This is a genomic window from Pseudomonas sp. SORGH_AS_0199, assembly GCF_031453735.1.
In the GTDB taxonomy this organism is placed as follows: Bacteria; Pseudomonadota; Gammaproteobacteria; order Pseudomonadales; family Pseudomonadaceae; genus Chryseomonas; species Chryseomonas aestiva.
Window position 1 is genome coordinate 3,741,025 of sequence record NZ_JAVJAE010000001.1, and the last position, 113,798, is coordinate 3,854,822.

The following is a 113,798-nucleotide window of genomic DNA, read 5'->3' on the forward strand; positions in this document are numbered from 1 at the left end:
GGCCAGCTCACGCACCTCCAGCAGCCGCGCGCCCGGCTGGCGCTGCGGCAGGGCACGCGGGGTGCCGGCCAGGGTCTGGCCGCGCTTGGCGAAGGTGGGAATGGCGGCGAACAGCTCGCGGGCATAGGGATGCCGGGGCGCCTCGAAGAACTCCGCGGCAGGGGCGCTCTCGACGATCTCGCCATGGCGCATCAGGGCCACGTGATCGGCCACCTGGCGCACCACCGCCAGATCGTGGGTGATGAGCAGGATGGCCATGCCCAGTTCGCGCTGGATGTCGGCCAGCAGCGTGAGGATCTGCGCCTGGACGGTGACGTCCAGCGCCGTGGTGGGTTCGTCGGCGATCAGCAGGTCCGGTTCGGCGGCCAGTGCCAGGGCGAGCATGATGCGCTGCTTCTGGCCACCGGAGAACTGGAAGGGATAGTCGTCGATCCGCCGCTCCGGCTCGGGAATGCCGACCCGGCGCAGCCATTCCACCACCCGGGCACGGGCGGCAGCACCGCGCAGCGCGGTATGGGCGCGCAGGGTTTCCTCGATCTGCTCGCCGATGCGCATGACCGGATTCAGGCTGGTGGCGGGCTCCTGGAAGATGGTGCCGACGCGCCCGCCGCGCAGTTCGCGCAGGCGTCCTTCCGGCAATCGATGCAGGTCGGTCCCGGCCAGCAGCGCCGCGCCGCGGGCGATACCCAGCGACGGTGGCAGCAGCCGCAGCAGCGAGAGCGCCGTGACGCTCTTGCCACTGCCCGATTCCCCGACCAGGGCGAAGGTCTCGCCACGGGCGATGGCCAGGCTCAGGCCGCGGACCGCCTGCCGTGTGCCCTCCTCGCCCTCGACCAGGATCTGCAGATCGCGAATCTCCAGCACCGGGGTCATGGCTGCACCTCACCCTGGCCGGGACGGCGCCCGAGCCAGGCGGATCTCAGCCGGCGACTGCGCGGATCGAAGGCGTCGCGCACGGCATCGGCGAACAGATTGGCCGCCAGCACCAGGGTCAGCATGAAGGCGAAGGCGCTGAGCAGATTCCACCAGATCATCGGGGTACGGGACATCTCGGTCCGGGCATCGTTGATCATGGAGCCAAAGGAATTCATGGTCGGGTCGACGCCGATGCCCAGGTAGGACAGCACCGCCTCGTAGAGCACCAGGCTGGAGAACTCCAGGGTCAGGGTGATGAGCACCAGGTAGAAGACGTTGGGCAGCAGGTGCCGGCGCAGGATGGTGAAGTGGGAGACGCCAAAGGCTCGTGCGGCCTGGACGTATTCCAGCTCGCGCAACTTGAGCGCCTCGGCGCGCAGCAGACGGCACAGCCCGGCCCAGCCGGTGAGGCCGAGGATCAGGCAGAGCATGAAGAGGCGCAGGTCGGCCCGCGCCGCACCGGTGTCGAACAGCTCGGGATGGCGGTCGATGAACACCTGCATCATCAACACGCAGGCCGCCACCAGCAGCACCCCGGGGATGGAGGTCAGGGTGGTGTAGAGGTAGGTGATGACGTCGTCCACCCGGCCCTTGAAATAGCCGGCGGCCAGGCCGAAGCCGATCGCCGGCGGCAGCATGGCCAGGGTGGTCAGGCTGCCGATGACGAAGGCGGTGCGGATGCTCTTGAGCGACTGGTAGAGGACGTCGTTGCCGGTGCTGTCGGTGCCCAGCACGTGATAGTTGCTGGCCAGGGCGATCACGCTGCCGGTTACCAGGCAGACGCCCAGCCAGGTCAGCAGGATGGCGCGCCAGGGGGTGGCGGTGTGGCCACGGAGGATGAGTCCGCAACGTACCGCGAAACCACCCGTCTCGCGCAACCGTGCCGTCGCCAGGGCCGCGGTCGCCAGGGCCAGCGCCAGACCGCCGAGCAGGCCCAACGTCAGTCGCTTGAGAAGATCGCCCCGCCACTCGGTAGCGGGATCGCTCAAGGTGGTGCCGGCATGCCTGAGGCGTGGGAAATCGCGCAGCGGCAGGCCCTCGGCGCTGGTACCCAGGGTTTCCTTGGTGAACTGGTGGGTGGCGAGTGGCGCGGAATAGGTCTTTTCGCGCTGGGTCAGGCTGGTGTCGGCCAGCAGGCCATCGAGGGCCGAGAGCACCGTGGGGGAATAGATCGGCGCCGTGGCGACGGGCGTGGCGGGCAACTGGGGCCGGTAGTGCACCGAATCCAGCAGGGCGATGGCGACGAAGCTGGCCAGTACCACGGCCGCGCTCATCGCCGGCGCATCCTGCAGCACCCGCCGCCAACTGGCGCGCAGGGCCGGCTGGCGACGCGCGCGCCAGGCGTAGACCAGGGTACCGGCCACCAGCAGGTAGAGGGCGAGGTCGGTCCAGAGCAAGACGAATTTCGGCATGGCGGCTACCTGAAGCGAACGCGAGGATCGGCGAGGGTGTAGGACAGGTCCGCCAGGATCAGGCCGACGATGTAGAGCACCGAGCCGAGGAACACCATGGTGCGCACCACGGCGAAGTCCTGGCCGTTGATGGCGTCGATGGTGTAGCTGCCCAGGCCGGGAATGCCAAAGAAGGACTCGGCGATCAGGCTGCCCATGATCAGCAGCGGAATGGCCGAAACCACGCCGGTAAGGATCGGCAGTGCCGCATTGCGCAAGACATGGCGCAAGAGCACCTGGCGCTCGGCCAGGCCCTTGGCACGGGCGGTGCGCACATAGTCCTTGCCGATCTCTTCGAGAAACAGCGCGCGATAGAAGCGCGCCTGGCTGCCCAACCCGGAAATCACCGCGACCAGCACCGGCAGCGCCAGGAAGCGCAGCAGATTCCAGCCTTCCTCATAACCCGAATAGGGCACCAGCCGCAGGATCTTCGCGAACAGCCACTGGCCGGCGATGATGTAGAACAGCGAGGAGATCGACAGCAGCAGCACGCAGAGCACCACGCCCCAGAAGTCCAGGCGGGTGGCGCGAAAGAACACCAGCAGGAGGGCGAAACCGACGCTGGCGACCAGGCCTAGGACAAAGGTCGGCAGCGCCAGCGCCAGGCTCGGTCCGGCGCGCTCGGCGATCTCCCGGCCGATGTCGCGACCGCTGTCGGAGGTGCCGAAGTCGAACACCAGCAGACTGACCGACCGGTCGAAGAAGAGGGTATCGGTAAACTGCTCCATTCCTTCACGGGTGGTATTGATGAGCAGTGGCTTGTCGTAGCCGTGCTCTGCCTTCCAGTCCTCGATGGCTTCGGCGGTGACGTACTTGCCACCGATGGCCAGGCGCGCCATGTCGTCCGGGGTGTTGACGGTAAAGAACAGCAGGAAGGTCAGCAGATTCACCCCGATCAGGATGAGCACGCCATAGGCCAGGCGTCGCAGCAGATAGCCGATCATGACCGCCCCTCCCCGGTGTCGTCGCCAAAGGCGGTCTGGCGGTCACGGCGCCGGAGGCTGCGCCAGGCCGGCCAGGCCAGCAGCAATGCCAGGCCCAAGAGCAGCCACAGCGGCCAGAGCACCGGCTGGTTCCACTCCAGCACCTTGCGCTCGCGCAGCGCCGGGTCCAGGCGCAGGTAGCGCAGCTGATCGCGCACCATCTGGGTCGGCTTGGCGTTGTACACCCACTGTTGATAGGCCCCGGCCGACAGGGGATTCCAGCCGAACAGCCAGGGTGCGTCCTGCTGCACGAGGGCGACCATGCGCCGGATCAGGGCGACCTTTTCCGGACCATCGTCGAGACTCTTCATCTGCTCGAACAGCCGGTCGTACTCGGCATTGCTGTAGTTGCCGGCATTCTCGCCACCATGCTTGGCCTTGCCCTGGGGGCCGTAGAAGAGGAAGAGGAAGTTCTCGGCATCGGGATAGTCGGCGTTCCAGCCCCAGAAGAAGATCTGCGCCGCGCCCTTGCGCATCTTGTCCTGGAATCTGTTGTAGTCCGAGCCGCGCAATTCCAGCTGGATACCCAGCTTGGCGGTCTGCTGGCGCATCCAGTCGAACATGGCGCTGTCGCCACTGCTCTGGGCGTCGTATTGCAGGATCAGCGGCCGCCCGCTCCTGGCGTCGCGGCCATCGGGATAGCCGGCGTCCGGCCAGCAGCTGCCTGGCCTCTTCGATGGGCCGCCGCTCGGGCTTGCCATCCACCAACCGATAGACCACCGGGTTGCTGCCGGCCGGAGGCGCTTCGTAGCCCAGCACCCCCGGCGGCAGCGGGCCATTGGCGACCAGGCCGTTGCCGTTGAGGAAGACGGTGATGTAGCTCTCCCAGTCGAAGGCGATGGACAACGCCTGGCGCAGCTTGCGATTGCGTGCCTGTTGCTCGGGTGTGGCGCCCTGCCCCACCACCGGATCCAGCCAGTTGAAGCCTAGGTACCAGTTGGACGCCTCCACCGCGGTGGGCAACTTGAGGCCGCGCTCGCGATAGAGTTCGGCGGAATCGGCCGAATCACCGGCCTTGGTGCGCAGCGCCACGCCATATTCGCCGCGCTCGACCTGGGGGGTGTCGTAGTAGCCCTGGATGAACTTGCCCATCAGCGGCACCCCTTCCTTTTCCAGGCTGAACACCGCGCGGTCGATCAGCGGCATAGGCTTGCCGCAATCGTCCAGCCGGCCCTGTTCGCGATCCTCGGGCTCTCCCTCGCAGGGATAGGGATCGGCGTGATAATTGGGATTGCGCGCCAGCACATGGCGGCGATTGGGGATGGATTCGGCCAGGCGATAGGGGCCGGTGCCCACCGGCCAACTGTTGAAGCCGAGGTTGTGCTCGGTCATGCCCGGCTGGCTGTAGAAGCGATCCGCCTCCCAGGGCATCGGCGCGGCGAAGGTCATGGCCAGCCAGTAGTTGAACTGGGGGTACTTGCCGATCACCCGCAGGCGAAGGGTGTGCTCATCCAGCACCTCGACCCCGGGCAACTCGCCCCGGCGCAGGTCCAGCCAGGGCAGCGGCGCGCCCTTGGGCAGGCTGGCGCGCAGGGCCTTGTCGGCGGCGCGCAGGCCATCGCCAAACGTCTGCATGCCCACCAGGTGCTCGGCGAAGATGGCATAGCTGGGCGAGACCAGCCGCGGACTGGCCAGGCGGCGCAGACCGTAGGCGTAGTCGGCGGCGGTCAGGGCGCGGCTGCCGGTCTCGGGGAAGTCAGGGATCTGGTAGCGATCGGCCAGATCGTCCGGCTTGATCGGGAAGTAACGGTAATTGCCCTGGGCATCGCGGGCAAAGGCCGGGTGGGGCGCGTAGCGGGCGTCGCGGCGGATGGGGATGTCGTAGACGCTCTGAGCGATCTGCGCCGGCGGTGCATCATCCGGCAGGCGCCGGCCCTGGGTGTCCAGGTAATAGGGCGCGATCACCCGCTCCGCGCCGCGGGGGATCAGCTCGTAGGGCCGCTTGAAGTAGTGGTAGCCGTAGAGCGGCTCATAGATGTTGTAGGTGAAGTTGGTCTCGTCGCCTGAATAGGAACTGGCCGGATCCAGGTACTTCGGCGAACGGGTGGTGAAGGCGGTATAGAGGGTATTCTGGCCTTCGGCTCCAGCGCGGTAGGGGCTGTTGATCGGCGTATCGGGTGAACAGCCACCGAGCAGCGCCAGGGTCAGGAGTGCGAGGAGTTGTCTGGACAGTCTGGGCATCGCGTTCCTGCACCGAAAGAGACCTGAGGCGGCAGCATCCGCCTAAACCACTAAGCTTGAGCTATTTTCCCGCGAGGCGCAGCACCCCATGCAATCCCGGAAAGATTTCGACAAGATCGTGCACTGGACCCAGCTGCAGGCCCCGGATGGCCCCGGCTATCCTGACAGTGACGAGCGCTTTTCCCTGGGCGCCGCCTTCGGCCGCCACTTCGGCTTCGCCCGCTTAGGCATCCACCATGAATGGCTGCCACCCGGGCGCCGCACCTCAAGGCCCCATGCCGAGGCCACCGAAGACGAATTCGTCTATGTGATCGCCGGTCATCCCACCGCCTGGATCGACGGCCACGCCCACCGACTCAAGCCGGGCGACGGCGTTGGCTTCAAGGCCGGCGACGGTGTCGCCCATACCTTCATCAACGAGACCACGGAGCCGGTGGAACTGCTGGTGGTGGGCGATACAAGCCGGGCGGACAATCGGCTGCACTATCCGCTGCATCCGGAATACACCGCAGGCCTGGGGGATAGGCAGTGGCGGGAGTGTCCGCATCGGGAGTTGGGGCCGCATGCGGGTGAGGCCCGGAAATCCGGCGGGTAGGCGCGGTTATCGAGGATAGGCTGTGGCTGTTGGACTTCGGCGATGGAGCTGCCTCAAACCAACCTACGTCGAGATGCTTTCGTAGGTTGGGGTTGAGCGCAGCGAAGCCCAACAGGGCCTCAGCAACCACTCTTGGCGCGTGGAAAACGCTGCGCGGTTTTCCACCCTACGCGGGGCTCCCCGTTACCTCCCCCTCTCCCTCTGGGAGAGGGCCGGGGTGAGGGTCGCCTCGACGAAAAAGCCTCGGCACGGCCAGGGCTCTCTGGCAGCAGAACTGCAAGCCCCCGTTACCGCCTGGCCTGGGCCGCGCTCACTGCCGCGCGTAGCGCCAGCAAATAGCTGTCCACGCCGAAGCCGGCGATCTGGCCCAGGACGATCTCGGCGAATACCGAATGATGGCGGAAACCCTCGCGCGCGTGGATGTTGGACATGTGCAGCTCCACCACCGGCACGGCAAGGATCGCCAGGGCGTCGCGGATGCCGTAGCTGTAGTGGGTCCAGGCGCCGGCGTTGATCAGCACCGCGTCGACGCCCTCCTCGTAGCCCCGATGGATGCACTCCACCATCGCCCCCTCGTGGTTGCTCTGGAAGCTTTCCACCTCGACGCCCAGTTCCGCGCCCAGGGCCGTTAGCCTGGCGTCGATCTCGGTCAGGGTCACGGTGCCGTACTGCGCCGGGTCGCGCTTGCCGAACATGTTGTGGTTGATACCGTGCAGCATCAGGATCTTCATGGGTTCGCTCAGGTCAGGGGAAGGGTCAGCTGGTCGATGACCGGCCGGGTCTCGGGGCGTACGCCGCGCCACCAGGCGAAGGCTTCCGCCGCCTGCTCCACCAGCATGCCCACGCCATCGGCCAGCTGCGCCACGCCCTGCTCCTGGGCCAGGCGCAGGAAGGGCGTCAGCCCCTTGCCATAGGCCAGTTCATAGGCCAGCGCCGCCTGGGTGAAGACGCCCACCGGCACCGGCGGCAGTTCGCCAACCAGGCTGGCAGAGGTGGCGTTGACCACCAGATCGAAGGTCTCTCCTTCCAGCGATGCGTAGCCCTTTACGCTCAGCAGCGGATGGTTGATCTCCTGGGCTAGCTCAGCCGCCTTCCGCTCATCGCGATTGGCCATCACCAATTCGGTCGGTCCGGCGGCGAGAAAGGGCAACAGGGCGCCACGCACCGCACCACCGGCGCCCAGCAAAAGCACCCGCTTGCCGGCCAGGGGTTGACCGAGATTGACCTCGATGTCGCGCAGCAGGCCGATGCCATCGAAGTTCTCCGCCAGCACCCGCTCGCCCTCGAACTTCAGCGCATTGGCCGCCCGGGCCAGCCGTGCCCTTTCGCTGGACTCGGTGGCCAGCTGGAAGGCCTGCAGCTTGAACGGCGCGGTCACGTTCAGGCCTTGCCCGCCCTGGGCGCGAAAGCGCTGCACGTCGCCAGCGAAGTCTTCCGGCGAGCCCTCGATGGCGCCGTATTCCAGGTCTTGCCCGGTGGTGGCGGCGAACAGGCCATGGATCAGCGGCGACTTGGTGTGGTTGATCGGGCGGCCGATCACCGCGTAGTGGTCGGTCATGCGCAGGGCTCCTGGCTGAACAGCACGCCGTCGGCCTGCAGCCGAGCGATGTCTTCCGCGCTGTAGCCCAGGCTCTGAGCGACAGCAGCGTTGTGCTCGCCCAGGTCCGGCGCCACCTGCTGGATGGTGGTGTCGCACTCGGAAAAGCGGAACGGCAGATTGGGCATGCGCAGGGTGCCGAAGCGCGGGTGCTGCTGTTCCTGGATCATGCCGCGCGCCTTGATCTGGGGATCCTCGATCACCTCGTCGATGCGCTGCACCTTGGCACAGGGCACGTCGATCTCGTCGAGCAGGGCCAGCAGCCGTGCGACCGGATTGGCCGCCACCCAGGCCTTGACGATGGGCAGGATGGCTTCGCGATGGGCGTTGCGGCCGGTGGAGGTATGGAAGCGCAGGTCGCTGCCAAAGCCCGGCTGGTCCGCGTCCTGTTCGACCAGGGCGGCGAAGCGCTTCCAGGAGTCGTCCACCTGGGCGGCGATCACCAGGTCGCCGTCCTGGGCGCGAAACACGCCATAGAGGGTCGAGGTGGGCATGTCGTGGCCGGTCTGCTGCGGCAGGATCTCGCCGCCGGACAGGGTATAGCACTGCACGGCGTACTCGTGCATCGATACCAGGGTGTCATACAGCGCCATGTCGATGTGCTGGCCACGGCCGCTGGTGACCCGCCCCAACAGCGCCGCGTTGATGGCAGCCACCGCATGGGCACCGGTGTACATGTCGCCCAGGGAAATCCGCAGCAATGGCGGGGCCTCGCCGGGCGTGCCGACCATCTGCATGATGCCGCTCTTGGCCTCGGCGATCAGCCCGAAGCCGGCGCGATGGGCGTCGGGGCCGGTGTGGCCGTAGGCGGAAATCGAGCAGTACACCAGTCGCGGATTGCGCGCCGACAGTTCCGCATAGCCCAGGCCGAGCCTGTCCAGGGCGCCGGGTCGGTAGTTCTCGATAAAGACGTCGGCGCTGTCGCAGAGCTGCTGCATGAAGGCCTTGCCGCGCGGGTCCTTCATGTTGACGCTGACGCCCTGCTTGCCCATGTTGAGTTGCAGGAAATAGCCGCTCTGCTGGTCATCGAGGACGAAGGCGTGCTGGCGACCGGCATCGCCACTGCCCGGGCGCTCCACCTTGATCACCTCGGCGCCCAAGGCCGCCAGGCAGCGCCCCACATAGGGGCCGGCGAGGAAGTGGCTGTAGTCGATGACCCTCAGGCCGTGCAGCGGCAGTGGCTGGCTCATACCACGCCCTCCCGCCGCGGCACCATCAGCCGGTGTTCGCCGCGCTGGACCACCTCGCCCTTCTGGTTGATCAGCTCCGAGGGCAGCACCCACGATGCCCCAGCCCGGCCTGCTCTTGCTCGGGCGCATGGCGCCGACGCGCACCCTGACGTGTAATTCGTCGCCGACGCGGATCGGCAGGAGGAAATCCCAGGTCCAGCCCAGTGACATGCCTGGCAGGAAGCGGTAGTCGCACTGGGTCTTGAGGCCGTCGGCGATGGACAGCCCCATCAGGCCATGGGCGACCAGACCGCCGAAGTGGCTGGCATTGGCATAGGCCTCGTCGACATGGACCGGGGTATGGTCACCGGTGAGGTCGGCGTAGGCCAGGATGCGCTCCCTGGTGACCTGGTAACTCGGCGTGAGCGCCTCGTCGCCCTCGCGGGCATCCTCGAAATATTTTTCCTGTACGGTCATGGTCGCTGTCACTCGGCTTGACGGGCGTTGACGGCCAGGGCGTCGTGCACGGCGCGGGCCGGCACGGCCTGGATGAATTCCAGCGCCAGGCCATCGGGCAGGCGCAGCCAGTTGTGGCCCTGGGGCAGTTGCTCCACCCCCTCGAAGCGCCGGGCCGCGGCCAGGGCGGCATCGAGGTCCTCGCACATAAGCCCCAGATGACCCAGGCGCCCCTCGGGGCCTTCGAAGTCAGGCTTGCTCATGAATTGCATCCCGCCCAGCGTCCAGTACTGACTGGGCTGTTCGACCGTACCCTGCACCTCGCGCAGGGTCATGCCGAACACCTCGTGGAAGAAGCGGATATGCCAGTGGATGTCCTTCACCCAGATGGCCACGTGTTCCAGATAGGCCTTGGGAATGCTCATGGTTTGGCGTCCTCTTGTTGTCGGTCGGCCAGGGCGCGCTCGATACCCTTGATGCAGGCGACCAGGGTGGCGTTGACCGGCGTGGGCACGCGGTACTGCTGGCCGAGCCGCACCACCGCGCCGTTGATGAAGTCGATTTCGGTGATGGAGCCCTTCTGCAGGCTCTGCAGCAGGGAGGTCTTGAAGGACGTCGGCAACCCTTCCCGTGCCAGCTCCCAGGCCGCCTGGGGCTCGCGCAGGCCCAGCTCGACCCCGGCGGCGCGGGCCACCGCGATGGCCTCGGCGACCGCCTGCAAGGCGGTGTCGCGCAGCTGCGGCTCGCTGTAGAGCTGGCCATAGGTGAGTTGGGTGATGCCGGTCAGGGCACCGGTGGCGACGTTGACCAGCAACTTGTCCCAGAGGGTGCCGCGGATGTTGCTGCTGACCGTGGTGGCCAGCCCGGCGTCCTCGAAGACGGCGGCAACGGCCTGGACGCGTGCCGAGAGCTGACCGTCGAGTTCGCCGATGAGCGTGCGCTTGCCCGCCACCCCGCTACGGATCCGCCCGGGGCCGAGCAGCACGCCGCCGACATAGGTCTTGCCGGCGATCACCCGCTCCTGGCCGACGATCTCGGCCAGCAGCTCTTCGTGACCGAGGCCGTTCTGCAACGACAGCACCAGGGTATGCGGACCGACCAGCGCCCGGGCATGGCTCATGGCCGCGCGGGTGGCGAAGGACTTGACCAGCACCACCACCAGATCCACTACCCCGACCGCCTCGGCGCTGACCGCCGCCCGCACCTGGACCCGGCGACGGCCATCGGCGGTCTCGATGTCCAGGCCGTCACGCGCCACCGCCTCGATATGGGCATTGGGGCGGTTGAGCAGCCAGGTCTCGTGTCCCGCCTCGCTCAACCAGGCGCCAAAGGTGCTGCCCAGGGCACCGGCCCCGAGGATGCAGATCTTCATGGATCGGGCTCCTTGTTTTCGCCCTACCCTAGGCCCGCGCCTGCTATTGAGCTATACAAAGAGCTCAATTCGCCCATCAGGAATTCTGATAATGCTACCCACGGATGGCCTGCCCGAGCCCAAGCTGCTGATGCTGTTCGAGGTGCTCTACCGCACCGGCAGCGTGACCCGGGCCGCCGAACAGCTGGGCCAGAGCCAGCCCACCATCAGCCTCTGGCTGGGCAAGTTGCGCCAGCAGCTGCGCGATCCGCTGTTCGTACGCACGCCTGGCGGCATGAAGCCCACGCCGCAAGCCGAGGCCCTGATCACCCCATGTCGCGAAGTGCTCGAATCCCTGCGCCGGCTGGTGGCCTGGGAAGTCGCCTTCGAGCCCGCCACTGCCCAGCGGCTGTTTCGCCTCTGCCTGAGCGATGCCAGTCACATCACCCTGCTGCCACGGATCCTGGCGCAGCTGCGCGAGGTGGCGCCCGGGGTGCGGCTGGAAGTCGCACGGATCGACGGCAACACCGAACAGGCGCTGGAAATCGGCGAAGCGGACCTGGCGGTCGGCTTCATTCCCTGGCTGGGCGGCAGCCTCTATCAGCAACTGCTGTTTCCCCAGGACTGGGTGTGTCTGGTCAGCGCCCGCCATCCGCGCCTCGGCGAGCAACTGACGGCCACGGCCTATGCCGAGGAGGGCCATGTGCTGGTCAGCGCCGGCACCGGGCAGAAGCTGCTGGAAGCGGGCCTGCTGCGCGCCGGGGTGCAGCGCCGCATCGTGCTGGAGCTACCCGGCTTTCTGGGCGTCGGCGCGGTGGTCGGCAACTCCGACCTCATCGTCACCCTGCCGCGGCACATCGGCACCACCCTGGCGCAGACTTACGGCCTCAGGGTCCACGAATGCCCGCTGCCAGTCGAGGGCTTCGCGGTCAGGCAGCACTGGCACGCGCGCTATCACCAGGATGCCGGCAATCGCTGGTTGCGCGGGGTGCTGCTGGAGCTCTTCAGCCACCATCGCTAGCGCAGTCGCCACAAACGAAAGAGCCCCAGCGCGGGGCTGGGGCTCTTGGGCAGGACGCCTGGACGATCAGTTGTCCAGGGCCGGGCGCTGGCCGGAGATGGCGATGCGCTTGGGCTTGGCTTCTTCCGGGATCACGCGCACCAGTTCGATGCTCAGCAGGCCATGCTTGAGATCGGCACCCTTCACCTCGATATGGTCGGCGAGGCGGAAGGACAGCTTGAAGGCGCGCTGGGCGATGCCCTGATGCAGAAAGGTCACGCTCGCGGCGCTGTTCTCGCGCCGGCCACCCTTGACGGTGAGCACGCCACGCTCGACTTCGATGTCCAGGTCATCTTCCTGGAGACCGGCGGCGGCGATCACGATGCGATACTGATCGTCACCGTGCTTCTCGACGTTGTAGGGCGGATAGGAGCTGCCAGCGTCGTTGCGCAGCGCGGATTCGAACAGGTCGTTGAACCGGTCGAAGCCGACGGAATGACGGAACAGCGGGGCCAGGGACAGTACATTGCTCATGGTGAATCTCCTGATAGGTTCAGCAAGTTTCGTTGTTGCCTGCGGGACCCGACTTCGGCATCCCGCACGAACCTAGATAGGAATTCTCCAAAAAATTTCAAGGGCGAAGCCCGACGAACGGTAGTGCCCGCTACTTCTTCTTCGGCTTGCGCTTTTTCTTCTTGGCCGCGGTCAGCGGCAGCGCCTGCTCGAAGGCCGAGCGCACCTCCTGCAGGCGGCGCTCCTTGAGGTCGTGGATGCGCTTGCCGCGCTCGGTGGTGAAGTCGATGAGATTGCTGTCGTCGCTCATGTCGCTATCCGGCGAAAGGTGAGATTCAGCCGCAACCCGCTGGCTTTGCGGGTCTTGGCGATCTGGTGCTGCCAATGATGCTGGGTCGCGCCGGCCATGACCAGCAGGCTGCCGTGACCCAGTTCCAGGGAATGGCCGATGCGGGTGGTGCCCTTGCGGCGAAAGTCGAAGCGCCGCGCGGCCCCGAGATTGAGCGAGGCGATCAGCGGATTGGCGCCGAGACTGGCCTCGTCGTCGCTGTGCCAGCCCATGGAGTCCTGGCCATCGCGATAGCGATTGAGCAGCACGCCGTTGAAGCCCCGGCCGCAGGCCGCCTCAACGGCTTCGCGAATCCGCTGCAGCAGGGGTGTCCAGGGCAAGGCGGCGTGGTCCAGGCCGGCGTAGCCGTAGACCACGCCCGGGTCGGCGTACCAGGCCACCTGCCGCGGCACCGGGTGCCAGCGCCCGTACACCCGCACCTGCGGCTGGTTCCAGGGCGTTTCGGCGTCGAGTTGCCGCAGCCAGGCGTCGGCGGTTTCCGCCGCCAGCCAGTGCGGCTGGAAGATCAGCTCGGCATCGTCCAGCTCCAGGCGCTCGACCATGGCTAGACCCGCAGATCCACCTGGGCGCCCACCTGCTCCGGCTCTTCCAGGGCCTGGGCACGCTCGGCGCCGAAGCCCTGGCGCAGGGCTTCGCGCTGCCGGCGACGACGACGCGCCTCGCGGTCCAGGGTGGCTTCGTCCTCCAGGGGTGCGTGGGCGGTCTCGGCCGCCGGCTGCACGGGCGCTATGGGGGCGCTGGCGGGCCGCACCGGGGCGGGATCCAGCTGATTTGGCGGGGTCACGCCGGGCGGCGGAATGGCAGGGATCATGACGGGGACCTCGAATTCGCGGACTGCGGCAAAGAGCGCGTTAGGCTTCTGACTCCGCTTTCGCTAAAATAGCCGGCTTTTTGATAGCTGGGGAGAAGCTTCCACATGGCGTCGCATCAACCGGGACAACGCTGGATCAGTGACAGTGAGGCCGAACTGGGCCTGGGAACCATCCTGGCCCTGGACGGCCGCCTGCTCACGGTGCTCTATCCAGCCACCGGTGAGACGCGCCAGTATGCCCAGCGCAACGCCCCGCTGACCCGGGTGCGCTTCGCCCCGGGCGACGAGGTGACTCACTTCGAGGGCTGGAAGCTCACCGTGCGCGAGGTCTCCGAAGCGGACGGCCTGCTGACCTACCACGGCTTTACCGCCGAGCGCGAGGCACGCAGCGTGCCCGAGGCCCAGCTGTCGAACTTCATCCAGTTCCGCCTGGCCAGCGACCGCCTGTTCGCCGGGCAGATCGATCCCCTGCCCTGGTTCGGCCTGCGCTATCACACCCACGAGCATCGCAACCGCCTGTTGCAGTCCAGCCTCTGGGGCCTCGGCGGCACCCGCGCCCAGCCGATCCCGCACCAGCTGCACATCGCCCGCAGCGTGGCCGACCGGGTCGCCCCGCGCGTCCTGCTGGCCGACGAGGTGGGCCTGGGCAAGACCATCGAAGCCGGCCTGGTGATCCATCGCCAGCTGCTCAGCGGTCGCGCCAGTCGGGTGCTGATCCTGGTTCCGGAAAATCTCCAGCACCAGTGGCTGGTGGAGATGCGCCGCCGCTTCAACCTGGAAGTGGCGCTGTTCGACGCCGAGCGCTTCATGGCCAGCGAAGACGGCAATCCCTTCGAAGACGCCCAGCTCGCCCTGGTCTCCCTGGACTGGCTGGTGCGCGACGAAAAGGCCCAGGACGCCGCCTTCGCCGCCGGCTGGGACCTGCTGGTGGTCGACGAAGCCCACCACCTGGTCTGGCACCCCGAGGGCGCCAGTCGCGAATACAGCCTGGTCGAGCAACTCGGCGAGGTCATCCCCGGCGTGCTGCTGCTCACCGCGACCCCCGAGCAACTGGGCCAGGACAGCCACTTCGCCCGTCTGCGCCTGCTCGATCCCAGCCGCTTCCATGACTTCGCCGCCTTCCAGCAGGAGTCCCAGCACTACCGCCCGGTGGCCGAAGCCGTGCAGGAACTGCTCGACGCCGGCGCCCTGAGTCCGGCCGCCCAGGACGCCATCGGCGGCTTCCTCGGCCAGGAAGGCGAGACCCTGCTGGCGGCGGCCGCAGCCGGCGACGCCGACGCCCGCGCGCGCCTGGTGCGCGAGCTGCTGGATCGCCACGGCACCGGCCGGGTGCTGTTCCGCAACACCCGCGCCGCGGTCAAGGGCTTCCCCGAGCGCGAGCTGCACGCCCACGCCCTGCCCTTCCCGGATACCTACCTGGACGAGGGCGTCATGCCCGGCCAGTCGCTGCAGCCGGAGACCGAATTCGCCCCGGAAGACGACAACGATCGCTGGTGGCGTCACGACGGCCGCGTCGAATGGCTGATCGACACCCTCAAGGCGCTCAAGCCGCACAAGGTGCTGGTCATCTGCGCGCGCATGGAAACCGCCCTGGATCTGGAAGACGCCCTGCGCCTCAAGTCCGGCATCCCCGCCACGACCTTCCACGAAGGCATGAGCATCCTCGAACGCGACCGCGCCGCCGCCTACTTCGCCGACGAAGAATTCGGCGCCCAGGTGCTGATCTGCTCCGAGATCGGCAGTGAAGGCCGCAACTTCCAGTTCGCCCATCACCTGGTGCTATTCGACCTGCCGGCCCACCCGGACCTGCTGGAGCAGCGCATCGGCCGTCTCGACCGGATCGGCCAGCGCCACACCATCCAGCTGCACGTGCCCTATCTGGAAGGCAGCCGCCAGGAACGCCAGTTCCAGTGGTACCACCAGGCGCTGAACGCCTTTCTGGCCACCTCGCCGACCGGCAGCGCCCTCCAGGCACGCTTCGCCAGCGAGCTCGACGAGCAGCTGGCCGGTGGCGACGAAGCCACCTGGCAGGCACTGCTGGAACAGGGCGCCCAGGCGCGCGCCGCGCTGGAGACGGAACTGCACAACGGTCGCGACCGCCTGCTGGAACTCAATTCCTCGGGCGCCGGCGCCGGCGAGCAACTGGTCGAAGACATCCTCGACCAGGACGACCAGTTCGCCCTGCCGATGTACATGGAAGAGCTGTTCAACGCCTTCGGCATCGACAGCGAGGACCACTCCGACAACGCCCTGATCCTCAAGCCCAGCGAGAAGATGCTCGACGCCGGCTTCCCCCTCGGCGACGACGAAGGCGTGACCATCACCTACGATCGCAACGTGGCCCTGGTCCGCGAAGACATGCAATTCCTGACCTGGGAGCACCCCATGGCCCAGGGTGGCATGGACCTGGTGATGTCCGGCTCCATGGGCAACACCGCCGTGGCGCTGATCAAGAACAAGGCGCTCAAACCGGGCACCGTGCTGCTGGAGCTGATCTACATCAGCGAGGCAGTGGCGCCGCGCGCCCTGCAACTGGGTCGCTACCTGCCGCCGCTGGCGATCCGCTGCCTGCTGGATGCCAACGGCAACGACCTGGCTGCCCGGGTGGCCTTCGAGACCCTCAACGATCAGCTGGAAAGCGTGCCGCGTACCAGCGCCAACAAGTTCGTCCAGGCCCAGCGTGACTCCCTGGCCAAGCTGATCGGTGGTGGCGAAGACAAGGCCCTGCCCCGCCACGAGGAACGCGTCGCCAAGGCCCGCCAGGCCTATGTGTCGGGTATGGACGAAGAAATCGCCCGCCTGGAAGCCCTGCGCGCGGTCAATTCCAGCGTCCGCCAGGACGAGATCGATCGCCTGCGCCAGCAGCGCGAAGAAGGCCTGACCTACCTGGACAAGGCCTCGCTGCGCCTGGAAGCCATTCGGGTGCTGGTGGCGGGCTAGGCCGGTCGCACTGTTGGGCTTCGCTAGCGCTCAACCCAACCTACGAGACTCGCGCTTGGGCGTGACTTTGTAGGTTGGGTTGAGACGGCTCCATCGTCGAAGCCCACGGACGGACGCGAACCCACTGCGCTGGCGCTCAACTCAACCTACGGAACTGCGGACGCCCGTAGCATGGAAAACGGCGCAGCCTTTTCCACTGGACTCCATAGCTGGGGGCGCCCTCACCCCAACCCTCTCCCGAGGGGAGAGGGGGTTATCCGAGCAGGCGTTCCGCCCCGGCAAACTCGTGATCGATCGCCGCGCCTGATCGAAGGCTGGGTTGAGACGGCTCAATCGTCGAAGCCCAACGGATGGACATGAACCCGCCGCGCTCGCGCTCAACCCAACCTACGGAACTGCTGACTCCGTAGCGTGGAAAACGGCGCAGCCTTTTCCACTGGACTCCGTAGCTGGGCGCGCCCTCACCCCAACCCTCTCCCGAGGGGAGAGGGGGTTATCCGAGCGAGCGCTCCGCTTCATCAGCTCCGGCAAGCTCGGGATCGCTCAGCGCGCCCGGCCGTAGGTTGGTTGAGACGGCTCCATCGTCGAAGCCCAACAAACGGAGTCGAACCCGTCGCCTTGGGCTTCGCTCGCGCTCAACCCAACCTGCGAAAATACCTCACGCCGCCAGCGTCGCGCCGCCGTCCACCACGATGTCCTGCATGGTGATATGGCTGGCCAGGTCCGATGCGAGGAACAGTACGGTATTGGCGATCTCGTCGGGCTGGGCGATCTTGCGCAGCGGGATGCCCAGCTTGAAGTCTTCCGGCAGGCCGTCCACCAGGCGCTGATAGCCCTCGGGCGAGCCGAGCATGCCGGCCAGCATGGGGGTCGCCGTGGAACCCGGCGAGACCACGTTGCAGCGCACGCCCGACCCGGCCAGTTCCAGGGCCACGCAGTGGCTCAGGGACACCAGCGCCGCCTTGGAGGTGCAGTAGCCGGCCATCTGCAGGCGCGGCACATGGGCGGCGTTGGAGGCGATGTTGACGATGGCGCCCTGGCCCTGGGCCTTGAACAGCGGCACCAGTTGGCGGAACAGGTAGAAGGGACCGGAGACGTTGACGTCCAAGAGCGCCTGCCAGTCATCCAGGCTCAGGCTGTCGCTGGTGCCCAGGCGCAGCACGCCGGCGCCGTTGACCAGCACGTCCAGACGGCGCTCTTCGGCCAGCAGCGCCTGGCAGACGTCCTCGACCTGGGCCGCATCGGCGACATCCAGCAGCTGGGTGCGGAACGGATAGCTGCTCTCGGCGAATTGGCGGTCGAGTCCGACCACCTCGGCGCCCGCCGCCTGGAAGCGGCGCGCCACCTGCAAGCCGATGCCCTGCCCTGCGCCGGTCACCCAGACGCGCTTGCCGGTGAAATCCAGTTGCGTCATCAGGACACTCCTCAGGCGCGCGCGCGCAGCAGATCCAGCCAGCCCTGCAGGGTCGGCTGGGCGGCCAGATCGGCGAAGGTCACGGGCAGGCCGCGCTTCTGCCACTCGCCCACCAGAGTCATGACCTGCACCGAATCCAGACCGAAATCGGTGAGGTTGTCGTCCAGCGCCGGCGCTTCGTCGTCAGCGTCCAGCAGCGGCTGGACCTGGGCACGCAGCCAGGCTTCGTCCAGGGTTACCGCGCCGCCGGTGACCTGGGCGGTGCTCAGGGTACTGCCGCAACGGGTCGCCACGTAGCGCAGCGCCATGCGGTGCTCTTCCTCGCTGAAGTCGGCCACGGCGTCGCCGATCAGGAAGGCCTGGATGTCCCGCATGAAGGCGTCGGTGCAGGTCGTCAGGCAACCGATATGGGCGTAGACGCCGCAGACGATCAGCTGGTCGCGCCGCCACTCGGTCATCAGGTCCTGCAGGTTGGAACGGTGGAAGGCGCTGTAACGCCACTTGGTCAGCACCACGTCACCGTCCTTGGGCGCCAGCGCGTCCACCACCTGCTGCAGCGCGGGATCGGCCTGGGTCAGGCCCGGACCCCACATGTCGTTGAGCAGGGCGCGATCGGCTGGCGGCTGGTCGGTGGGCTGAGCGGTGTAGACCACCGGCACGCCCCGGGCATCGGCCCAGGCGCGCAGCGCGGCGATGTTGGTCACCACCTGGTCGATCAGCGGGCTGCTGTCGCCATAGAACTCGACGAAATAGCGCTGCATGTCGTGGATCAGCAGCACGGCGCGGTCGGCCGCCGGTGTCCAGTCGACCTTGTTGGCGGGAAAGCCGTCGGGCTGAGGCAAGGGATAGGAAGCAAGACGGGGGATAGCCATGGGAAACCTTAGGAACGCTCGGTGGAAGGGGTCTGCAGCTGCTCGCGCAGGCGCCGCTTGTCGATCTTGCCGACGGCGGTGAGCGGCAACTGGTCAAGGAACTGGAAACGGTCGGGCAGCTTGTATTCGGCCACGCCCTGCTCGCGCAGGTAGCGACGCAGCGCCACCGGCTTGAGTGCCGGATCGCTCACCACCAGGCAGGCGCAGCTCTTCTCGCCCATCAACTCGTCGGCGATGGCGACCAGGGCCGCGTGGGTAATGCCGGGATGGCGCAGCAGCAGCCCCTCGATCTCGGCGGCGGCGATCTTCTCGCCGCCGCGGTTGATCTGGTCCTTCACCCGGCCGACCACCTTGAGATAGCCGGCGGCATCGCGCTGGACCACGTCGCCGGAAAAGTAGAAACCCTCGGCATCGAACACCTGGGCATTGTGCTCGGGGCTGCGGTAGTAACCGCGGAAGGTGTAGGGACCGCGGGTGGACAGCAGGCCCGGCTCGCCGTCGGGCACCGGATTGCCGTCCTCGTCGGTGATGCGCACCTCGTCGTCCGGACTCATGGGACGGCCCTGGGTGGTGAAGATGCGCTCGGGCTCGTCGTCCAGGCGGGTGTAGTTGACCAGGCCCTCGGCCATGCCGAACACCTGCTGCAGCTGGCAGCCCAGTTCCACGGGCACGCGGCGGGCCTGGGCCTCGGCGAAGCTGGCACCGCCCACCTGCACCACGCGGAGGCTGGCCAGCCGGGCGCGCTGCTCGGGGGCAGCCGCGGCCTGCAGCCAGAGCGCCACCGCCGGCGGTACCAGGGCCACCCAATCCACCTGATGGCGTTCGATCAGCGCCAAGCACCGCAGCGGCTCGGGATCGCGGGCCATGACCACGCAGCCACCGGCGATGAAGACGCCCAGGGCGCCGGGCGAGCTGAGGGTGTAATTGTGGCCCGCCGGCAGCGCGCAGAGAAAGCGCGTCGCCGGGGTCAGGCGGCAGATCTCGACGCTGCGTCTGAGGCTGTAGTAGTAGTCGTTGTGGGTGCGCGGAATCAGCTTGGGCGTGCCGGTGCTGCCACCGGAGAGCTGGAAGAAGGCCACCTCGCCACAGGCGGTAGGGGTCAGCTGAAAACCGTCCAGCGGGGTATCCAGACGCTGCTGCAGGCTGCGTGCGTCGTCGGCGCCATCCAGCAGCACCTCGCCGAGGCCCGGCGCCACGTCGCGCAATTCGGCGAGGAAGTTGTCGTCGCGGAACAGGTTGTGCTCGCGGGAGGCGATCAGCAGCCGGGGCTGGATCTGCTGCGCATAGGCGAGCAACTCCAGCTTCTGGTGGCTGAACAGGGCGTTGACCGGGGCGATGCCAGCCTTGAGCAGGGCGAAGAACACCACATAGAACTCGGCCACGTTGGGCAGCTGCACCAGGGCCGTGTCGTGGCGCCGCAGCCCGGCGGCCTGCAGGTGGGCGGCCAGCCGACTGGAGCGCTCGTCCAGCTCGGCATAGCTCAGCTGCCGCTCGCCGCAGAGGATCGCCGGCGCCTCGGGCAGGGTCGCGCGGCTGCGCGCCAGGATTTCGGTCATCGGCAGATCGGGCCAGTAACCCAGGGCGCGATAGCGCGCCGCCAGGTCGTCCGGCCAGGGGGTGAATTCCAGACTCACGTGGGGTTCTCCTCGTCGAGCAAACCACAGGCGGCACGCATGGTGCCCAGTTTGGCGGTGACCTCGGCCCACTCCGCCGCCGGATCCGAGGCTTCGACGATGCCGGCGCCGGCGAACAGCCGCAGCCAGTCGCCCTGCACCGTGCCGCAGCGGATGGTGACGACCCACTCGCCGTTGCCCTGGGCATCGCACCAGCCGACCATGCCGGTGAACAGGCCGCGGTCGAAGGGCTCGATACGCTGGATCAGCTGGCGCGCCGCCGCCGTGGGAAAGCCACAGACCGCCGGGGTCGGATGCAGGCGGCAGGCGAGCTGCAGCGCCGAGGTGCGACTGTCGGCCAGTTCGCCATCGATGGCGGTGGACAGGTGCCACATGGCGTTGGTGCTGAGCAGCGACGGCCCTTCGGGCACGTCCAGCCGGCTGCACAGTGGTGCCAGCTGCTGGCGGATGTCCTCGATCACCAGGCGGTGCTCATAGTGATCCTTGCTGGACTCCAGCAGATCGCGGGCGACACGCTGGTCTTCCTGCGGATCGGCGCGACGCTTGGCCGAACCCGCCAGCGGATTGGTGTGGACCCGGGCGCCCTGCTTGCGCACCAGCAACTCGGGGCTGACTCCGACCAGCTCGCCGCCCTCGGCGAGGGGGATGCGGAATTGATAGCCGGTGGGATTCTGCCGCGCCAGATTGGCGAGGATGGCGTCCACGTCGGCGGGTTCGGCCAGTTGGATCTCCTGGATCCTCGACAGCACCGCCTTGCTCAGCTCGCCGCGGCGGAAGGCCTCGATGGCCTCCTCCACCGCCAGGCAGAAACCATCCGCACTGGGCAGGTTGCGCACCTCGCGCACCTGCGCCGGGGCGACTGGCGCGCTGCTGACCGGCGCCGGGCGAGCCACCCAGGCATGCTCCCGGGGCACATAAAGGCATGAGGGCCGGGTGGTATCGAAGGGAATGGCGCCCATGATCACCGGCTCGGCGATGCCGGCCTGGCGGGCACGGGCGAAGGCCTCTTCCACGGCGTGGAGGAACAGGCTGTCCCGGTGCGCACCGCCGCTGGCCGGTGTCTCGACCCGGGCACAGACGCCCCGCCCCTGCAGGACGCGATCACCCGACTGGAACAGGAATACGGCCTGTTCCCGACGATCGGCGTCTACTTCTCCGACCCTCTCGGCCCTCTTGCTCGTCATTTCGATGAACCTCTACACGAATGATAATGCTTATCAATAAGCAGAAGCTAACTTACTGGATACCGGAAAGTCAATTCGTTAGGGACCGAACGATATTCCCGGCTATCCCGCAAATCCTTGAAATAAAAGACAAATACCCACCGGCCGGAAGGCGTCTGGCGATGAGCTCCTGCCCTTCCCCTGGCCGCATACCGGCGGCTTGACCGGAACGACTTGCTGCCAGGGAGCGCTTCTTTGAAAATGAGAGTGATTATCTTACAACCGGAAGGCGTTCATGTTCAGCTTGTCGTCAGTGTTTCGCATTCTCACCACCCTGATCCTCGCGACCCTGGCGCTGGGCGGTACCGCTCGGGCGGCGGACTGGCCCCGGCAGATCAGCACCGACGGCAGCCAGGTCACCCTGCCCGCCAAGCCGCAACGCATCGTCTCCACCAGCGTCACCCTCACCGGCTCCCTGCTCGCCATCGGCGCGCCGGTGGTGGCCAGCGGTGCCACCTCGCCCAACAACAGATTCGCCGATGACCAGGGCTTCCTGCGGCAGTGGGGCGCGGTCGCCAGGCAGCGTGACGTGAAACGGCTGTACATTGGCGAAGCCAATGCCGAAGCCGTGGCCGCCGAGGCACCGGACCTGATCCTGGTCAGCGCCGCCGGCAACGACTCGGCGCTGCGCCTGGTCGAGCAACTCAAGGCCATCGCCCCGGTGCTGGTGGTGGGTTACGACAATCGCAGCTGGCAACAGGTGGTGGAATTGCTCGGTCAGGCCACCGGCCGCGAGGACGCCGCCAGCCAGGTGGTCGCCGATTTCGACCGGCGCGTCGCCGAGCTCAAGGCGCGCCTGCAGCTGCCGCCGCAACCGGTATCGGCCTTCGTCTACAACCCGGCGACGCGCCAGGCCAATCTCTGGACCGCCGCCTCCTCCCAGGGCCAGTTGCTGGAAAGCCTGGGCTTCGAACTGGCGGCGCTGCCGACGGGGCTGGAGACCGGTCATAGCCAGGGGCAGCGCCACGATATCCTTCAGCTCGCCGGTGAAAACGTCGCCACCGGCCTCACGGGCCAGACCTTCCTGCTGTTCGCCGCGGACGCCAAGGAAGCCGAGGCAGTCCGCGGCAATCCGCTGCTGGCGCACCTGCCGGCGGTCAAGGACAACCGCGTGGAAGCCCTGGGCGCCGAGACCTTCCGTCTCGACCCCTATAGCGCCAACCTGCTGCTGGATCGCCTGGAACAGCGCTACGCCAAGCCTTGAATAGAGCAGTCGTGGCCAGGGCGGTCCGCCGATGCGGCCGCTCCTACAGGTACCGTCTAGCCTGTAGGAGCGGCCCATGGCCGCGATCTGTCTTGTCCATCGCTGATCGCCATGAGCCCCCAGTGGAAAACGCTGCGCGGTTTTCCACGCTACGCCAGACGCACCGGAGCGGATCAGGTGCCGAGGCTTTCAGCCCTACGCAGACCTCGGGCCAGCGTCCAGCAGAGGGCGGCCACCCCAGTGGCGACCAGGCCGAAGACGAACGCCGCCTGTGCCGGCAGCATCAGGCTGGCCAGGCCGCCGAACAGCGCCGCGCCAATGGCCTCGCCGCCGATGTTCTGCGCCGTCCATAGCGCATTGATACGCCCCAGCAGACGATCCGGCGTCAGGCGCTGGATCAGCGCGTACTGCACCAGGGCATTGAGCGCGCCCAGGTAGCCGAACAGCACCAGGCACAGCGCGGACAGCCAGAAACCGGGCAGCAGCGCGAACACCGCCACCGCCAGAAAGGTCGCCACCGCGGTCATCAGCAGGGTACGCCCCGGGCGTGGCGCCTGGTTCAGCCGGCCACTGGTGAGGGCGCCGATGGCCGCACCCAGGGGCGCGGCGGCATAGAGCCAGCCCAGGTGTGCGGTATCCAGCCCCCAACTCTCGCCCAGCGACGGATAGAGCACCCGCACCGCATTGGCCATGGTCACCAGGGCGCCGACCAGGGCAACCGCGCCCAGCAGGCGATTCTCGAACAGGAAGGCGATGCCGCCGCCCAGGGCCTCCCAGGGCGTCTCGCGCGGCTGCTCTGGCGGCGGCAACCGCGGCAGGCGCAGCAGCACCAGCAGGGTGATCAGGGTGCCGCAGGCGGTTAGGCCGTAGTTCCAGGCCACGCCGCTCTGGGCAATCAGCAGGGTGCCCAGCGGCGGGGCAACGATGGCCGCCACCCGCACGCTGAGCATGTTCAGGGCACCAGCCTGCACCATGGATTCGCGACCGACGAGGATCGGCGTGACCGCCAGCAGCGCGGTGACGCCGAGGGCGCCAAAGAAGCCGTCCCACAGCGCCAGCAGGTAGATGGCGTTCAGCGACGGCTCGGGCAGGCTGGCATTGACCGCCAGGCCGATGAAGCCCAGGCCGCAGATGGAGCGTGCCGCCAGGATCAGGCGGCGCCGCTCCAGGCGGTCGGCCAGTACCCCGCCGGTGAGCAGGCCGACGAACATGCCGATGCCGGCCATGCTCAGCGCCAGGCCCACCTTGAGCGGCGACTCGGTCAGGGCCTGGACCTGGATGGGGATCGCCACGGCCAGCAGGCCAAGGGACAGCACGGACACCAGGCGGGCGATGAACAGGGTGCGAAAGGCGGCGTGGGACCTGAGCAGGCCGAAGTCGAGCAGGAAGGACGTCTTGGACATGAATCACCGGAAAAACACAGGGGACGCTATCGAGCCGCCGGGGCAAGGCTGTTAGCATGTAATACAGACTATCATGTGTTAATACGCCTTGTTCTCATCCACTCCCCTTCCCGTCGGTCGCCGCGGATGACCGGGCGCCGCCTCTTCATCCTCGGCTGCGCCGCGTTCCTGCTGTTGCTGGTGATGGCTGCCAGCCTGGCGCTCGGCGCCACTGCCATCCCGCTGGCCGACGTCTGGCAGGCACTGGGCCAGGGCTGCAGCGCGCCGACCTGCCTGATCGTGCGCGAGGCGCGGCTGCCGCGGACCCTCGCCGGTCTGCTCGCCGGCGCGGCGCTGGGCGTGGCCGGCACCCTGATGCAGGCGCTGACGCGCAATCCCCTGGCCGACCCGGGCATCCTCGGCGTCAACGCCGGTGCCAGTTTCGCCGTGGTGCTGGGCATCGCCCTGTTCGGTGCCAGCGGTCCCGAGCAGTACCTGGGCTTCGCCTTTGGTGGCGCCCTGCTGGCCAGCCTGGTGGTACTGCTGGCCGGTATCGCCGGTGGCGGTGGCTTCAACCCGATGCGCCTGGTGCTGGTCGGGGTGGCCCTGGGCGCCATGCTCGAAGGTGTCAGCTCGGGCATCGCCCTGCTCGATCCCCAGGTCTACGATCAGCTGAGATTCTGGCAATTCGGCTCCCTGGACGTGCGGCAGCTCGACCTGCTGCGCAGCGCCAGCCTGCCGGTGCTGGGCGGCGTGGTCATCGCCCTGCTGCTGGCTCCGGCGCTCAATGCCCTGAGCCTGGGCAGCGATCTGGCCGTGGCCCTCGGCACCCGGGTCCGCCAGACCCAGTTGCTTGGCCTGCTGGCCATCACCCTGCTCTGCGGGGCCGCCGCAGCGGCGGTCGGACCCATCGCCTTCGTCGGCCTGATGGTGCCGCACCTGGGTCGCTGGGCCATCGGCGAAGACCATCGCTGGCTGCTGCCCTTCGTCCTGCTGTTCACTCCCAGTCTGCTGCTGACGGCCGATATCGTCGGCCGCCTGCTGGTGACCAACGAGCTGCGGGTCTCGGTGGTGACCGCTTTCCTCGGCGCGCCGCTGCTGATCTGGCTGGCGCGCCGTCAGCGCCAGGGAGGCCGGGCATGAACCGCCCCGGTCGCCTGCGCCTGCCCGGCGTGCTGTTCGCCCTGCTCGGCGGCGCGCTGTTGCTGGCGCTGTTCGCCCTGGGCAGCGGCAGCCTGGCCCTGAGCCCTTCCCAGGTGCTGGCCGCGCTGCTCGGCGAGGCGCCGCGCGGCATCGAACTGGTGGTCACCCAGTGGCGCCTGCCGCGGGTGGCCCTGGCGCTGCTGATCGGCGCCGCCCTGGGCCTCAGCGGCGCGCTGTTCCAATCGCTGCTGCGCAATCCCCTCGGCAGCCCGGACATCATGGGCTTCAACACCGGCGCCTACAGCGGGGTGCTGGTCGCCCTGGTGCTGTTCCAGGCCAGCATCCTCTGGAGTACCACCGCCGCCCTGATCGGCGGCCTGCTCAGCGCGGCGCTGGTCTATGCCCTCACCTGGCGGGGCAGCGGCGTGGATACCCTGAGACTCATCATCGTCGGCATCGGCGTGCGCGCCCTGCTGATGGCGCTCAACACCTGGCTGATCGTCCACGCCTCCCTGGAGGCCGCCTTCAGCGCCGGCCTGTGGAGCGCCGGTTCGCTCAACGGCCTGACCTGGGGCAAGGCCTGGCCGGCGGTGGTCTTCATCCTGCTGGCGGGTGCCGCCAGCCTGGCGCTGAGTCGCCGGCTGTTCCTGCTGGAAATGGGCGACGACACCGCCTGCGCCCTGGGCGTGCCGGTGGAGCGCACGCGGTTGTCGCTGCTGGGCCTGGGGGTGGTGCTCACCGCCGCCGGCACCGCGGTGGCCGGACCGATCTCCTTCATCGCCCTGGCCGCGCCGCAGATCGCCCGCCGCCTGACCGGCACCCAGCGCCTGGCGCTGCCCGCCGCCGCCCTCACCGGCGCGGTGCTGCTGCTGGGCGCGGATCTGCTCGCCCAGCGCCTGTTCCTGCCCTATGTCCTGCCGGTGGGCCTGGTCACGGTGAGCCTGGGTGGGCTCTACCTGATCGGCCTGCTCATCTGGGAGTCCCGCCGCTCATGAACGACGCCCCCGCTTCACGCCTGCACGCCGAGCGCCTGACCCTGGGCTACGGCCGCAAGCTGATCGCCGAAGACCTGTCGCTGACCATTCCCGACGGCGAGCTGACGGTCATCATCGGCCCCAACGGCTGCGGCAAGTCGACCCTGCTGCGCACCCTCAGTCGACTGCTGGCGCCCAGCCAGGGCCAGGTCTGGCTGGACGGCCAGGCGATCCAGAGCTATCGCACCAAGGAGGTGGCCCGCCGCCTGGGCCTGCTGCCGCAGAGCTCCCAGGCCCCGGGTGACATCTCGGTGCGCGACCTGGTGGCCCGCGGACGCTATCCGCACCAGACGCTGTTCGGTGGCGTGCGCGCCGACGATGAACGCGCGGTGACCCACGCCATGCAGGCCACTGGTGTCTTCGAACTGGCCGACCGGGCGGTGGACACCCTCTCCGGAGGCCAGCGCCAGCGGGTATGGATCGCCATGGCGCTGGCCCAGGAAACCCCGCTGCTGCTGCTCGACGAGCCCACCACCTGGCTAGACATCACTCACCAGATCGACCTGCTGGAATTGCTGGAAGACCTCAATCGCCAGCAGGGCCACACCCTGGTGATGGTGCTGCACGACCTCAACCACGCCTGTCGCTACGCCACCCACCTGGTGGCCATGCGCGACGGCAAGGTACTGGCCACCGGCCGCCCGCGCGAGGTGGTCACCCCGGCGCTGATCAAGGCGGTCTACGACCTGGACTGCCTGATCATCGACGACCCGGTGGCCGGCACCCCCATGGTGGTACCCCTGGCGCGGCGCTAGCGTCCGGCGAGCATCCAGTCCCGGAGCAACTGCCCGTAGAGCGCGGTGCCCTCCTCCAGTCGTTGTATCTCGCAGTATTCGTCCACCTTGTGCGCCATGCTCGGCTCGCCCGGCCCCAGGATCAGGGTGGGCGGGTCGTTCAGCGCGGGCAGCAGCACGGCGGCATCAGTGAAGTAAGGCACCACACTGGCGGGCAGCGCCTCGCCATGCAGGGCGGCGCAGCACTCGAAGACCTGCCGCACCCAGGCGTCGCTCCTATCAGCGCAGACGCCGGGCAGATCCACCAAGACTTCTAACTCCAGATCGCAGCCCAGATGCTCGGCCAGACGCCGCTGGATGTCGGCATGCTCCAGGTTCGGGGCGGTCCGCAGATCGAGGGTGAAGGCGGCGCGATCCGGCACCGAGTTGATGTTCAGCCCACCCGTGACGGTCCCCACGTTGAGCGTGGGTTGCCGCATGAGCGGATGCGGCGGGCCGACGGCGAAGGTACGCGCCCGGCCAATGGCCTCGGCCAGGCGGTAGATGGCGTTTTTCCCCCTCCTCGGGCATGGCACCGTGGGCCGTGCGGCCATGAGCGGTACAGCGGAGCCAGAAGGCGCCCTTGTGCCCCAGCACCGGCCGGTTGGCAGTGGGTTCGCCCACCAGCAGCGCGCCCAGCTCGCCAAGCAGGTGCGGCGCGTCCCGGCACAGCGCCCGGGCGCCGTCACAGCCGGTTTCCTCACCGCCGGTGAGCAGCAGCCGGACGCCAGGCCCCTGGGCGACGGCGTCGCGATTGCGCTGGCAGGCGACGATGAAGGCGGCGATTCCCGCCTTCATGTCGCTGGCGCCGCGGCCATAGAGGCGTCCTTCGGCCACCTCGCCGGCGAAGGGCCCGTGGCGCCAGGTGCCATTGCCCAAGGGCACCACGTCCAGGTGCCCGGTAAAGCCCAGCGGCTTGCCGGCCCCGCGCCCCGGCAGCCAGGCCACCAGGTTGCAACGTCGTTCGCCAAAATGTTGCAACTCGCAGTGGAAGCCCGCCTCGCGGAGCGTCGTGACCAGAAACTGCGCGCAGGCCTCTTCATCGCCCGGCGGATTGAGCGTTGGAAACCCCAGCAGCGCTCGGGTCAGGGCCAAGGGATCGTCGAGCATTGGTGATCTCCAGTCGGACTACGGGTGATCAGGCGCGCCGCGAGAGCCATTCCAGGCAGTTGAGCCAGAAGCGCCGATAGGCATCGCCGGCCAGGAAGTCGTCGGGCATCCAGTGCATCGACATGTCGCTGGTCCAGACCAGGGTACGCCCCTGTCCGACTTCCCGGGTCGCCAGCAGTGGATGACCGCTACCCGCGACGCTCGCCACGAGCTGGGCGTCCGGATGCAATTCCACCTCGTTGTAGCCCAGCAGATAGGACCAGTCCCGGGGCAGGCCACGCAGCAACTCATGCTCGCCGTGCACCTCTGGCGTGAAGCCCTCGGGCACCTCGATGCGGTCGTCATAGGGCAGGCAACGCACCGGCAGCACCTCTTCCACCGCCGTGCCGCGATAACGGGCACCCCCGTTGATGCCCTGGAAGCTGTAGTAGCCACCGACCATCATGAGGGCGCCACCCTGCAGCACGTACTCGCGCAGCGCCGTCAGGCGATTCGGTGTGCGGCGGCTGCGCAGCCAGGTGTCCGGATGCAGCAACAGGCTGTTGGCACCGATATCCGACAGGATGATCACTTGGTAGTCGCGCAGGGCGTCCAGCGTGGCGGGAAACTCGGTTTGCGCCTGGTCGGCGCACATCTGGGTGACGGCATAGTCGCTGTCGGCCAGTGCGGTCAGCAGGCGCTGAGCGCCATTGTGGGCGGTGACGGAGGCGAACTGGTCGAAGCCCTTGATATGGGTCGCGGTGCTTACCCAGGATTCGCCAGCGAGCAGAACGGACTGTTTCATAGGTTCTCCGGTTGCGGGACTTTAGGCCGATCGAATGCGCTGGAAGACGCGGCGCGGGTTGTCGATCAGCAGGGTTTCCAGTTGCGCCCCCGTGACGCCGTGGCGGCGCAGACGCGGGACGAAGTGCTTGAGCAGGTAGCCATAGCCGTGGCCGCCGTAGCGGGTGAGCATGGTCTTGAGAAAGACGTCCTGGGACAGCAGCAGGCGCTCGCCGTAGCCGGCCTCCAGCAGACCGACGAGGGCGCGGGCGTTGTCTTCGTCGGACGGCGACTGGGCGGCCTCGTCGGCGAAGTAGTAGCCCATGCCGATCATGTCGTATTCGAGGAAGGCGCCCCGCTCCGCGAGTCCGTGCTGGTAGTCGAGGTCGCGATGACTGGGATTCATGTGGCAGAGCACCACGTGGTGCAGGTCGGCGCCCTCGGCGGCGGCGATGTCCAGCACCCGATGGCCCAAACGTTCCCAGCCGGGCAGATGGACCGCCAGGGGCACCCCGGTGAGGCCGCTGGCCCGGGCGGCGGCGCGCAGGGACTTTTCCTCGCTGGCGGTAAAGGCGGCCGATACCCCGATCTCGCCGATCAGGCCGGCGATGACTTCCGGCTTTTCCGCCGCTCCGCCCACGTCGTGGACGATCTGGGCAGTGAGCTCCTCAACCGGGCGCTCCCTGACATAGGCCGGGTGCGAGGGCTCTAGGTAGAAACCGGCGCCCATGATGATGTTGAGACCCGTGAGCCGCGCGATGCGCTGCAGCGCCTGGGGATCGCGACCGATGCCGAGATTGGTGGGATCGACCACCGTCTCCCCGCCCAAGGCGCGATATTTCAGCAGCTCGGCGCAGGCCAGCTCCACGTCGAACAGCTGGCAGTTGTCGCGGCTGACCAGCGGATTCATATGCAGCTCGCCGAGCAGTTCGATGCTCACCGGCTGCTCGGCCAGGTGTCGCTCGCCGCAGCAACGGGGTGGCACCCATTTGCCGGAGGCGTCGAGCAGGATGTGCTCGTGCATCAGGGTCACGCCCAACCGGTCCACCGGCAGCGGGCCAAGCACCGTCATGGCATGGCCGCTGTCGACCCCGACCGGAAGCGGCTCAGGATGGCGAAACAGACTCATCCGCCTACCCTCCCCAGCGGGCGGCCGGTCTTGAGGATACGGGTGTTGAGCCAGATGGCCAGCAGCACGATGGCCCCCGTGGCGATCTGGGTATAGAAGGGCGACACATGGGCGAGGATAAGGCCGTTCTTGATCACCGCCATGGTCAGCACACCCAGCAGGGTGCCGAGGATGGTACCGAAGCCACCGAACAGACTGGTGCTGCCCAGCACCACCGCCGCGATGACCTCCAGTTCGAAGCCCTCCCCCTGGTTGGAGGAGCCACTGCCCAGTCGTGCCGTCACGATCATTCCGGCCAGCGCCGCCGCCATGCCGCTCAGGACGTAGACACGCAGCAGCACGCCGCGGGTATTCACCCCTGCCCGGCGGACGCTTTCGGCATTGGCGCCAATCCCCGTGAGATAGCGCCCGAAGCGCATCCTGCCCAGCAGCAGCATGCCGCCGAGCACCGCGAAGAGCGCGAGCCATACCGCCAGCGGCAGTCCCAGCACCCAGCCGCGACCGAGCGCGAGAAAGGCGCTGAGCTCACGGGGAACCGGAATGGAGTAGCCCTGGGTGATGAGCAGCGCCAGGCCGCGAATGATGGTCAGGGTCGCCAGGGTCACGATGAACGCCGGGATTCCCGCGTAGGCGATGAAGTAGCCGTTCAGCGCGCCGATCAGCGCCCCCACCAGCAGGCCGCCGGCCAGCACCACGGGCCAGGGCAGCTGCCAGGTGTTGAGGCCGAGGGCGGCCAGGGCGCCCACCAGGGCCAGGGTGGAACCGACCGACAGGTCGATGCCACCGGTGGTCACCACCAGGGTCATGGCGACGGCGACGATCAGCAGCGGCGCGTTCTGGCGAATGACGTTGAGCAGGTTGCCGCTGCTGAGGAAGTTGTCGGTCACCAGCGCGAACAGCAGGCAGCAGAGGGCGAAGAACAGCGCGATGCTGGCCACGCCGGGATAGTCGTGCAGCAGGCGGCGCAGCGGTGACTGCACCACCACGCGCTGTCGGGTCAGGTCGAGGGTATTCATGAAATCCTCCGATTCAGGCGCAGGCGGAACGGGCGGTGAACTTGTGGCCGACGATCAGCTCGACGATCTCGCCCAGACTGGTGTCGGCCACCCGGCGCTCGGCCAGGTTCTGGCCCTCGTACATCACCATGATGCGGTCGCAAACCAGGAAGAGATCCTGCAGCCGGTGGGTGATGAGGATGACGCTCACGCCCTGGCGGCTGATGGTGCGGATCAGCTCCAGCACGGCCTCGACCTCGGCCACCGCCAGGGCGGCGGTCGGCTCGTCCATGATCAGCACCCGGGGCTCGAAGGCCGCGGCACGGGCTATGGCCACGGCCTGGCGCTGGCCGCCGGAGAGGTGGCGCACCTGGGCGCGGGTATCGGGCAGACTGATGCCCAGCCCCTCGAGGATGCGGCGCGCATCGGCGTGCATCTTGCGCTCGTCCAGCAGCGGCAAGCCGAGCAGCCGGCGGCGGGGCTCCCGCCCCATGAAGAGGTTGCCGGCCACGTCCACGGTGTCGCACAGGGAGAGATCCTGATAGACCATCTGGATCCGACAGCGCTGGGCATCCGCCGGGCCCTGGAACACCTCTTCGCGGCCGTCGATGCGGATGCTGCCACTGGTGGGCAGCACCGCGCCGGAAAGAATCTTGGTCAGGGTCGATTTGCCGGCGCCGTTGTCGCCGACCAGCCCCAGGACCTCGCCAGGCTGCAGGGCGAGGTCGACGCCGCGCAGTGACTGAATGGAGCCATAGCTCTTGGTGATGCCGGTCATGCTGACCCGGGGAACCATCGTCGCAGTGTCCATGCTGGGTCTCCGCTACTTGAAGTCGGCGCGATAGGCATCCAGGTTTTCCCGGGTGACCAGGGTCACCGGGATATCCTGCTGCTTGGTGACCTGCTGGCCGGCGAGCAGCGCCAGCGCCGCCTCCACCGCCGCCTTGCCCATGCCGCGGGTGTTCTGCTGCACCACCACTGCCACGGAGCCGTCATCCAGGCCCTGGACGGCCTGGGGCGACAGATCCCAGCCAAAGATCCGGGTGCGCTCGCCGCTGCCCTGGGCGACGCTGGCCGCCACGGTGCCGATCAACGCCGGCTCGCCGGTGGCATAGACGATCTGCAGATCCGGATTGGCGGTGAGCAGATTTTCCGCGGCGCTCTGCGCGGTGTCCTGCACGTTGTTGCCATCTACGGTGCCCACGATCTTCGCCTTGGGCGCACTCTGTGCCAGCCCCTCGCGGAAGCCGTCCAGGCGCAGGTTCTGCACGTAGGAACCCAGGGCTCCCACCACCCCGACCTTGGCCTCGCCACCCAGCTCACGGATGATATAGCTGCCGGTGTACTCGCCCAGCTGGCGAGCCGCGGCGCGATTGTCGACGCCCACCTGCACCTGGTTGTCGCCATTGAGCACGGCATCGATGGCCACCACCGGGATACCGGCCTGGACGGCCGCCGAGACCGCCGGCTTGATGCCGTTGACGTCGATGGCACAGACCAGGATGGCATCCACCTTGTCCTGGATATAGGCCTCGATGGCGTCGTTCTGAGCGGAGGGGTTGTCGTTGGCATTGAACACCACCAGTTCCGCGCCCGCCGCCTTGGCGGCGGCCTGGGCACCCTGGGTGATCTGGGTGAAATAAAGCGCCTCCTGATTCACCTGGACCAGTGCCAGCCGCTTGGCCGGTGCCGCCTGGGCACTACCGGCCAGGCCCAGTCCGAACACCATCAGCATGGAAGCGAACGTCTTGCCGAATCGAAGCATCTCCATCCTCCTCTACCCTGCCGACGGATGTGGCAGCGGTTAGTAAACCGGTTTACTAAGTAGGCCAAAAAATAGAACCGGGAAGGTTCTGCTGGAAAGGAAACAGCACAAGGCGTGCCAGCAGCAACTGGAGGAACCTCTTTCACTGCCAATTCAAATGGTTACTCTAACCCCCAGCGCAGAGCCTTTGTCGGACAGCCACGGGGGGTGCTCCACGACTGGGCAGAATGGAAACGCCGGGTGCTACCTTGGGGCAGGCGCTGGGGCGACCGAACCGCGTTCTACCAGGGTCACGGCGACCCGTTGCTCCCCGACTACCGGCTGCCCGGCAAGCACCGTCAGCAGGGCTTCGATTCCCTGGCGACCCAGGTCCCGCGCCGATTGGCGCACGGTACTGAGTGGCGGCGTGAGCAATTCTGCGTAGGGCGCGTCGTCGAAACCCACTAGGGACAGGGCACCGGGAACCGCCAGGCCGCGTTCGCGCAGGGTATCGAGCACCCCCACCGCGATGAAGTCGCTGGCGGCGAAGATCGCCTGTGGCGGCTCCGGCAGATCCAGCAGGGTCGCGGCCGCCTTACGCCCGAAGTCGCGGCTGTATTCACCCAGCAGCAGATAATCGGGACGCAAGGGTATTCCGGCCGCGGCCAGGGCCAGCTCATAGCCCTCGCACCGCTCCCTCACGCTCATCACCGCTGCCGGTCCGGAGACATGGGCGATGCGCCGATGCCCCTGGCGGATCAGATGCTCAGTGGCCAGTCGGCCGCCGGCGACATTGTCGGCGAAGACCTTGGGCATCGAGGTACCCGGGACATCCTCGTCCAGCAACACGATCTCCCGGTAGGCGCCCAGTTGCGCCGCCAGCGTCCCGTCATCCGCGCGGTTGGTGATGAACAGCAGACCGTCGACGCGGCGCGATCCCTTCCAGTGGACGTACTGGATCTCCCGCGCCGGATCGTTGCGCGTCAGGCAGAGCACCAGGTTGTAGCCATGGGCGAAGGCAGTGGCCTCGGCGGCGTCGGCCAGCTCGGCGAAAAAGGGGTTGGCGATGTCCGGCAGGACCAGCCCGATGGTCTCGCTGCCGCCCTTGCTCAGGCGTTGGGCCAGGCTGTTGCGCCGAAAGCCCAGGGCCTCAATGGCCCCTTCGATACGCTGCGCCGTGGCGGGTGGCAGGCTCAGGCTGTGATTCAGGTAGCGCGAAACGGCAGACTTGGACAAGCCTGCCTGCCGGGCGACATCCTGAATGGTCACGCTTTTCGCCATGGGTCCACCTGCAACGAGAGAAGGAGCGGCCTGGCCGATCATCTCTCCTGCCCCGCCCAGGTTTCACACCTTGCCTGAGCGGGGAGTCGCCGTCGAGCCGAACCCGCGAGCCGTCATAGGGCCTTCAACGCCCGATTCAGCACCGGGCCGATCTGCGCCAGCTGGGCCGGGGCGATGATGTCGACGTGGGCGCAGTCCACCTCGTGGGCCTGCAGGCGGGTGATCCAGGGCGCCCAGGTGGCCTTGACGTCCATTCCCGCCGGCAGGGTGCGGCGGGCGACGAACATCAGCGCCTCGCCGTCGAAACGCGCGCTGCGCGCCGTGGCCAGCAGCCGCACCGAATCGGCGTAGTTGCCCTCGATGGTGGCGAACAGCTCCGCCCCCTCCCCCAGCGCCGGATCGGCCAGGCCCTGCTGGGCGGCGAGGAAGGCCTCGCGCTCGCGATTGACCTCGGCCAGCACTTCCGGGTCCAGTTCGCGCTGGCCTTTGCGCTCCTGCCAGTTCTGGGTTTCCGGCGGATAGGTGTCGAGCAGGCCGAGGAAGGCGACCTCTTCCCCTGCCGCCTGCAACCGCGCCGCCAGGCCCTGGGCCAGGGTGCCGCCCAGGGAATAGCCGAGCAGATGATAGGGGCCGTGCGGCTGTACCTCGCGCAGGGTGCGCAGATGGCGCTGGAGGACGGCTTCCAGATCGGCGCCCTGGGCCAGGGGACCGTCCGGACGCGGCGACTGAATACCGAGCAGCGACCAGCGCGGATCCAGGTGGCGCTGCAGCACGCTGAATTGCCAGGCGAAGCCCGAGGCCGGATGGAAGCAGAACAGCGTCGGGCCGTCGCCCGGGCGCAGCGGCAGCAGGGTCTCGAAGCCGGCCCGCGCTGCGCTGGCCGCGTCCTGCTCCAGCTGCCGCGCCAGGCGGGCAACACTGGAGGCCACCATGATCTGGCCGATGGATACCGGCCGCCCCAGGCGCCGGCGCAGGTTGGCCGCCAGGGTCATGGCCAGCAGCGAATGGCCACCCAGGGCAAAAAAGTCATCGTCCGCGCCGACAATGGCGCAGCCGAGCACCTCGGAAAAGGCTGCCGCCAGGTCGCTTTCCAGCCCCGGCGCCAGGGGACGGCTCGCGGCCCTGGCCACGCCCTGGGGCGCCGGCAGGGCCTTGCGATCCAGCTTGCCGGTGGCGCCCAGGGGCAAGGCCTCCAGCTCGACCAGCGCCACCGGCACCAGATGCGGCGGCAGGCTTTCGCCCAGCCGCGCCCGCAGGCGCTCCAGGTCCAGCGCGGCACCTGGCTGGGCGATCAGATAACCCACCAGCTGACGGGCATCGCCGCCGGTGGTAACGGCCGCCTCGCCCAGCACCCGGGCGTGGGTGACCGCCTGGGCCACGCCGGGCAGCGCCAACAGGGCATGATCGATTTCCGCCAGTTCGATGCGCTGCCCCCGGATCTTCACCTGATCGTCGCTGCGGCCCAGGTATTCGACGACGCCCTCCGGCAGCCAGCGCGCCACGTCGCCGGTGCGATACAGCCGCTCGCCCTGCCCGCCCGGTGCGGCGATGAAACGCGCCGCGGTCAGTTCGGGGCGACCCAGATAGCCATCGGCCAGCTGCACCCCGCTCAGATAGAGTTCTCCCGCCACACCCGGCGGGACCGGCCGCAGGCGTTCGTCGAGGACGTGCAGCCCGGTGTTCCACACCGGCTTGCCAATGGGCACGCTGCTGCCGGTGACGGCCGCCAGGGCGGCGCCGTGGGCCGGATGATAGGAGACGTCCACCGCGGCTTCGGTGGGGCCATAGAGGTTGTGCAGGGGCGCGCCGACGCGGCGCTCCCAGGTACGAGCCAGCTCGGTGGGCAGCGCCTCGCCGCTGCAGAACACCTGGCACAGGCTGGCGCAGCGGGCCACCGCGGCCGACTCGTCCAGGCTGGCGACGAAGGCCGCCAGCATCGAGGGCACGAAGTGCACCGTGGTCACCCGTTCGCGGGTGAACAATTCCTGCAGCGCCAGGGGATCGCGATGGGCCTCGGGCGGCGCCAGGTACAGCCGGGCGCCCACCAGCAGCGGCCAGAAGAATTCCCAGACCGACACATCGAAGCTGCTCGGCGTCTTCTGCAAGACCGTGTCGCCGGCGCCAATGGGATAGCTGTCCTGCATCCACAGCAGGCGATTGACGATGGCGGCATGGCCGACCATTACGCCCTTGGGGCGGCCGGTGGAGCCGGAGGTATAGAGCAGATAGGCCGGATCGCCTGGACGCGGTCCGGCGAACACCGGCTCGTGGTCCAGCTCCTCCAACGGCGCATCCAGAATCAGCACCCGATCCTCGCCCAGCCCCGGGAAGCGCTCGCGCTGGCTGGCATCGGTTACCAGCACCCGGGGTCGCGCGTCGTCGAGCATCAGCTGCAGGCGCTCGTCGGGATAGCCGCTGTCCAGCGGCAGGTAGGCGGCGCCCAGTTCGAGCGTCGCCAGCAGCGCCAGGGACAGGAACACCGAACGCGGCAGGGCCACCGCGACGATGTCGCCCCGCCCTACCCCGGCATGGCTCAGCCGCTGGGCCAGCGCCAGCACCTGCTGGCGCGTCTCCCGATAGCTGAAGGCAAGCTGCAGATCGGCCAGTGCCGGCGCAGCAGGGCTGCGCGCTGCCTGGTCGGCGAGCAGGGTCGCCAGGGTAGCCTCGGGCAGCGATTGTCTGGTGGCGTTGATCGCGGCCAGCCAATTCCGGTCCGCTGGCGCCAGCAGGTCCGCTGCGCCCAGGGCCAGACCGGGCTGCTCGGCGAACTGCCCGGCCAGCAGGCCGAACCGCTCCACGTGCCCCTGCAACAGATCGGCGGCGTAGCGCTCGGCGTTGCCCAGCAGCTTGATATCAAGGGCGCCGCTGGCCTCCAGGTAGAGGGCGATCTCCAGGTCGCGCACCGGCCCCGAGGCCAGTTCGTGGGTGACGCCCGGCACCCCGGCGAAATCCAGGGCGAAATCGAACAGCTTGAGGTTGATGACCGGTCCGGTCAGCGGCTCGGCATCGCCCGGACGGCCAAGATCGCGGGCGATCTGCTCGGCGTCGTAGCGCTGGTGACGGCGCACCTTCTTCAGCTCGGCGGCCAGCATGGCGGCGAGTTGCGGCAGCGTCTGGATCGAGTCGGTGCGCACGCCCAGGGGCAGAACGTTGAGCGTCGCGCCTCCGGATTTGAGCGCCACCGAACCCATGCGTCTCATGAAGATGAAGCCGGCGCTGAAGGCCGGCTGGCCACTGAGGCGCGCGAACCAGGTAGCGGCCAGGGCCACAGCCAGATCGGCCGGCGTCACGCCCTGGGCCCTGCCCTGCTCGGCCAGCCTGGTGAAGACCGCGGCAGGCACCCGGGCGCGGGCTTCCACCACGCGTGGGGTCGGCACCTGCCCTGCCAGACCACCCGGCGCCAGGGACGCCGCCGGCGGCAAGGCCGCGCCACGCTCGCGCCAGAAGGCTTTGTCGCGCTCGCGGACGGCCGACTGCTTATAGTCCTGATATTCGCGCACCACCTCGGCAAAGGACACGAACGGCGAGGCCTCGGTCGTCTCGCCCCGCACCATGGCGCTGTACAGGGCCGCTACCCGCTTGGCCAGGGCCGCGAAGCCATAGCCATCGATCAAGAGGTGGTGATAGCGCTGGTACCAGAACAGGTGATCGTCGCCCAGCTGGTAGATCCGGTTGAGCCACAGCGGACCGCCACTGGTGGCGCGCAGGTCACCGTCGAGATCGGCGCGGATGGCCGCGCGCGCTACGCCTTCCGGATCGGCTGCCCCACGCAGGTCCAGCCACTCGGGCGCAGGGATGGCCATGTCGCTGTCGATCCACTGCACCAGCTCGCCCTCGCGCTCGGCGAACCTCAGCCGCAGGCTGTCCAGTTCCCCCAGGCCCTGGACGATGGTCGCCACCAGCGCCTGGGCGTCGATCGGCCCGCGCAGCTCGACCAGGTGGGCCACGGCGAAGGCGTTGGCATGGGGCGACAGCTGATCGGCCAGCCAGATGCCGGGCTGGGCAGCGACCAGCGGCAGCTCGGGAAAGCGTGAACGGGGCATGGAAGACACAGGAACTCCAGTCAGGAAGGCAGGGAGGCGACCGGGCGGACATCGCGCCAGTGGCTGGCGAGCCAGTCGTCGCAGGCCAGGCGCGGCGCCGGCCCGAACACCGGTTCCCAACCGGTGGGCACGGCCATGGCCTCTGGCCAGAGGCTGCATTGGCCGCGGGCATTGCGCAGGATCAACAGCACCTGGGCGGGATCGTCGAAGGGATTGGGGGCGTCCATCGGAGCTCCTGGAAAAGGGGGATTAGCGAGGGGCGTCGGCGAGCAGGGTTTGCCAGAGGCGGACCAGACCGTCGAGCAGCCCGCCGCGCCACCAGAGGGCATCATGGCCCCCATCGATCTCGCGATAGTCGAGGTCGTGACCCTGCTCGCGCAGGCGTGGGACCAGGGCGCGGGAGGCTTCGAGGATGGCCGGCTCGCGCAACCCGGCCTCGATGAACAGCCGCAAGGAATGCGTGCTCCCCTGCCCGCTCGCCAGTGCCTCGAACAGCCGTCCCGGCGCACCGCGCTGCGGCCACCAGAAGGAACCGGACTGGCTCAGGGCGCAGCCGAAGCGCTCTGGCCAGTGCAGCGCGGCATAGAGCGCCGCCAGACCGCCGAAGCTCTGCCCGGCGACGACCGTCGAGGACGGTGACTGCGCATGAGGCGCCCAGTCGCGCACCTGCGGCAGCAGCTCTTCCTGCACCGCCAGCCAGAATTCGGGATTGCAGGGCAACTCGCTGCCACGCAGGGCGCGGTCGCTGTTGTCGATCAGCAGATAGACCGCCTCCGGCAGTTGCCCGGCAGCGGTTAGCTGCTGCAGCGGCGCGCCGATGGGCATCGTCTGCGCCCAGAACTGTCCATCCAGCAGGATGGCCAGCGGCCGCTCCAAAGGGTTGGTAGTACCGGTGGCAAAGACCCATACCGGGCGGCTGTTGCCGAGCCGTGCACTCTGCCACTCGTACTGTTGCAGACTCGGCCAGGCCGCTGGCGCCAGGCTGCGGTCGGCATCGAAGGCCGCCCAGGCCGGCTGCGCAGGCGCCTCCGGCAGGTGCACGCCCGACACCGCCAGCCCGCGCCCACCCTGCCAGGCACGCCGGGGGTTGAGCGGGTCGGCCTGGGCCAGGGGAAAGACGCTGCGCCACCAGAGGCGGATGCCCTGGAGATCGGGCTGGGCCTCGCCTTCGAAGGGCGCCGGCTCCGCGCTGGGGATCAGGCAATAGCTGCCGCGCCAGCCGCCCTCCAGCTCGGTCTCCCAGGCCCAGACATCGCTGCCTGGCAGGCGCCGCAGGCTCTGCGGCAGGCCCGGTTGATGATGGTCGGTGACCCCGGTGACATTGAGCCAGACCCGCTGAGTGCTGGAACGCTCGGCCAGCCCTTCGGGATCGCGCCAGACAAAGGTCAGGCGATAGCGCCCGGCCACAGTGGGTTCGATCAGCGGCGTGCCGCGGCAGGCCACGGCCTGCCACCAGGGCTCGCTGCCGACATCGTCCCGCTGGAAGAGTGAATCTTTCATCGCATCTCGGTACATCGTGGAAGAGATCGTCACGGCGTGCAGCGCCTTGGCCGACCTGAGCCCGACCCGGGTCGGCCTGAACCTCAGAAGTCGTAACGCGCGCCGACCATCACGCTGCGCGAGGGGCCCTGGAAGTTGAAGGTGGAAACCGAACCTACGCGCGACCAGTATTCCTTGTCGAGGAGGTTGTTCACGTCCAGGGTCGCGGTGAGCTGCTTGGTGACCGGATAGGAGAACTTGGCATCCACCGTGGCATAGCCGGGGGCGGACACGGTGACCCCGGAGGTCTGGTTGGTCTGGGAGAAATCGCTCATGGCGGTCACCCCGCCACCGATGCTCAGCCCGGTCAGCGGACCACCCGCCAGGGTGTATTTGGTCCACAGCGAGGCCATGTGCTTGGGCATGGCTTCGAACAGGGTGTTGCCATCACCGCTGAGGTTCTGGGTATCCATGTAGGTGTAGCCGGCGAGCATTTCCCACTGCTCGGTGAGCTTGCCGCTGACCTCGATCTCGGCCCCCTTCACCCGCGTCTTGCCGGACGCTTCGGAATAGGTGGTGATCGCAAGACCATTGGCATCGAAAGGCGTGGACGCGCGATTCTCGTCGGTCAGCTGGAAGATCGACAGGCGCGCATTCATGTCGCCATTGAAGTAGCTGCCCTTGATGCCGACTTCGTACTGGTCGCCCTCGCGAGGATCGATGGCCTTGCCCTGGGCATCCAGCTCGCTCTGCGGCTTGTACACCTTGGAATAACTGGCATAGAGGGAATGGTAGTCGTCCAGGTCGTAGACGGTACCCAGATAGGGGGTGACGAAACCGCTGTGCTTCTGGCTCTCCCCCGCCTCGGCACCGCTGGCCAGGGTGGTGGTGTAGGCATCGCCCCTGTACCAGGAAACACGGGCGCCACCGATCAGCGCCAGGCGTTCGATGGGTCGGAAGGTGACCTTGGAATAGAGGCCGAATTCGCGATCATCGCTGCTGAAGTCGGTCTGGTAGGCGCGCGCCGGCTTGGCAAAGCGGGTCGGCGAATAGCTGTTCACATTGACCGTACCCAGGACGCTGTTGCCGTTCTGGTAATCGGTGTCGTAGTGCTTGTAGTCGGTACCCACGACGAATTCGCTGACCTGACCCAGCGCCTCGAATGGCTGGCTGTAGCTGGCGTCGAGGGAATAGGCATCCTGCTCGAAGTCCCGGGTGCTGGCACGAATGCTGGTATTGCCGTTGGCCTGCACCGCCCCGCCGGTGAAGGCATAGAGGTAATCCGCCTCCCGGTGCGACGCCCGCGCGGCGATGCGCCCATAGCCGCCGTTATCGAACCTGTGGGTCAGCTCGAAGATGCCGTCGGTGGTCTTGCCGTCGAAGTAGTTCCAGTCCGCTCCCAGGAAGCGCGACTGGCTGAAGTCCAGCAGATTGCCCTGGGCGTCGGTGGGATAGCCGTTGTGCGGGGTGAGGTTCTTGACCTGATGGATCAGGCCGAAGGAGATCTGGGTGGCGTCGGACAGGTCGATGTCCAGGTCGCCGTAGTAGCTCTGGTCGGTGTTGGCGTTGTAGTCCACCTCGCCATTGGTGTCGGCGCGAGAGGCGACGAAGCGACCGCGGACATTCTTGCTTTCGGTGAGCGGACCGGCCAGGTCGATCTCCTGGTAATTGGTGTCCCAGGAGCCGTAGCGCCCGGTGATATGGCCCTGGAAGTCCTCGGTGCCGCGCTTGCGCACCATATTGACGATGCCGCCCAGCTCGCTGGTGCTGTTGAACAGCCCGGAGGGCCCGCGCATGATCTCGACCCGGTCGAAGGGCGAGAGGATGGGTACGGTGCCGAAGATGCTGGTCATGGGCGCCGGCAGGCCGTCGATGTTGTATTCGTCGTACTCGTAACCACGCGAATAGATGGAGGAACGCCCGCTGTCGTTGGTCAGCACCCGCAGGCCGGCGGTGGACTTGGCCAGCTCGTCCAGGGTGTTGAAGTTGCGGTCCTTGATGTAGTCGCTGGTGTAGGAGGTGATCGACTGGGGAATGTCACGCAGGGCGGCCGGCGTCTTGGTGCCCACGGTCGCCGAATCCACGGTATAGCCGCCGGTCTGTTCCGAGGGCGCCATGTCGTAGAGGCGGTTGCCTTCGATGGTCAGGGTGTCCAGTTCCGTGGCGTTCTGCTCGGCCACCGTGGCGGCCAGGGCCGTCAGCGGAAAGGGAATCAGCGCGCCGATCAGGAGCAGCTGACGGAGAGCCCCGCGGCGAAGGCGGACGGGCTGGCAGAGGGTTCCTTGGGTGTTCATGCTGATCCTTGTGACCGTGGCGTTGCAGCCGACGCCGTGCACTTGAAGGCTGCTCTTCGCGGGATCCCGCGAGGGCCAGCACTTTAAATGATAAAAACTCTCATTATCAAATGTTACGGTAAGCAATAGCTGTTCGCATCGCGAATGCCAGGCAGCCGTAATCCGCGCCCAGAGTTCAGGACGGCATCAGGAAGGAATGCAGAAAAGAGGCATCACCGGGCCGAAAAGGTCCGGTCACAGGATCGGGCTGATCCTGAACGGGCCGCGCAGTGCGAAGCCTGGCGGTGGTTTAGAGGCCGGAGACCGCCGGGGTCTTGGCTGCCACCTGGCCGATCACCGGACTGGGCAGCCGGCAGACGATTTCGCCGATGGCGTTCATTCGCGCCAGGCCACCGTCACCCTTGCAGGCATGAAAGTCGGCGAGGTGTTCCGAGGGCGAGTTGCGCAGGCCCTGATCGACAGCGATCACCAGCGCGATGACGCCCAGGCCCAGGGCGACGATTTCGAGCGTGCTGCGGGCACGATACCAGTGGATCGGTCGCGAAAGGCTCATGGCGGCTCCGGAGGCTGGACGAATGATGGCGAAGTGGCCCCTACTCTAATCGTCTTGGCCCGGATGTAAACAGCCGTTGCTCGCCTCGACGATGGCTGTCGTCGGCACGCCGAGGCCCGTTCCCCGCGCCGCCGATCAGAGCCTTGCCCTGGCCCTCGTCCTCCTGCTCTCCGGATGTTCCGCCAGCGAGAGCGTCACGCCCCGATTTCGCTGGACAGCAAAGAAGGCGCCAAGCCCTCTTGCGGCAGGCCTTGCCTCTCGCTTCGCCCCCTCGACGGCCGGTCCTGAACCGACCGCCGACCGGGGTCGAGACTCAGGGATTTTCCTTGCCGGGCGTCTTGATATAGCCGGGCACGGCGGAATCGGGAGGCGTGTTGCGCCCTTCGGTGGCCGCGGCTTCATTGGCCTGGGCCCGGTCTTCCTGCGCCTTGGCCTGCTCCTTGGAGGCGCGCTCGACCTTGCCTTCGGCCGCCTTCTCCTGGGCCTTCTGGCTATGGGTCTGAGCGTCCTGGGCGTGGTCTTCGGAGGTCTTGTCGCACGCCGTCAGGGTTGCGGCGGTAGCCAGTACGAGGGAGCACAGCAGAGCTTTGGACATCGGGTAATCCTGAGAAAAGAGACCTTTCAGGGACCTGGCGAAGCACGGATTGGTTTCTGGCCGAGCACTTCAGGATCGCAACCTGAGGTGTCCGTCGCACGGTGGCGCTATTCGAGTCCCCGACCCGTGCCTGGCCGTCAGGGGATGCAGCTGCCCGTCCAGCACGCGAAACGGCACGCCAGGCTCTGGCACGAGCGCTGGCGGGTGTCGACGACAGCTGATCGCCCGGCGCAGGCCGCACGTCTGCAGACCCTGCGGAAAGGTCAGGCGATAAGACTAGGCTGCGGGGATGTTGGCCATGGACAGGCATCGAGACGCACGCTGACACCTGCCGCCAATGGCCTCCTGCCTCTACACCGATAACAAAGCAGGGAACAACCATGACGCTTCTTCAACGGGTAGTCGGCGGCATCGCTCTTCTGGTGCTGCTGCTGGGTATCGTCGCCGTAAGCTTCACCAGTACCCAGTCCATCCATGAGCGGCTGGCGGTCATCACCGAGCAATCCGCGCCGCTCGGCCAGGCTGTCGGCGAAATCAACGTGCAGCTGCTGGGCGCCAACCAGACCCTGCTCAGCCTGCTGGCCGAGACCGATTCCGCGCCGATCGCCACGCACGAGCAGCAATTCCAGCAGCAGTTCGCCGACTACCTGCAGCTGCACCAGCGTTTGCCGGCGCTGTTGCGCGGCCACGACCCGCTGATCCAGGCGCTCGCTCAGGAGCAGAAGCTGGGCAACGCCTATGGCGACCAGGCAAAAATCCTCATCGACAGCTATCGCCAGCTGGTCGAGGTGCGCCGTGCCACCCGGACCCTGCAGGGCTATGCCACGCCGGAGGCCAATCGACTGTCCAGCTACCTGCAGGCCTACAGTGCGCAACAGAAGGCGGAAGGTGCCAGCGCGGCGGTTCGCGCCGCCCAGATGCTGCTGATCGAGACGGACAAGACCTATGCCGCCTTCGCCGCTCAGGCGGCCCGCCTGGATCTGCCAGGTCTGGCGGTGACGCTCAACCAGCAGCAGGATGTCATCACCGATCGGCTGCGCGCCCTGGCCGCCATCGACGAGCGCAGCGCGCGCATCGTGGGGGTGATGGTCACCCGTCTGCTGCACGAGATGACCGCGCCCGACGGCCTGCGCCAGGCCTATGAGCGACAGGCCGCGGCCGAGGCCCAGTTCGACGCCCAGCGCCAGCGCACCGGCACCGCCCTGCAGGCGACCCTGGATGCGCTGCGCACCCTCAGCGCCGGTGCCGTCGCCGTGGCGCAACAAGCCAAGAGCGATACCGATGCCAGCGTGGCCACCAGCCGCCAGGTCCTGGCCATCGTTGCCCTGCTGGCGATCTGCGCCGCCGTGATCATCGGCCTGTGGGTCGCCCGCGGCCTGCGGCGACCGCTGCAGGCGTTCCGCGACTCGCTGCGCCAGGTCACGGCCGGCGATCTGCGGGTCCAGTTCGATGTGCGTCGCAAGGACGAATTCAGCGAACTGGGCGGCTATCTCAACGAGTTGATCCGTTCGCTGCAGACCACGGTGCAGACCCTCACCCAGTCGGCCGACGACCTCCAGCATACCGCCCTGGCCAATGCCGACATCAGTGCCAGTACCACCCGCGCCGTGGAGGAGCAGACCGAGCGGCTCGGCTCCGCCGCCTCGGCGATGACCCAGATGGAAAGCACCGTGGCCGAGGTGGCTCAGCGCGCCATCGACACCAAGGATGCGGTCGACCACACCTTCGAACTGAGCACGGCGACCGGCACCACCGTCGCCGAGACCATCGACAGCATCCAGCGCCAGGCGCGGCAGATCCAGGTCGCTGCCCAGGCCACCGATGAATTGCAGGGCTATGGCCAGAGCATCGACGGCATCGTCGACGCCATCCGCAATATCGCCGAGCAGACCAATCTGCTCGCCCTCAACGCCGCCATCGAAGCCGCTCGCGCCGGTGAGCAGGGGCGCGGCTTCGCCGTGGTCGCCGACGAGGTACGTTCCCTCGCCAGTCGAACCCAGGCCTCCACCAGCGAGATCCAGCAACAGATCGAACAGATGCAGCAGAAGATCCATTCGGTGGTGGAAATCATGGGGGTGAGCCGTGCCCAGTCCGGGGAGTGCGTGCAACTCGCCTCCTCCGCCCGGGAAGCCCTGCAGAGCATGAGCCAGGCGGTCGGCACCATCCGCGAGATGAATACCCAGATCGCCGCCGCCACCGAAGAGCAGAGCGCCACCGTGCAGGAAACCAGCCGCATGATGGTGCAGATCAACGACGCCGCGCTCAGGGCTGCAGAAGGTGCCGACAGCGCCGCGCAGAGCAGCGAGGACCTCTCGCGCATGGCCAGCCGGCAGCGCGAGCTGCTGCAACGTTTCAGTGTCTGACCGGGGACCGACTCATGTTCAAGCCAAAGCTTCGCCTTCTCGCCGGTCTCTTGCTGGCCGCCACCTGCGCCAACCTGGCCCACGCCAGCGCCCAGCTGATCGGCGTCCTGACCTCCAAGCGCGACAATTTCCGCACCCTGCTGATCAACAATGTCGAGGAACGCGCCCATACCCTGGACGCCGACGTCTTCCTGGAAAACGCCAACAGTGACAGCGCCCTGCAGCTGCGCCAGTACCGCAACCTGATCGCGGCCCATGTCGATGCGGTCATCGTCAATCTGATCGACGACAGCCATACCCAGGAGATGCTGTCGCTGGCGATGAGCAGCAAGGTGCCGCTGGTGTTCATCAACTATCGCCCCAGCGTCTCTCCCCTGCCCGCCTATGCCGGCTTCGTCGGCTCGGACGAGGTGGAGGCCGCGACGATGCAGATGGAGGAGCTGGCTCGCCGTGCCGGCTACAAGGGCAAGGTGGCCATCCTGATGGGCGAACCGGCCCACCCGGCGACCAAGCTGCGCACCGAAAGCGTCGAGAAGGTCGTCGCCAAGTACCCCGACATGCAGGTGGTGGTGAAGGCCTCGGCCAACTGGCAGCGCAGTGAGGCGACCGAACGCGTTCTGCAGTGGGTCGACAAGGGCGTGGCCTTCGATATCGTCGCCGCCAACAACGACGAGATGGCCATCGGCGCGATCCGCGGTCTGGAAAAGGCCGGCAAGCCGCTTTCGAAATACCTGGTGGGCGGCATCGACGGCACCCCCGACGGGCTGCAGGAGATGCGCGAGGGCAAGCTGGCGGTCAGCGTGCTGCAGGACGCCAAGGGCCAGGGCCAGGGCGCGGTGGACATGGCCCTGCGGCTGGCCAACGGCTCCACCAGCAGCAATCTCACCCGGGTCCCCTTCCAGCTGATCACGCCGGACAATCTGGCGTCCTTCTAGCCCTCACGGCAGGAGGCTGTCCGTTTCCGGCAGCCTCCTGCGCGGGCCAGGCGCCCTGCCCTTTCGGACAGCCGGGACGCCTTTCCTCAGAAGCGCCAGCTGAGCCGGGCGTTGAGGTCCTGGTCCTTGGTATGGCTGCTCAGCTGACCCTCATAGCCCAATCCGAGCGACACCGTCTCGCTCAGCGCCAGGTCCAGGGCGCCACGCACCACCGCCGCGTCCCGCGCAATGGGTGCCCCCACCAGCTTGAAGTCCGGGCCACCGGCAAAGGCCGACTCGTGCTCGGGGGTGGTGTCGCCAAAGGCATGGCGCCAGCCCAGGGTTGCGCTCGGCACCACCTTCAGCCCACCGAGTGGCTTGGCCGCCAGGCGCAGGCCCAGGGTGCTGAAGGTCGCATCGGTGGTTTGCCGCCGACTGTCCAGCTCCAGCGCACCGCTGCGCTCGCGAAAGGCATCGGTCTGCAGATGCACCCGGGCCAGATTGGCGAAGGGCTCCAGACTCAGGCCGCCCTGCTCGATCCGATAGGCCAGTTCGCCGAATGCCTGGCTGGTACCGGCATCGTAGTCCGGCGCCAGGCGCTGGTCGTTACCGAGGATCGCCAGGTTGCGCCGCGCTTCCACCGAGTGCCAACTGTGGGCCAGGCCCAGCTTGAGGCTGAGGGCGTCCCACTGCTGGCCAGCATAGAGGCCCAGGTGGTAGTCGGTGCTGTCCGCCGAACCGGACTCGCCGCGCAGGTCGAGATCGGTGTGACCGAAGCCCACCAACCCGCCGACGCGCCAACCGCTGTCCAGGGGTACGTCGCTGCCGATCAGCAGGCCACGGCTGTGGCTGTCCAGGCTGCTGGCGTCGTGACTGCCGTCGTTGCGACCCCAGGCGCCAAGGGCCTGGGTCCAGACCAGACCGCGCTCGCGACTGCCGGCCAACCCCTGGATGCCGGAGCCGGACGGCAGCTCGTCCTGGGCGTCGCTCAGGCGATCGCTCATGGCATTGCGTACCAGCCGGCTGTTTTCCACCAGTACGGTCTTGGTCGAGGCGTGCAGCTCGTTGCCCAGGCTCTGGAAGGTGCTCCGGGCGCCGGCGGCGTTGGTCGCGGCCACCTGATTCCACAAGGCATTGCCGGCACCGGCGTTATCCAGGCCCATTGCGGCGGCGCGGGCGTTGCGGCCCTCGGCCAGCTCGGCGAAGGCCACGCCATTGCGCGCCAGGCTCAGGGTCGCCTGGTTGGCGCCATAGCTCAGGGTCGGGGTGAGGAAGGCGAAGTCGGACTGGATCTGGCCGAAGCGGCCGCTCAGGCCATTGCCCGCGCTCAGCAGCTGATAGCTGCCCAGCGGCTGCCAGGAGGGGCTGGAAACCAGCGCCAGGGTGGCGCCGTCGACGGTGATGCTGCCACTGGCCACCAGGCGATCGGCGCGGCCGCTGGCATCGGTCTCGACCTGATAGATCGAGCCCTGGTCGAGGACGGCGTTGCCGTTGACGTTGAGTTTCCCCACCGAGTTGCCGGGCGCGAGGATGCCGCCCTCGGCCACGCGCAGGCTGGCGAGACTGCCGGTGCCGCCAAGGATGGCGCCCGTGTTGACGGTGACCGCCGAATTACCGAGGTTGCCGTTGATGGCCAGGCGACCCCGGTTGACGCGGGTGGTACCGGAAAAGTCGCTGTTGCCGGTCAGGCTCAGGGAGCCGCCCCCGGTCTTCACCAGGCTGCCGCTGCCGTGCAGGTTGTTGACCAGGCTGCTGTTGACCGACTGATCCAGCACCAGGGTGGCATTGTCGGTGATGTCGCCGCTGCCGAAGGCCTGGGCATGGCCACGCAGGGTGCCGCCATTGATCACCGTCCCGCCGCTGTAGGTGTTGACGCCGCTGAGGGTGAGTTCGCCGCTGCCGTTCTTGGTCAGGCTGCCGCTGCCAGCGATGTTGTTGCGCCAGGCGTCGCGGGCGTTGAAGCCACCCTGGCTGGCCTCCATGTTGACGCTGACATTGCCGGTGAAGGCCGCGTAGCCGTCGGCCGCGGCCATCAGGTTGAGGCGACCGTAGCCGTTGGATTCGTCGATGACCACATAGCCGGAAGACAGCTCGGTGCTGGCCAGGATGTCGCGGCGCTGACTGGCGGTGAGATAGGGAAAGCGCGTCTCCAGCAGGACCTCGGCGTTGATCGGCACCACCGGCGCCAGGTTGGTCGGACCGACGGGAGCGAAGCCGTAGGTCATACGGGCGGTGTACAGCGCCTTGTCCTGGGCGTGCTGGGACTGCTGGTCCGTGGCCGGATCGATGCCGTCCACGCAGGTGTTGATGTCGCCGCCGCACTGCTGGGCGAAGTAGGCCTGGGCCTGGGCGAAGGCATCGCTGCGCAGCTGGACGTTGTTGCTCAGGTTGTCGATGGCGAAATAGGTGGCGGTGATGCGGCCACCGATCACGTCCAGCGGCGAGTGCATCCCGGCGACGATGCGGTTGTTGCCCAGCTCCGAGGCGCGGAAGAGTTCTTCACCCAGGCGCTGGGGTACGGCGTAGCCGAAGCCCATGGCTGCCAGGTAGGCCGCGTTGGTATGGCCGCTGGGAAAGCCGCCGTCGCTCTGCGGCGTGGTGCTGAGCGCCGGGCGCAACGACAGCGGCACGATGTCCACGCTGGCTTGCCGCCAGGGCCGCGGATACTGGTAGGCGTTCTTCGCCGGAGTGGTGGAGGCATCGTTGCGGATCGCCTGGACCAGTTGCACCACCTTGCCCAGTTGCGCGTTGGCGTCGCCGGCACCGTTGCCGTTGTCGTTGTACTTGGTGGTCTGGGTGGAGGCGTCGAACACCGGGATGGTGGTGAAGGCGCCGGAGCCGGCCAGGTAGCCATTGGCCAGGGAACCCAGGCCGCTGATCAGGCTGTAGCTCTGGTCACGGCGGTCGTCGTAGTAGGCCGCTATCTCCTGGGCCTGGGTGCGGGCTTTCGCGAGGTCGACCACGTATTGGATATTGCGCTGCAGGATGGGCGCCCCGAAGGCGGTGGGCGTGCCGGTGTTCCAGGTGGCGCCGGGGGTCCAGAGCCTGTTGTAGCCTGACAGCAGGTCGACGCCATTGATGGCGTTATTGCCCGAACGGCTGGCCGCCTGCACCGAAAGCGCCAACAGCGAGGCCGCGAACGCGACCGTCAACACCGCGGGTTTATTACCTGAACGTTTCACCAGCTCTTCTCCTTGGCCCTGTGGATACAACTTGTTACAAGCTGTCTTGGGGCGGCGAGCCTAGAGCGGTGATGTGACGGTGTGGCGGCGATTTGGAGGCAGTTTCACGACATCCCATGACCCTCGGGACCGCGATCCGGCGCCCGGCCGGGAAAGGATCGCGGTGTGGTGGATGGCAGGGACGCGCTAGCCGCGGTGCAACCTGTCCAGATCACACCAGAGGTGCAGCTTGGTAAGCAAGCCATCCCCCACGGCGATCGCCAGCGGCTCGCTGCCGAAGAGGTTAAAGCCCGCCTGCCGGTACAGCGCCAGCGCGGCATCATTACCCTCGGTCACCGTGAGCTGAACGACCCTGAGCCCGGGCAACCCCTGCGCATGGGTCAGGAGTTCGTCCAGCAGGCCCTTGGCGATTCCCAGACGCCGGTAACGATCAGGGACGTACAGCCCGAACAGGGTCGCCTTGTGCCGGACCTTTTCCCGCGTCTCGCGGCCAAGACCGACAACGCCCAGCAGCTCCGCGCCCCGGATTGCGCCCCAAACGCACTCTTGTGCCTGGTCATCCTCTTGCAGCCGACGCTCCCACCAGTCGAGCGGCAGCGCTGCCCGCTCCTCGGGGCTGGAGGTGAAGGCTTCCGGATGTCGGGCATAGGCGTCCAGCATCAGTTGCCGGTAGACGGGGGCCCAGGCAGGCCCCAGGCGCTGGATATTCATGGTCAACCTCCTTCCAGCGACAAGCCGCTTGCGAAGCCTGCGCTCTGTCATGACCGCTCAGAAATCGTCGTAGCTGACCTTCCAGAACAGGTCGATGCTGCCGTCATCGCGATGGGCCACGATCAGGCCTTCGGTCTCGCCAAAGGCTTCAAGCAACAATTCCCAGTCCTCGCTGCTCGCTTCCAGGCGCTCCACATGCGCGTGCTTGTCGATGACCCCGCGCGCGTTGTTCACCAGCCGCGACACCCGCATCGTCAGGCGATCATAGGAGGTCAGCTGGGATGGCTGGCTCTGGGCCATGGGCGCGGGCTCCATAACTGTTCTTTTATACAGTAGTTCTCGACCGAGGCGATTGGCAAGTCGCCCGGCTCCCTGATCCGCCGGCAGCCCCTGGAGGTCTACGCCGGAGGACCCTTTTTGCCCAGTGTCCGCCCGCGAGGAAACCCGGGTTCCCCATGATGGCGACACGCCGTCCATCCAGGAATAGCCACCAGCCATCTCTGGAAAAGGTGTGACATGGATCACTTTCTCTTGGCTAGGGTCAGACCCATCCACAACGCTCAGGGCGCTCTTGATGCGCGCCGCGCCCCCCGCGAGCAGCGACTGACGGCACCTCCATGGCGTCAGGTATTCAGAGCCCGTCCAAGGGCTTAAAGCTATCGCGATAACAAATCACCGTTAATCCGGCTGAGGTGCTTCCACCCGGCCCTCCTCTCCAGGTAGTCCACATGCAGCACAATGGCTGGAATTTCCTCAGCAACATCAGCGTCCGGGCCAAGCTGGCACTCGGCTTCTCCCTGCTCATCGGCATGATCCTGCTGGTGGCCTACACCGGATGGCAGGCTACCGACGCCCTGCGCGATCGGAGCGAAAGAATCGGCGACATCTCCGGATTCAGCACCCTGGCGCGCGATATGCGCATCGAGCGACTCGTCTACATCGTCAAGGCCGACGAGGCCCAGGCGGCCAAATGGCTGGCCGCGCTCGACAAGCTCGAAGCCCAACTGCAGAGCATCATTCCCAACTTCAACTCGAAGGCCAACGAGGCTTTGCTGAGCGAAGCCCAGGCCGCACTCAAGCGCTATCGGGACTTCTACACCCAGGTAGTGACGGCCACGCGGGAGCGTGCGACCGTCCAGCAGGCGGCGACCGCCACGGCGGAAGCGGCCAACACCTATCTGCTGGCCCTGGCCACGGCGGCCAATGCCCAGGAAGGGCGAGTCGAAGACCGTCAGCAGGTAGCGGCCCTCTTCATCGACCTGCAGCGGATGCGCATTGCCCTGCGTAGCTATGCCACCACGCCCACCAAGGACAACGAGGCCGCTGCCCATGGCGCCCTGGACGGTATCCAGGCAAAGGTCAAACAACTCGCTACGACCAGCACCTTGCCGACCGAGGCGTTGCAGAAGCTTGGCAGCGAACTCGACGGCTACCAGCAGCGCCTGCAACAGCTGATCACCACCCAGGCCCAGGTGGACCAGGGTCAGGCCGGTATCACTACCACCATCACCACGCTGCTGTCGGTCGCCGACAAGCTCACCGCGATCCAGAAGGAATTCCAGCTGACGGATGTGAGCGGTGCACGCCAGCTGCTGCTGGTGTGGCTGACCATCGCGATCGCTCTGGGCCTCCTGGGCGCCTGGCTGATCACCCGCTCCATCGTCCGCCCGCTGAAGGACACCGTTCTCCTGGCACAGACGGTCGCCAACGGCGACTTCACCCGTCAGCTGGAGGTGACCCGCAAGGATGAACTGGGCGCGCTGCAGATCAGCATGCAGCAGATGACCACCACCCTCCGCGGACTCATCGGCGAAGTGAAGGATGGCGTCGTCCAGGTCGCCAGTGCCGCCGAGCAGCTGTCGGCGGTGACCGAGCAGACCAGTGCCGGGGTGCAATCCCAGAAGGTCGAGACCGATCAGATCGCCACCGCGATGCAGGAAATGACGGCGACCACCCACGAAGTGGCGCGCAACGCCGGGGCCGCCGCGCGCTCGGCGCTGGAGGCCAGTCAGCAGGCCCAGCAGGGAGACCAGGCCGTCAACAAGGCCGTCGCCCAGATCGAACTGCTGGCCGGCGAAATGGCGTCGACCAAGATCGCCATGGCCGCACTGCGCGATCATGCCGACAGCATCGGTGGCGTGCTCGACGTGATCAAGGCGGTTTCCGAGCAGACCAATCTGCTAGCGCTCAATGCCGCCATTGAAGCCGCCCGCGCCGGCGAGGCGGGACGCGGCTTCGCCGTGGTCGCCGACGAGGTCCGCGGCCTGGCGCAGCGCACCCGCTCCTCGACGGACGAGATCGCCCAGCTCATCACCGGTCTGCACCAGAGCACCGAGCGCATGGCGGCGGTGCTCGACCATAACGTGCAGTTGACCGACAGCAGCGTCGGCCTGTCGCGCGAAGCGGGCGAGCTGCTCAAGCGCATCACCCGCTCGGTCAAGGACATCGAGTCGATGAACGAGCAGATCGCCTGCGCCGCGGAGCAGCAGGGCACGGCGGGTGAAGAAATCAGCCGCAGCGTGACCAACGTCCGCGACATCTCCGAGCAGACCGCCGCCGCCAGCGAGGAGACCGCCTCCTCGAGCACGGAGCTGGCGCGCATCGGTGTCCGGCTGCAGGAAATGACCCGCCGCTTCCAGGTCTGAGAACAGCCCGAGCCCCTGCCGCAGCAGCCTGCGGCAGGGGCTCGCACCGTCAGGTTCTCCAACTCAACCGCCGGTCATTTCGGCTGAATCCTTGCGCCAGCGGCCAGTCACTAGGTGCCACCATATTGATATTATCAATGTCACTTATCGCACATTGATATCTCTTCTGTCAGTCCAGGTCACACATGAAAACCTCACCAGAGCTGGGTCGGCTTGTCGATCAGACGCTTGCTGTGCCGGTCGGGCCCTTTGCCTTCGTCTCGGTGCTGGAGCGCCTGTTTCAGCTGGATATCCACAAGCAGCGCACGCGGCACCTCACTCGCTGCCTGCTGATCGGCACCCTGAGCTACGACAGCTTTCTGATCTGGTGGTGGCTCCTGCTGCAAGACGCCCTGCCCTGGGCGGCCGCCCAGATGCTGGGGATCGCCACCCCCTTCGCGCTGCTGGTCGTGGTGCTGCTGCAGGTGGTGCCGACACGTTGGCGCGAAACCCTGGCCTCGCTGCCGTTCTATGTCGGCCTGGTGGTGGTCTACAACATGGTGATCAACGGCCCACCGGGCAGGGAGATGAATCAGACACTGTTCATCTTCACCTGGCCGCTGATGCTGGCCTTCGTCAACACCTGCATGAAGAGTCCGCTGCTGCCGGCCCTGCTGTTCAACGGCTTCGCCCTGTCGGTGATCGCCCTTGCCGTCCATGAAGCGCCGGTGTCACCGATCGTCGGCGGGCTGATGATGACCAACGCCATCGTGATGGCGTTCTTTTCGCTATTGGCCAGTTACTGGCTCAACGTCGAAGGGCGCCGCTCCTACCTCTACAAGCTGCGCGAAGAAGTCCGCCTGGCGTCTCTCAATTCGGCCAATCAGGATCTGCAGATCCTTTCGGAAACCGACTCCCTCACCGGGCTGGCCAATCGTCGTCAGCTCCGCCCGCTCCTCGAAGACTTCTGGCAACGCCGCCTGGCCGGAGAGCAAGGCGCCGTGCTACTGATCGACGTGGATCACTTCAAGCGCTACAACGACTACTACGGCCACCTCGCCGGAGATGACTGCCTGCGCTCCGTGGCCAAGGCCCTGGCGGTCGGGCTGGGCCCGGGTGACAGGATCGGTCGCTATGGTGGCGAGGAGTTCGTCGTCCTCCTGGACCGGGTCGGCCCGGCCGAGGCGCTGGACGTGGCGGAGGCCATCCTGGAACGCGTTCGCGACCTGCAGATCCCGCACCAGGGGCGTCAGGACGACAAGACCCGGGTCACCGTCAGCATCGGCATCGCCCGCAGTGGCCTGGCCGGTCTGAGCAGCGCCGACGACCTGCTGGACTGTGCCGACCGCGCGCTCTATCGCGCCAAGCGCGAGGGCCGGGACCGGGTCTTCGAAGGGGGCGTCGATGCCATCCTGGGCGCACCGCTCGACCATGCCGCGCTGCTCACCCCGGAGGATGTCCGCAAGGGACTCGCGAGCAACGAATTCCTGCTGCACTATCAACCCATCTATCGCGTCGAGCCCCGGCAGGTGACGGGTTACGAAGCGCTGCTGCGCTGGCAGCATCCGACCCTGGGCATGGTCTCGCCGGAGGTTTTCATCCCGCTCGCGGAACAGGGCAATTTCATCATCGCCCTGGGCGAGTGGGTGGTGAAGGAGGCCTGTCTCGCGGCCAGTCAGTGGCCTCCACACCTGAGCATCTCCATCAACCTGTCGCCGCTGCAATTCGCCGATCCCATCCTGCATGAGCGGGTATCCGCGGCCCTCAGGCTCTCGCGCCTGGCGCCCAACCGCCTGGTCCTGGAGGTCACCGAAGGGGTGGAATTGGTCATAGATACCAAGACCCGCCAGTCCTTCGCCCTGCTCCAGCTGCTGGGCATCCGCATGGCCCTGGACGACTTCGGCAGCGGCTTTGCCGGCCTCGGCCCCATCCTCGAACTGCCCTTCCAGCTGATCAAGCTCGATCGCCGGATCCTGGCGATCGAGGACGAGGAACAGCGTGGCCAGGTCCTGACCTCCCTGTTGCTGCTGGGCAAGGCGATGAAACTCGAGGTGCTCTGCGAAGGCGTGGAAACCCCTGAACAACTGGCGCAGTTGCAGCAGCTGGGCGTCCGGCTCGCCCAGGGGTATCTGCTGGGCAGACCCGCGGCGGCTCCGAGCGGTCAGGAATTCCAGCTCACGGCGTCGCTGGAAGCCTGACGCCTAGCGCTAAACGACTTCCGGCGCCCTGCCGGGGGCCGGCAGCGATGCCCTGTCTACGGTTCGTCTAGAAGATCGCCAGGCTATCCAGCACCGCCGTGCAGAGCGCGCTTCCATAGGTGACCACGCCTAGCGGTACCCCTACCGCAGCGCCCAAGATCAGGGCGCAGACCAGCAGCGCCACCAGCGGTATCCCGAACACGGGCTGCACCAGGAAACGGCCGCCGCTGTTATCCCCTGCAACTTTTGCCTTGGACGTCTCTGCCGGGTTGGCGGCTTCGGACCGGGCGCGGGTGGGCTGCCCGGGCGGCTGACGTCCTGGCCTGGCCTTGCCTTCCATCTCGATCAGATCGGCGATATCGGCGAGGGTCCCGCTGTTGCGGGTGATCTGCTCATGAGCAGCGCGGAGGGAATCAGGCTTGGCCGTGCGGCCTGCACCGCGAGGAGGTCTTCGTGAGGCGGTCATAGTGCAAGAAACGGCGGAGAAGGTGCTTAGGATGACACAGTCTGAGGTTAAGGCTATTAACCTTAGCCCTATATATGGCTAATTGCCACTATTTCTCGAGTGCCTGCCTGAGCAGCGGAACGCTGACCTCCTCCCCCGCTTCGAGCGCCGCCAACGCCAGGCGGGTGGCTTCGCGGCGCTCTTCCAGGGAGTAGTCCTCCGCGCCCTCGTCCGGCAGCTCCAGTTGTTGTTCAAGTGCATTGAAGGAATGCCATTCGGCATCCTCCGCCACAGGGCGGGCCAGGCTGTCCTGCGCGGGGACAGACCCTGGTTCATCCGCTTCAACCGGCTGAACGGACTCGCTCGTGCCCGACCCGGGCAGGAAGTCATGTGCAGCGCCCTGCTGGATATACAGCGGGACCGCCGCTTCGGCGGCCTGCCCCGTAGCGGTCAGCGCAGCCGGGGTACGCGCGAGTTCGAGCCTGGGCACTACCCCGGCCTGGTACAGCGCCAACAGGCGGGCATCGACGTAGCCCAGCAAGAGATAGCCCGCCGAGGTTTCGCTGCCATCTTTATTCATCACAGTGCTTCCTGAATGGGTTGGAACGATCGCCTCCGGGATTCGCGGAGGCGAATGAAGGACCGCTCCCCTGACTATCCGATCCTGAGCGCTGCAGCCCTTCAGCTGTTTCCGCAACCCGGACGCTGAGCAAGCGTTCTGCACAGGCAGCGCCATCAGGCCGAACAGCCGGGGGCGGCAGGTCTATCGCTGCACGGCGATGCACTTGATTTCCGCGAGGAGTCCGGCACGGGCCAGTTCGGCGACGCCAATGCAGGTCCAGGCGCACATCGCTCTGGGAAAGACCGCATCCTTCACGCGCCTGAAGACCGGCATGTGCCTATGCAGGTCGACGTGGAAAGTCGTCAACTCCACCACGTCCTCGAACGTACAGCCACCCGCTGCCAAGACAGTGCGAAGATTGTCCCAGGCCGCCCGGAATTGCTGCTCGGGATCCTGGATAACCTCCAGCTCCGGCGTACGGCCCACCTGCCCTGCGCAATAGAGCGTTTTGCCGACCTTCACGGCCGGTACATAACCCGCACGTTCGACAAGCAGTCTCATGCTGTCGGGGATGATCAACTGGCGGTCTGTCATTGTCTTCGCGTCCACGGTCGTAGAAAAGGCAAACTAACAGCAGCAGTGCTCCGAGGCCTGGCCGCGCTTTTCCGGGGCTGCCCCGGACGCCTGACCTCGCGGGCTCCGCCCCGATCCTCCGGGGATGCCGAGGGCAGCCTTGATCCGGTCTCGGCCAGGACGACATCGCTCGCACCAACGCTCAGCAGACGGCCGTTACTCATGGCGGAAGTCCGTATCGATCGCATGAGCGTCTGCTTCAATTCAAGCGGTCACGACTTCGAAAAAAAGGCCGAAACCCGCGTCCTTGAAGGCATCCGCTCAAGTTATCGGGGCCATTGCCGTTATGTTCATCACACCCCCAACCGGTACATGGATATGACCCTTCGCGCGTTCAACATCGCCACCCGCAGCCTGTTGTGTTTCGGTCTACTCGCCGCGTTGGTAGCCGGCCTGGGTATTTTCGGCATCACCCAGATGGCGCAGATCAGGGGCCAGAGCCTGGTGATCGAAAACAACAGCGTTCCGAGCATCGTGGAGGCCGACAACCTCGCCCTGCAACTGGCCCGTACCCGCATCGAGGTGCTGCGCCTGCTGGCCATTCCTGACGCCTCGACCGTTGCCAATACCCGCAAGAAGATCGACAGCATCAGCGGCGAGGTCGCGGAGGCCTTCGGCCGCTATGCCAAGTTGGTCAGCTCCGATCGTGAACGCCAGGCCTTCGAGAGCCTGCGCCAGGTCCACCGGGACTACCTCAATAACGTCAACCAGCTGGCCGACCTGGTCGTCGCCGGCAAGGTGGAAGAAGGCCGGGCCCTGGTGCAGTCGGGCATGGCCCAGCTGGGCGCCAGGATGAGAGCACCGAGGCCTTGCGCAAGGTGAACCAGGAGGGCGTCAAGGCCGCCGCCGAAAATGCGGGTGTCACCTACAGCAACTCCAAGACGATCACCTGGCTGTCCATCGGCCTCGCGCTGGGACTGACCCTCCTGCTCGCCTGGCGCATGACGGTCATCTGCGCCGCCGCTACGCTCCCGCGTCGCCGTCACTGGCAGTACGGAAACGCGGCAGCGCCCGCCCGGTGATACCGGCCCTCCCTCTCTTACAACGGATCTGAGACCTCATATGCTTCGGCAGCTAGCAGTAGCCCTTGCGTTGACCCTCCCTACCCTCTCCTTTGCCGAAACGATCGACTGCCGCGTGGTGGGCGTGCACGACGGCGACACCCCGACGTGCCTCGCCACCGCCAAGCAGCAGATCAAGGTCCGGCTTGCGGAAATCGACACCCCGGAGAGCAAACGGCCCTACGGCAACCGCGCCCAGCAATCCTTGGCGGCCATGGTCTTTTCGAAGGCTGTCCGCCTGAACGTCCAGGACACTGACCGATACGGCCGTCGGGTGGCCCGTGTGTACCAGGGCGATACGGACGTGAATGCCGAACAGGTGCGCCAGGGCGCCGCGTGGGTCTATCGTCAATACCTGAAGGATCGATCGCTGCCGGACCTGGAAGCGCAGGCCAAGGTGCAGAAGCGTGGCCTGTGGACGCTACCGGAAGCGGAGCAGGTACCGCCGTGGGAGTGGCGCCGCGCCGCGCGTGATCAGCGTCAAGACGGGTAAGCTAAAGAGGGCGAGCCGCCGGCCGCAGTACTGCCGAAGCGACCAACGTCCTTTTCTCAATTTGGCGGATCGGAGGGCACCAGCGCCGCGGAATCCTTCAACTGCACACCGCTGAAGGCCTGTAGGCAGATGACGAGCTGTGCGGAGACTAAGTATCAGCTGCAGCACTGTGACAACAGCCGGATCGATGGCGACCACGACGGGGCGCCGTGAGAAGCCATCTGCCGGTAGTCAATGACTAGCGGGCCCGGATCGGGCCTTGCCGGATGCTTCGCGGTATGGGCGGCAATCAGCTGTTCGAGGAGGGCGACGCTGTCCGGACGGCTGAGCAGCTCACGCCCCACGATCGCTGCGGGCTTGAACACGGCCAGCCGTGCACGTATTCCAGTCGCTGATTGGCTGGCCGCCGGCGACTTCACCCAGCGCATCGACGCTGAAGGCCATGATCAGACCGTCGCCCTCCCGCGCGCCATGGACGGCCTGAACCAGCGTCTGTCGCAGCTCATCAGCGATGACCGCAGGGACTCCGGTACCAAGCTGGAGCCTGCATCACATCCTCAAGCTGAGCGCAGCCGAACCTGAGCATACTGTGTGTCTGTTTGCGGCCGTAGAAGCAGACACCAGCAGCGGCTGGTGCAGCGAGCTCGACGACTTGTAAACGGCTAGCCGGGCACTCTTAAAGCCTGCACCTCTGAGCGATTTCACAGCACTTCACACCTCTCGCCCACAGATCTGCCCGATGCTTATCCATGAAATTTGCCGGCAGAGAGGGCACGTAGCCACGTGCTCCTGCGTAGTTCCTGCTTTAGGCACTTACTACTAACCCAGAAGGAGCCTGAGCATGTCTTTAACGGTCAATAACGTGTCCACGGCTGATTCCACGGGTGGGTCCAATGCCTTGTGGGGCGATTCGGTAGAGCGGGCCAAGGCCAAGGATGCGGGCATCGAGTGGGAACGTTCCGAAGGCGACAACCGCTCCGCTCAAGACATCATCAATGACACGCCTCTGCTGAAGAACCTGGGCAACCAGAGCGGCGTTAAAGACAAGCTCAAGGAGCGAGTGGGCGACTTCGAACATGATGCGGACGCGGCCTACCGTGCCAAGCAGGTGCTCGAACATATTGAAGTGATGGACGAAAGTGGTGGCCGCCTCGCTGGCAAGGACGTAAACAACGGTCGCGTGGACGGCTTCACCAAGAGCGGCCAGGCCAAGCATGGTACGGAAGCGGGTCGCCTGCAAGACTTCGGCAAGTATGGTTTTGGCGATCTGAAGGGTGAGCTAAAGCATATCGAAGCCGTGGGCGACGACCCGGCCGCCAAAGAAGCAGGCGAAGCCGCAGGTATTGTGTGGCAGCGCCCCGAAGGCGATGAGCGCTCCGCCCAAGACATCATCGACAATAACCCCTTGTTGAAACACCTGGGCAACCAGAGCGGGGTCAAAGACCGTCTCAAAGAGCAGGTCGGCGGCTTCGAAAACGACCCGGACGCGGCCTTCCGCGCCGCTCAGGTGATGGACCGTATCGTCAGTTACGATGAGAACGGAACGCTGCTGACCGGGAATACGGTATCCAACAGCAGTGTCGACGGATTTACCAAGAGCGGGGAAGCCAAGCACGGGACCGAGGCCGGTCGTCTTCAGGACTTCGGCAAGTACGGGTTCTCGGCTCTTCCCAAGGCGCAGGCCGCTTCTGACATCGCCAGCTACAAGGACTTTCTCAAGGCCAACCCGAAGGCCGACGAAGGTTCGAAGAAGATTGCGCAGTATGCTGCCATCCTCGATCAGCAATACGACGTGATCCGCGCCAAGACCGGCAACGAGGGCACTCTCACCGAAGAGAACCTCAGGAACTACCTCAAGGATAACCCTCCTGCCAGCAAGGAGGGAAAAGAAGCACTGGCCTTCTGGTCGCAACCGGGCGCATTCAAGCTGCTGGACACCGCCAGCAATCCCCTGGCCAAGTCGGCCGACGGCAAAATCAACCGCGCCGACTTGCAGAGCTGGTTGAAGACTCAGGCCCCTTCCGACGCCACCGGGCTGGCGAGCCTGTTGTCCAGTGTGGTGTCGGGCAATCTCACCAGCAAAGTCGATACCAGCAAGCTCGACAAAGGCGTGTTCGAGCACCCGGAAAGATACACCGCAGAAGAAAAAGCGGCTGTGCTGCTGGACCTTCAGAACGCGCAGAAGCTGGTGGTGGACGGTGCGAATGCCGGCATGTGGGGCGACGACTACGGCAAGGTCTCGATTGCCAATCGTTCGGGTGCCTTCTGGGAGCCGGACAAGGTGTTGCAGGACATCAACAACCACATCAGCCTGTTGCAGAAAGACCCGAAAACGGCCGAGTTCCTCGAAAAGAGCAGCGCGGACGCAATGAAGTCGCTGTTCGACACCACTCCGGGCCTCAAGGATGCGGTCACCAAGACCTACGAAGACCAGATCAAGTCCGGAAAAGCCCTGGACGCGGCCTGGGACGCCGCCACGAAGGACGGCAAGACCGATCAGACAGCCGCGCTGACCAGCTTCTACGCTACAGCGCAGAGTCTGCAATCGATGCTGGGCATCAACAGCGCGGCGGATATCCAAGGCGCAGTGGGCAAGTCCTTTCATGGCGACGCGTTGAAGACCTACTACAAGGATTCCCTGGCGTCGGGTGACCGCCTGCGCGAACTGCTCAAGACCAATACCCCGGAAGCAGCCGCCAGCGCCTTCAGTATGGAAGTGGCGCTTTACAACGCCACGTTGGACCCGACGTTCACCGCCGAGCTGGACAAGCAGCTCAACGACAACTTCTCCACCATTGCCCAGGAAAACCTGTTTAAGGGTGCCACCTTCGACGACATGAAAGCCGCCTTCGGCAAGAATGGCGGCGACGAGCTGGACGAAGACAAGGTGCGCACGCTGATCGACCAGATACGCAAGGAATCCCCTGAGCTGCTGATGAACAAGGACGGCTCGGTCGCCACCACCGACCAGGTGCTGTCGGGCTTCCGAGGCAACTGGGACATGTTCCGCCAGGGTACCAAAGCACTGGACAAGATGGGCTCGCTGGCCGACTTCGACCTCAGCGGCAATGCCAAGGGTGCCTATGACAGCGGTACGTTGCACGGTGTGAGCGGCCTGTTCCTCGCCGGCATGACCATTGCCCGCGGCGCGCAGAGCGGCGGCAAGCTGACAGACCGCAACATCGTAGACATCTCCACCGGTTCGGTACAGGCGGCGACCGTGCTCACTGAGGGTGGCACTAAGGCCTACCAGCAATACCTTGATACCGCCATCAAGAACGGTGAGCAGTCCCTGACCGACATGAAAAACGGCAAGCTGCCCAGTGACCTGCTCGACCAGATCAAGGACAACGTCAAGGACGGCAAAAATTACAAGGTGGTGGCCAGGAAGTTCGAGGAAGGCGCCAAGGGCTTGGGTGGGTTGGCAGGCATTGCAGTGGGAGCCTATGGCATTTTCGACGGTGTGGCCGCCATCCGGCGCGGTGATCCGCTCACTGGTGGCTTTGGCGTTACCGCGGGCTCACTGGGTGTGCTTGCCGGTGCTGCATCGTCCGTGGAAGGGACCTTGGGCCTGATCGGCGCCAACCTGCCGCGCTTCCTGCCGGCCCTGGCCAGCGCTGCGGGAGTTCTGGGCTTCCTGGGAGCTGGCGTCGCCGTACTAGGCGCGATAATTCCAGGGTTGGTTAGAGAAGGCCAGCAGCAAGCTAAAGCTGATGACTTCGGGCAAGTACTGGGCGACAGCCTGGAGCGCTACGCTGTGGATGGCGTTAAGGACGGCACTATCGACGACATTCCTACGAGGGACTGGCCGGGGGGCGAGGACTCAACCGTGGCGTCTTGACACAGTCTTTAACGCTCAGCCTCTAATGCGATCAACCTGGCGATCAGGTTGATCGCGCTCTTCTATCAACTCGGCAGCGCGCTCGCTGTGCCCACACTCGCTTTCCCAGCAATCATTGGTAAGGGTGCGAGGTGTGACCTGCCAGATGCCACCTGCACTAACGTATCAAAGTTACCGCCCAGCGAGCGTGAGGCCAATGACATGGATCCCGCCCCGCTGCGCAGTGAAGCATGCTGGACTACGGGAAGATTATCGTCGGCGTTTCCTGATCGCGGCGAGCCGACGCGCTGGTCGCGGCTCGGCTCATCTAGCCCGAGCTGCAGCGACAGTCAGATGGGGTGGGTGGCTATCTCGTTCTCGGGGGACCGGCAGGCCGAGCACCGCGCGGCTCAGTTCATGGCCTACCGCTGGATCGCCTTGGGCGGAGCAGGCCCAGGTCAAAGCCGAGCGCACGGTATCGCTTTCAGCTCCATAAACGCGTTGCCACAGCTCGGGAGCAACCTGCTGCATATGACTCGCAGTAAGTCTCACTACGTCCATTGCAAAGGCGGCGCGACGACTTTGCAGCGTGGCCATCAAGCCTGTCTGTTCAAGGAGTTCGCGGGAAAAGATGCGCTGGCTATGCAGTAGGCGATAGAGCCGTTTGCTAGAGTCGGACTGGACGATGAGCATGGATTTCTCCACCAGGCTATCGATTAGCGGTAGAAGTTGCTGGGCGAAGCCAAATTCGTCGGCTATCACAGATCTTGCCGCGTCCAGGGTAAAGCTACCGTCGAACACCGACAGCAGCTGCAGCATTCGTTGCTCATCCTCGTCGAGAGCGGCATAGGCTAGGCTGAGCGCGGCTCTCAGAGAACGATGCCGTGGTGCTGCCGTGCGCAGGCCCTTCATCTCAAGGCGATAATCGGTTTTCACCAGGATCGCCACCTGCCGCATGCCAAAGGCGAGCATGCGATTGGCCGCTATCTCAATATCTAGCGGCACGCCATCCATCGAGCGGCATATGGCCACGGCCGCCCGCAAGTCCTCGGGCTTGATCTCATAGAGCAGGTCCTGGGCACGAACCCGCTCGATCAGCAATTGCAGAGAATGGTAACCCAGCGCCTCCTCGAGGCAGCCTACATCACGTGGCGGAACCGGTAGTGGCAAAAGACGTTCGACGCGCTCGCCCCGGGTGCGCAGTGGTTCCCGACTGGTAGCGATTACCGTGCAGCCAGGCGCCCAATGTGTCAGATGGTCGACAAAGATCGCAGCGGGCTCAAGCAGCGGATCGCAGTTGTCGAGCACAAGTAGCAGGTTGCGGTTGCTTAGGTGATGGACTAGGGAATCGAAATCTACCGTTGCCGGGAGATTTAGCACCTGCGCCAGAGCGTGCGCGAGGCCTTCTTCCGGCTCCACCCTGGCCAGGTCAAGATAGCAGACCCCATCACTAATGCGCCTCCCGACCTCGTTTGCGAGGGCGACAGCAAGGGTGCTCTTGCCGATCCCCACCGGGCCTACCAGGGAGAGCAGAGAGCCCGGAGCAAGCTGCTCGTCGAGCCGGTCCAGGATTTGTGTGCGTCCTAAGGGGGCGGTGACCAAACTGGGTAGGCGACCAGTTTGCAGGTCGTGGGAATCGGTCTGAACCTCCTCCTCCCCGCGGGTGGCGGAAGCCGTGAAACAGTAACCCCTCCCGGGAATGTTCACGATGTACTCGGCACCATCATCTTCGCGTAACGCCCGTCGCAATGCGGCGATCTGCGCCCGCAGATTGCATTCCTCCACCACTAGCTTCGGCCAGGCACAGGCGATCAGCTCCGCTTTCTCCAGCACTTCCCCTGGACGCTCGGCGAAAGCTATCAGCAGATCAAGAGCGCGGCTGCCAACCACGATGGGAACTTCGTTACGAAGGAGTAGGCGCTGTTTTCGATGGAGACTGAAGCAGCCAAAGCGGAAGGTATCAACAAGCGAAGACGGTCGGGCACTTGGCTGCTTAGCGTGAAAGATCGAATTCATGCCTAGGCTCCTGACATTGGAAATGACGGCATTGGGGGCCCGAGACCTCATCGCTCGCTTATCGATGACCGCCACTGTTGGACAGGCGTTATCGATACGGGCAGATCTGCAATCGGATGTGGAACAGAAAGGCCGGCTCAAGCGTTTTTGTTGTTAGCGCCATCAGAAACTCATTGGAGGAAGAGGACAGGCTTCAGACGGTGCTGGGTCGCGGGACAATAGGTGGTAACTCGGAGCTGGAGCCTTGCATTCCTCTATGACGCTTTTTTGAAATCAAGGAATGCGACGTCCGATATCTTCGTTAAAAGTCTTACTGATCACAGTTCTCTGCGTTGGGTGAGGAACGGTTGGCCTGTGGTGACCTGAACCTTGATGCCATGCAGGCGTTCGCCGGCGCTCTGGGTACGTTGCAGGTCCTCTTCGTAGTGTCGGGCGACGGTGATGATCTTTGCCGGGTTGCGGGCGATGTCCTTGGCCACCGAGGTTTGCTCCTCGGCCGCAGTAGCGATCTGGCGGTTAGTGTTGCGAATGGCTTCCATGGCCAGGGTGATGCTGCGCAGCCGCTCGTCCGAAGCCACCACCTGATCGCGTCCGGCACTGCTTTCGGCGGGGCCCGCACGTACCGCTTCGGCGGCTTCATGGACGGTGCCCTGCAGCGTCGCGATCAGCTGATGGATCTCGCTGATGGAACTGGCCGTGCGCAACGCCAGACTGCGCACCTCATCGGCCACCACGGCGAAGCCACGCCCGGCGTCCCCGGCCCGAGCGGCCTCAATGGTCGCGTTGAGCGCCAGCAGGTTGGTCTGGTCGGCGATGCCGCGAATGACCTCCAGCACACTGCCGATACGCTCGCTGTCGAGCTCCAGGCGGGCGATGACGACGGCGGTACGGGTGACTTCAGCATGCATCCGCTCGATCGTGGCGATGGTCTGGGTCATGCTCGTCTCGCCTTCCTGGGCCGCACGGTCCGCATCGTTGGCCGCCGTGTCTTGCTCCCTAGGGGAGGTACGCAAACGGACCGGGACTTCAGCGACGAAGGCGCTGCTCTAGGGTAATGGCCACAGCAGAGGGTTCAGTAGCGGACAGAATGGAGATGAACGGGCAAACCTCTTGGATTTGAGCGTGCTAACGCCTTGGGTCGTCGATCTTGCTGACCCACCGGCAACCTCAATTGATAGCAACGCGAAAGGGTCTACGGCCGCGCCCGAGTGGAGTGCTATAGCGCCCGAGGGTGAAGGTCGTATCGTAGCGAGCCGGCTATGTAAGGACGCAACAGCGCCACCCGTAGAGAAGGAGGCGATATCCACCGAAGGAATGAAGCGAAGCGATTGACCATCGAGACATTGTATGACCATATGGTCTAAATGATTCGTAAGCCGGTGTGTCTGCCGCTAGGCCCTCTCACTCGATGACTTCATGAAGACAATCTTGGTCGTGTTGTTCGACGATGTACTGTTGTTGGATGTCGTTGGGCCGATCGAGGTGTTCTCACTGGCCAATCGCTTCCTGGCGGAAGACCAGCGTTACCGCATCAGCACCGTCAGTGATAGTCAGGGCAGTATCACCGCCAGCAATGGTATGCGGATCCAGACCGACTGGTGCCTGGACGACGCCCCCACCAGCGGTCACTACCTGCTCATTCCCGGTGGGCCGGGCGCCTACCAGCAGGCCCCAACGGAACGCCTGCAGGCCTGGCTCCGGCAAACCGCTGCCGAGGTCGCGGTGCTGGGCTCCATCTGCACCGGCGCCTTCGTCCTGGCGCAGGCCGGACTGCTCGACGGCTATCACGTCACCACCCATTGGAATTACACCGAACGGCTGGCCCAGCGGTTCCCCTCCCTGTCGGTTGAAGCCGATCACATCGTGTTGCGCGACCGTGCCTTCATCAGCTCCGGCGGCATCACCGCCGGCATCGACCTGGCGTTGACCCTGGTCGCGGAGACTCACGGTCAGCGCATCGCCACCGAGGTGGCCAAGACCATGGTCGTCAGCCTGCCGCGGCAGACCAACCAGCGCCTGTTCAGCCCCCTGATCCAGCAGCATGGGGCGGTCTCGCCCGCGGTGAGCGCTGCTTACGACGCCATGGTCGAGCGGTTGCACGAACCCCTGACCATCGAACGTCTGGCCTCCGCCGCCGCCATGAGCGCCCGGCACTTCGCCCGCGTTTTCGTGCGGGAAACCGGGCTGACGCCCATGGAGTACCTGAAACGGGTGCGGATCGACCATGCCCGTACCCAGCTGGAGAGCACCACCCTGCCGCTGAAAGCCATTGCCCACGGCGCAGGCTTCGGCACGGTTCGCACCATGCGCCAAGCCTTCATCGAAAGGCTTGGTGTCTCGCCGAACCAGTACCGGAAGCAGTTCACTTAATCGGCGATATGACCGTCTGATGTACGTCTGTGGCCGGATCACTACCCATTTGTAAGTCACAGGACACATCTGGTGATAGATCATAGGGTTAGCCCCTTAGCCAAAGGTCGTAGCCGTCGCAAGACGCCATTGGCAGGGGTGATCCGTGCAGACGCGGGAACCACAGACAAGACGGCGAAGGCATCGCCGCTGCAGAACAAAGGTTCTCCGAAAAACCAGGTACGAGCCAGGGGCCTTGCCACTGCCTTTCGCTGTCGGGACCAGGGCTCAGTCAGGCAAAGGGGTGATTCATGCTAGACACGATAGGTGCTTACGGCCTCCGTCACGAGGAGGCCGAAGATTCAGTCGTCAATCTGTCAGCCGAAGCAACGGGATGGGCGTTCGGCCCCTTCCTGCTGCTACCGCAGCGCCAGCAACTGCTCAAGGACAACGTGCCGATTCCCTTGGGCGGACGGGCCATGGAACTGTTGGGTGCCATGGTCGCCCAGGCGGGGGTCCTGCTTTCGAAACAGGAACTCCTGACCCGCGCCTGGCCGAACGCCTTCGTCGAGGAGTGCAACCTGCGCGCCCAGATGGTCGCCATCCGCCGCCTGCTGGCGGAGCATGATCCCGGCACGGATTACATCGTCACCGTACCGGGTCGCGGCTATCGCTTCGTGATACCCGTCGCGGCCTGCACCCTCGAGTCCGACGCGCGCGAGGTCACGCCGGCGCTGGGCGGCGGCGCCGAGCTGTTCGGCATCGACAGCCTGCTTGCCCGGCTGCTCGGCACCCTGGCCAGGCAACGCCTGCTGACGCTAAGCGGACCGGCCGGCGCGGGCAAGACGGTGGTAGCACAGGCGCTCGGACGCGCGCTGAGCGATTCGCTCGGCGGCCGTGTCTACCTGGTCGACGTCGGCGAGGCCGCGGATGCCGAGGTGCCCACCCAGCTCGCCCTGCGTACCCCAGGCACCACTCCCGGCGCCACACTGCAGGAGCTGCTGGCCCGGGCCCAGGAGGAATTCCTGCTGATCCTGGATGGTTGCGACCAGGTGCTGGGTAGTCTGGCGTTGTTCGTCGAGCGCTTGCTGGAGCAGTGCCCGCTGGCAAAGGTCGTGGTGACCTCGCGTGAACCCCTCGGCGCCCTGGGTGAAGTCATCGAGCGGATTCCGCCCCTGGGGTTTCCCGAGCAGGCCACGCCGGAGCGGCTGTGCTGGGCCGACTACCCTGCCCTGGCACTGTTCGAGCGACGGGTGCGCGCCGTCGATGCCAGCTTCCAGCTGGACGAACACAACCTGGCGCTGGTACGCGACCTCTGTGCGCGTCTGCATGGCAACCCCCTGGCGCTGGAACTGGCCGCGGCCCGGGTACCCAGCTTCGGCCTGGAGCGGCTGCTCACCCTGCTGGAGACGGATTTCCGCCTCGACATGCGCGGACGGCGGACCGCCATCGGCCGCCATCGCTCCCTGCAGGCGGCGCTGGACTGGACCTATGATCGCTTGGGCGACCAGGAGCGGGCGATCCTGAACCAGCTGGCCCTGCATGGCCGTCCCCTGCCACTGGAGGCACTGACCACCAGCCTGCCCCACGTCGATAGCCACGGAGGCGACCTGCTGCTGTGCATCGAGAGCCTGATCGAAAAATCCTGGCTGATCGCCGACAACGTCGATGGCATCCATCGCTATCTGCTGGATAGCACCATCCGCGCCTTCGTCCTGCGCCAGGTCCGGCAACGGCTGGATGAGCCCTTGAGCGTGGCAGCGCCGGTCACCGGCATCGCGCTGCGCTCACGCATCCTGACCGGCTATGCCAACACCGGCCCGACTTCCTACCGGGTCGAGGCCTGGCCGCTATCCTGAGCAGCCCAACCCTGCGCTACCGGGCCCGCCTCGCGGGCCCGGTAGCGCATGTTGTCCTAGACCAGCCGTGCACCGGCGCCGCCACCCCCGCGGGTCGGACGCTCCGGCTGCCTATCCTGCTCCTCTTCGGCCTTGGCCTTGGCCGCCGCTTCTTCGGGAGATACGTAGTCCTTGTGCAGAGTGCCATCCAGGCGATTGCTTGAGCTGCCGCCCTTCTGCGGCGTGTCCTTGAAGTGCTCGAATTCACTGGACTGGTAACGGAACAGACTGTCGTCGTCCGGCGTATCGCGGCCACCGTAGTGGTGGATCTCGTAGCGGGCGTACTCCAGCTTCTCCGCCCAGTCCGCCTGCATCAGACCGTCCTTGGCCAGCTCCTTGTACCAGTCGCCCTCGCCGTCGGTGGCCTTCTGCTTCTTGTTGTGGTTGATGAAGATACCGGCGATAGCGGCGATACCGCCGAGGATCAGCGCTCCCAGGAACAGCGGGCCGGTGAGCGCCGACGCCGCGCCGACGCTGCCGAACAGCCCGGCGATGCCGATGCCGCCGGCAGCCATCCCCATTGTCCCGCTGACCACCTGCAAGGAGCCCATCGCGATGCCGGCCTTGTCGTTGCTCGCGACGCTGGACTTGAGCGAGAAGGCGCCTAGGACGATGTCCGCCACGCCTCCGACACCGTCGCTCAGCGCGCCCAGGGTCTTCAGGGCGGAACCGGCGATCCGGGTCCCGGTGGAACTCTTCACCGGTGGAATCTTCGAGCTGTTGGCGAGGTCATCCATCAGCCCCTGGATGCCTTTGGCATCGTTACCGCCGGCCGCACCACTGCCACTGCCGGTAGCCGGCACGGCGGGGGCCGCTGGCGGTGTCGCTTCGCTGAGCACACGATCGGCGATCGCATTGCCGTCCCGACGCAGTTCGTCCGCCACCCCGGTGGTCACCTCAGGCAGCTCCGGGACATAGAGCGGTACTGAGGAAATCTGGGGCGGCTTGTCCCAGGTCGGAATCCAGGAAGCGCCGAGGTTTTCCTTGAGCGTCTTGCTGACGCCCAGCGCATCGGCCACGCCATTCTTGCCCAGTACCGACAGCCCCTGGTCGAATAGCTTGGCGAACTGCGGCCCCATACTGAGGAAGTTGATGAAGTCGCGGGCGACTCCAAGACGCGCCAGCGGATCGCTGGCCAGCGCCTCACCGCCCTTGGTCAGGGTATAGATACCTGACACCAGGCTCAGGGCGCCGGAGAAGGAGCCCAGGATGCCCGCATTGTTGAGTGTCCCGAGGAAACCAGCGATCTTGCCGCGGTCTTCCAGGGGGACATAGGGCTTCTGTACCGCCTTGCTGATGTCGTCGGCGGTGACCATCTCGCCGCTCTTGAACTTGGTCTGCAGCTCCTCGATGGCCTTGGTCACCTCGGTGAGCTTGGCGTCACCGGCGAACTCCTTGATGAAGCCGTCGATGGAGTTGTAGGTCTGCCGGCTGATGCCGGCCGAGGAACTGAGGATGCTCTTGATCAGGGTGAAGAGATCGCCGGCGGCCTTGTTCTTCACCGACTGCTCGATCTTGCTGGGATCGTCCACCAGCTCGTTGAGATCGCTGGTCAGGGCATTGACCTGCAGCCGCTGGGCCGCCTTTTTGCCCTCCTCGGGGTCGAGCACGTTGAGCGCCGCCAGCATCCGGTTAACGTCCTGGCTGGCTTCGTTCTGCCGCCCCTGCCCCTTTAGGTCATCGAGGTAGCGGGTGTAGGCGTCGCTGTTGAGCGTATCGATCAGGTTCTGCTTGATCTTGTCCTTGTCGGGGATACGTTCGAGGGCGCCATTGAGTTTGTCGGCGTAGTCCTTCTGGATGGTCGGGTCGTCGAACAGCGCCGTGAGGCGCTCCTGCAGCTTGGGTCCGTCGATGAAATCGTGCATGTCCGCCGAGGTGAGCTGGGTCTGCTTGTCGTCGGACTCGCGCCAGGTGGTGTTGAAGGGGCGCGTCGCCTCCTCGTAGCCGGTCACCCCCCGGCCGTTCTGGTACGCCGCCTGGGCCTCCAGCGCGCGGACCAGCTGGGCGCGCGGATCGTCCTTGCCGATGCTGCCGTCCTCCACGCCCTTCTTGTAGCCATCGATCAGGTCCTTGGTGGCCAGCTCCTGGACATTGAGTTCAGGAGCATTGTCGCCGTCGCCGTGCTGGCCAGTCCCCATGGCGAGGATGTCCAGTTCGCTCTCCGGCTTGAGCTCGTACTTGGTCCGGGTATCGTCCACCGGCTTGGTGCTCATGGCGTCCCAGCGATCCAGGACTTCTTGGTAGAGCTGGGGACTCAGGTCCCGCGAGACGATCACCTTGCCCTGGTCGGGCGTCTCATAGCGGATCAGGCCGTCGGTGAGTTCGTCCGGGGGGCCGATAGTCCAGGAATCGCCCTTCATGAAGTCATTCGGGCCGGCCAGCTTGTAGCCCTCGTTCTCGCTGGCGTGGATCTTGTCCCAGCGCAGCTTGTCGGCCTTGACCTGTTCGAAGAGTTCCGGGGTGAGATCGCGGGAGACCACCACGTTCTGGCCATCGTGGGTCTGGTAGCTGAGGACGTTGCCCTCCTCGCCCACCTGCCAGTGGAATTCCTGGTAATCGTTGAGCTTGGGCGCCTTGGCGTCCAGGCCGGCGAGGCTGGCACCGCCGTCGAGGGCGCCCTGGACGGCGCTGGAGCGCCCAGGGTCCGCCTCGATGGTCCGCATGCCCTCGAGGTAGGCGTAGAGCGCGGGATTGGTGTGGGGGTCCACCACCACCTTGTCGTCGCCATGCCGGTAGCTGAGGGTGCCACCCTTGCCCGGGGCCTCGATGTCGGTACCGACGTAGGGCGGCGGCGCCTCGTTCGCCGCGGCGGCGCGATAGCCTTCCGCCTGGCGCTGGTTGACCTCGGCGAGTGCCTGGTAGGCCTTCTTCGCTGCGGCGTAGGCCTCCGGGTTCTCGCGCTCGGCGATCACCACCTTGTGCCCGTCCTGGGTTTCGTAGCGGATCACCCCGGGACCGGTTTCGTCCGGCGGCCCGATGTTCAGGTAATTGTCCGCGGCTTCCGGGGCCCGCTCGCTCCCCGCGCGCTCATAGCCCTGGGCCACGCTGCCGTCGAGCGCGGCGAGGGTCTCGAGATCGGCCTTGACCTGCTTGGCGAGTTCGGGGCTGCGCGAGACGTCCACCAGCACCTTGCCCTCAGGCGTGCTGTAGGCCAGCAGGCGATCGCTCAGGCGCTCGGGGACCCCGGCATAGCCGGCCAGCACAGCAGGTGCCTGCCCATCGGCACCGGCCAGGGTATAGCCCTCCGCCAGCCGTGCCTGCACGGTGGGCAGCACCTTGGCATCGGCCAGTACCTGCTCGTAGAGGGCGGGATTGGTGGAACGGGCTACCAGTACCCGCTCACCGTCGGCGGTGACATAGACGACCGTATCGGCGCCTTGAGCCCCGGGCTTGCCGATGCTCGCGTAATCGCTCAGCGCCGGCGCCTTGTCACCCGGTCCGGCCACCCGTGGCGGGGTGGTGCCGCTGTTCTTCAGGGCACGTAGGAACACCCCCTGCTTGGCACTGGGGGCGTCGGGGGTTGGCGCAGCGGGACGATCAGTCTTGCTGGAGACGGGTGAGGTCGACATTTCGGGAATCCTTCAAGGCGACGGTGGGGACAGGGTGGCCTCCTCCAGTCTAGGAACCGGCCGCGGCGCTCAGGGTTAAATGGCTGCGAAATGTTGTGAAATTGCCCATTTGTGACGGTATTCGTGGCGCTTTTAGATCAAGCCTGCCTGCACGAGCAGGTCGGCCACATCCTGGAAGGTCGCCTCGGGAATGGGCTCGCCCGGCACGCTGCGGCGGGTGATGCGCGCCGCCAGGTCGCCTACCGCGGCGATCGGCAGCGCCGCCGCCCGGGCCTGCTGGCGCAGTGCCTGAGCACCGTCGCCCTGCGCGGAGCAGACCACCACCGGCACCGGTGTCTCGCCCCGGCGATAGCGCAGGCCGACCACCTCACCACTGGCCCCTTCCAGCACCAATGTGGCCGCCGCCAGCCCGGTACGGCGGCTGGTGAGGGTCTGGGTCTCGCGCCGCAGGCGCTGGCGCTCCTGGCGGATAGCCGGATCCCCTTCGAGATCCTTGCGCTCGCGCTTCTGTTCGCTGCGGGTCATGCGCTGGTCACGGCGGAACAGCCAGCGTTGCAACAAGATGTCCGCCAAGCCCAGCGCGAGGTAAACGACGATCAGGGTGATGGCCAACGGCTTGAGGACGGCGATGAAGGTGGCGTCGACGCAGCCGAGGCCGCACCGCGACGACTCCAGCAGCGCCTGCAGGCCCAGCCGGCCGAGGACATAGAAGGCCAGCGACAGCACCCCGACCTTGACCAGGCCCTTAAGAAACTCCACGAGGTTGCGCAGGGCGAACAGGCGCTTTAGGCCTTCGACCGGATTGATGCGGGAAAACTGCGGCTTGAGCGGCTCCAGGGAGAATACCGGTCCACGGGTAATGAGCCAGTTGGTGAGGATCACGGTGACCACCACTAGGGCGAACAACGGCAGGCAACCCTGGAGGATCAGGCTCTGGGCATCACCTAGTAGGCGCGGCGCCACCTCGGCGAAGGGCTGCACATAGAGGTCGGCGACCTGCTCGAAGAAGGCCCGCAGCCGACCGACGAAGCGCGGGACCAGCACCAGCAGCGCGAGGCTGGCGCTGAGCAGCACCACGGCGGAGACCATGTCCTGGCTGCGCGCGGTCTGGCCCTTGCGGCGCCCTTCGCGCAGCTTGCGGTCCGAGGCGGGCTGGGACTTCTCTTCCGAGGTATCGGCCACCCCTCAGCCCTCCGCGCCGGCCAGGGTCTTGAGCAACTCCACGGTGCCGCGGAACTCCGCCAGCTGGTCCAGCATGAGCGGGACTAGGTAGACGCAGTACAGCACCATGATGACCGCGAAGATCAGGTTCTTGACCGCCAGCGACAGGTCGAAGATGTGCATGTTGGGCGCCATGCGGGCGAGAAAGGCCAGCATCAGGTCGGCGATCAGCAAGGCGATCACCAGCGGCGCCACCATCAGCAAGCCGGTCCGCATGACCTGGTCGAGCACCGCGAGCAAGCCTTGCAGGGCCGGCGCCACCACCACCGGGGTGAAGGCGGTGGCCGGCCAGAATCGGTAGCTGTCGTAGTAGCCACCGACCATGAGCATGAAGCCCCCGGACAGGAAGAACAGGGTGATCAAGGCTACCGACAGCAGCGTCGAGGAGATCCCGGTCTCCCCGGACTGCGCCGGGTCCACCAGCTGCGCCATGGTCGAACCCCGCTGCAGGTCGACCAGCTCGCCGGCCACCTCCGCCGCCCAGAACGGAATGCCGAACAGCAGGCCGACGGTGACGCCGATCAGCAGCTCCTTCACCAGCAGCCCCATGATCAGCCAGCCCGAGTAGTCGGCCAGCGCGGCGAGGCCCTGCTGCACCGGCAGCATCATGGGCACCGCGATCACCACGGCGACGCTGGTACGCAACAGTCCGGTCAGGCCGAGCCGGTTGAAGGCCGGCGTCACCAGGACCAGGCCGGTGGCACGACTCGCGGCCAGTGCCACGCCCTGCAGCAGCGGGACGATCTGCTCCAGCACATCGGGCGCCAGGGCGAAATCCATCTAGCGCGTCCAAGCCGGGAAGTTGTTCAGCACCTCGTCCGCCAGGCCCATGACCTGCCCCGCCAGCAGCGGACCAAGGAAGATGACCACCAGCAGCACGGCCACCAGCTTGACGCCTTGGGGCAGGGTCTGGTCCTGCACCTGGGTTAACGCCTGCAGCAACCCCACTCCGAGGCCGATGACGATGGCTACCAGCAGCGCCGGTGCCGACAACAGCAGGACCGTGAGCAAGGCGTGCTGCATGAGGCCCTGGAACAGCGCCTGGTTCATGGATCAGCTCCCATAACTGAGGATGAGGCCGTGCATCAGTCGCGACCAGCCACTCAGAGCCACGAACAGGAAGATCTTTAGCGGGATGGATATCAGCGTCGGCGACACCATCATCATCCCCATGGCCATCAGTACGTTGGCCACCAGCAGATCGATGACCAGGAACGGCAGGTAGAGAAGAAAGCCGATCTCGAAGGCGCGGGTCAGCTCGGAGCTGACGAAGGCCGGCACCAAGATCACCAGATCGTCTTCCTTGAGATCCTGGCGGGCGGCCTCAGGCCAGACCGCTTCGGTGGCCTGCAGGAAGAATTGCCGCTCGCCCGGATTGGCGAAGCGTGAGAGGTGCTCCTGCAGTGGAGTGCGCAGGGTGGCTCCCAGCTCCTTGAGCTGCTCCACCCGTTCCAGCTCCAGCGGCCGGTCGGCCACCGCGCCATAGAGTTGCGTCATCAGCGGGGTGGTGACATAGACCGAGAGGATTAGCGCCAGGCCATAGAGCACCAGGTTGGGGGGCGTCTGCTGAACGCCGAGGGCGTTCCGGATGAGGAACAACACCACGGAGATCTTGAGGAAGCCGGTCAGGGTCACCACCGCCAGGGGTATCAGCCCTATGGTGGCGACGACCAGGATGATCTCGACCAGATTGGGCTGGTAGCCGGTCATGCGCGCTCCACCCGCAGCAGCCGCACGCCCAGGCCGTCGCCGAGCCTGATCAGTTCGCCCAGGGCCACGCGCCGGCCATTGAGCAGCAGCTCCACCTGGCCGGGCGGATTGGCGTTCAGCGGCAGCACGCTGCCCTCGCCGAGGCCGCGCAGGTCAGCCAGCGTCAGCCGCAGCTGGCCGACCTGGCAGATCAGTTCCAGGGGCAGCTCATCCAGGGTCGCGTCGAGATCGGAGTCGAGCATGGGTGGTGTTCTCGCAAGGTCAAGGGATCCAAGGGGTTCGCTAAGCAGCCAGCCGTCGTCGCTCTGGCGTACCCGCGCGCCGAGCCGGTCACCGATCACCAGACGAGCGCTGTCGGGCGCTGGCGTCTCCAGCAGCACCACGTCACCGGGCTGCAAGGCGCGGCATTCGGCGACGGTCAGCCACTGGCGACCCGCCTCGACCCGGGCCTGGAACGGCACACCGGCGAATGCCGGCGTGCTGGACGCGGGCATTCGCTCCAGGTAGCGCCTCAGGCAAGCAGCGGCCTCGGGACCGAAGGCGCAGTCGGCGACGGTGACCTGCTCCTCGGCCACGATCCCCAGCGCCAGGCGATAGGCGGGTTGCTCTCCCGGCGCCGTCACCAGGGCGACCGGCCGTTCAAGGGCCGCGCCGAGGGCGTCCAGCCAGGGCGCCAGGCGCAGGTTCAGCAGAAGCGTCCGCGCCTGCGCGGGCGAGGCCAGGGTCGCCGCCAGGTCGACGGGGGCCAGCCGCGCTGCCACCCACGCTTCCGGCAGGCGGATCCGAGCGCCCTCTCCGGCAATAGCCATGTTCAGGCACAGCAGCTGGGCAGCAGCCGGTGGCTCGGCCCAAGGCCATTGCAACACGACGCCGCCCACCGCCAGGCGGCCGGGCCGGTGCAGCCGATTGTGCAGCCGCCAGTCGCACGCGGGTGGCCATTCAGGCAGGGCCAGCTCGGTCAGGGGCATCGCGACACCTCCACAGCCTCGTTCATCCGCTCCTCCCGGCGCTGCAGCTCCACCCGCTGCGCCGCCGCCAAGGGCTCGCCCAGGGCGTCCAGCCGGCGTTGCTGGCGGAGCAAGTTCCGCCGCAGGTGGTATTCCTGTTGGCGTTCCTGCGCCAGCTGGGCTTCCAGGGCTGCGCAGCGGGCGGCCAGGGTTTCGGCCGCTCGGCGATGCTCTGCCTGCCGATGGCGTTCACGAGCACCCTGGGCCTGCCCTGCGCCGTCCCGCGCCAGGGCGTCGAGAAAGGCCGCGCGCGCGCTGCCCGTCCAGCCTCGGCCTGGGCACCCTCGGCGATTCGCGCCTGGTGCAACGCCTGCTCGGCCAGGCGCACGCGCTCGACCTGGGCCGCCCTGGCCGCCAGGGCCCGACGATGCCGTAACTCACGCAGCCGGTGCAGATCCGCAAGGCCGGACTTCATGCCAGCACCTGCGCCAGGTGCCGCCAGGTAGCCGCCGGCGTGCTCGGCTCCTCGGCGCGCTGTTGCAGAAAGGCGTCGATCGCCGCACGCCGGGCGATGGCCTCATCGCTCAGGGCGTCGCTACCGGGGCTGTAGTCGCCGGTGGCGAGTACCAGCTCCAAGTCGGCATGGCGCGCCAGCAGCGCCCGGATCCGACTGGCTTGGGCGCTCTGCTGGGGCGTCACCACCCGTTCCATGAGGCGGCTACGACTGCGCAGGACGTCGATGGCGGGGAAGTGATTGCGTTGCGCGAGGGTGGCGCTGAGGACCAGGTGGCCATCGAGCAGGGACCGTACTTCCTCGGCGATCGGATCGAGATCGGCCTCGCCTTCGGTCAGCACGCTGTACAGCGCGGTCACGCTGCCGGACGCGGTGGCACCGGCGCGCTCCAGCAAGGCCGGCAGGCTGGCGAAACAGGACGGCGGATAGCCGCGCCGGGTGGGCGGCTCGCCGGCAGCCAGCCCCAGCTCGCGCTGTGCCCGGGCGAAGCGGGTCAGGCTGTCGATCAGCAGCAGGACGTGGCGGCCCTGGGCGCGATGGTATTCCGCCTGGGCGGTAGCCATCAGGGCGGCACGGACTCGTTCCGCGGCCGGCCGCTCGGCGGTGGCCACCACGGCGATCGTCCGCGCCCGACTGGTGGCATCCAGCTGGCCTTCGATGAAGTCCCGTACCTCGCGCCCGCGCTCACCGATCAGGCCGATCACCAGCACCTCGGCTTGGCAGTGCCGCATCACGCTGCCCAGCAGCGACGACTTGCCTACCCCGGGCTCGCCGAAGATCCCAAGCCGCTGGCCCTGGGCGACGCTCAACAGGCCATCTATCGCCCGCACGCCGAGGCTCAGGGGTCGCTCCAGCGGCTCCCGGGCGAAGGGCGCCGGCGGCGCGGCGCGCAACGGCCAGCGACTGAGCGCCGTGGCGGCAATGGCAGGGCCACCGTCGAGGGGCGCGCCGAAGGCATCCACCACCCGCCCGAGCAAGGCTTCGCCCACCGCGACCTCCTGGGCCCGACCGGTTCGGCGGACCGCCGTGTGCCGCGACAGCCCCTCGATACTGCCCGCGGGCGCCAGCAGCGCCTGGGCGCCGTCCAGCCCCACCACCTCGGCCGGCAACGGCGCTGCGCGGTGGGGATCGAGCAATTCGCATTGGTCGCCGACCCGGGCGCCGGGCAGGCTGGCCTGGATCACCAGGCCCCGCACCCCGAGCAGCCGTCCGAGCAGCGGCCGCGGCTGGGCCTGGTGCAGCCGCTGGGACAGCCGTGGCAGGATGGCCTGGAGTTCATCGGTCATCGCTGGCCTCCGCGGGTCGCAAGGCCTGGCGCAAGGCCGCCCACTGGACGTCCAGGGTGACCTCGACGCAGGCCGCCGGACTGCACAGGCGCGCACGACCCGCCGCCAGCTCGTCGTCGACCTGCAGCCGCAGCGGTAGATCGGCGAGCGCCTCGGCGATCGCGGGGGTGAAGCTCTCGCGGGCCAGGTAGAGCACCAGCTCCTGCTCGTCGTGAAAGGCGGTCAAGGCCCGCCGCGTCGCGCCACGCAGCCGGTCGGCGAAGGGCCAGTCCGCCACCACCTGCTGCGCGGTGCCCACGGCCAGCTCGGCCAGGGCTGGTTCGAGGCCAGCCAGGTACGCCTGCACGCGTAGCTTCAGCTCAGCCAGTTGCCCGACCGCCTCGCGCTCGGCAGCGCGGCGACCCTCCGCCAAGCCCTCCTCATAGGCCAGGGCGCGCGCGGCCTCGGTGATCGCCTGCTGCTCGGCCAGCATACGGCGTGCCGCCTCCAGCAGCGCGAAGCCATCGCGCCAGGCATTGGCTTCGGCAGCGCGAATCACCCGCGCCGTGGGTTGCCGGGGCAAGTCAGACATTACCGCCCTCCTCGGCCAATCGGCGGAACAGCTCGGCATCACCGTCCTGAGCGCCGGCCACGGGAAGTGCCAACCCGAGCCGCACCCAGGCCATGACCGGCGGTGGGAGGATGGCGAGCCAGGCGTCGAGACAGGCAGCCCCCTCCGTCCGCACCGCCTCGATCACTCGGGTGGCGGGCAGCGGTGGCCGCGCGTCCGGGGGTGCGGGATGGCGCCGCGCGAAGCCCAGGGCATCGGCGCCCAGCTCGGCCTCGAACACCCGGCGATACTCGCCGCGAATCTCGGCGTTGAGCGCGCTCGCCTGGCGTACCGCACCGCAGCGCAGTGCTACCCGCTGCAGTCCCGCGGCGCCGCTGCGGAGCAAGGCGATATCGCCACTCGCCAGCGCGCCGCCTGCCCAGGCCGGCAGGTCATGAACCTCGGCGATGACTGCTGCCGCCTCGGTGCACCAACGCGCCTGACGCAGCACGCCCGCCTCTGCCACGCCCAGCGCGCCAGGAAAACAGGCGGCGAGGAAGGCATCGTCGAACAGCTCCAGTGGATCAAAGGTCACTGCCGGTGCAGGGGTCATTCGCGGGACTCCAGGCTGTAGACGACCGGTGCTGCGGATCGCGACCGGCGCCGCCCCAGGCTCCATGCCAGGGCCGCCGCGAGACCGAGCACCAGTAGCAATACACCGCTGGCCAGGGTTCGCGCCCACGGCAGGCTGGACGCCGTCAATTGCAGCCCGAGGAACGGTTGGATGACCGGCGCCGTACTCGGCTGCGGCTCGACGGCCTCGATGGCCGTCACCGAGACGTTCTCGTAGGTCAGACCGGCGATCCCTCTCGCCACCAGCGTCTTGATCTGCGGCAACAGCAGTCCGATGTCAGTGCCCTTGCCATAGCGCACCAGTACCGAAGCCGACGACGGCGAGATCACTCGTTTGAGCAGGTCGTTGTCCGGCAGCACCACGTGGACCCGCGCCGAGCGGATGCCGTCGATTTCGGAGATGCTGTGAGCCAATTCCTGGCTCAAGGCATAGATCATCTGCGCCCGCTCCTGCATCGGCGAGGACACCAGCCCGTTGGTCTTGAACACCTGGCCGAGATTATCGAAGCGCGACTCGGGCAGTCCCGCCTCGTTCAGGATATGGACCGCCTCGGCCAAGCGGGCTTCGTCTACCTTCAGGGTGACCTTGCCGTCATCCTGGGCCAGCCGCTCGACGGCGATACCGGCGCGCAGCAGCGCAGCGGCCATCGTATTGGCTTCCCGCTCACTGAGATCGGTGTAAAGCGTGGTACCGCCGCAGCCATGCAGCGCCAGGCAGAGCAACAGCAGACTTCTACGCAACCAGGCGGTACTCATGCGTCATTGCCCTCGCATTAGGGTGTTGGCCGAACCCGATACCTGGGTCGCGCCGCGTACCACCATCTGGGTCTCGATGGCGTAGTCGAACAGGCGGCTGAGGTTGCCCACCAATTGACCGACGTCAGCCGACGGCTGCTGCCGTGGCGACGCCTGGGGCGCGGTCGCCGCCGGCACCTGCTCGCCCGCGTTGGCCTGGCTCGCGAAGGCATGGGAGCGGTCGAGAAAGCCATCCAGGCGTTGTAGTAGACGCTCGCCGAGCTGGGCATCGGGCGCGGGCGCGGCCGCCGCCCGTTGCGCCAGTTGCTCGAACAGGTTCTGGGCGTGCAGGGTTTCCGGCGCCATCGCGGGCGCCGGAGCGACCGCCGGAGCGGCCACCGCGGGCAGGCTCATGCTGACCTCCTACTCTTCATCGTCCGAGGACATGGCTTCCTGGAAGATCTCCTGCGCCCTCGGCATGATGATGAATTGCCCGCCAATGCTCACGGCATTGCTGATCAGCTCATCCTGCAATTGGACGTCGGAGGTCTGGCTTTTGGCCGAGTCGACGGCGGCCTCGAAACGCTGGGTGGTGTCGACCGGAACGTCGCTGGCACCTACGGGGGTCACGGACATGGGGAACTCCTGGTTCAGGGGGACGAAGAGGCACGGACCGGGACGGTTTCTTCCCGCGCCGCGCCACGGAACACCCGCACGCCACCCCGGGACGGCTCCCGGGTGGCGATGGCGGGCGGGGTCTCCAGCCGCTGCCGGAGCCATTCGACGAAGGCCGGCGAGCCGGAAGCGAGAATGCCGCCAGCCCCGGGCAATGCCTTCAAGGCCAGGGGATTACCGGAGACGCCATAGGCATCCAGGCGCTCCTGCACCTGCGCCACCGCCAGGCCGCCGGTGGCGATACGCTGTTGCTGATTACGCGCGGCCGGCGTCACGTGCAGCGTGTTGCCGTCATAGAACCAGGCGAGCCGCGCGCTCCGGGCCAGCGCTTCGAGGAATTCGCCGGCGGTCGCCGCCTCCAGCCGCGCCGGGGCCTGGCCCGCGACGGTCTCATCCACGTCCAGCGGTAGGCCGAGATTGCGGCCGAAGGCTTCCAGCACCTCCTGCAGCGGCTGGTCCACCACTACGTAGGGATAGGGTTGCGGCCACCAGGCCGGCTCGACCCGCGCCTGAGCCGGCAAGGCCAGGAGCAGGACGACGCAGGCTGGCAGCCAGGCGCCTGGCGCCGTAATTCGACGCCTGCGCCTGTCCCATGACGGGCGTGCTGCGGCTACACTGGCGCTCCTCGTCCACCGCCAAGAGGCTGTCCGGTGCCCAGTCGTCGCGCTTTCGCTCTCGCTCTGCCCTTGCTGCTCGCGGCTTGCAGCCATACCCCGCGGGATGATGAACAGACTCGTCTTACCCAGCTGGCCGATGACGTCGCCCAGCGCGGCGACAACGCCACGGCGGCGGCGCTCTATCAGCGGGCCAGTCAGTTGCCCGGGGCGAATGCCGATCTCTGGCGCCGCCTCGGCGACATCCGCCTGGCCAGCGATGACCTTTCGGGTGCCGCGGCGGCCTATCGTCAGGCCCTGAGCCTGGCGCCGGACGATGCGCGCAGCCAGCTCGGCCAGGGCACCCTGTATCTGCGCGAGGGCCAGGCAGCACTCGCCGTGCCCCTGCTGGAGCAGGCGGCGCAGGCCTTGGACGACGGTAGCAGCTGGAGCCGGCTGGGCCTCGCCCGGCTGTTCGCCGGCGACGCTACAGGAGGGCAGGCCGCCCTGGGCAAGGCTCTCGACCGCGAACCCGGCAATGTCGATATCCGCGGCAACCTGGCCCTGGCCTACGCCGTCGCCGATGCCCCCAGCAAGGCGCTGCAGACCCTCGGTGATCTCGGGCAACAGGCCGATGCCCTGCCCCGGCAGCAGCGCAATGCCCTGATGGTGCTGGTCCTGGCCGATCAGGAGGCCCGCGCCGAGCAGGTCCCCCTGGGCGCCCGGGATTCCGCGCAGCGAACGCAACTGCTGCACCAGGCACAACGCATCGCGCAGCTGCCCAGTCCCCAGGCGCGGATCAAGGCGCTGGGTCTGCTGCAACCCTGAGTTGCAGCTCATGGCTGCCCCCGGGTCGTGGCCTGGGCATCCTGGTCACGCTCGCGCTGCCGCTGCTGCAATTCGTCTCCCTGCAGATACCGATGGGCCGCACGCCCTACCGGCGCAGCGAAGGCCGGACCGGTGGCGCGACCGACCCGCAGATCGTCCTGGCGCTCCACCATCTCCAGCAGGTTCAGCGCCGAGGCGCAGCCCGGCGGCAAGGCCGCTGGCGATTCGCTGGTATCCCAGGCCGCGCAGCGTCGCGGTAGCAGCAAGGTCTCACCGTTGGGGGTGACCACCGGGCGGTAGCCGTGGGGCAGCGGTGGCGTCTCCAGCGACGTGGCACAGCCGGCCACCAGCGCCAGTCCCAGCGGCAGGACAATGCTAGCCAGACGCCGGCTCATCGGACGTAGAACCCGAAGGGTTGCCCTGCGGCCTGGCCGCTGGACAGACGCTGCGGCAGATCCAGCGGCGTGCGCAGACGCTCGGGATTGCGCACCGGCTCGACCAGGTAAGGGGTGATCAGGATCACCAGCTCGGTCTCGTTGCGTTGGAAGCGCTTGGAGCGAAAGAGGTTGCCCAATACCGGGAGGTCGCCCAGCCCCGGCACCTTCTCCAGATCCTGGGTGTTGTTGCGCTGGAACAGCCCGGCGATGGCGAAGGTCTGGCCACTGCCCACCTCGACCCGGGTATCCGCGCGGCGGACGCGGAACGACGGCACGCTGATACCGCCCACGCTGACCGCTGTCTCGCTCAACAGGTCGCTCACCTCAGGACGCACCTGCAGGGCAATGCGCTCATCCGGCAGCAGCGTCGGCTTGAACAGCAGCGACACCCCATAGGACTTGTATTCGATACCCACCAGGTCGCGGTTCACCGGCACCGGGACCGGGACCTCGCCACCGGCGAGGAAACTAGCGGTCTCGCCGCTGACGGCGGTGATGTTCGGTTCCGCCAGGATTTCCAGCACTCCCTTGCTCTGCAGGGCTTCAAGCAGCGAATCGATATTGACGTTGCCCGAGGCCAGGCCGGCGCTGATCAGGTTGGAGGCGCCACTGGCCGCCTGGGCGGGCAACGCGCCCCCGGTCAAGAAGCCGAAGGAAAAGGTGCCGTTGTTGAACAGCGCATTCCAACTCACGCCGTAGCGCAGCAGTTCACTGCGCGACACCTCGGCGAAGCGCACGCGGATGTTGACCTGGGGCGAGCCCGCGTAGCGCACCGTGTTGACGCTGCCCTTCCAGGCCTGATCCCGCTCGTCGAGCAGGGCATCTAGCTCCAGGGCTTCACCGACGTCCGCGGTGCGTCCCCGCGCCGCCAGGCGATTGCCCGCACCCCGGACCTGCACGTCGCTGCCAGGGTGAGCCTGGCGCAGGGCCTGGCCCACCCCGGCCGCATTGGCGGACACCTCCAGCGCGATGTCGGCCAGGGTGTCGCCCGCCGCGTTGACCGCGGCCAGGGTAGTATTACCGGGACGCTTGCCAAACACATAGATGACCCCGGCCGAGACTACCTGCAGGTCGGCGATCTCGGGGTCGGCCACCAGTACCGTATCCACCGGGGCCTTGAAATGCAGCAGGCGACCTTGGCCCGCCTCCAGCGCCAGTTGGCGCGGCAGGCCGGCCGCCACCGCGCCAGCGTGATACCCCAGCGTCAAACCCAGCAGCGCCATACCCAGCCAGAGTGCCATCGTCATCCGCTTCATAGGGGGCTCGCTCCCGCCAGGGCACGCGCCCGGCGCGGCTCCTGCAGCTCGCCACCCGCTACCACCCGCGCGGCATGCAGGCGATAGTCGTCGGCGATCTCGGCGAACGACAGCACCGCGCGCAAGCCGCGCAGTCGCTGACGGGCCAGCCGCCGCACGGCCGGGCGCAAGCCGGGATGCACCACCAGCAGGGGCGGTCGGTTCGCCTCGCGACAACAGGCCGCTAGCGCCTCCACCAGCACGTCCGCCAGTTCGCTAGGAACCTGCTCGCCCGGGCCACGGCGAACCGCCGCCAGGAGCCGCTCTTCCAGCGCCGGAGCCAGGACCAGAGCACTGATTAGGCGCTCGGGATCGGCATGCCGATGGCTGATCTGGCGGGCCTGGGTCCGCCGGAGTCGCTCCACCAGCAAGGGCGTCTCGGTACCGGCACCGCTCTTAACCACCCCTTCCAGCACGCCACGCAGATTGCGCAGCGAAACGCCCTCGGCGACCAGCAGCCGCAGCGTTTCGGCCAGGCGCGGCAAGGGTACGCAACGCAGCGCCTCGCGCACTAATTCGCCATAGTCCTGCTCCATGGCCGCCACCAGCGCCTGGGTCTCCTGCAGCCCGAGAAACTCGGCGGCCTGCTCCTGATAGAGTCGGCGCAGGCCCTCGGCGAGCCAGTCCGGCAGGGACCAATGGGCCAACTCGGCGGCGTCGAGCAAGGAGCCGTGCTCGGCAGCGACCCAAAAGGTTCCGGCCTCCCCCGCCGCCTCGGCGGGAATGTCGAACAGCGCCAGGCGTTCCTCGTCGCCCCGCACCAGCAGGGCGCCGCTCGGCCAGGCGCGGCCGTCCAGCGGTACTTCATCCAGCTCGAAGCCATAGGCGTCGACCGTCGCCGGATCCCGGACCAGACCACAGCGCGGCAAGGCCAGGCCCAGTTGCTCCTGAACACTCAACCGCGCCGCCTCCAGGCGCTGACGGAGCGCCGCGCGATCCACGGCCGCGTCGAGACCGCCGGCGAGGCGCAGCCGTAGCCGCCCCTGCAGGTCTTCGGCTGCCGCCGGCTCCTCCACCTCAACAGGGGCAGGATCCTCTACCTCCACAGCCGCGGCGGGCACGCTTGGTGCAGCGGCGCGCGCGCGCCGACCCGCGGCATAGCCGCAGGCGCCCAAGATCGCTGCCAGCACCAGGAACACCAGGCTGGGGAAGCCGGGTACCGCCGCCAGCGCGAGCGTGACGGCCGCCGTGAGCAGGAGCGCGGAGCGACTGGCGCCCAGCTGCTGGAAGATCTCACCGCCCAGGCTGGTAGTGGCTGCCTCGTTGCGTACCCGGGTCACCACGACCCCGGCAGCCACCGAGATCAACAAGGCTGGAAGCTGGGCGATCAGGCCATCGCCGACACTTAGCAGGGTATACAGGTGGGCCGCTTCCGCGAGGCTCAGGCCCCGCTCCAGCATCCCGATCAGCAGGCCGCCCAGCAGGTTGACGGCGAGGATGACCAGGCCGGCGATGGCATCGCCCTTGACGAACTTCATCGCCCCGTCCATGGCGCCGAACAGCTGGCTCTCACGCTGCAGGTCGGCCCGGCGGCGGCGCGCCTCCTGGGCATCGATGTCGCCGCTGCGCAGGTCATTGTCGATGCTCATCTGCTTGCCCGGCATCGCATCCAGGGAGAATCGCGCCGCGACCTCGGCGACCCGCTCCGAGCCCTTGGTGATCACCACGAACTGGGCCGTGGTGATGATCAGGAAGATGACCAGGCCGATCACCACTTCCCCGGCGATGACGAATTCACCGAAGGCCTTGACGATATGGCCGGCGTTGCCCTGGACCAGGATCAGGCGCGTGGTGCTGATGGCCAGGGCCAGGCGGAACAGCGTACTGAGCAGGATCAGCGGTGGCAGCGCCGAGAGCTCCACCGGATTGGTGAGGTAAAAGGCCACTACCAGGATCAGCAGGCTGAAGGCGATGTTGATGGCGATCAGCACGTCTACCAGCGCCGTGGGCAGGGGTACCACCAGCATGACCACCGCCATGATCATGAACAGGGCAATGATGATGTCGGTGCGCCGCGCGGCGACCTGGGCGAACCCGCTCAGCCGCTCAAGCATGGGTGGTCTCCTGGCGAACCCGGGCGAGCCAGGGCTGCAGGCGCTGGCGGGCTTCGTCACGCCGACCAAGCGCCCAGAGCGCCTGGCTGGAAAGACAAAGCGCCGCAGGCCGGTCGGCCGCCTGACCCGCCAGTTGGTCCAGCGCCGCCAGGGCGCGCGTCGCCTGGCCGCTGGCGAGAAAGGCCGCGGCCAGTGCCAGGCGTAGCTCGGTCTGCGCCGGGGCGAGCCGGTCGGCGAGTAGCAGCAAGGCCAGCGAACGCTCGGCGTCGCCCGCCTCGCGGTAGAGTTCCGCCAGCCGCTGGAGCAAGCGCGTCGTCAGGGCATCATCATTCATGTTCGCTCTCCAGGGGATGACGTTGGTCCGCCAGCCACTCCAGGGTCCGCAGCTCGTCCTGCAGCAGCTGTTGCGCCTGCTCCAGGGTGGTGGGATCAAGGCCGAGGGCGGGCAGGCGTCGCTCCAGCAGATCCCGCAGCAACCGCGGCGCCTCGGCGAACACGCTGGCCTGCGGTGAGGGGCCGCCCGGGCGGTCGAGGCTGGCCGCTGGCGGTGGGGTCGGTTGGGCTCGTGCCGGTTGGGCAGCCGGCGTCGCCAGGGGGTGGTGGGCAGCGGCGCGTGGCTCGACGAGCTTGGACAGTGGCTCGTTGCCGACTCTCATCGACGCGCCTCTAGGCGCGGGACATCCAGCAGCACTCGGCGATCACCCTGCGCCAGCACCAGTTGCCGGTCGGCGATTCGCGCCAGGGTCCAGCCATCGCCGAGGGCCGCACCCTCCACGAGGCGCTTGCCATGATCGACAACGACATAGGGCGCAGGACCGAACCAGACCGCCCGCACCGCCAAGGCGGGCGGCGCCGACAAAGCCTCCACGCGCACGGCGTCGTGCCAGGGGTAGCGGCCTCCGCTCACCTCGTCGAAGCGCCGCTGGACCGCGATCCAGGCCGCCTGTTGGGCGGGCGTGATGACCCCGCTGGCGATCAGGCGATCATCCTGCCACCCCAGGCGAATCGTGCCGAGCTGCCTGGCGTCCAGCAGGGGCTGCATGAGCGCCTGCGGGGTTGGCGTTGGCGTGGCCAGGGCCGGTAGCGCGGCGGTGGGCGCCGCCTGGGTCGTCGGTGCGTTCACTGCCGGCCACATGGCGTAGGTGGTCAGGCAGACGCCCATCAATACCGCGGCGACGCCCCACTGCCAGGGCAGGCTGACGGACGCGCGAGCCGGCGCGGCCTGGCCCCTGAGCACTAGGCGTGCGGCGCCAAGGGTCAGATCCACCGGCAGTGCCAGACGGCAGCCCTGCCCCGCCTGGAGCGTGAGACCGGCACCGCCCTGCAGCAGTTGCACGGCGCCGCGCCGGGCCCGTATCTCGACCTCGCGAGCGGTGAGGTCCAGTTCCAAATGGCCTTCGACCACCCCCTCGTCGAGCAGGACGACGTCGGCGCCTGGTTCCGCGCCGACCCGGTAGCGGGCACGGGACAGCGGCAACTGGACACCGCGGTGCCGACCTTCCAGCACAACAAGCTGGAGGGCATCGACGAGCGTGGTGGGCAATTCGATGGCGGCGGCGGTCATGATCGGAGGACTCCCACTACACCGGCGGCTGGCCAGGCAATCCGAAGATCAGGCGCTCGCGGACGGCAGTCGCGCGAACGCCGGGAATTGGAGGCGCGAGTGGCGCGCAGCGCCACTCGCGCAGACGGCTAGTTCTGCGGCCGCTGCTTGGTCGCGTCGAGCTCAGCCTTCTTGGCAGTAGTGAGTTCGGTGATCTTGGCGGATTTCTCGATGGCCATGTCGAACACCGCGGACATCTTGTCGATAGCGGCGTCGGTACCGCCGCTGCTTACCGGGGGCGTATTGCTCATGGTTTAGCTCCAGAAACGAGGTCATGGTGGGCGACGTAAAGTGTCGCTTGCGTAACCGAACGACTGCCTGATCCGAGCGAGGTCGGGATGGGCATCGGCGCAATCCATGCTAGGCAGGCCCCCGCCGTGCGGGTGTTAAAAGTTGTGAAGTGGCATGAAGCCCTGGCCAGGTGTGATGCAGTCGGCGTCCACGGTGGCCAAACACTGGCGGCCAGACGCCGCGGAGATTCGCGCCCCGCTGCAGCGGACGCGCCAGCCGTGCCTGGGCGCCTGGTGCTGATGGGCGCCGTCGCTACTTCCGCGGGGATATGAGGCCCGTGTTTGGACCGGGCGCCCGGCCGTGTCGCCGAGCAGCGACCGCAGGAGTCCACCTCAAACATTGCCTTCAGAAGCCAACCATATGCGGTCGCTTCGTCCAATATTACTCACCACCCGCGGCGACGAGCAGGCGGCCTGGCGTGCTCCTTGAAATGGCCAGGCAGGTGAGAACATCCAGATGAACTTGATTGACCAAACCGCGGATGCCCTGCGCGCCATTAAGGAGATCCTTACCGGCTGTGACTGGCAAATTGATCATTAGTCGCCGTCGGAGCAAGCAAAAGTAGAACGCTCCCTGGTAAGGCTGATTTAACAAGGTCAGACCTTATTACCGCGATCAATGCGTTCGGTGGACTGCGGCCGCATCGACCAGAGCGAATGCCTCGAGAGTGATGAGAGATCCGCTCCACGCTATCAAGCATTCGAAAAATGCAACTTGCAGCAGGGTGGCCTTCCCCTGGCCTGCTGCTACAGGCGGTCTCCACTCGCAGCCTAGGCCGCACTGCGCGCCAGATTCCTCAGGCTACGCCCGCCACATGGGCCCACTCTACGGCATCTTCCCCGGCCGGAAGCATAGACGGGCAGGTCGGGTCGGTTGCCGCGCGCCATACGCTTTCGGCTACATCCTCGGCATAGGTCACTGCCGAGGTATCCTCGCGCATGGCCTTGAAGATAGGCGCGGCGAAATCCCGGTACTCTGCCGGAAAGTCCCTGGGCATCCGCGCTTTGGCGTTATCTCCGAAGCGCGTCGACGGGCTACGGCCTGGCAGTACTACCCGTACCTGGACATTGAATGGCTCCAGCTCCAGAGCCAGCGAGGCGCTGAAGGCATTCACCGCCGCCTTGGACGCTGTGTATACCGCCAACAAGGGCAGTGCTTTAAGGGTGACTGTGGAGGTGACGTTCACCACCACGCCCGACTGACGCTGGCGAAACTGCGGCAGGAAGGCCTGCGTCAGCGCTATCAAACCGAAGGTGTTGGTCTCGAATATTTCCCGGATAGAAACCATCGACATGGCCTCGACCGCACCGGCGAAGCCGATCCCGGCGTTGTTGACCAGCACATCGATCGGCCCAGCGGCTTTCACCAGCGCCTCGATGCTTCGCTGCTTGGTGACATCCAGCGGAAGTACGTGCAGATGTTCGCTGCGGGGCAAGACCTTCTCGTTGGGTGTACGCATGGTAGCGATGACCTTCCAGCCGCGATCAAGAAAGTGCTTTGCGGTCTCCAGACCAAAGCCAGACGAACAACCGGTGATCAGAATGGTTTTCATGGGGATGACGCTCCATTTAATTGCGGAAGGGCTACGATAGGCGTCGACGACTGGACTTTATACAATAGGAAGTCGCTAAAACATTTGCCAGAGTCCGAAAAGCTGATGGATCCACTCGCTCAGGTCGTTACCTTGCTGCAGCCCGGCGGCGCCCATACCAAGCTGGTCACCGGTGCCGGGCAATGGACGGTTCGCCAGCCCGCCGGTGGGCATGCCTTCTTCTGCGCCGTACTCGATGGCGGCTGTTACGCCGAGTTCGATGGTCACGACCCCATGACGCTGAAGGCTGGCGATTTTGTGCTGATCCCGGCCAGCCGTGGCTTCACCATGTCTAGCGTAGAGCACACCTCGGGTATCACGATCCCCATGGCCCCGGGCGAAAAGCGCTTCGGCACTCCCACTGGCCCATCGGAACTGCGGATGATGGGCGGCTATTTCCTGTTCGGTTCGCCGGATGCTGAACTGCTGGTCTCGCTGCTACCGCGATCTATTCATGTCCAGGGCGAAGAGCGGTTGCGAACGTTGGTAGCCCTAGTTCGTGATGAGTCGCACCACGAACGGCCGGGGCGGGAGATGGTGATAACCCGTTTGCTGGAGGTGCTACTGATCGAGGCGCTGCGCTCGTCCCAAGGCACCGCCGCCTCACCGGGCCTGCTGCGCGGTCTGAGTGACCCACGCCTCTCCGGCGCCATACGCGAGCTACATGAGCACCCTGCAAAACCCTGGACAGTGGCGGACCTGGCGAAGATCGCCGCGCTATCACGCTCGACATTCTTCGAACGCTTCAGCCGGGTGATGGGCATATCGCCCATGGAGTACCTGCTGGCCTGGCGCATGTCGCTGGCCAAGGATCTGCTGCGACGAAAGGCAGCCAGTATAGGGGAGGTGGCGGAGCGCGTAGGATATGCCTCCGCCAGTACCTTCAGTACTGCCTTTTCCCGCTACGTGGGGCTGGCGCCGACGCAATATGCTGCCGAAGCATGACTGCGCTGCGCACGGGATATGCCGCAACCCTGGACGGGAAGAAAAAAGGCCTTTCGAACATGGCAATGAGTGCTGAACCCGATGATGCGCCTGACTGGCTCGTGCAGAAACCGGGTAGGACAAGACCGATTGCGTTGATCGTGAGCCTTGCCATCGGCAGCCTCGCGACATTCGCTGCCCTGGAGCTGGCCAGCCGAACACTGCCGGGTCCACCGACATCCGTAGGTACTGACCACCCCGCCCTTCGCACCGAGGCTGCAGCTCACCTTGCCCCAGAGGCGGCCGATACCGTCCGCGGCACGGTCCGCCACGCTACGCCTTCACCCGTGGAAGGAAATGCGGCAGCAGCGGCGACCCCACCCTCGAATGTCCAGCCGCCGGCAGCGTCGGTCGGCAAGCAGACCGTCTTCAACGACCGGAACTTCACGCCACGCGGCTCCGATAACGTGGTGAGCTTCAGCGAAGCCCCTCGAAGCCTGGCGCCAGAAGGGGCGCTCCCGCAGCTGACGAAGGTCACGGTGGTGCACCAGACACCGAGCATGAAGGACCGCGCCTGCTGGCCGTACAAGGCTGGCAGCCTGGAGCATCGCAACTGCCGATCCGCCGTGGGTCTTCAGTACCGAGACTAAATCCACCTACACCGAGTGGTCAGAACTTAAGCCCACGCCAAGAACATGGTCGAACCTACTCTTGCCTACGGCGCTGTCCTGATTAACCGACAGGTATAGTTATGTCTCTCATAAGTTACCGGTGAGCAGCGCTGTGCGATGCCCCTTGGTTTCCTTCCTCCAACTTGGTCAAGGCACGTGAGTCCAGTTGGATTCACCGCATCGCGGAGAAAAGCACCGCGACTTCCGCCTATTAGCGAGCCCTCCGATGGTTGACGCAGCCAGGTGTCAACCTTCCAAACCTAACCTCCTGAGACCTGGATAAGGTTTCCTACTGACCCCCTTCAGCGCTTCTGCGACCGTGCACGGCATCTTGTGCGAGGTCTCCTATGAAGCGCCCTTCCCTATCACAAACGCTCGTCGCTACTGGGTTTGCAGCCTTGTCTGGTGCCTGCCTGTATCTCTACGTTGAGCTGTCCCATGTCAATCGCGACCTGAACGCCACAGCTGACCAGAACACGGTCCACGCCATCACCCAGCGTCTGGATAAGATGCAGGACCAGATGGATGGCTTCGCCGGCGGCAAGCCAGTCCAAGATGCGGACTTCCGGGCGAGCCAGCAGGCGCTGTCACAGCGTATCGATACCGCCCAGGCCATGCTGGTGGAGATCCAGCGCGCCAATCAGACCGCGCTGCAAGGCATGGCCCAGTCCGGCGACCTGGTCGTGCTCGAGGCCAAGCTGGAAGGCCTGCAAAACGACCTCGGGGACCTGCGCAGAAAAGCAGTGGAGCCTGCCAAGGCACCGCCGCCGCTGATCGTTCCTAAGCAGCGCAGCGCGCCGGCAACCGCCCGCAAGTCCGAGCCGGCCAAGCCGATCGAGACGCCTCCTCCCTTCACCGTGGTCGGCATCGAGTACCGCGGCGGTGAGCGCTTCCTCTCCGTCGCTCCGCCCGGCAGCACTCAACTCAGCGAGCTCTACCTGGTGCGCCCGGGCGACAACGTCGGCGGTACCCGCTGGCGGCTGGCCAATCTCGACGACCGCCAGGCGCAGTTCAGCGTCGACGGCGCGACCCGCACCCTTTCCGTCAAGTAGTAGAGGCAACTCATGCGCCCCCAGTCCCCTCTCTTCCCGGCGAGCCTTGCGATCGCCCTCATCCTGCTCTCGCCATCCGCGCCGGCACTCACCGCAGACCTTGTCGCCCCCCAAATCTTCTCCGGCGAAACAGGTAGCGCTGAGCGTCAAAGCGCGGTCCAGCGTAACGACAGCGCCATCGCCCAGGAATGGGGCCTGAGCAGTCAGGAATTCCAGCGCTACCGGACCCTGATGCAGGGCAGCCGTGGCGTATACTCACCTGGCCTGGATCCGCTCACCGCGCTGGGCATCGAAGCCCAATCCGATGCCGAGCGACGCCGCTATGCCGAGCTGCAGGTTCGCGCCGAGGCGCAGCGGGTGCAGAAGGAGCTGGCCTATGACCAGGCCTACCGCGACGCCTGGAATCGCCTCTACCCGAACCTGCAGCCGGTGCAGGCCGGTGGCCAGGCATCGCCTCAGGCCAGCCCGGCCGTCCGCGGCAATGGGCGGCTCGCCGTGTTCGTGACCGATAGCTGCGCCGCCTGCACCGAGCGGGTTCAGGCGCTGCAGAGCGCAGGCCAGGCCTTCGACCTCTACCTGATCGGCAGTCAGAACGACGATGCCCGGATCCGCCGCTGGGCCGTGCTCGCTGGCGTCGATCCAGCCAAGGTGCGCGGACGGCAGATCACGCTCAACCACGACGCCGGCCGCTGGGTCCAGCTGGGCCTCGGCGGCGAGCTGCCAGCCGTTGTCCGCGAGGTGAATGGGCAATGGCTACGGCAATGATCAAGGCGCTTGGCGCCGGCGTGATACTGCAGGCGCTTACGATCGGCGCTCAGGCGTCTGAGACACCGCCGCCTGCCTATCAGCTGGCTGCCCATCAGGCGGGTATCCCCTCCGAGGTGCTGTACTCGGTCGCCCTGCAGGAGAGCGGCACCCGACTACGCGGGAGAGGCGCGCAGCTGGTCCCATGGCCCTGGACGCTCAATGTCGCCGGCGCCGGCTATCGCTTCGCCACCCGCGCTGATGCTTGCAATGCGCTGCTGGTCGCGCTGAGCACCGCCGGTGCCAAGCGCGTAGACGTCGGCATTGCCCAGGTCAACATGGGCTGGAACGGCCATCGCTTCGGCCGCGGCGTTTCGCCCTGTGAAGCGCTAAACCCCTACAAGAACCTGGAAGTCGCAGCGCAGATGCTTGCCGAGCTACGCGCCCAGGGCGGCGACTGGATCAATGTCGCCGGCCGCTATCACCGTCCCGCTGGCGGCGCCCCCGCTGCCAAGTACCGGGAGCTCTTCGCCAAACACCTGAGCCGCGTCACCGGCGTGACCTTGCTGGCCTCGAACCCATGAAGCAGATCCTCTCGCTCCTCATCCTAACTATGACCCTGCCGCAGGCCGCCCAGGCCGCCAGTCTTACCGTGGTCGAAGACCGCGGCGGCGTCTCTGCCCTGCCCTACTACCAGAGCCTGAACCCGGAGCCGGTACAGGCACAGCGGCAAGCACCGCTGCCTCAGCCTGCCCAAGCCCTGGGCTTCCCCGTGCGATCGCAACGGCTCACCCCCGGCAAAGTCCAGGGGCGCGCACTGAACGCACCGGGCCTGCAGCCCTTTTTCCTAATCGGCGATGACGACCTGTCTCGCCAGTGGCTGGCCAGCCGTGGCGAGACTCTGCAGCGCCTCGGCGCCGGCGGCCTGGCGGTCAATGTGGCCAGCGCCCAGCGCCTGGCCGCGATCCGCAGCTGGGCCCCCGGGCTGGCCATCAGCCCCGTGGTCGGCGATGACCTGGCCGCCCGCCTCGGGCTCAACCACTACCCCGTGCTCATCACCCCAACCGCTCTGGAGCAATAGGAGTCCCTCATGCCCAGCCCCCTATCCCCGTATTTGACGCTGGTGATCCGCATGCCCGCCGGAGCCGCCGCTCGTGAAGCGCTCGCAGGCGACCTCGGCGTCTTGATCGACCTCCATGGCGGGGAGATTGCGGGACGCTCGCTGGATGACGAGCTGACCCTCTGTGAGCGCTTCGAAGCAGCGCTGCCGCGTGGCGAAGCCGAGGCTATCCGCAAAGAGCACGCTGCGGCCCTGCCGCTGCCAAGCGCTGGCGAACTGGAGCGCTGACCATGGCCCGCAATCATGCCCTGGACACGCTGCTGCGGCCTGCGGTGGAGCTCTACACGGTGCAGGTGTGCTTGGCTATGGCCTTCCTATGCGTGTTCGCGCCCTGGGCCGTCGCCCTGACGCCGCTGTTCGGCCTGGTCACGGCCGTCGCCTTTCTTGGCTTCGGGATCTACCGCCTGCGCCAGGCGCTGCGCGTGCTTCGCTATCGGCGAAACATCCGGCGCCTGTCGTACTACAGCATGACCAGTAAGGAGATTCCGGTCAGCAATGAGCGGCTGTTCATCGGCAAAGGCTTTCGCTGGGAGCAGAAGCACACCCAGCGCCTGGTCGACACCTATCTGCCGCAGTACGCGCCCTATGTCGAGCCGTCGGAATGGACCAACAAGGCGCGGCGCCTCGAGGCGCGCCTGGAGTTCGCGCCCTTCCCGCTCAGCCTGCTGGCCAAGGCCACCGCATGGGATAACGCCGCGAACCCGTTCCGGCCGCTGCCTCCGGTGGGCGGTCTGCCGCGCCTGCACGGCATTGAACCTGAGGAGCACGATGCCACCCTGCCGTTGGGCGAGCGAGTGGGTCACTCCATCGTCATGGGCACCACTCGGGTGGGCAAGACGCGCCTGGCCGAGCTCTTCATCACCCAGGACATCCGTCGCAAGCGGCGCGGCCAGCATGAGGTGGTGATCGTCTTCGATCCCAAGGGCGATGCTGACCTCCTTAAGCGCATGTACGTCGAGTGCGAGCGCGCCGGCCGGACCAATGAGTTCTACGTCTTCCACCTGGGCTGGCCGGACCAGTCCGCACGCTACAACGCGGTGGGCCGCTTTGGCCGGATCTCGGAGGTGGCCACCCGCGTCGCAGGCCAGCTGTCCAGCGAGGGCAATTCGGCAGCGTTCAAGGAATTCGCCTGGCGCTTCGTCAACATCATCGCCCGGGCCTTGGTCGCCCTCGGCCGGCGCCCGGACTACCTACAGATCCAGCAGCACGTGATCAACATCGAAGGGCTGTTCCTGGAATACGCCCAGAAATACTTCGATGAGCACGACCCGAAGGCCTGGGACAAGATCATCTTCATCGAGAGCAAGCTCAACGATAAGAACGTCCCCTTCAACATGAAGGGCCGACCGCTGCGGGTCATCGCCATCGACCAGTACCTGAACCAGACCCGCGTGATGGATCCGGTCATGGATGGCCTGCGAAGTGCGGTGCGCTACGACAAGACCTACTTCGACAAGATCGTCGCCTCGCTGCTGCCGCTGCTGGAGAAACTCACCACCGGCCGCATGGCCGAGCTGATCGCCCCGGACTACCACGACGTCAACGACCCGCGGCCGATCTTCGATTGGATGCAGGTGGTGCGCAAACGCGCCGTGGTCTACGTCGGCCTGGACGCCCTCTCCGACACCGAGGTCGCCGCGGCAGTTGGTAACTCCATGTTCTCCGACCTAGTCTCGGTTGCCGGCCACATCTACAAGTACGGCATCGATGATGGCTTGCCCGGGGAGGCCAGCGGCAAGGTGGCCATCAACCTGCACGCGGACGAATTCAACGAGCTGATCGGCGATGAGTTCATCCCCATGATCAACAAGGGCGGCGGCGCCGGCCTGCAGGTGACGGCTTACACCCAGACCCTGTCCGACATCGAGGCCAAGATCGGCAACCGCGCCAAGGCCGGACAGATCATCGGCAATTTCAACAACCTTTTCATGCTGCGGGTGCGTGAGACAGCTACTGCCGAGCTGCTGACCAACCAGCTGCCCAAGGTCCAGGTCTTCACGGCTACGCCGGCGAGCAGCGCGAGCGACGCCGTCAACGGCAAGACCGCCTTCACCTCCAACACCCATGACCAGCTCAGCGCCACCAGCGTGCCCATGCTGGAACCTGCTCATGTGGTCGGGCTACCCAAGGGCCAGTGCTACGCGCTGATCGAGGGCGGCAACCTGTGGAAGGTGCGGATGCCGCTGCCGGCGGTGGATCCGGATGAAGCGATGCCCAAGGACCTGCAGGAGCTCGCGGAGAAGATGCGCAAGGCCTACCAGGTGGGTCAGGCCACCGGCAGCGAGTGGTGGGAGGCTCCTGGCCAGCGCCGGGTCGCAGACGAACTGCCGGCTGACCTGCAGGACGACTTCCGGCAGATGGCCCAAGGCGCCGCTGACGAAGGGGACGCGGCATGACCGCCACCCTTGATCATGACCACCCCAGAGGACGCCGCTAATGGCCGATGTCGCCCAGCGCGCCCAGCAGCAACAGGTCAAGGAGCAGACCTTCATCGGGTCGGTGCTCAGCTTCCCCTTCCACTTCATCGGCGTGATGTTCCTATCCTTGGGCGGCGCCATCCTGGTGGACTGGCTCTGCCTCTACTTCCTCTGGCCAGAAGCCGGCTGGCACCACGCCAAGGGCATGCTCGACCACGAGCTGGCTTGGCTGTCGCAGGGATTTCTATCGAGCGTTGTGGTGCAGGAGCCCGGGCACACCGCAACCTGGTTGGTGGGGCTGCTCTATGACTGGCTGTTCGTGAAGACGGGGCTGATCCATTGGCTGACCGGGATGCAGCAGCTAGCCGCTGCCGGCCCGCGGGGCGAGCTGGATCTGCGCTACATGGCCGCGCAGAGCATTACCACCGTGCAGACCTACGGGTTATCCGCCCTCTTCACCATTCTGGTGTTCTGTGTACGCCTGGTGATCTTGGTGCTCGCCCTACCGCTCTTCGCCATGGCCGCCCTGGTTGGCTTCATCGACGGCCTGGTGCGGCGGGATATCCGCAAGTTCAGCGCGGGCCGCGAGTCGAGCTACTTCTACCACAAGGCCCGCAGCACCATGCTGCCGCTGGCCCTGCTGCCCTGGTCGCTGTACCTCGCCTTGCCGTTCAGCGTGAGCCCGCTCCTGGTGCTGCTGCCGTGTGCCGCCCTGCTGGCCCTGTCAGTGAACCTCACGACTGCCTCGTTCAAGAAGTACCTGTAGTCGCCGGCGTGCTCCGTGGCCGCAACCTGGCCACAAGAAGCGCCCTCACGCCCATCGATATGCAGGGGTGGTATTGAATCCTTGTCCCAGCCGATCCGGAGTTGCCCCATGCAGTGGACCCCTGAGCAAGCCCCCGCCATCGCGTCAAACGCACGCAAGCTGCTGATCCAGGCCTTCGCCGGCACCGGCAAGACCACCACCCTGGTGGGCTATGCCAGCGCCCATGCCGAGACGAAAATGCTCTACCTCTGCTACAACAAGTCGGTGGAGATGGCAGCGAAGAATCGCTTCCCGCGCAACGTCACCTGCAAGACCGCCCACGGCCTGGCGTACGCGGTCTATGGCACCCAGTACCAGCACAAGCAGGCCGGCAACCTGCGCATCACTGAGGTCGCCCGAGTGCTGGGCACCCAGGACTGGGAGCTGGCCAGGGACGTGGTCAACACCCTCAACACCTTCATGGCCAGCGCCGACATGGCCCTGGATGGTCGCCACTTCGCCCGCTACGACGGTCGCGGCCTGACGCCGCTGCAGGAGCGGCGCATCACCCAGGTAGTGGGGCTGGCCATCAGCGTCTGGAAGCGCATGATCGACCTGCAGGACGCCGGCGTGCAGATCACCCACGACGGCTACCTCAAGCTCTACCAGATGAGCCGCCCGGACCTGTCCAACCGCTTCGGCGCCATCCTGCTCGATGAGGGCCAGGACGTGAATCCGGTGATCGCCGACCTGGTGCAGCGGCAGCGCACCATTCAGGTGATGGTGGGCGATCGCCACCAGCAGCTCTACCGCTTCCGCGGCGCCCAAGATGCCCTCAGCGCGGCGTGGATGGCGGATGCCGAGAAGCACTACCTGACCCAGTCATTTCGATTCGGCCCGGCCGTAGCCCACGTGGCCAACGTCGTCCTGTCGTTCAAGGGCGAGACGGTGAAGCTGCAGGGGCTTGGCCAGCGCACCCTGGTGAAGCGTTCGCTGCCGGAGGACCTCGCCCATCGGACCTGGCTGCATCGCACGGTCAGCGGCGTGATCGAGAACGCCCTGCGCCTGGAGAAGCAAGGTGGGCACCGCATGTTCTGGATTGGCGGGATCGACAGCTACTCGCTGCGCGAGCTCGAGGACCTGTTCCAGTTCAGCCGAGGTCGCAATGACCTGGTGCAGCAGAAGAAGCTCTTGCGCGACTACCGGGACTTCGAGCAGTACCAGGAGATTGCCAAAGCCACTCAGGATCCGGAGATGCAGCGCTCGGTGCGGATCATCGAGGCCTACTTCGACCTGCCTAAGCGCATAGAGCAGCTGCGGCGCTGCGCGGTGGCCAGCGAACTGGACGCCACGGTCACCTTGACGACCGCGCACAAGGCCAAGGGTCTGGAGTGGGACTTCGTAGGGCTGTACGACGATTTCAGCGCGGATCCGCTGGCACCCGAGATCGACCGGGCCAGCCGCGACGACGAGCTCAACCTGCTGTACGTCTCAGTGACCCGGGGCATGCAGATCCTGGCGGTGAACTCGCTAGTGATCGACATTATGCAGCGCTACAAGGAGCTGAATGGAAGCCTAGCGTCGTTCCGCTGAGTAGGTGCTGACCCGAGAAGTAGCGAAGTCGGATAGCTGCCTACGCTGTGTGGTCCGACGTAAGGAACAGGCATGGACATTATTCGTAGCAGCGTTGGGCTACGCTTCAACTTCCCCATCTCTATTCGCCGATGTCTTTGGCGACAAGGAAATTGATCTATGAGCACCATCACCCAGCTGGAGCAAACGCTGATCGACATCGCCACCAACTGTCTGGCCGATGTGCTGGGCTACAGTGCCAAACGGCAACAGGGAAGCGTCACCGCCGAAGATGCCGAGGCTTTTGAAGAAAACCACATAGCGCTGTCGACCTTAGTGCAACTTGCTCATCTGAAGCAGAGTGGGTTGACCGAAGATGCACGCACTGCGCTGCTGGATATCGAGGAAAGCGAGACGGCACTGCTGCGAGCACTGGTCAACTGATCCGCTCCATCCCTCACACCAACTCGCATCTTGAGTGCCTGAGCAATTTCACCCATTGCCATCACGTCGAGGGCCTGGGTCTCTGTTGTCTGACACCGAGCTACCTCCCCTGCTGGCGTTGCGATATCGATAGCCATGGCCTCGTTATTGTCGAGGGTGAGTGTCACTTCTACACGGAAGCTCTCTGGAAAGAAGCCGGAAATGTAGTGCAAGAAGCGAGAATGGTACTTCGGCAGCATGACTGATCCCTACCTCCCCTCGAATAGGGGGCGGTGCATAGGATGCCAGACAGGTCGTCGCTTCGATCAAGCGCAATTGGGCCTCGCACGTAATTCAGGAAGCACCGAAAGGGGATCAGGCACGCTGCTAGTTGTCAGGGAAAATCTCGCGTTCGCTGATTGGCGGATGACAGCCGATGGCTCTCAGCTCGTTGACGGCGTCGCGGATCACCTCATACAGCAGGGGCGTATTGTCGATAAGACACCGATTCAGTGTGCGCGTAACCTTTGCAGGCCTTGCCGGATCAATCAGGGTGATGACCAGATTATTCCCCTGAGACTCCAATTCATGCTTCAAGGGTGGATCTAGAGCGGATAGCTGGTTGCGCAGGGCGTCCATGGTCTTGCCTCAATGAATGATCGGAGTTCGAGCACTCGGGGCTTCCGGCGGTTCCCAGCCTAAAGCTTATAGGGCACTGGTGACCATTCAGTAGACGTGTTTTCACGAATTTCCAATCCCGTGCGACACTGTATGGATATACCGTACACGACCCTATCGGGAAGGAGCGAAACGCGGTGGCTCACTCCAAGAAATATCAAGCGCAGCTGCTGGCAAAAGTCTCTCGTGAGGCAGAACGACAGTACCTGCAGTCAAACGATCACAAGCCTGCATGGCCATGGAGCAGCCTGAACGATTTGGAACAGCAAGCGTGGTCGTGGAAGGCTTGCGCAGCGTTAGACATCTCTCCAGAACAATGGCGCTCAGCCGTCAACATCTGCCGAACCCCTGGCCAATCCGTGAAACTGCTACTGGGCGAGATGCGCATTCTCCACCCATAATCTCCAACCCAGAGAAACGCTAGCTAGTGCTGGCTCGAACGTTTCGCAAACCTTACTCAGGGCGTCAAACGACCAGGGCTTGGCCAAAAAACTCGTCTGGCTATGTGGATGCTCAGCCGAATGAACGTGACCCGAGGATATGACGACTGGTATCGCAGGCCAGAGTGCCGAGAATGCATCAGCCAGCTCAAGGCCATCCATCCTTCCAGGCATTTTGACGTCTGTGAACAGAAGGTCCGGTGGCAATTGCTGAGCCTTCAAGTGTCGCCAGGCCTCATCGGCAGTTCCGAAAGCAGTTACGACAAATCCTTCTTCGGCAAATAGCTCGGTGAGCATTTCGACCAAGAGCCTCTCGTCTTCAGCTATCACCACCCGGTTCATGTCGACAGATCTCTTAGATGACGTATTGCACATTCTCAATCATAGGCTATTGAGACATTGAAGCTGGGAGCTAAGCGGCAATCCTTGTTATTGACCGACACGCTCGTCTGCTGGTGCAAGAAGTCTCGCATTCAGTTGTCGCACTGGCTCTGCCTCATTTGAACAGCTACCGAGTGCGCAATGCGCCGCCGCGGCTTTTGCTTGTGCTTGAGATACTCTGAACGACATTGATCAAACAGATCGGCCGCCACCGTGAGGAGCTGCTTTCCCTGCGGGGCAGTGATTCGGCCGAAGTCGAGCATGGCCAAAATGTAGCCCTCGAGTTGACCATATAGCTTGGCCAGATGCCCTAAGCCCATGATGGCCATCGCATGAGTCAAGTCCCGCCAGCGTTCTTTGGCTTCTTCGGGGAGAAATCCGATCTCAGTCATACGACCTCCCGTGGTTTGTCTGATGACAGCATAGCCAAGCGGATCGTTCGACACCCTGATCGTAACCTCATGAGACCTAGATACGGTTTCGCCTGGTGAGGTTGCAATGGGCTACAGGACGATGGCCGCCCCATCGAACTGGTGCCGTCCATGTCCCCTGCCCGCTTCGAATACCACACTGAATTCTCCCCCCTCACCTACCGCGTCCAGGAGCGCGGCTGGCTGATGTTCAAGCACGAACAGCAGACCGGTACCCCTGACGTCGTTGCTTTCCTGGCAGATCCAGAACGGCAGGCTCGCCTGCAGGCCCTGGGCGCGGACGGCTGGGAATTGGTCAGCGTGCAGCCGGTGCTAGAAGGCCGCGCCCAAATTGGTCAGCAGACCGCCCAGGGCAACCAGGGGTGGGGCGTGGGCTACGCGGTGGCCACCGGCTTTCTGCTGTTTTTCAAGCGCCTCATCGTCCCTGCGTAAAGTCAGTAACCAAGCGGATTTGCAACCTATTTGGGTGCAGTAATGGTTTCCCGCTGACCTCCTTGGTGGCCCTCGGCATCCTGTGCGGCATCAACCCAGTGCCCAGGGCCCCGCTGTGAAACTGTCCTCTCCTCAACGCAAGCGTTCCGTCCACTTCGGACTCGTCAGCGGCCTGGTCGTCGCGCTCGGATTCATGGCGGGTCCCGCGCTCGCCGCCGGTACGGCCAGCGAGCAGGCCAACGTGGACGTGATGATCCGCCAGCTCAACGCCGTCGAGGCGGTCGCCAGGCGCAGCGCCGAGCTGCCCAGCGATGGCAGCTCCCGCTACCACCTGGATTACAACCGTCTCGCCGCCGACATCGCCCGGATCCGCCAGGGCCTGCAGGACTACCTGGCACCGAGCCGTGCCCAGCCGCGCGATGCAGCCGAGCTCTCCGGCCAGTATCAGCGCGAAGGCGCCCAGCCATGAGCATGACTGCCGCTCAGACCGCCGCCTTTCAGGCGGCAAGTGGCCTTACGCCGGCGACCAGCAACACCTTCTGGCTATCGGTGGCCATGGCCATCACCACGATCTGGTTCGCCTGGCTTTCCATCAGCCTCTACAAGGGCTGGGCGAACCAGAACCTCAAAGCCGCCGCTGCCAAGGGCGCCCTCATTCGTGGGCTGCTCCTCTACTGCGTGCTGTCCTGGCTCATTTTGCATTAACCCCTCGAGGAGAAATCCATGCTGTCCCTCAAACGTCTGTTCACCCTCGGCGCCCGCGCCAGAACACAAGCCATTCTGGCAAGCGCTGCCCTGCTGCCGGCAATCAGCCAAGCCGCCCTTCCCCAAGCCCAAGCCCCCTCGCGAGGCGAAGGCTCTACCTGGCTGGAGACACTGAAAAACTACGGATTCGACCTCATCTCGCTGTTTGCGCTGGCCTTGTGCGCCTTCTGCCTGATCGTCGTCGCGGCTCACGGCGTTACGGTTTTTCACGAGATCCACTTGGGTAAGAAAACCTGGAAGGACCTAGGCGTGACGATCACCGTCGGCTGCGTCCTCATCGGCCTGGTGATCTTCATCGTCACCAAAGCCACCGGCATCATGTAAGGCAGGGCCGCGCCGATGGACATTACCCAGGACTTGCATGAGGACGGCACCCTTCGCTTTTTGCCGAATCGCCTCAACACCCAACCCGTCGTCGTCGGCGGCCTGACCACGGACGAGATGTTCGCCACGGTCGGCATCTGTGCTGCATTTGGATTCGCAGTGGGCATCCCGTTTGCTTTCTTCGTTACACCGGCCATGCCGATCTTCGCCGCCCTGGCGTGTGGCGCCCTGGGCCTGGTATCCGCAGGACGGATCCTGCGCCGTTGGAAGCGCGGCCACCCGGAAACCTGGCTCTGGCGCCAAGTCGATTGGCGCCTCGCGCATTGGGGACTGGCGGGTCGCCGCCTGGTCATCCGCAGTGGTGCCTGGACCTGCAAGCGGATGGTGGGGCTATGAGCCGCGCGTGGAAGCTGTCCGATTCGCAGCGGGCGCATATCACCACCCTGCGCCTTGCCCTGGGCCTGGTCAGTGGCATCGCGATCTGGAACGGCTACGGCTGGTACAGCGCGCCCAAGGATCTGACCGTGCACGTGCCACCGGACCTGCGTTCCGGGAGCACACGCCCCTGGTGGGAGATCCCTCCCGAGTCGGTCTATTCCTACGCCTTCTACATCTTCCAGCAGATGAACAGCTGGCCAGCTGATGGCGAGAAGAACTACAGCGACAACATCGTCCGCTTGACCCCCTTCATCACCCCTTCTTGCAAGGCCTATCTGGAGGGGGACGAAGCGCTCAAACGCAACAGCGGCGAGCTGCGCAAGCGCGTGCGCAACGTCGCGGAGATCCCCGGATCAGGCTACGGCGACGACCCCACCCGCCGCGTCCAGGTGCTCGGCAACAGCGAGTGGACGGTCATGCTCGATGTCGTTGCGAACGAGTACCTGGGTGGCGAGAAGGTCAAGACGGCGCTCACGCGCTACCCGCTCCATATCGTCAGATCCGACGTCGATCCCGAGAAGAACCCCTGGGGCATGAAGTGGGACTGCTACAGCGGTCAGCCGCAGCGGATCGAGGCCGGCGTCGAAGTCAAAGCTCGAGGTACACCATGAGATACCGCCCCTCCCTCGCCCTGGTGCTGGGCGGCCTGCTGCTGAGCAGCCTTGCCCAGGCCATCGAGATCCGCAAGTGGGAGCGTGTTCCCCTGGCCATCCCGCTCGTGGTGGGCCAGGAGCGAATCCTATTCGTTGATGCCAACGTTCGGGTCGGCGTCCCTCCCGCCATCGCTGACAAACTCAGGGTGCAAAGCACCGGCGGGGCGATCTATCTCCGGGCCAAAGACCCGATCGAGCCCAGCCGCCTGCAGCTGCAGAATGCGGCCACCGGCGAGATCATGCTGGTCGACATCGCCGCAACGCCGGCCCAGGAAGGCCAGGCTGCGCTTGAGCCGATCAAGATCGTTCCAGGTGACACGACCCCGGCCCGCTATGGTCAGGCGGTAGCGGCCGCTCCCAAGTCGTCGGCCAAGGCAAGCCGGCAAATCGATGAGGATGAAGACGAGCCAGCCCCTCCCAAGCGGGAGACGCCAATTCCTGTCGTGCTCACCCGCTACGCCGCCCAAATGCTCTATGCGCCGCTGCGCACCGTGGAGCCGGTCGACGGCGTCGCCCAGGTCAGGATCGACAAGCGCCTGGACCTGTCGACGCTGCTGCCGTCGCTGCCGGTTGAGGCCAGTCAGCTGGGCGCCTGGCACCTGGATGATCACTGGGTAACTGCCGTGAAGCTGCGCAACCAGACCGGCCAGCGCCTGGCCCTGGATCCGCGTGAACTCATGGGCGACTTCGCCACCGCGACCTTCCAGCACCCCTACCTCGGCGCCCGGGGCGATGCCAGCGACACCACCGTGCTCTACCTGGTCACCCGGGATCATGGCCTTGGTCAGTCACTGCTGCCCAGCCTGGGCGCTGCAGATCCTCGCGTCACCACGGAGGCCCGCCATGCAGCTCAGAAGTAATCCACTCCTCAAGTATGCGCTGCTGGGGGTTCTGGCCCTGGTGGTCTATGTCGGCGTGACCCTACTCGGTAAGGGCAAGCCTCAAACGCCCGAACAGCCACAGTCCGCCCAGCTCACACCTGAGCAGGCCAAGGCGCTGGGGATCGAGGGCGACACGGCAAACGACACCTTGCGCACCATCGTCGTCGAGAGCCGGCAGCTCAAAGAGCAGATGAGCAAGGCCTTGAGGGACAACGAGGAGGCCAAGCGGGAGAACGACGCTCTCAAGGCTCAGCTGAACAATATCAACGCCACGGTCGATAGTCGCGTCCAGGCGGGCATCAACCAGAGCCTGGAGAACCAGCAGAAGCAGACGCAGGGTCTGTTCGATGGTCTGCAGAAGCAGCTCAACACCCTGTCGCAGATGGGTAACCAGACGGGCAGTGGTACCGGCTCCAGCGCCGACATGCCCATCGGACTTGGCATCGCTCCTGGGGAAGGCAATCAGTTCAAGAAAGGTGGCTCGGATCTCGTCTGGATCGAGCCGCAGGATGGCACCGCAGTCGACGCCAATGGCAAGCCCCTTGCTGCCGGCAGCGGCCAGGCCGCCAGCGGGTTCGCCTTCCCGACCGCCTTCGGCGCCGCTGGCCAGAAGACCTTGGACGCTGCCTCCGGTGGCGCTCAGCGCGCAGCCGATGGTATGGGGGGCGATGAGCCGTCCCGCAAGAAGGTCCGCAAGGTCTACACCCTGCCGCAGAACTCGACGCTGATGGGTTCGGTGTCCATGACCGCCCTGGTGGGCCGCGTACCGGTTGACGGCACGGTCAACGACCCCTACCCCTTCAAGATCCTGATCGGCCCCGACAACCTGACCGCCAACGGCATCGACCTGCCCGACGTCGCCGGCGCCGTCGTAAGCGGGACGGCCTCGGGTGACTGGACGCTGTCTTGCGTGCGCGGCCAGATCCGCAGCATGACCTTCGTCTTCACCGACGGCACCGTGCGTACCCTGCCGGCGCCCCAGGAAAACGCTGGTCAGCAGAGCAACGGACAGAACAACCAGAACGCCTCCACCAATGGCCAGCCTGCCGCGGTTCAGGGTGGCATGGGCTGGATCAGCGATCCCTACGGCATCCCGTGCATCGCCGGCGAGCGACGCAGCAACGCCGCCCAGTACATCGGCTCTCAGGCCCTCATCACCGCTGCCGGCGCCGGCGCCGCCTCGCTGATCAAGAACGACGGCACGACCTCAAGCTACGTCCAGACCCCGAACGGCACCATCGGCACGAGCGGCATGTCCGGCAACGAAGCCATGGGCAAGATCCTGAACCAGGGCGTCAGCGACATCTCCACCTGGGTGAACAAGCTCTACGGCCAGGCCTTTGCCGCCGTGTACGTGCAGCCCGGGGCGAAGGTGGCCATCCACCTCGACCAGGAGCTGGCCATCGACTACGAACTCAAGGGCCGCAAGGTCGACTATCGGACAGGAGCTCGCCATGCCTCGGCTGCCCTCGATTAATCGCACACGACTTCAGATAGCGGCTGTACTGGCCCTGGCCCTGCTGGCCAGCGGCTGCGCGGTCGACAAGGAGAAGATGCTCCCCCATGGCGACCAGACCATGATGGACGTCTGGAATGCCGGTACCACCGGTTCGGTCGGCAGCAGCCAGGGTCGCCAACTGGTCGATGCCCGGGCAGAGCTGCGCCGTCCGGTGGACACGAGCCAGGCTCGGCCGCTGGCGGACAACGCCGGCTATTCGCGCACCGCGCAGAACGAGATCTACAGCCAGTTCAAGCGCCTGCCCAATCCGGACCTGGTCATGTACGTCTTCCCGCACCTGGCCGGCTCCGACCCCGCTCCCATCCCCGGCTACACCACCGTTTTCCCGCTCTACCAGCGTGTGCAGTACGCCATGCCCGGTGAGCGGGTGGAGAACTACTGATGGGCATTTTCGAACGCCTGCGTGGCAAGAAGACCCCCAAGACTTCGACTGCTGAGCCAGCGCTGGTGGAAAGCCAGCAAGCGCTTGATGAGCCAGCTGATAACACTGAGCCAGTCATTCATCCTGAATCCATCCGGGCCACCCGCGCCCTCGAGGTCGACGAGGAAGCCGCCTACCAGCGCTACCTGGATCGTCTAAGAGCGCACGGTATCCCTGAGCCAGGTGCCTGGATGACCGGCAAGGAAAAACGCGGCGACCGTGGCAGATGTGGCCAGGCTCTACGACGTCAATCCCAGCTTCACCAACCTGCTGCCCTGGGTCGAATACCTGCCCGAACACCAGGCGATGCTTCTGGAAGACGGCAAGTCGCTGGCCGCCTTTTTCGACCTGGTGCCGATCGGCACCGAGGGCCGCGAAGCCAATTGGCTTCGCCAGGCCCGCGACGCCCTGGAGAACGCCCTGCAAGACGCCTTCGATGAGCTGGAGCAGAGTCCCTGGGTCATCCAGTTCTATACCTTCGACGAGATCCAGTTCGACGGCTATCTCACCGAGCTGGCCAACTACATCCAGCCACGGGCGCGCGGCTCCGAATTCACTCAGCTTTATCAGAGCCTGATGAAGCACCACCTGCATGCCATCGCCAAGCCTGGCGGTCTGTTCAAAGACACGGCCGTATCCCACCTGCCCTGGCGTGGTCAGCATCGGCGGGTGCGGATGGTCGTTTCCCGCCGCAGCATCGGCGACGGTCTGGTCAGGGGGCAGGCACCTGCCGCCTACCTTGCGAACATCTGCAGCCGGCTGACCGGCGCGCTACGCAACGCCGGCGTGACGGCTCACCGCATGGACGAGCGCGCCATTCGCCACTGGCTCCTGCAGTGGTTCAATCCGTGCCCGGATCACCTGGGCACCTCGGCCAAGGACCAGCAGCGGTTCTTCGAGGTGGTCAACAGCGCCTTCGACCAGGACGAGTTGCTGGCCGAAGGCACGATTCCCTTCCTGGCCAGCGGGACCGATTTCTCCCAGTGCCTGATGTACCGCGAGCCTCGCTCGAATGCGCAGAAGGGCCTGTGGTTCTTCGATGGCCAACCTCATCGTGTGGTGATGCTGGATCGGCTGCGTACTGCCCCGAGGACCGGCCACATGACCGGCGAGCGCACCTTTGGCGACGCCCTGCATGCCCTTTTCGATGAGATGCCCGAGGACACCGTGCTGGCCATCACGCTGGTAGCCACGCCCCAAGACACGCTCGAAGCCCACCTCAACAACTTGCACAAGAAAGCCGTCGGCGACAACCAGGCTTCCGCCCTGACCCGTGAGGCCATCAAGGACGCCCGTCAGCTGATCGGGCGTAAGCACAAGCTCTACCAAGGCAGCGTAGCTTTCTACGTCCGGGGTAAAGACGAGCAGGAGCTGGAGCAGCGCTGCAACCACCTGACCAACACCCTGACCAGTGCCGGTATCGAGCCTGTGCGGCCTGAGGATGAGGTGGCTGCACTCAACAGCTACCTGCGCTGGCTGCCCGGCAACTTCGATCCCAACCAACCGCGGGCGCTGCAGTGGTACACCCAGCTCATGCTGGTTCAGCATGTCGCCAACCTGGCGCCCATCTGGGGCCGCTCGACCGGAACGGGACATCCGGGTATCACTCAATTCAACCGCGGTGGCAGTCCGCTGACCTTCGATCCACTCAGTAAGCTCGATCGGCAGATGAATGCGCACGGCTTCGTTTTCGGTCCTACCGGTGCTGGCAAATCGGCGACGCTCAACAACCTCTTGATCCAGTGGCTGGCCATCTACCGGCCGCGCATCTTCGTGGCCGAAGCCGGTAACAGCTTTGGACTGCTAGCGGACTTTGCCCAGCGTCTCGGCCTGACCGTCCATAAGGTCCGCCTGGTTCCCGGCGCTGGCGTCAGCCTGGCGCCCTTCGCCGACGCGATCCGTCTGGCCGAGGATCCGGCTCACGTGGCCGTGCTCGATGCCGAGGACCTCGACGCCTCAGACAAGGTCAGCAGCCCGAAGCCCGACCTGGAGGACGATCAACGCGACGTGCTCGGCGAGATGGAGATCGTGGCTCGCCTGATGATCACCGGCGGCGAAGAAAAAGAAGACGCCCGCATGACACGAGCCGACCGCGCGGCCATCCGACACGCCATCATCAACGCCGCCAAGGCCTGCTCCAAGGCTGAGAAAACGGTGCTCACCCAGGACGTGCGCGACGCACTGAGCGAAGCCTCACGTGACGAACGCCTGCCTGCGCCGCGCCGGGAGCGTCTGCAGGAGATGGCCGAAGCCATGGAGATGTTCTGCATGGGCGCCGATGGCGAGATGTTCAACCGCCCCGGCACGCCCTGGCCAGAGGCTGACCTGACCGTGGTGGACTTTGCCACCTATGCCCGCGAGGGCTACCAGGCGCAGCTCGGCATCGCCTACATCTCCCTGCTGAACTCGATCAACAACATCGCTGAGCGCGACCAGTACAAGGGCCGGCCGCTGATCAAGCTGACCGACGAAGGCCACATCATCACCAAGCACCCGCTGCTGCTGCCCTATGCGATGAAGATCACCAAGATGTGGCGGAAGCTCGGCGCCTGGTTCTGGCTGGCGACCCAGAACATTGATGACATCCCGGTTTCCGGCGCGCCGATGCTCAACATGATCGAGTGGTGGATCTGCCTGAACATGCCGCCGGATGAAGTCGAGAAGATCTCCAAATTCCGCAATCTGAGTACCGCCCAGAAGGAACTGATGCTGTCGGCGCGCAAGCAGAGCGGCGCCTATACCGAAGGCGTGGTGCTCTCCAAGTCCATGGAGACGCTCTTCCGCGCGGTGCCGCCCAGTCTCTATCTGGCGCTGGCTATGACGGAGCCTGAGGAGAAGGCGGAGCGCGCCCAGCTGATGGAAGAGCTCGGCACCGACGAGCTGGGCGCCGCGCTGGCCGTCGCCGCCCGTTTGGACCGGCTACGGGGGATCGAACCCTACCCCTTAAAGCTGCCACCTGCACCGGCTCGAGGAGCCCGGAGATGAGAGTGATGGACCAATTCACTCAGGACCTCATCGACAGCCTGACCGGCTTGCTTCGGCAGCCGCACCTGCCGGAGACGCTCACCGCCCTGCAGATCTGCGCACCGGTCTTGATCAGCAACCTGCAGGCAGTGAAATCACGCGCGGTGGATCGCCGTGAGATCGAGGCCCAACTCGACACGGCGCTCAAGGACTGGCTGACCAAGCATCCGCAGCCGGATGACGCACAACAGGCGCTGCTGGAGGTGCTGCATCGCGACGTGCTGGGCCGGCAACTCGATCAGCCTTCTGCCCATGAGGCTTCGGCATGATTAGGGGAGCTATATCTCGGCAACCAGCGGCAATGGCTCTCATACTGCTGGCCGTGTTGTTCTATGTCCTATGGCACCTCTTTGGATGGCTCGCAGCAGTAGAGCCACGAGTTACTCCTGAGCCACCGACCTTCATCTATGGGGCTGCCAAAGCCCGCTTCACGCTGATCGAGTACGGCGACCTGGAATGCCCTTACTGCAAGGAAGCCTACCCGCAGGTCAAGCAGCTGATTGATCGGCACGAAGCGCTGAACTGGCAGTGGCATCACCTGCCGCTGCCCATGCACGGCGAAGCAGCGCAGCAGGAAGCACGCCTGGTCACCTGCGCCGGTTGGCTGGGCGGTAATTCGGTGTTCTGGCAGGCGGTCGAAGCCGTCTACCAGCACAGCCGCGGCAACGGCGCCGGCCTGGCAGTGCCGATTGATCAGCTCGGTCTGCAACCAGCCGTATCGCTGCAGCACCTGCAGGCGTGCATCCAGGACAACACGACCGTGCGCCGGATAGTCGCTGAGCAGACCGCAACCGCAGCGCAGAAGCGGATCGAGGCCACCCCAACCCTCGAGCTCCGGGACAATCGGTCTGGTCGTACGATTCGGCTCCCATCCCTGCTGGACGATGCCGGCATGCTATCGGCAATGGACTGGCTGGCGAGTCAGGGAGGTGCGGATGCGCAGCAGCGCCAATGACATCCCTCCGTGGCTTGCCAGTCTGTCCGATCGGACGCTACGGCGGCTCAACAGCCGCCTCATCCATCTTCTGCGGATGATCGATGCCGAGATGCAACGCCGCGATACCCCGCATCACCGCTCTCCAATGCCAGGCAACTCCGATGAGCAATCCCGCTGATACCCCTCTACACCGTGTGACCAGTGAGTTACCGAAGCCCAGGATCGTGTTTGAAGCCGGCAGCGCACTTTTGCCGATCCAAGCTGGCACGAGCCACCCAGGGATCGAGTAACCATTGGCTGTTCCGAGTGGGCGTCTATGAGCATCAAGAGTCATACGGCAGTGAACGCGAAGCGATGGAGTCGGCCGAGCGATTGCTCTTCACCCTTTTTCGTGACATCGCGGATGAACAGGTAATGGCTGCACTTCGCCGTGGGGATACAGCCCTCGCGATGCGATATGCCGAACGCCGAGCTACTGGCAGGGACGCCGAGAGGAAAAGAAGCTGCATCAGCTCGCCGTAGGCAATGCATTGGCAGCATTGAGACACCTCACCTGAAGCAGATGTCGGTTTACGACCCAAACAGCCGTTGGCGGAGGGCAGTTAACGGCTAGCAGCGCGAAGAAGCTCCACCTGGCCACTGGCAATGGCGACTTCTAAAAGGTCGTCCAACTGACAGGGCGCGCCGTACCTCACAAACCGCCATCAAGACCCAACGCTATGTGTGCCAGCAGACAGACGCCCCATATCCAGACTTCCACACTGAATGGGCATCCCCTCAAGCTGTCGTGCCCGCGGCAATAGTGCGAAAGGCATCTCCGCGTCGTTGTCTACGTTTCGCGCTGAATGCTAAGGAAAACATGGATAGGCAATGGCTTCGAGCAATCCAACGGCTGTGGCATCCCGCACCGCGCACCTTCCAGTATGAGCCGGCCTTGCGCGCGGAACTGTTCAGTCTTGAGCAGATGGCGGCCCACGGCGCTCATCTCGCCCGACAACATCAGCTGAGCACCCATACCACCTCGGACGCCCTGCTTCATCGCCTTGCCGAGAATGCCGCCGTACTGGCCAGCAGCGGCCAGGCGATGGCCGTGGCCGCACTGTCCAGTCAACGCGCCACGCCAGCGGCCGCCTGGCTACTCGACAATTTCTATCTGGTCGAGGAGCAGATACGCACCGCTCAGAAACACCTGCCCAAAGGTTACTGCCGTGAGCTGCCCGGTCTGGAAGACGGCCCCTCGCGCACCTTTCCGCGGGTGTATGACATCGCGCTGGAAACCATCTCCCATGGCGACGGCCGCGTCGACAGCGAGAGTCTGAGTCGTTTCGTCACCGCTTATCAAACGGTGACGCCCCTGACCCTGGGCGAGCTGTGGGCCATTCCCATCATGTTGCGCCTGGCGTTGATCGAAAATCTTCGACGTGTCGCGTCGCAGGTAATGGCCAGCTGGACCGATCGCAACCTCGCCGATGACTGGGCAGACCGTTTCATTTCGACGGCGGAGCACGACGCCAAGAGCGTCGTGCTGCTGGTAGCCGATCTTGCGCGCTCCGCACCGCCGATGACCAGCGCCTTCGTTGCGGAGCTCTCCCGACGCTTGCAGGGCCAGAGCACGTCACTGGTGCTACCCATGACCTGGATCGAACAGGCCCTGGCGGAGTCCGGCCAGGGTGTCGAACGCCTGATTCATCTCGATGGCCAACTGCAGGCTACGGAGCAGGTGTCGATCAGCAACAGCATCAACAGCTTGCGGCTGCTATCGGCGGTGGACTGGCGCGAGTTCGTCGAACGCCTGAGCGGGGTCGAACAGGTGCTGGCCAAGGACCCGGCCGACATTTACAGCCGCATGGATTTCGCCACTCGCGATCACTACCGCCACGCCATCGAGCGCCTGGCGCGCAGTTGCTCGTCTTCCGAGATTGACATCGCGCAGGCGGCCATCGGGCTCTGCGACGCCGCAGCCGAACAGGATCCAGTGCAGAAGCACGTCGGTTTCTACCTGGTGGGCGCGGGGCTGGCCACCCTGGAAATACAGCTGGGTGCCCGACGCTCCCTGGTGGAGCGCTGCCGCAGGATACTGCGTGGCGCGCCCATGGCGTTCTTTGTCGTGCCCGTTCTGGCGCTCAGCCTGCTGTTGGCCTGGCCTTTCTTCACCGGGTCGAAAGCGGACGGCTGGGGACTCTGGACGATACTGCTGCTTGGCGGGCCGATAATGGTAATGACCAGCCAGCTGGCCATCGCGCTGGTCAACCGCCTGGCGACCCTGACGCTGCGACCGGACATCCTGCCCCGCCTGGATTTCAGTGCCGGTATTCCCTCCGATGCACGCACCCTGGTCGTGGTGCCAACCCTGATCGGCAGCGTTCAGGATGTGGAAGAGCTGATCGATGGCATGGAGGTACGCTTTCTCGCCAACCGCGACGCCAACCTGCATTTCGCCCTGCTCACCGATTTCATGGATGCCCAGAGCGAAGTCCTCGAGAGTGACGCGGGGGTGCTGCACTACGCGAGCCAGGCTATCGAAGCCCTGAACCTGAAGTACCCGGAAACCGGCGCGGCGCGGTTCTTCCTGCTGCATCGCCCACGGCGCTGGAATCCTACCGAACAGCGCTGGATAGGCCATGAGCGCAAGCGCGGCAAGATAGCGGACCTCAATGCACTGCTACGTGGGCATGGCGCTGGATGCTTCTCGCTGGTGGTCGGCAACCTCTCCGCCTTGCCCAGGATCAGCTACGTCATCACGCTGGATACCGACACCCAGCTGCCGCGCGAGGTGGCGCGGCAGCTCCTGGGGGCGATCTGCCACCCGCTCAACCAGCCGCGCTTCGATGGGCGCCAGAAACGCATCACCAGCGGCTACGCGATCCTGCAACCCCGTGTCGGCATCAGCCTGCCAAGCATCGCCCGCTCCTCCTACGCTCAGTTGTTCGGCAGCGACGCGGGCGTGGACCCCTATACCCGTTCCGTCTCCGACGTCTATCAGGACATGTTCGGCAATGGCTCCTTCATCGGCAAAGGGATCTATGCCGTGGACGCCTTCGAACATGCCCTGCAGGACCGCTTTCCCGAAAACCGTATTCTTAGCCACGACCTCATCGAAGGCTGCTATGCCCACTCTGGTCTGATCAGCGATGTACAACTCTATGAAGAGCATCCGGCGCGCTACAGCGCCGATGCCAAACGCCGTCATCGCTGGATCCGCGGTGACTGGCAGTTACTGCCGTGGCTGATGCCCTGGACCCCGAAATCCGATGGTGGTCTGGAGCCGAATCGGCTGACGCACCTGGCCTATTGGAAGATCATCGACAACCTGCGTCGTAGCCTGGAGCCGGCCGCCTTTCTCGGGGTACTGCTATGGGGGTGGTTCGCCAGCCCTCATCCACTGGAATGGAGCCTGGGTGTACTGCTGCTGGTGATCACCCACCCCCTGATCAGCGCCTCGCTGGAGCTGCTACACAAAGCCCCGGACATCCAGCTCGGTCAGCACCTGAAGGTGGTCCTTCGCAGTGCGACCCAGCAGTTCACGCGGGCGCTGCTGAGCCTGGTGTGGCTTCCCTTCGAAGCCTTCAGCAGCCTGGATGCCATCGGTCGCACGCTGTGGCGCCTGACCATCAGTCGCCGCCATCTGCTGCAATGGAATTCGTCCCGCGAAGTGGAGCGCAGCAGCCGCAACGACCTGTCGGGCCTGTATCGGCTGATGTGGATCGCGCCATTGCTGGCGAGTGTCGTCGCCGCGCTGCTACTGGGTGATCTCTGGGCCTTGGCATGCGCAACGCCTTTCCTGCTGGCCTGGCTGCTGGCACCGGCCGTCGCCTATCGGTTGAGCCAGCCAAGTGACCCCTCGGTATTCACGCCGTCACCCGCAGACCAGCAATTTCTGCGCGCCCTGACGCGCAAGACCTGGGCCTTCTTCGACGATCATGTGGGCCCTGGCGATAACTGGTTGCCACCGGACAACATTCAGGAGCAACCAACGTCGGTGATCGCACACCGAACCTCACCAACCAACATGGGCATGGCGCTGCTGTCCCACCTGGCCGCCCATGACTTC

At 66.0% G+C, this 113,798-nt stretch carries 104 protein-coding genes and 7 pseudogenes (2 of these 111 only partly in view); 45 read left to right on the forward strand and 66 right to left on the reverse strand.

The features are described from left to right. The 5 genes and pseudogenes from QE444_RS17505 to QE444_RS17525 all read right to left on the reverse strand — a co-directional run. Positions 1-873, reverse strand: partial view of a dipeptide ABC transporter ATP-binding protein gene (locus tag QE444_RS17505; RefSeq protein ID WP_309740335.1) — the 5' portion only. The gene continues 780 nt to the left of window position 1, outside the view; 873 of the gene's 1,653 nt are visible here — the first part of the coding sequence; the start codon lies at positions 871-873; its stop codon lies beyond the left edge, outside the window. Next, positions 870-2,327, reverse strand: a complete 1,458-nt coding sequence (locus tag QE444_RS17510; protein WP_309740337.1) for an ABC transporter permease — start codon at positions 2,325-2,327, stop codon at positions 870-872. Before QE444_RS17510 ends, QE444_RS17505 begins: the two co-directional genes overlap by 4 nt. A 5-nt stretch (positions 2,328-2,332) precedes the next feature. Beyond that, positions 2,333-3,310: an ABC transporter permease gene (locus QE444_RS17515; RefSeq protein ID WP_208691750.1), complete on the reverse strand. Its 978-nt coding sequence runs from the start codon at positions 3,308-3,310 to the stop codon at positions 2,333-2,335. Continuing rightward, positions 3,307-4,128, reverse strand: coding sequence for an ABC transporter substrate-binding protein (locus tag QE444_RS17520; protein WP_309742023.1), 822 nt, complete (start codon positions 4,126-4,128; stop codon positions 3,307-3,309). Before QE444_RS17520 ends, QE444_RS17515 begins: the two co-directional genes overlap by 4 nt. Further along, a pseudogene (locus tag QE444_RS17525) lies at positions 4,061-5,530 on the reverse strand (ABC transporter substrate-binding protein); the annotation flags it as partial. The gene QE444_RS17520 and the pseudogene QE444_RS17525, both read right to left, overlap by 68 nt. An 88-nt stretch (positions 5,531-5,618) precedes the next feature. Here QE444_RS17525 and QE444_RS17530 point away from each other — a divergent pair. Further along, positions 5,619-6,125, forward strand: a complete 507-nt coding sequence (locus tag QE444_RS17530) for a cupin domain-containing protein (protein WP_309740341.1) — start codon at positions 5,619-5,621, stop codon at positions 6,123-6,125. A gap of 287 nt (positions 6,126-6,412) precedes the next feature. Here the strand turns inward: QE444_RS17530 and aroQ are convergent, their stop codons facing one another. The 6 genes and pseudogenes from aroQ to QE444_RS17560 all read right to left on the reverse strand — a co-directional run bounded on the left by aroQ (position 6,413) and on the right by QE444_RS17560 (position 10,719). Beyond that, positions 6,413-6,856, reverse strand: a complete 444-nt coding sequence (aroQ, locus tag QE444_RS17535; protein ID WP_309740343.1) for a type II 3-dehydroquinate dehydratase — start codon at positions 6,854-6,856, stop codon at positions 6,413-6,415. An 8-nt stretch (positions 6,857-6,864) separates the two neighbouring features. After that, positions 6,865-7,683, reverse strand: a complete 819-nt coding sequence (gene aroE / locus QE444_RS17540) for a shikimate dehydrogenase (protein WP_187979736.1) — start codon at positions 7,681-7,683, stop codon at positions 6,865-6,867. Next, entirely contained in the window at positions 7,680-8,912 is a 1,233-nt protein-coding gene (locus QE444_RS17545) for a CaiB/BaiF CoA-transferase family protein (protein WP_187979737.1), read from the reverse strand. Before QE444_RS17545 ends, aroE begins: the two co-directional genes overlap by 4 nt. Continuing rightward, positions 8,909-9,368 (reverse strand): annotated as a pseudogene (locus QE444_RS17550) (MaoC family dehydratase). The gene QE444_RS17545 and the pseudogene QE444_RS17550 overlap by 4 nt, the downstream one beginning before the upstream one ends. An 8-nt stretch (positions 9,369-9,376) precedes the next feature. Continuing rightward, positions 9,377-9,772 (reverse strand): VOC family protein, encoded by a 396-nt coding sequence (locus tag QE444_RS17555; RefSeq protein ID WP_208691755.1) that lies wholly within the window; start codon positions 9,770-9,772, stop codon positions 9,377-9,379. Beyond that, positions 9,769-10,719: a ketopantoate reductase family protein gene (locus tag QE444_RS17560; RefSeq protein ID WP_309740347.1), complete on the reverse strand. Its 951-nt coding sequence runs from the start codon at positions 10,717-10,719 to the stop codon at positions 9,769-9,771. The genes QE444_RS17555 and QE444_RS17560 overlap by 4 nt, the downstream gene beginning before the upstream one ends. Before the next feature lie 91 nt (positions 10,720-10,810). Here QE444_RS17560 and QE444_RS17565 point away from each other — a divergent pair, with 91 nt between their 5' ends. Then, a complete protein-coding gene (locus QE444_RS17565; RefSeq protein WP_133861173.1) occupies positions 10,811-11,719 on the forward strand; it encodes a LysR family transcriptional regulator in 909 nt (302 codons plus the stop codon). Positions 11,720-11,785: 66 nt separating this feature from the next. On the opposite strand, the gene QE444_RS17570 is transcribed toward QE444_RS17565, so the two are convergent. The 4 genes from QE444_RS17570 to QE444_RS17585 all read right to left on the reverse strand — a co-directional run bounded on the left by QE444_RS17570 (position 11,786) and on the right by QE444_RS17585 (position 13,371). Then, positions 11,786-12,232 (reverse strand): Hsp20 family protein, encoded by a 447-nt coding sequence (locus tag QE444_RS17570; RefSeq protein ID WP_309740349.1) that lies wholly within the window; start codon positions 12,230-12,232, stop codon positions 11,786-11,788. 130 nt (positions 12,233-12,362) lie between these two features. Beyond that, positions 12,363-12,521 carry a hypothetical protein gene (locus tag QE444_RS17575; RefSeq protein WP_007160293.1) on the reverse strand — a complete coding sequence of 53 codons (159 nt, stop codon included), beginning with the start codon at positions 12,519-12,521 and terminating at the stop codon, positions 12,363-12,365. Beyond that, a complete protein-coding gene (locus tag QE444_RS17580; protein ID WP_309740353.1) occupies positions 12,518-13,102 on the reverse strand; it encodes an alpha-ketoglutarate-dependent dioxygenase AlkB in 585 nt (194 codons plus the stop codon). The genes QE444_RS17575 and QE444_RS17580 overlap by 4 nt, the downstream gene beginning before the upstream one ends. Positions 13,103-13,104: 2 nt before the next feature. Further along, positions 13,105-13,371 carry a hypothetical protein gene (locus QE444_RS17585; protein WP_133861176.1) on the reverse strand — a complete coding sequence of 89 codons (267 nt, stop codon included), beginning with the start codon at positions 13,369-13,371 and terminating at the stop codon, positions 13,105-13,107. Between the two features lie 105 nt (positions 13,372-13,476). Between QE444_RS17585 and rapA the strand changes: the two genes are divergently transcribed. After that, positions 13,477-16,311 carry an RNA polymerase-associated protein RapA gene (gene rapA, locus QE444_RS17590; RefSeq protein ID WP_309740355.1) on the forward strand — a complete coding sequence of 945 codons (2,835 nt, stop codon included), beginning with the start codon at positions 13,477-13,479 and terminating at the stop codon, positions 16,309-16,311. Between the two features lie 658 nt (positions 16,312-16,969). On the opposite strand, the gene dhbA is transcribed toward rapA, so the two are convergent. Genes dhbA through QE444_RS17610 form a run of 4 tightly spaced genes read right to left on the reverse strand, consistent with a single transcriptional unit; the run spans position 16,970 to position 21,415 of the window. After that, on the reverse strand, positions 16,970-17,725 hold the full coding sequence (gene dhbA, locus QE444_RS17595; protein WP_405046442.1) for a 2,3-dihydro-2,3-dihydroxybenzoate dehydrogenase: 756 nt from the start codon (positions 17,723-17,725) through the stop codon (positions 16,970-16,972). 11 nt (positions 17,726-17,736) lie between these two features. Then, positions 17,737-18,597 carry an isochorismatase family protein gene (locus tag QE444_RS17600; RefSeq protein ID WP_187979744.1) on the reverse strand — a complete coding sequence of 287 codons (861 nt, stop codon included), beginning with the start codon at positions 18,595-18,597 and terminating at the stop codon, positions 17,737-17,739. Between the two features lie 8 nt (positions 18,598-18,605). Then, the gene (locus tag QE444_RS17605; RefSeq protein WP_309740358.1) at positions 18,606-20,231 is read right to left on the reverse strand and encodes a (2,3-dihydroxybenzoyl)adenylate synthase; all 1,626 of its coding nucleotides are present in this window, start codon (positions 20,229-20,231) and stop codon (positions 18,606-18,608) included. Continuing rightward, positions 20,228-21,415 (reverse strand): isochorismate synthase MenF, encoded by a 1,188-nt coding sequence (locus QE444_RS17610; protein WP_309740359.1) that lies wholly within the window; start codon positions 21,413-21,415, stop codon positions 20,228-20,230. The genes QE444_RS17605 and QE444_RS17610 overlap by 4 nt, the downstream gene beginning before the upstream one ends. Before the next feature lie 274 nt (positions 21,416-21,689). On the opposite strand from QE444_RS17610, the gene fepB reads away from it, so the two are divergent. Further along, on the forward strand, positions 21,690-22,658 hold the full coding sequence (fepB, locus tag QE444_RS17615; protein WP_309740362.1) for a Fe2+-enterobactin ABC transporter substrate-binding protein: 969 nt from the start codon (positions 21,690-21,692) through the stop codon (positions 22,656-22,658). A gap of 173 nt (positions 22,659-22,831) precedes the next feature. Here the strand turns inward: fepB and entS are convergent, their stop codons facing one another. Next, positions 22,832-24,061: an enterobactin transporter EntS gene (gene entS / locus QE444_RS17620; RefSeq protein WP_280306302.1), complete on the reverse strand. Its 1,230-nt coding sequence runs from the start codon at positions 24,059-24,061 to the stop codon at positions 22,832-22,834. 126 nt (positions 24,062-24,187) lie between these two features. On the opposite strand from entS, the gene fepD reads away from it, so the two are divergent. The 3 genes from fepD to QE444_RS17635 are packed head-to-tail and all read left to right on the forward strand — an operon-like array spanning position 24,188 to position 26,972. Further along, positions 24,188-25,183 (forward strand): Fe(3+)-siderophore ABC transporter permease, encoded by a 996-nt coding sequence (gene fepD, locus QE444_RS17625; RefSeq protein ID WP_208691766.1) that lies wholly within the window; start codon positions 24,188-24,190, stop codon positions 25,181-25,183. Next, positions 25,180-26,178, forward strand: coding sequence for an iron-enterobactin ABC transporter permease (gene fepG, locus QE444_RS17630; protein ID WP_280306299.1), 999 nt, complete (start codon positions 25,180-25,182; stop codon positions 26,176-26,178). Before fepD ends, fepG begins: the two co-directional genes overlap by 4 nt. After that, complete coding sequence (locus QE444_RS17635) at positions 26,175-26,972, forward strand: ATP-binding cassette domain-containing protein (RefSeq protein WP_273805905.1); 798 nt, start codon at positions 26,175-26,177, stop codon at positions 26,970-26,972. The genes fepG and QE444_RS17635 overlap by 4 nt, the downstream gene beginning before the upstream one ends. Here the strand turns inward: QE444_RS17635 and QE444_RS17640 are convergent. The 13 genes and pseudogenes from QE444_RS17640 to QE444_RS17700 all read right to left on the reverse strand — a co-directional run bounded on the left by QE444_RS17640 (position 26,969) and on the right by QE444_RS17700 (position 42,975). Next, positions 26,969-28,100, reverse strand: a pseudogene (locus QE444_RS17640) (M20 family metallopeptidase). The gene QE444_RS17635 and the pseudogene QE444_RS17640 overlap by 4 nt on opposite strands. Before the next feature lie 28 nt (positions 28,101-28,128). Beyond that, positions 28,129-28,884 (reverse strand): glutamine amidotransferase, encoded by a 756-nt coding sequence (locus QE444_RS17645; RefSeq protein ID WP_309740367.1) that lies wholly within the window; start codon positions 28,882-28,884, stop codon positions 28,129-28,131. A 21-nt stretch (positions 28,885-28,905) separates the two neighbouring features. Beyond that, positions 28,906-29,991 (reverse strand): phosphotriesterase-related protein, encoded by a 1,086-nt coding sequence (locus tag QE444_RS17650; RefSeq protein ID WP_309740369.1) that lies wholly within the window; start codon positions 29,989-29,991, stop codon positions 28,906-28,908. Next, a complete protein-coding gene (locus tag QE444_RS17655) occupies positions 29,988-31,007 on the reverse strand; it encodes an ABC transporter permease (protein ID WP_027601836.1) in 1,020 nt (339 codons plus the stop codon). Before QE444_RS17655 ends, QE444_RS17650 begins: the two co-directional genes overlap by 4 nt. Positions 31,008-31,020: 13 nt before the next feature. Then, positions 31,021-31,797, reverse strand: coding sequence for an ATP-binding cassette domain-containing protein (locus QE444_RS17660; protein ID WP_309740371.1), 777 nt, complete (start codon positions 31,795-31,797; stop codon positions 31,021-31,023). A 12-nt stretch (positions 31,798-31,809) separates the two neighbouring features. Next, positions 31,810-32,751, reverse strand: a complete 942-nt coding sequence (locus tag QE444_RS17665) for a substrate-binding domain-containing protein (protein ID WP_309740373.1) — start codon at positions 32,749-32,751, stop codon at positions 31,810-31,812. 243 nt (positions 32,752-32,994) lie between these two features. Further along, entirely contained in the window at positions 32,995-34,011 is a 1,017-nt protein-coding gene (locus QE444_RS17670) for a LacI family DNA-binding transcriptional regulator (RefSeq protein WP_309740375.1), read from the reverse strand. Positions 34,012-34,124: 113 nt separating this feature from the next. Then, a complete protein-coding gene (locus QE444_RS17675) occupies positions 34,125-38,054 on the reverse strand; it encodes an enterobactin synthase subunit F (protein ID WP_309740378.1) in 3,930 nt (1,309 codons plus the stop codon). Between the two features lie 20 nt (positions 38,055-38,074). After that, positions 38,075-38,281, reverse strand: coding sequence for an MbtH family NRPS accessory protein (locus QE444_RS17680; RefSeq protein ID WP_280306295.1), 207 nt, complete (start codon positions 38,279-38,281; stop codon positions 38,075-38,077). A gap of 22 nt (positions 38,282-38,303) precedes the next feature. After that, positions 38,304-39,554 (reverse strand): enterochelin esterase, encoded by a 1,251-nt coding sequence (gene fes, locus QE444_RS17685; protein WP_309740380.1) that lies wholly within the window; start codon positions 39,552-39,554, stop codon positions 38,304-38,306. An 83-nt stretch (positions 39,555-39,637) separates the two neighbouring features. Further along, on the reverse strand, positions 39,638-41,827 hold the full coding sequence (locus tag QE444_RS17690; protein ID WP_309740382.1) for a TonB-dependent siderophore receptor: 2,190 nt from the start codon (positions 41,825-41,827) through the stop codon (positions 39,638-39,640). Between the two features lie 289 nt (positions 41,828-42,116). After that, positions 42,117-42,380: a hypothetical protein gene (locus tag QE444_RS17695; protein WP_309740385.1), complete on the reverse strand. Its 264-nt coding sequence runs from the start codon at positions 42,378-42,380 to the stop codon at positions 42,117-42,119. Between the two features lie 313 nt (positions 42,381-42,693). After that, the gene (locus QE444_RS17700; protein ID WP_133861192.1) at positions 42,694-42,975 is read right to left on the reverse strand and encodes a hypothetical protein; all 282 of its coding nucleotides are present in this window, start codon (positions 42,973-42,975) and stop codon (positions 42,694-42,696) included. A gap of 1,109 nt (positions 42,976-44,084) precedes the next feature. Here QE444_RS17700 and QE444_RS23665 point away from each other — a divergent pair. The 3 genes and pseudogenes from QE444_RS23665 to QE444_RS17710 all read left to right on the forward strand — a co-directional run. Further along, positions 44,085-44,480 (forward strand): annotated as a pseudogene (locus QE444_RS23665) (HAMP domain-containing protein); the annotation flags it as partial. Positions 44,481-44,582: 102 nt separating this feature from the next. Further along, positions 44,583-45,338, forward strand: a complete 756-nt coding sequence (locus tag QE444_RS23670; RefSeq protein ID WP_405046477.1) for a methyl-accepting chemotaxis protein — start codon at positions 44,583-44,585, stop codon at positions 45,336-45,338. A gap of 14 nt (positions 45,339-45,352) precedes the next feature. After that, positions 45,353-46,273 (forward strand): substrate-binding domain-containing protein, encoded by a 921-nt coding sequence (locus QE444_RS17710; protein WP_309740389.1) that lies wholly within the window; start codon positions 45,353-45,355, stop codon positions 46,271-46,273. A gap of 86 nt (positions 46,274-46,359) precedes the next feature. Here QE444_RS17710 and QE444_RS17715 read toward each other — a convergent pair whose 3' ends face one another. The 3 genes from QE444_RS17715 to QE444_RS17725 form a co-directional block, all read right to left on the reverse strand. After that, a complete protein-coding gene (locus QE444_RS17715) occupies positions 46,360-49,404 on the reverse strand; it encodes an autotransporter domain-containing protein (protein ID WP_405046478.1) in 3,045 nt (1,014 codons plus the stop codon). Between the two features lie 216 nt (positions 49,405-49,620). Further along, positions 49,621-50,151 (reverse strand): GNAT family N-acetyltransferase, encoded by a 531-nt coding sequence (locus tag QE444_RS17720; protein ID WP_309740393.1) that lies wholly within the window; start codon positions 50,149-50,151, stop codon positions 49,621-49,623. Positions 50,152-50,202: 51 nt separating this feature from the next. Next, on the reverse strand, positions 50,203-50,445 hold the full coding sequence (locus tag QE444_RS17725) for a DUF1654 domain-containing protein (RefSeq protein WP_309740394.1): 243 nt from the start codon (positions 50,443-50,445) through the stop codon (positions 50,203-50,205). Between the two features lie 509 nt (positions 50,446-50,954). On the opposite strand from QE444_RS17725, the pseudogene QE444_RS23675 reads away from it, so the two are divergent. From QE444_RS23675 to QE444_RS17735, 3 genes and pseudogenes are all read left to right on the forward strand, one after another. Continuing rightward, a pseudogene (locus QE444_RS23675) lies at positions 50,955-51,932 on the forward strand (methyl-accepting chemotaxis protein); the annotation flags it as partial. Continuing rightward, positions 51,927-52,790 (forward strand): methyl-accepting chemotaxis protein, encoded by an 864-nt coding sequence (locus QE444_RS23680; protein WP_405046479.1) that lies wholly within the window; start codon positions 51,927-51,929, stop codon positions 52,788-52,790. The pseudogene QE444_RS23675 and the gene QE444_RS23680, both read left to right, overlap by 6 nt. Positions 52,791-52,975: 185 nt before the next feature. Next, positions 52,976-54,967, forward strand: coding sequence for a bifunctional diguanylate cyclase/phosphodiesterase (locus QE444_RS17735; RefSeq protein WP_187979759.1), 1,992 nt, complete (start codon positions 52,976-52,978; stop codon positions 54,965-54,967). Positions 54,968-55,034: 67 nt separating this feature from the next. Here QE444_RS17735 and QE444_RS17740 read toward each other — a convergent pair whose 3' ends face one another. From QE444_RS17740 to QE444_RS17750, 3 genes are all read right to left on the reverse strand, one after another. Beyond that, entirely contained in the window at positions 55,035-55,169 is a 135-nt protein-coding gene (locus tag QE444_RS17740) for a hypothetical protein (protein ID WP_263258912.1), read from the reverse strand. Between the two features lie 352 nt (positions 55,170-55,521). After that, entirely contained in the window at positions 55,522-55,992 is a 471-nt protein-coding gene (locus QE444_RS17745) for a hypothetical protein (RefSeq protein WP_309740400.1), read from the reverse strand. A gap of 183 nt (positions 55,993-56,175) precedes the next feature. Then, on the reverse strand, positions 56,176-56,568 hold the full coding sequence (locus QE444_RS17750; RefSeq protein ID WP_187979762.1) for a RidA family protein: 393 nt from the start codon (positions 56,566-56,568) through the stop codon (positions 56,176-56,178). Positions 56,569-56,925: 357 nt separating this feature from the next. On the opposite strand from QE444_RS17750, the gene QE444_RS17755 reads away from it, so the two are divergent. The 5 genes from QE444_RS17755 to QE444_RS17780 all read left to right on the forward strand — a co-directional run bounded on the left by QE444_RS17755 (position 56,926) and on the right by QE444_RS17780 (position 62,002). Continuing rightward, positions 56,926-57,429, forward strand: coding sequence for an MCP four helix bundle domain-containing protein (locus QE444_RS17755; RefSeq protein WP_309740403.1), 504 nt, complete (start codon positions 56,926-56,928; stop codon positions 57,427-57,429). After that, complete coding sequence (locus QE444_RS17760) at positions 57,417-57,629, forward strand: hypothetical protein (protein WP_309740404.1); 213 nt, start codon at positions 57,417-57,419, stop codon at positions 57,627-57,629. Before QE444_RS17755 ends, QE444_RS17760 begins: the two co-directional genes overlap by 13 nt. 70 nt (positions 57,630-57,699) lie before the next feature. After that, positions 57,700-58,161, forward strand: coding sequence for a thermonuclease family protein (locus QE444_RS17765; RefSeq protein ID WP_309740406.1), 462 nt, complete (start codon positions 57,700-57,702; stop codon positions 58,159-58,161). Positions 58,162-58,518: 357 nt separating this feature from the next. Further along, on the forward strand, positions 58,519-58,743 hold the full coding sequence (locus QE444_RS17775) for a hypothetical protein (RefSeq protein ID WP_309740408.1): 225 nt from the start codon (positions 58,519-58,521) through the stop codon (positions 58,741-58,743). A 259-nt stretch (positions 58,744-59,002) separates the two neighbouring features. Then, entirely contained in the window at positions 59,003-62,002 is a 3,000-nt protein-coding gene (locus QE444_RS17780; protein WP_309740411.1) for a type III effector HrpK domain-containing protein, read from the forward strand. Between the two features lie 303 nt (positions 62,003-62,305). On the opposite strand, the gene QE444_RS17785 is transcribed toward QE444_RS17780, so the two are convergent. Both QE444_RS17785 and QE444_RS17790 read right to left on the reverse strand, forming a co-directional pair. After that, positions 62,306-63,997 (reverse strand): winged helix-turn-helix domain-containing protein, encoded by a 1,692-nt coding sequence (locus QE444_RS17785; protein WP_309740413.1) that lies wholly within the window; start codon positions 63,995-63,997, stop codon positions 62,306-62,308. Between the two features lie 317 nt (positions 63,998-64,314). Beyond that, positions 64,315-64,980: pseudogene (locus QE444_RS17790) on the reverse strand (methyl-accepting chemotaxis protein); the annotation flags it as partial. A gap of 433 nt (positions 64,981-65,413) precedes the next feature. Here QE444_RS17790 and QE444_RS17795 point away from each other — a divergent pair. Then, positions 65,414-66,367 carry a GlxA family transcriptional regulator gene (locus QE444_RS17795; RefSeq protein ID WP_309740415.1) on the forward strand — a complete coding sequence of 318 codons (954 nt, stop codon included), beginning with the start codon at positions 65,414-65,416 and terminating at the stop codon, positions 66,365-66,367. Between the two features lie 290 nt (positions 66,368-66,657). Next, positions 66,658-68,205 carry a winged helix-turn-helix domain-containing protein gene (locus QE444_RS17800; RefSeq protein WP_309740417.1) on the forward strand — a complete coding sequence of 516 codons (1,548 nt, stop codon included), beginning with the start codon at positions 66,658-66,660 and terminating at the stop codon, positions 68,203-68,205. Positions 68,206-68,261: 56 nt separating this feature from the next. On the opposite strand, the gene QE444_RS17805 is transcribed toward QE444_RS17800, so the two are convergent. From QE444_RS17805 to QE444_RS17865, 13 genes are all read right to left on the reverse strand, one after another. Next, on the reverse strand, positions 68,262-71,813 hold the full coding sequence (locus QE444_RS17805; RefSeq protein ID WP_309740420.1) for a hypothetical protein: 3,552 nt from the start codon (positions 71,811-71,813) through the stop codon (positions 68,262-68,264). Between the two features lie 132 nt (positions 71,814-71,945). Continuing rightward, positions 71,946-72,995: an EscU/YscU/HrcU family type III secretion system export apparatus switch protein gene (locus QE444_RS17810; RefSeq protein ID WP_309740422.1), complete on the reverse strand. Its 1,050-nt coding sequence runs from the start codon at positions 72,993-72,995 to the stop codon at positions 71,946-71,948. A gap of 3 nt (positions 72,996-72,998) precedes the next feature. Continuing rightward, a complete protein-coding gene (sctT, locus tag QE444_RS17815) occupies positions 72,999-73,814 on the reverse strand; it encodes a type III secretion system export apparatus subunit SctT (protein ID WP_309740423.1) in 816 nt (271 codons plus the stop codon). Next, positions 73,815-74,084: an EscS/YscS/HrcS family type III secretion system export apparatus protein gene (locus QE444_RS17820; protein ID WP_115946921.1), complete on the reverse strand. Its 270-nt coding sequence runs from the start codon at positions 74,082-74,084 to the stop codon at positions 73,815-73,817. A 3-nt stretch (positions 74,085-74,087) separates the two neighbouring features. Further along, positions 74,088-74,744: a type III secretion system export apparatus subunit SctR gene (sctR, locus tag QE444_RS17825; RefSeq protein ID WP_309740427.1), complete on the reverse strand. Its 657-nt coding sequence runs from the start codon at positions 74,742-74,744 to the stop codon at positions 74,088-74,090. Then, entirely contained in the window at positions 74,741-75,712 is a 972-nt protein-coding gene (gene sctQ / locus QE444_RS17830) for a type III secretion system cytoplasmic ring protein SctQ (RefSeq protein WP_309740429.1), read from the reverse strand. The genes sctR and sctQ overlap by 4 nt, the downstream gene beginning before the upstream one ends. A gap of 450 nt (positions 75,713-76,162) precedes the next feature. Beyond that, positions 76,163-77,491 carry a FliI/YscN family ATPase gene (locus QE444_RS17835; protein WP_309740434.1) on the reverse strand — a complete coding sequence of 443 codons (1,329 nt, stop codon included), beginning with the start codon at positions 77,489-77,491 and terminating at the stop codon, positions 76,163-76,165. Next, on the reverse strand, positions 77,481-78,062 hold the full coding sequence (locus QE444_RS17840; RefSeq protein WP_309740437.1) for an HrpE/YscL family type III secretion apparatus protein: 582 nt from the start codon (positions 78,060-78,062) through the stop codon (positions 77,481-77,483). Before QE444_RS17840 ends, QE444_RS17835 begins: the two co-directional genes overlap by 11 nt. Further along, the gene (locus QE444_RS17845) at positions 78,055-78,633 is read right to left on the reverse strand and encodes a hypothetical protein (RefSeq protein WP_309740439.1); all 579 of its coding nucleotides are present in this window, start codon (positions 78,631-78,633) and stop codon (positions 78,055-78,057) included. The genes QE444_RS17840 and QE444_RS17845 overlap by 8 nt, the downstream gene beginning before the upstream one ends. After that, on the reverse strand, positions 78,630-79,409 hold the full coding sequence (gene sctJ / locus QE444_RS17850; RefSeq protein WP_309740441.1) for a type III secretion system inner membrane ring lipoprotein SctJ: 780 nt from the start codon (positions 79,407-79,409) through the stop codon (positions 78,630-78,632). The genes QE444_RS17845 and sctJ overlap by 4 nt, the downstream gene beginning before the upstream one ends. Positions 79,410-79,412: 3 nt before the next feature. Continuing rightward, on the reverse strand, positions 79,413-79,802 hold the full coding sequence (locus QE444_RS17855; RefSeq protein ID WP_309740443.1) for a hypothetical protein: 390 nt from the start codon (positions 79,800-79,802) through the stop codon (positions 79,413-79,415). A gap of 9 nt (positions 79,803-79,811) precedes the next feature. Next, positions 79,812-80,024, reverse strand: coding sequence for a hypothetical protein (locus QE444_RS17860; protein ID WP_309740444.1), 213 nt, complete (start codon positions 80,022-80,024; stop codon positions 79,812-79,814). Between the two features lie 14 nt (positions 80,025-80,038). Beyond that, positions 80,039-80,584 (reverse strand): type III secretion protein, encoded by a 546-nt coding sequence (locus QE444_RS17865; RefSeq protein ID WP_309740446.1) that lies wholly within the window; start codon positions 80,582-80,584, stop codon positions 80,039-80,041. A gap of 129 nt (positions 80,585-80,713) precedes the next feature. Between QE444_RS17865 and QE444_RS17870 the strand changes: the two genes are divergently transcribed. After that, positions 80,714-81,484, forward strand: a complete 771-nt coding sequence (locus QE444_RS17870) for a tetratricopeptide repeat protein (protein ID WP_309740448.1) — start codon at positions 80,714-80,716, stop codon at positions 81,482-81,484. A gap of 8 nt (positions 81,485-81,492) precedes the next feature. Here QE444_RS17870 and QE444_RS17875 read toward each other — a convergent pair whose 3' ends face one another. From QE444_RS17875 to QE444_RS17910, 8 genes are all read right to left on the reverse strand, one after another. Then, the gene (locus QE444_RS17875; protein ID WP_309740450.1) at positions 81,493-81,879 is read right to left on the reverse strand and encodes a hypothetical protein; all 387 of its coding nucleotides are present in this window, start codon (positions 81,877-81,879) and stop codon (positions 81,493-81,495) included. Then, positions 81,876-83,168 carry a type II and III secretion system protein family protein gene (locus tag QE444_RS17880; protein WP_405046480.1) on the reverse strand — a complete coding sequence of 431 codons (1,293 nt, stop codon included), beginning with the start codon at positions 83,166-83,168 and terminating at the stop codon, positions 81,876-81,878. Before QE444_RS17880 ends, QE444_RS17875 begins: the two co-directional genes overlap by 4 nt. A 5-nt stretch (positions 83,169-83,173) precedes the next feature. Continuing rightward, entirely contained in the window at positions 83,174-85,270 is a 2,097-nt protein-coding gene (gene sctV, locus QE444_RS17885; RefSeq protein ID WP_309740454.1) for a type III secretion system export apparatus subunit SctV, read from the reverse strand. Further along, the gene (locus QE444_RS17890) at positions 85,263-85,604 is read right to left on the reverse strand and encodes a tetratricopeptide repeat protein (RefSeq protein ID WP_309740456.1); all 342 of its coding nucleotides are present in this window, start codon (positions 85,602-85,604) and stop codon (positions 85,263-85,265) included. The genes sctV and QE444_RS17890 overlap by 8 nt, the downstream gene beginning before the upstream one ends. Then, positions 85,597-85,926, reverse strand: coding sequence for a hypothetical protein (locus tag QE444_RS17895; RefSeq protein ID WP_309740459.1), 330 nt, complete (start codon positions 85,924-85,926; stop codon positions 85,597-85,599). The genes QE444_RS17890 and QE444_RS17895 overlap by 8 nt, the downstream gene beginning before the upstream one ends. Further along, a complete protein-coding gene (locus QE444_RS17900; protein ID WP_309740461.1) occupies positions 85,923-86,813 on the reverse strand; it encodes an FHA domain-containing protein in 891 nt (296 codons plus the stop codon). Before QE444_RS17900 ends, QE444_RS17895 begins: the two co-directional genes overlap by 4 nt. A 149-nt stretch (positions 86,814-86,962) precedes the next feature. Then, positions 86,963-87,124, reverse strand: a complete 162-nt coding sequence (locus QE444_RS17905) for a hypothetical protein (RefSeq protein WP_181902077.1) — start codon at positions 87,122-87,124, stop codon at positions 86,963-86,965. Between the two features lie 836 nt (positions 87,125-87,960). After that, positions 87,961-88,716, reverse strand: coding sequence for an SDR family oxidoreductase (locus tag QE444_RS17910; RefSeq protein ID WP_309740464.1), 756 nt, complete (start codon positions 88,714-88,716; stop codon positions 87,961-87,963). Between the two features lie 105 nt (positions 88,717-88,821). Here QE444_RS17910 and QE444_RS17915 point away from each other — a divergent pair, with 105 nt between their 5' ends. The 11 genes from QE444_RS17915 to QE444_RS17965 all read left to right on the forward strand — a co-directional run bounded on the left by QE444_RS17915 (position 88,822) and on the right by QE444_RS17965 (position 98,444). Then, a complete protein-coding gene (locus QE444_RS17915) occupies positions 88,822-89,700 on the forward strand; it encodes an AraC family transcriptional regulator (RefSeq protein ID WP_309740466.1) in 879 nt (292 codons plus the stop codon). Next, the gene (locus tag QE444_RS17920; RefSeq protein ID WP_309740469.1) at positions 89,697-90,329 is read left to right on the forward strand and encodes a hypothetical protein; all 633 of its coding nucleotides are present in this window, start codon (positions 89,697-89,699) and stop codon (positions 90,327-90,329) included. Before QE444_RS17915 ends, QE444_RS17920 begins: the two co-directional genes overlap by 4 nt. 368 nt (positions 90,330-90,697) lie before the next feature. Beyond that, a complete protein-coding gene (locus QE444_RS17925; RefSeq protein ID WP_309740470.1) occupies positions 90,698-91,402 on the forward strand; it encodes a methyl-accepting chemotaxis protein in 705 nt (234 codons plus the stop codon). A 12-nt stretch (positions 91,403-91,414) separates the two neighbouring features. Continuing rightward, a complete protein-coding gene (locus QE444_RS17930; protein WP_309740472.1) occupies positions 91,415-92,167 on the forward strand; it encodes a TIGR03759 family integrating conjugative element protein in 753 nt (250 codons plus the stop codon). Beyond that, positions 92,164-92,730 carry a transglycosylase SLT domain-containing protein gene (locus QE444_RS17935; protein ID WP_405046443.1) on the forward strand — a complete coding sequence of 189 codons (567 nt, stop codon included), beginning with the start codon at positions 92,164-92,166 and terminating at the stop codon, positions 92,728-92,730. The genes QE444_RS17930 and QE444_RS17935 overlap by 4 nt, the downstream gene beginning before the upstream one ends. Further along, complete coding sequence (locus QE444_RS17940) at positions 92,727-93,227, forward strand: integrating conjugative element protein (RefSeq protein WP_309740476.1); 501 nt, start codon at positions 92,727-92,729, stop codon at positions 93,225-93,227. Before QE444_RS17935 ends, QE444_RS17940 begins: the two co-directional genes overlap by 4 nt. A 9-nt stretch (positions 93,228-93,236) precedes the next feature. Then, a complete protein-coding gene (locus QE444_RS17945; protein WP_309740478.1) occupies positions 93,237-93,494 on the forward strand; it encodes a hypothetical protein in 258 nt (85 codons plus the stop codon). A 2-nt stretch (positions 93,495-93,496) separates the two neighbouring features. Then, on the forward strand, positions 93,497-95,662 hold the full coding sequence (traD, locus tag QE444_RS17950) for a type IV conjugative transfer system coupling protein TraD (protein WP_309740479.1): 2,166 nt from the start codon (positions 93,497-93,499) through the stop codon (positions 95,660-95,662). 40 nt (positions 95,663-95,702) lie between these two features. Next, entirely contained in the window at positions 95,703-96,449 is a 747-nt protein-coding gene (locus tag QE444_RS17955; RefSeq protein ID WP_309740481.1) for a TIGR03747 family integrating conjugative element membrane protein, read from the forward strand. Between the two features lie 108 nt (positions 96,450-96,557). Continuing rightward, positions 96,558-98,021, forward strand: coding sequence for a UvrD-helicase domain-containing protein (locus QE444_RS17960; protein ID WP_309740482.1), 1,464 nt, complete (start codon positions 96,558-96,560; stop codon positions 98,019-98,021). A gap of 159 nt (positions 98,022-98,180) precedes the next feature. Then, entirely contained in the window at positions 98,181-98,444 is a 264-nt protein-coding gene (locus tag QE444_RS17965) for a hypothetical protein (RefSeq protein ID WP_309740484.1), read from the forward strand. Positions 98,445-98,810: 366 nt separating this feature from the next. On the opposite strand, the gene QE444_RS17970 is transcribed toward QE444_RS17965, so the two are convergent. The 3 genes from QE444_RS17970 to QE444_RS17980 all read right to left on the reverse strand — a co-directional run bounded on the left by QE444_RS17970 (position 98,811) and on the right by QE444_RS17980 (position 100,314). Then, positions 98,811-99,062, reverse strand: a complete 252-nt coding sequence (locus QE444_RS17970) for a hypothetical protein (RefSeq protein ID WP_309740486.1) — start codon at positions 99,060-99,062, stop codon at positions 98,811-98,813. Positions 99,063-99,469: 407 nt separating this feature from the next. Further along, positions 99,470-99,883, reverse strand: a complete 414-nt coding sequence (locus tag QE444_RS17975) for a response regulator (RefSeq protein ID WP_309740488.1) — start codon at positions 99,881-99,883, stop codon at positions 99,470-99,472. Positions 99,884-100,014: 131 nt separating this feature from the next. Continuing rightward, positions 100,015-100,314, reverse strand: coding sequence for a hypothetical protein (locus tag QE444_RS17980; protein ID WP_309740490.1), 300 nt, complete (start codon positions 100,312-100,314; stop codon positions 100,015-100,017). 150 nt (positions 100,315-100,464) lie between these two features. On the opposite strand from QE444_RS17980, the gene QE444_RS17985 reads away from it, so the two are divergent. From QE444_RS17985 to QE444_RS18025, 9 genes are all read left to right on the forward strand, one after another. Next, entirely contained in the window at positions 100,465-100,785 is a 321-nt protein-coding gene (locus QE444_RS17985; RefSeq protein ID WP_309740492.1) for a hypothetical protein, read from the forward strand. A gap of 172 nt (positions 100,786-100,957) precedes the next feature. Then, positions 100,958-101,254, forward strand: coding sequence for an RAQPRD family integrative conjugative element protein (locus tag QE444_RS17990; RefSeq protein WP_271655849.1), 297 nt, complete (start codon positions 100,958-100,960; stop codon positions 101,252-101,254). Then, on the forward strand, positions 101,251-101,490 hold the full coding sequence (locus QE444_RS17995) for a TIGR03758 family integrating conjugative element protein (protein WP_309740494.1): 240 nt from the start codon (positions 101,251-101,253) through the stop codon (positions 101,488-101,490). Before QE444_RS17990 ends, QE444_RS17995 begins: the two co-directional genes overlap by 4 nt. An 18-nt stretch (positions 101,491-101,508) precedes the next feature. Then, positions 101,509-101,874, forward strand: coding sequence for a TIGR03745 family integrating conjugative element membrane protein (locus QE444_RS18000; protein WP_309740496.1), 366 nt, complete (start codon positions 101,509-101,511; stop codon positions 101,872-101,874). Positions 101,875-101,889: 15 nt separating this feature from the next. Beyond that, positions 101,890-102,270: a TIGR03750 family conjugal transfer protein gene (locus QE444_RS18005; RefSeq protein WP_309740497.1), complete on the forward strand. Its 381-nt coding sequence runs from the start codon at positions 101,890-101,892 to the stop codon at positions 102,268-102,270. Continuing rightward, positions 102,267-102,923, forward strand: coding sequence for a PFL_4703 family integrating conjugative element protein (locus tag QE444_RS18010; protein ID WP_309740499.1), 657 nt, complete (start codon positions 102,267-102,269; stop codon positions 102,921-102,923). The genes QE444_RS18005 and QE444_RS18010 overlap by 4 nt, the downstream gene beginning before the upstream one ends. Further along, a complete protein-coding gene (locus tag QE444_RS18015; RefSeq protein ID WP_309740502.1) occupies positions 102,920-103,825 on the forward strand; it encodes a TIGR03749 family integrating conjugative element protein in 906 nt (301 codons plus the stop codon). The genes QE444_RS18010 and QE444_RS18015 overlap by 4 nt, the downstream gene beginning before the upstream one ends. Then, positions 103,809-105,323, forward strand: coding sequence for a TIGR03752 family integrating conjugative element protein (locus QE444_RS18020; RefSeq protein ID WP_309740504.1), 1,515 nt, complete (start codon positions 103,809-103,811; stop codon positions 105,321-105,323). The genes QE444_RS18015 and QE444_RS18020 overlap by 17 nt, the downstream gene beginning before the upstream one ends. After that, a complete protein-coding gene (locus QE444_RS18025; RefSeq protein WP_309740505.1) occupies positions 105,301-105,747 on the forward strand; it encodes a TIGR03751 family conjugal transfer lipoprotein in 447 nt (148 codons plus the stop codon). The genes QE444_RS18020 and QE444_RS18025 overlap by 23 nt, the downstream gene beginning before the upstream one ends. Here QE444_RS18025 and QE444_RS18030 read toward each other — a convergent pair. Continuing rightward, a complete protein-coding gene (locus QE444_RS18030) occupies positions 105,741-105,869 on the reverse strand; it encodes a hypothetical protein (RefSeq protein ID WP_309742058.1) in 129 nt (42 codons plus the stop codon). The two genes, QE444_RS18025 and QE444_RS18030, sit on opposite strands and share 7 nt — an antisense overlap. Between QE444_RS18030 and QE444_RS18035 the strand changes: the two are divergent. From QE444_RS18035 to QE444_RS18050, 4 genes and pseudogenes are all read left to right on the forward strand, one after another. Further along, positions 105,813-108,771: pseudogene (locus QE444_RS18035) on the forward strand (conjugative transfer ATPase). The gene QE444_RS18030 and the pseudogene QE444_RS18035 sit on opposite strands and share 57 nt — an antisense overlap. Continuing rightward, the gene (locus QE444_RS18040; RefSeq protein WP_309740507.1) at positions 108,768-109,079 is read left to right on the forward strand and encodes a hypothetical protein; all 312 of its coding nucleotides are present in this window, start codon (positions 108,768-108,770) and stop codon (positions 109,077-109,079) included. The pseudogene QE444_RS18035 and the gene QE444_RS18040 overlap by 4 nt, the downstream one beginning before the upstream one ends. Positions 109,080-109,111: 32 nt before the next feature. Then, the gene (locus QE444_RS18045; protein ID WP_309740509.1) at positions 109,112-109,765 is read left to right on the forward strand and encodes a thioredoxin domain-containing protein; all 654 of its coding nucleotides are present in this window, start codon (positions 109,112-109,114) and stop codon (positions 109,763-109,765) included. Positions 109,766-110,606: 841 nt separating this feature from the next. Then, positions 110,607-113,798: the start of a GH36-type glycosyl hydrolase domain-containing protein gene (locus QE444_RS18050; RefSeq protein ID WP_309742029.1), read on the forward strand. 5,367 nt of this gene lie beyond the right edge of the window; only the first 3,192 of its 8,559 coding nucleotides appear in the window; the start codon lies at positions 110,607-110,609; its stop codon lies off the right edge, out of view.

Coding starts and splice junctions, on each gene's coding strand:
- QE444_RS17510 (WP_309740337.1), bottom strand. CDS start 2,327: ATGCCGAAATTCGTCTTGCTCTGGACCGACCTCGCCCTCTACCTGCTG.
- QE444_RS17515 (WP_208691750.1), bottom strand. CDS start 3,310: ATGATCGGCTATCTGCTGCGACGCCTGGCCTATGGCGTGCTCATCCTG.
- QE444_RS17520 (WP_309742023.1), bottom strand. CDS start 4,128: ATGGCCCGCTGCCGCCGGGGGTGCTGGGCTACGAAGCGCCTCCGGCCG.
- QE444_RS17530 (WP_309740341.1), top strand. CDS start 5,619: ATGCAATCCCGGAAAGATTTCGACAAGATCGTGCACTGGACCCAGCTG.
- aroQ (WP_309740343.1), bottom strand. CDS start 6,856: ATGAAGATCCTGATGCTGCACGGTATCAACCACAACATGTTCGGCAAG.
- aroE (WP_187979736.1), bottom strand. CDS start 7,683: ATGACCGACCACTACGCGGTGATCGGCCGCCCGATCAACCACACCAAG.
- QE444_RS17545 (WP_187979737.1), bottom strand. CDS start 8,912: ATGAGCCAGCCACTGCCGCTGCACGGCCTGAGGGTCATCGACTACAGC.
- QE444_RS17555 (WP_208691755.1), bottom strand. CDS start 9,772: ATGAGCATTCCCAAGGCCTATCTGGAACACGTGGCCATCTGGGTGAAG.
- QE444_RS17560 (WP_309740347.1), bottom strand. CDS start 10,719: ATGAAGATCTGCATCCTCGGGGCCGGTGCCCTGGGCAGCACCTTTGGC.
- QE444_RS17565 (WP_133861173.1), top strand. CDS start 10,811: ATGCTACCCACGGATGGCCTGCCCGAGCCCAAGCTGCTGATGCTGTTC.
- QE444_RS17570 (WP_309740349.1), bottom strand. CDS start 12,232: ATGAGCAATGTACTGTCCCTGGCCCCGCTGTTCCGTCATTCCGTCGGC.
- QE444_RS17575 (WP_007160293.1), bottom strand. CDS start 12,521: ATGAGCGACGACAGCAATCTCATCGACTTCACCACCGAGCGCGGCAAG.
- QE444_RS17580 (WP_309740353.1), bottom strand. CDS start 13,102: ATGGTCGAGCGCCTGGAGCTGGACGATGCCGAGCTGATCTTCCAGCCG.
- QE444_RS17585 (WP_133861176.1), bottom strand. CDS start 13,371: ATGATCCCTGCCATTCCGCCGCCCGGCGTGACCCCGCCAAATCAGCTG.
- rapA (WP_309740355.1), top strand. CDS start 13,477: ATGGCGTCGCATCAACCGGGACAACGCTGGATCAGTGACAGTGAGGCC.
- dhbA (WP_405046442.1), bottom strand. CDS start 17,725: ATGACGCAACTGGATTTCACCGGCAAGCGCGTCTGGGTGACCGGCGCA.
- QE444_RS17600 (WP_187979744.1), bottom strand. CDS start 18,597: ATGGCTATCCCCCGTCTTGCTTCCTATCCCTTGCCTCAGCCCGACGGC.
- QE444_RS17610 (WP_309740359.1), bottom strand. CDS start 21,415: ATGACGAGCAAGAGGGCCGAGAGGGTCGGAGAAGTAGACGCCGATCGT.
- fepB (WP_309740362.1), top strand. CDS start 21,690: ATGTTCAGCTTGTCGTCAGTGTTTCGCATTCTCACCACCCTGATCCTC.
- entS (WP_280306302.1), bottom strand. CDS start 24,061: ATGTCCAAGACGTCCTTCCTGCTCGACTTCGGCCTGCTCAGGTCCCAC.
- fepD (WP_208691766.1), top strand. CDS start 24,188: ATGACCGGGCGCCGCCTCTTCATCCTCGGCTGCGCCGCGTTCCTGCTG.
- fepG (WP_280306299.1), top strand. CDS start 25,180: ATGAACCGCCCCGGTCGCCTGCGCCTGCCCGGCGTGCTGTTCGCCCTG.
- QE444_RS17635 (WP_273805905.1), top strand. CDS start 26,175: ATGAACGACGCCCCCGCTTCACGCCTGCACGCCGAGCGCCTGACCCTG.
- QE444_RS17645 (WP_309740367.1), bottom strand. CDS start 28,884: ATGAAACAGTCCGTTCTGCTCGCTGGCGAATCCTGGGTAAGCACCGCG.
- QE444_RS17650 (WP_309740369.1), bottom strand. CDS start 29,991: ATGAGTCTGTTTCGCCATCCTGAGCCGCTTCCGGTCGGGGTCGACAGC.
- QE444_RS17655 (WP_027601836.1), bottom strand. CDS start 31,007: ATGAATACCCTCGACCTGACCCGACAGCGCGTGGTGGTGCAGTCACCG.
- QE444_RS17660 (WP_309740371.1), bottom strand. CDS start 31,797: ATGGACACTGCGACGATGGTTCCCCGGGTCAGCATGACCGGCATCACC.
- QE444_RS17665 (WP_309740373.1), bottom strand. CDS start 32,751: ATGCTTCGATTCGGCAAGACGTTCGCTTCCATGCTGATGGTGTTCGGA.
- QE444_RS17670 (WP_309740375.1), bottom strand. CDS start 34,011: ATGGCGAAAAGCGTGACCATTCAGGATGTCGCCCGGCAGGCAGGCTTG.
- QE444_RS17675 (WP_309740378.1), bottom strand. CDS start 38,054: ATGCCCCGTTCACGCTTTCCCGAGCTGCCGCTGGTCGCTGCCCAGCCC.
- QE444_RS17680 (WP_280306295.1), bottom strand. CDS start 38,281: ATGGACGCCCCCAATCCCTTCGACGATCCCGCCCAGGTGCTGTTGATC.
- fes (WP_309740380.1), bottom strand. CDS start 39,554: ATGAAAGATTCACTCTTCCAGCGGGACGATGTCGGCAGCGAGCCCTGG.
- QE444_RS17690 (WP_309740382.1), bottom strand. CDS start 41,827: ATGAACACCCAAGGAACCCTCTGCCAGCCCGTCCGCCTTCGCCGCGGG.
- QE444_RS17695 (WP_309740385.1), bottom strand. CDS start 42,380: ATGAGCCTTTCGCGACCGATCCACTGGTATCGTGCCCGCAGCACGCTC.
- QE444_RS17700 (WP_133861192.1), bottom strand. CDS start 42,975: ATGTCCAAAGCTCTGCTGTGCTCCCTCGTACTGGCTACCGCCGCAACC.
- QE444_RS17710 (WP_309740389.1), top strand. CDS start 45,353: ATGTTCAAGCCAAAGCTTCGCCTTCTCGCCGGTCTCTTGCTGGCCGCC.
- QE444_RS17725 (WP_309740394.1), bottom strand. CDS start 50,445: ATGGCCCAGAGCCAGCCATCCCAGCTGACCTCCTATGATCGCCTGACG.
- QE444_RS23680 (WP_405046479.1), top strand. CDS start 51,927: ATGACCACCACCCTCCGCGGACTCATCGGCGAAGTGAAGGATGGCGTC.
- QE444_RS17735 (WP_187979759.1), top strand. CDS start 52,976: ATGAAAACCTCACCAGAGCTGGGTCGGCTTGTCGATCAGACGCTTGCT.
- QE444_RS17745 (WP_309740400.1), bottom strand. CDS start 55,992: ATGAATAAAGATGGCAGCGAAACCTCGGCGGGCTATCTCTTGCTGGGC.
- QE444_RS17750 (WP_187979762.1), bottom strand. CDS start 56,568: ATGACAGACCGCCAGTTGATCATCCCCGACAGCATGAGACTGCTTGTC.
- QE444_RS17755 (WP_309740403.1), top strand. CDS start 56,926: ATGACCCTTCGCGCGTTCAACATCGCCACCCGCAGCCTGTTGTGTTTC.
- QE444_RS17780 (WP_309740411.1), top strand. CDS start 59,003: ATGTCTTTAACGGTCAATAACGTGTCCACGGCTGATTCCACGGGTGGG.
- QE444_RS17785 (WP_309740413.1), bottom strand. CDS start 63,997: ATGAATTCGATCTTTCACGCTAAGCAGCCAAGTGCCCGACCGTCTTCG.
- QE444_RS17795 (WP_309740415.1), top strand. CDS start 65,414: ATGAAGACAATCTTGGTCGTGTTGTTCGACGATGTACTGTTGTTGGAT.
- QE444_RS17800 (WP_309740417.1), top strand. CDS start 66,658: ATGCTAGACACGATAGGTGCTTACGGCCTCCGTCACGAGGAGGCCGAA.
- QE444_RS17805 (WP_309740420.1), bottom strand. CDS start 71,813: ATGTCGACCTCACCCGTCTCCAGCAAGACTGATCGTCCCGCTGCGCCA.
- sctT (WP_309740423.1), bottom strand. CDS start 73,814: ATGGATTTCGCCCTGGCGCCCGATGTGCTGGAGCAGATCGTCCCGCTG.
- QE444_RS17820 (WP_115946921.1), bottom strand. CDS start 74,084: ATGAACCAGGCGCTGTTCCAGGGCCTCATGCAGCACGCCTTGCTCACG.
- sctR (WP_309740427.1), bottom strand. CDS start 74,744: ATGACCGGCTACCAGCCCAATCTGGTCGAGATCATCCTGGTCGTCGCC.
- sctQ (WP_309740429.1), bottom strand. CDS start 75,712: ATGCCCCTGACCGAGCTGGCCCTGCCTGAATGGCCACCCGCGTGCGAC.
- QE444_RS17835 (WP_309740434.1), bottom strand. CDS start 77,491: ATGACCGATGAACTCCAGGCCATCCTGCCACGGCTGTCCCAGCGGCTG.
- QE444_RS17840 (WP_309740437.1), bottom strand. CDS start 78,062: ATGTCTGACTTGCCCCGGCAACCCACGGCGCGGGTGATTCGCGCTGCC.
- QE444_RS17845 (WP_309740439.1), bottom strand. CDS start 78,633: ATGACCCCTGCACCGGCAGTGACCTTTGATCCACTGGAGCTGTTCGAC.
- sctJ (WP_309740441.1), bottom strand. CDS start 79,409: ATGAGTACCGCCTGGTTGCGTAGAAGTCTGCTGTTGCTCTGCCTGGCG.
- QE444_RS17855 (WP_309740443.1), bottom strand. CDS start 79,802: ATGAGCCTGCCCGCGGTGGCCGCTCCGGCGGTCGCTCCGGCGCCCGCG.
- QE444_RS17860 (WP_309740444.1), bottom strand. CDS start 80,024: ATGTCCGTGACCCCCGTAGGTGCCAGCGACGTTCCGGTCGACACCACC.
- QE444_RS17875 (WP_309740450.1), bottom strand. CDS start 81,879: ATGAGCCGGCGTCTGGCTAGCATTGTCCTGCCGCTGGGACTGGCGCTG.
- QE444_RS17880 (WP_405046480.1), bottom strand. CDS start 83,168: ATGACGATGGCACTCTGGCTGGGTATGGCGCTGCTGGGTTTGACGCTG.
- sctV (WP_309740454.1), bottom strand. CDS start 85,270: ATGCTTGAGCGGCTGAGCGGGTTCGCCCAGGTCGCCGCGCGGCGCACC.
- QE444_RS17890 (WP_309740456.1), bottom strand. CDS start 85,604: ATGAATGATGATGCCCTGACGACGCGCTTGCTCCAGCGGCTGGCGGAA.
- QE444_RS17895 (WP_309740459.1), bottom strand. CDS start 85,926: ATGAGAGTCGGCAACGAGCCACTGTCCAAGCTCGTCGAGCCACGCGCC.
- QE444_RS17905 (WP_181902077.1), bottom strand. CDS start 87,124: ATGAGCAATACGCCCCCGGTAAGCAGCGGCGGTACCGACGCCGCTATC.
- QE444_RS17910 (WP_309740464.1), bottom strand. CDS start 88,716: ATGAAAACCATTCTGATCACCGGTTGTTCGTCTGGCTTTGGTCTGGAG.
- QE444_RS17915 (WP_309740466.1), top strand. CDS start 88,822: ATGGATCCACTCGCTCAGGTCGTTACCTTGCTGCAGCCCGGCGGCGCC.
- QE444_RS17920 (WP_309740469.1), top strand. CDS start 89,697: ATGACTGCGCTGCGCACGGGATATGCCGCAACCCTGGACGGGAAGAAA.
- QE444_RS17925 (WP_309740470.1), top strand. CDS start 90,698: ATGAAGCGCCCTTCCCTATCACAAACGCTCGTCGCTACTGGGTTTGCA.
- QE444_RS17930 (WP_309740472.1), top strand. CDS start 91,415: ATGCGCCCCCAGTCCCCTCTCTTCCCGGCGAGCCTTGCGATCGCCCTC.
- QE444_RS17935 (WP_405046443.1), top strand. CDS start 92,164: ATGATCAAGGCGCTTGGCGCCGGCGTGATACTGCAGGCGCTTACGATC.
- QE444_RS17940 (WP_309740476.1), top strand. CDS start 92,727: ATGAAGCAGATCCTCTCGCTCCTCATCCTAACTATGACCCTGCCGCAG.
- QE444_RS17945 (WP_309740478.1), top strand. CDS start 93,237: ATGCCCAGCCCCCTATCCCCGTATTTGACGCTGGTGATCCGCATGCCC.
- traD (WP_309740479.1), top strand. CDS start 93,497: ATGGCCCGCAATCATGCCCTGGACACGCTGCTGCGGCCTGCGGTGGAG.
- QE444_RS17955 (WP_309740481.1), top strand. CDS start 95,703: ATGGCCGATGTCGCCCAGCGCGCCCAGCAGCAACAGGTCAAGGAGCAG.
- QE444_RS17960 (WP_309740482.1), top strand. CDS start 96,558: ATGCAGTGGACCCCTGAGCAAGCCCCCGCCATCGCGTCAAACGCACGC.
- QE444_RS17965 (WP_309740484.1), top strand. CDS start 98,181: ATGAGCACCATCACCCAGCTGGAGCAAACGCTGATCGACATCGCCACC.
- QE444_RS17970 (WP_309740486.1), bottom strand. CDS start 99,062: ATGGACGCCCTGCGCAACCAGCTATCCGCTCTAGATCCACCCTTGAAG.
- QE444_RS17975 (WP_309740488.1), bottom strand. CDS start 99,883: ATGAACCGGGTGGTGATAGCTGAAGACGAGAGGCTCTTGGTCGAAATG.
- QE444_RS17980 (WP_309740490.1), bottom strand. CDS start 100,314: ATGACTGAGATCGGATTTCTCCCCGAAGAAGCCAAAGAACGCTGGCGG.
- QE444_RS17985 (WP_309740492.1), top strand. CDS start 100,465: ATGTCCCCTGCCCGCTTCGAATACCACACTGAATTCTCCCCCCTCACC.
- QE444_RS17995 (WP_309740494.1), top strand. CDS start 101,251: ATGAGCATGACTGCCGCTCAGACCGCCGCCTTTCAGGCGGCAAGTGGC.
- QE444_RS18000 (WP_309740496.1), top strand. CDS start 101,509: ATGCTGTCCCTCAAACGTCTGTTCACCCTCGGCGCCCGCGCCAGAACA.
- QE444_RS18005 (WP_309740497.1), top strand. CDS start 101,890: ATGGACATTACCCAGGACTTGCATGAGGACGGCACCCTTCGCTTTTTG.
- QE444_RS18010 (WP_309740499.1), top strand. CDS start 102,267: ATGAGCCGCGCGTGGAAGCTGTCCGATTCGCAGCGGGCGCATATCACC.
- QE444_RS18015 (WP_309740502.1), top strand. CDS start 102,920: ATGAGATACCGCCCCTCCCTCGCCCTGGTGCTGGGCGGCCTGCTGCTG.
- QE444_RS18020 (WP_309740504.1), top strand. CDS start 103,809: ATGCAGCTCAGAAGTAATCCACTCCTCAAGTATGCGCTGCTGGGGGTT.
- QE444_RS18025 (WP_309740505.1), top strand. CDS start 105,301: ATGCCTCGGCTGCCCTCGATTAATCGCACACGACTTCAGATAGCGGCT.
- QE444_RS18030 (WP_309742058.1), bottom strand. CDS start 105,869: ATGAATGACTGGCTCAGTGTTATCAGCTGGCTCATCAAGCGCTTGCTG.
- QE444_RS18040 (WP_309740507.1), top strand. CDS start 108,768: ATGAGAGTGATGGACCAATTCACTCAGGACCTCATCGACAGCCTGACC.
- QE444_RS18045 (WP_309740509.1), top strand. CDS start 109,112: ATGGCTCTCATACTGCTGGCCGTGTTGTTCTATGTCCTATGGCACCTC.